Source organism: Altericista sp. CCNU0014, from assembly GCF_044923475.1.
Taxonomy (GTDB): domain Bacteria; phylum Cyanobacteriota; class Cyanobacteriia; order Thermosynechococcales; family Thermosynechococcaceae; genus JAAURS01.
Window position 1 is genome coordinate 1 of sequence record NZ_CP137338.1, and the last position, 110,126, is coordinate 110,126.

Sequence of the window (110,126 nt, forward strand, 5' to 3'; positions counted from 1 at the left end):
TTAAGAAAATCTCTCTTCGCTTCCAGAGATGAATCATCTAAGATGGTCGGAGCGATCTGTTCTCGCGCGTCCGAGTCGCTGCCGCCATTTGAGGTCAATTGTGGAAACTTCCGTTGAAAGTCTCTGGAATCAAGTCCTAGAGCGTTTGCAGCTCCAGTTAAGTCGGCCAACCTTTGAAACTTGGATTAAAACGGCCAATGCGGAGAAGCTAGAGAATGGCTGCTTGGTAATACAGACCCCAAATCCGTTTGCGCGCAATTGGCTCCAGAAGTACTACATCAAAACCATTTCCGAGGTGGTGCAAGAACTCTTAGGGCACCCGGTCGAGATTCAGATTGAAGTGCATCAAGACGAGAGCGAGATGGGTTCCGGGCTGTCGGAGCCAGTGGTGGTTTCTGCTCCTAACCCTTCGCAATCGAACGGATCGGACGCGACCGGGCAGCGATCGCGCGGGAGCGCCCTGAATCCAAAGTATGCGTTCTCTCGATACGTGGTCGGTCCGAACAATCGGATGGCTCATGCGGCTTGCCTTGCGGTTGCGGAATCGCCGGGGCGGGAGTTCAATCCGTTGTTTTTGTGCGGCGGGGTCGGATTGGGCAAAACCCATCTGATGCAGGCGATCGGCCACTATCGCCTTGAAATTCGCCCCGACTCTAAGATTTTTTACGTCTCCACAGAGCAGTTTACCAACGACCTGATTGCGGCGATTCGTAAAGATGGCATGCAGAGTTTTAGAGAGCATTACCGCGCCGTAGACGTCATGTTGGTAGACGACATTCAGTTCATTGAGGGGAAGGAATACACCCAAGAAGAGTTTTTCCATACCTTTAATACGCTCCACGAGGCGGGCAAACAGGTGGTGCTGGCCTCCGATCGCCCCCCTAGCCAAATCCCCCGGCTCCAAGAGCGTCTCTGCTCTCGGTTTTCGATGGGGCTGATCGCGGACATTCAGCCGCCCGACCTCGAAACGCGGATGGCGATTTTGCAAAAAAAGGCGGAGTACGAAAACATCCGGCTCCCGCGTGCTGTGATTGAGTACATTGCGTCTTCCTACACCTCAAACATTCGGGAACTGGAAGGGGCGTTGATCCGGGCGGTCGCTTACATTTCGATCTCCGGTCTGCCCATGACCGTGGAAAATATTGCCCCGGTGCTGACGCCTTCCTCCACCAAGCTGACGGCCTCGCCCAATACGATTATCAATGCCGTGGCGGAAACCTTCAGTATTTCGGTTGAAGATTTAAAGGGAAATTCAAGGCGGCGCGATATCAGCACGGCCCGTCAGGTGGCGATGTTTTTAATGCGGCAGCATACGGGGTTGAGCTTGCCCAAAATTGGCGAGGAATTTGGGGGCAAAGATCATACGACGGTGCTCTACAGCTGCGAAAAAGTGGGCGATCTTCAGAAGACCGATCCCACTTTGGCTCAAAATCTGCGGCAGTTGCGCGATCGTCTGGCCAATGCTCAATCTCAAAATTGAATTAAAACGAAAACGAAGCTTGGATGGCTCCCTGAATGTCAGGATTGTTCGGCTTTGTGGGGTTGTTGACGATCGTCACGCTGAGGGATAGGGTGAGGCGATCGCCCACTGGAAATTGATAAAACGCGCCGTAGTTCATGGAATTGGCTTGTCCGAGCGAACGTTTTAAGGTACTCCCTGCTGATAGTGTTAGCACGGACTTTGACAGAATGAGGCCGCGAATGCCAATACCCGTGCTCCAGTTGGGGAGGTTCTGGCTGTTTCGGGCTAACTGTTTATGGATGAGCCGAGCTGTCTAGATGGCGCAAACACAGCCACGGGTGCCGCACTTCGGCAATAATGTCAGCCACGAGCGGATCCGTGCGATCGCCGTTGTTGCCGTCCACTAGCCTTAACACCTTCTCGATCTGCTCGAAATTGGGCTGAATATTGAGGTGGCGGTGCAGCCAAAGCCTTAGAATTCTTCGCTGCAAGGCTAGGTGAGTCTGCTGTAAAACGGGTCGATCTAGAGTAGCCAGTGCTGTCGGGAGATTGGCTGATGAAACGGTGGCCCGTTCCAGCACCTGCTGAGCCGATCGATCTAAATAATCGGTTTCAGCCTGAAGGAGTTCGGCAGTTCTGGCCAGGGTTGTCTCGATTTGGGGGTTGAACTGTTGGCGCAGTAAAGGCAACAGTGCTAACCGAATTTGATTGCGACGATAAGCCAGATCCTGGTTCATCGCGTCTTCCCAAACCGGGAGCTGGTGCTGGGTACAAAACTCCCCGGTCTGCTGCCGCGCAATCCCCAAGAGCGGACGCAGGAGTCGTACCCGCTCCGACAAGGGACGCTGCCAAGCGAGCGCCTGCAACCCGTCCATGCCACTGCCGCGCAGAAGGTTGTACAGCAGCGTTTCAGCGCGATCGCTCGCCGTATGAGCGGTCAGGATAGCGCTAAACCCTTCCACTTCTGCCCAATCTTTGAGAACCTCATAGCGCCAATCGCGACCCTCTGCTTCGCCTTTTAGCCGGCGCGGTGCGGTAAAGCTGTAGTGCTCTAGGTTCCAATCTTCAGCCAGTTGGGCGACATGGGCGGCGTTGGCATCGGAGTCTAACGGCCAGCGGTGGTTGCAATGGGCGATCGCCAGTCTCCAGCCCCACTTCGGCTGCAGGTCTCGCAAAATTTGCAGCAGACACATCGAATCTTGCCCCGCCGAAAACGCGAGGGCGATCGATTGCCCTTTGCTTAAAAGCTTTCGCTGGCGAAGGGTTTGGTGAACGATCGCGTGAAGGGCAGTCCAGCTCATACGGCTAGGGGCTTGTAATATTCGTGCAAGAGGTTCAATGTTGACGCTTAAGCTCTCGTTCAAGCATATCGTTTGGCAATCTATGGTAAGAACATGCTGTCGCCCTCATGAACTTTTAATCTCAGCTTCAGAATGGATTAGGCATCAGGATGGATACTTCCTCTATCAAACCGGATGGACGGGCTGAGTTGCTAAACTAATTCAGCAATTTGACGAATGCGAGGGGCAGCCGAAAGTCTTAGACTCATTCCAGAAGATACGCTAATTCATTGAGGAGACATCCCAAGTGCAGATCGGACAAAAAGAGAACGAGCGCCTTCGCTGGATTACATTAAATTCATCCGATACGGATATTCCTGAAGGTACTGACGTCATTGAAGGACTGGCCCAAACGCCTAAGACGTTACCGTGTCGGTATTTCTATGACGATATCGGTTCGGCGCTCTTCGAGCAAATCTGCGACTTGCCGGAATACTATCCAACCCGTACCGAGCAAGCTATTCTAGAAGCTTTCGCGCCAGAAATTGCCCAACTGACGGGTCCTTGCGAACTGGTGGAACTAGGCAGTGGAAGTTCCCGCAAGACTCGCCTCCTGCTGGATGCCTACAGCAAAATCGACTATCGCCTGCAATATTGGCCGATTGATGTCAGTGCGGGAATTCTCAAAACCACTGCATTAGATTTGCTGGATCGATACCCAGCCCTGCGGCTTTGCGGACTGGCCGGAACCTACGAACAAGCGCTCGCACAGCTTCCTCGCACAAGCCTCAAAAACCGAATGCTAATTTTCTTGGGAAGTACCCTTGGGAACTTGAATCCAACCCAATGTAATGACTTCCTCACCCTGATTCAGCAAGCCCTACAGCCTGGGGAGTTTTTTCTGCTCGGCGTAGATCTGCAAAAGCCGACTCCTATCCTAGAAGCTGCCTATAACGATGCTCAAGGCGTTACAGCCGCTTTCAACCTCAATATTCTGTCCCACCTCAACCGTCAATTTCAGGGCGACTTCGACTCCACGCAGTTTCAGCATTGGGCATTTTACAACACCGTCGAGCATCGCATTGAAATGCACCTGCGAAGTCTTAGCTCGCAAACCGTCATTCTGCAAGATTTGAACCTCAAGGTTTTACTCCAGGCCGAGGAAACGATTCGGACGGAGATTTCTCGAAAGTTTCACCTGCCTACATTGGTTGGTATTTTGGAAGAATGCGCGATCGCCCCTCTAAAAACTTGGACTGACCCCAATGCGTGGTTTGCATTGCTACTTTGCCAGCGACAATGTATAAACCAGGATTGTCCGTAATCGCACGATCGCCTATCGCGGTGCTGCCGCAACGCTGCGATCGCCTTTTCAGTGGGCGAAACAAAATGCGATCGCAATATTTTTTTAGATAGTTGCGATCGGATTGCCAACACCTAACATCAACCTGCAATGAGTTGTAGCTGGGAACTTCCACCCTTGCAGTTTCGATGGGAATTGCTCCTCGGAGACCGACCCGCTCGGCGGTCATCCCGTATAGCAGCGTTTGTCCGTCTGGAGGGCTGCTCAACTGCTACCCCTTGAGCGGCGCGATCAGTTGTGCGGCCAGATCTACCCCGTCACCCAGCAGATCGGGATAGTCTTCCAATCGGAAAGAAGACTGCGGCATTGCTTCCAGCCGGACTTGAATGTCGCTCAACAGCGATCGCGCGTAGCTGCCGTAAGCAACGCCTGCAATCCAAGGTCGCGCGCTCCCTAATTCCGAGGCAGCGGACTTCAACAAACCCCTTTCCTTCAGTTTTGGGACCGTATGGCGATTGGTCCCACCGGCCAACTGCACAAAGCCAGGTAGAGGCGATCGCAGAACCCGTTCCCCATAATTAATCGTCGCCCGCGTTGCCCCATCGCCAATATCGCCGCTCATCGGACGACCGTCGGTTTGCCAAACGAGCGGACAGGGGAGCGGCTTCATCAAGTCGTACAAAGTGCTGAGATACGCAAGCGCCCCTTCACCGTCAGGACAGCTCACGGCCAGAACCTTTAAGTGCTCGAGCGCGGGTTGAATCTGCTGCCACAGGTGCTGAAACTCGGCCTCGTGCCCCACCTGGGTGTGAAGCTCTAGCGCGCTCACGATGCCTTCCCGCACTAAGGGCTGAATCGAGGCAGGGGTTGCGGGTTGCGATCGTGTTTCTATCTGCCCCACGGGACAAATCGGCAAACAGCGCCCGCAACCGTAGCAGCGTTCTGCCATGACGCCGGATTGAGAAGGGGAAAAGGCGATCGCCTGGGCGGGACAAATCGACACGCAAGGTTGCGGGCAATCCGGCGGACAATGCTGCGGGTCGAAAACCGCCTTGCGGAAATGCGGATCTTCGCCATCGTTGAGACTCGCCATCAACCAAACCTGACGGATAGCCTCCGATCCATTGGCCTCAAGCAATGCCTGGGCGGCTTCGACCCCAGAGCGAGCCGCATAGATCGCGGCAGAATCAGCAGCGACATCAATGCAGTCTGCCCCCGCCAGGGTATAGACCAACGCCAAGGTTCGGATGGCAGGCAGATGCTGAAAGCTAGCCCCACAGATCAGCTTAAACCAATGACCATTTTGTAGGGCGTTTAGGGGAGAGTATCGATCGGCCACAAGAGATGATAAACAAATATTTAAGCTGCGCTATCTTTCGGCGTCGATCCGTCCTGAAAACGCTTTGTAAACTCAGGATAACGCGCTAAGTCCTGCAACGACTCAAGTGGGGGCATTTCAACCCAATCCCCTTCGGTATGAAGGCGATCGACGTAGGCATAGAAAGCATCTCGATCCTCTCGATGCGACAGAAAATAGTCGCGTAGCTCATCTTGACTCATGAGTCGAAAGTCAGGGTGGCTCATCTAATGTACCTCCACTTGCCATTGGGGTAGATTTCTATGATATTTTCTTCGCCCGCTAAAAAGAAGACATTCCCTGTCCTCTCGTCCAGACGAACAATGTTTACGGGAAGGTACAGCTTGGTAAACCAGCAGCACAACACATAACATTGAGTTTTTTGTTCAGTAGTAGGAATAAAGCTTACTCCTGGCGACTGTAAAAAAGAAATCTAATCGATCAAGCAGCGGCTAAAACTGCGGTGAGGGGCTTCCACATAAAGTCTCGCGCCCCGCCCAGCTCGACCACTACCTTCAAGCGGCGTTCCGTTTTAGTCAGTTCTTTAAGGTACGCCAGCTCTTCCTGGGAGAGCCGCTGACCGTCATAGAGCCACAGGACGAGACCCTTGGCCTTAGGGGGCAAATTTTCGAGCTGGTAGCTGACGAAGGGCGGCAAAAAGAAGGTGCGAATCGCATTTTTGCCGACATGAGGGGGTCGCACGCCATGAATCCCCGTTAGGTAGGACGCGAGGTCGCCGATTCCCGGCGCTGACACGAACAGCGTCGCGTAGCCCGCTGCCCGGATCCGACGCTTGTAGCGACCTTCAAAGCCACCCTCAAGGGGCACGTAAACCCCAACAGCACCTGCTGTCTCTACGTCTTGAATAAATTTTTTGCCTGTGACGAATAAAGCCATAATCGCTTTCTGGGGGGATGCTTGGGTGGTTGTGACTCAGTGCAGAAAAACTCTGAGCTGGATCTCTCTCGATAATTCTATCGCTGTTGATGGACGATTTGGAATTTCTCTATGTGTAACTTTTCATCATGTTTCCGCAATCTTGAGCTTTATAAACCGCTGAATTTGTCATGATCGTGGCAGAAAGCAACAGTTTACCTTGCCTAGCGAGGTGCCAAGATGGGTATCGCCAGCGTCAACCCTACGACAGGTCAATGGATAAAATCGTTTGAACCCCTCGACGATAAAGAAGTTCAAGCTAAGATCGAGGTCGCCCAACGGGCATTCGAGCAATATCGCCACACCTCCTTCGCCCAGCGCAGTTATTGGTTGAGCAATGCTGCCGCGCTCCTGCGGGATGCGCAGCAGCAGCAAACCCTGGCCGAACTGATGACCCTGGAGATGGGCAAACCCATTACCCAGGCGATCGCCGAAATCCAAAAATGCGCGCTCGTCTGCGACTACTACGCCGAACATGCCGTCACCTTTTTGGCCGACGAGCCAGCGCCCAGCGATGCCAGTTTGTCCTGGGTTAAGTACCAGCCCTTGGGCGTCATTTTGGCAGTCATGCCTTGGAACTTTCCGTTTTGGCAGGTGTTTCGATTTGCCGCTCCGGCGTTGATGGCGGGGAATGCAGCATTGCTGAAGCACGCCTCTAACGTGCCCCAATGCGCGATCGCCATCGCGCAACTCCTGGATCGAGCTGGGTTCCCGGCGGGCACCTTTCAAACCCTCCTCATTTCTGCTGCACAAGTTGAAGCGGTCGTCCGCTCTCCCCACGTCAAAGCCGCAACCTTAACGGGCAGCGAACCAGCCGGAGCCAACCTCGCTAAAATTGCCGGGGAATGTTTGAAAAAGACGGTACTGGAGTTAGGGGGCAGCGATCCCTTTATCGTGACTGCCAGCGCCGACCTCGACGAAGCTGTGGCCGTGGCCGTGAAGGCCCGGATGCTGAACAACGGCCAGTCCTGTATTGCGGCCAAACGCTTTATCGTGTTGGACCCGGTGGCGGATGCCTTTACGGAAAAATTCGTCCGGGCATTTCGCAACCTCAAAATAGGCGATCCGGCGGACGCCTCGACCGACCTCGGCCCCTTGGCGACCTCGACCATTCGGGAACAGCTCCACCAGCAGGTTCAAGCGGCGATTGCGGGTGGCGGCGAACTTTTGACGGGCGGTCAATTCTGGCCTGACGCGCCAGAGGGCTATTTTTACGAACCGACGATTCTCAAAAATATTCCCAAAACCTGCCCGATGTATCGAGAGGAATTTTTTGGACCCGTCGCGCTGCTGTTTGTGGTGCCCGATCTAGATGCGGCGATCGCCCTAGCCAACGATACGCCCTTCGGGCTGGGAGCAAGCGCTTGGACTGGCGATCGGCAAGAGAGCACGCGCTTGATTTGCGAGCTAGAGGCAGGTTCGGTGTTTATCAACGGGATGGTCAAGTCGGACCCGCGCCTGCCCTTTGGCGGCACCAAGCATTCTGGTTACGGTCGCGAGTTGGGGCGGCCTGGCATTTTGGAATTCGTTAACATCAAAACCGTTTGGGTGAAATGAGGGGTTGGTTTATGAATACGGCAGAATTACTGATCCAGTGTCTCGAAAACGAGGGCGTGAAATATATCTTCGGCCTGCCAGGGGAAGAAAATTTACATATTTTAGAAGCGCTTAAAGACTCTTCGATTGAATTTGTGACCTGTCGCCACGAGCAAGGCGCTGCCTTTATGGCCGACGTTTACGGCAGGCTGACCGGACAGGCTGGCGTGTGTCTCTCCACCCTCGGCCCCGGCGCTACCAACCTGATGACGGGCGTGGCCGATGCCAACCTAGACGGCGCGCCCCTCGTGGCCATTACCGGACAAGTCAGCACCGAACGCATGCACATCGAGTCCCACCAGTACCTGGATTTGGTGGCGATGTTCGCGCCCGTCACCCAATGGAGCAAGCAAATCGTCCAGCCGGACAGCACTGCTGAAATCGTCCGTAAAGCCTTTAAAGTGGCCCAAACCGAGAAACCGGGCGCGGTTCATATTGACGTCCCCGAAAACGTAGCGGCAATGCCTGCCAAGGGCCATCCCCTCCGCAAAAACGACTTGGATCGGGTTTTTGCCTCTTTCCATAGCTTGGATGAGGCTGCGGCTGCTCTGGCCAAAGCCGAGAACCCGCTGATCCTCGTCGGCAACGGAGCCATTCGCGCCCAGGCTGCCGCTGCCCTCACCGAGTTTGCCACCCAACTCAACCTACCCGTCGCCAACACCTTCATGGGCAAAGGTGTAATCCCCTATACCCATCCTTTAGCGCTATGGGCGGTGGGGTTGCAGCAACGGGATTATATTAGCTGCGGCTTTGACCGCACCGATTTAGTAATTGCCATCGGTTATGACTTGATCGAATACTCCCCCAAAAAATGGAACCCCACGGGCGATATTCCCATCCTCCACATCAGCGCGACGCCCGCCGAAATTGACAGCAGTTACATGCCCCAGGTCGAGGTGGTGGGGGATATTTCAGATTCGCTTCAAGAAATTCTCAAACGCTGCGATCGCTCTTCAAAGCCCAACCCCTATGCCCTCTCACTCCGGCCTGACATCCTAGCCGACTACGAGCAGTACGCCCGAGACGACGGTTTCCCGATTCGCCCCCAGAAACTCATCTACGATCTCCGTCACGTTCTAGACGACGAAGACATCTTAATTTCAGACGTGGGCGCTCACAAAATGTGGATTGCCCGGCATTACCATTGCAGCCTTCCCAATACTTGCCTGATCTCCAACGGCTTTGCAGCCATGGGGATTGCCATACCGGGGGCGATCGCCGCCAAACTGGTTCATCCCAATCGCCGCATCGTAGCTGCCACGGGTGATGGGGGCTTCATGATGAACATGCAGGAGTTGGAAACGGCCCTGCGCCTCAAGACCCCCTTCGTCACCCTCATTTTCAACGACGGCGGCTACGGCCTGATCGAGTGGAAGCAGATGCAGCACTTTGGATCGTCTTCTTTCATCAAATTTAGCAACCCCGACTTTGTCAAGCTCGCTGAAAGCATGGGGCTTAAAGGCTACCGGGTCACTAAAAGCGAAGACCTGCTACCCATCCTCAAAGAAGCATTAGTCCAAGACCTTCCCGCAGTGATCGATTGTCCGATCGACTACCGCGAAAACCTGCTTTTCAGTCAAAAATCGGGCTCTCTAGCCTGCCAAACCGAATGAAAGTCAGCTTGCCCCATTCGCTCCCAAACATTCTCCGCTAGATTTTAGGCTCTCAACCTCCGCGCCTATTGGGGCGTACCTCAAATCGGAGTATCGTTGTTATGGATGTGCGGGAGCGAGGTAAAACCTCAAGTTTTTTGGGAATAATTTTAAAAGCTTTGTATATCTGCGTCGAGGCCTTGTCGACCTTAGCGCGGGGTTTAAGGCTCAGGCTCAAAATTAAATTCTTGTCAAAGAAAAATGGCCCCCTGATGCTTGAGAAAGAGAATCGTCGCACCGCAATCCAAAAATCGCTCTGAAAAACCAAAATCGTTGAAATCTTGGCTGTAAAGCTGTTAACTTAGATTGCGCCCTTCATTGGACTTCGCTTTAGGATCCCTAATTGCAATGGATCTTAGGCGAATGAAATTAAAACTTTTATAGTGTAATGAATCTTTGCGGTGCTAAAGGCTCTAGAGATTCTTGTTAGATTATGCCTACTCAAGATGGATAGATAACTTTAAAATCCAAGTATCAATCTCTATAAAAATGGCCATCTCAATCTAATGGATTCTAGCCGATCCAACTCAATCAACCTGTCGATACGCCTTTATGCCCATGACTAAATCGAATGCTTCTCGTTCTGTTTCTAGCGATGACAGCAATCCAGCCTTAAACTCCTCCCCAGAACTGCCATCTGAGGGGGTGGAGGAAATGCCGTCAATGACAATGAGTCGCCAGCAGCCCATTTCGCCTCCCAGCGAACCGATGCAGTTCCGGGCAATTGGTTTGGTGCAGGGTAAATATCGACCGTCTGAAGATCGGTTTAATCGCGGGGTGCTTGAGGTTGAGGGCGGACTCCAGATTGATGCCGTGCTGCTGGGGCAGGTGATGAGTTTGGTTAAGAAGTATATCGATCTAGATCGCCTCTATTTTTGGGTGGTGTATCCCCGCACGCGAGAAAAAGAACAAACGCTGCACCTTCAGGTGGTTGGGGTGTGGTCCGCCGATGGGTTTAGCCCCATTACCGGAGAAGAGCAAGCTGCTCCTGCCTCAGCCAATACCGAGCTGGCCCAGCCCATCGAAGATGGCTATTTCTCAGTGCGCGGGCAGATCGTCTATCAATCCAACGAGAAAGAACTCCTTTACGTCAAAATTCAGCAGACGGCCCGCAAGACTAAAAGTCGCGACGAACGGAACAAAGCATTTAAGCTCAAAATTATCGGCACGTTGCCCCAAAAAGCAGTGGGATACTTTTGGGATCTGAACGTCAAACGTCAAGGCAATGATTTAGTGCTGCAAAATGGTACCTCGATTGCGTTAATGCCCGTTCAAAAAAATCAGCGCCCCCAGAAGCGCGCTGCCGGTAAGCCCTTTACTAAAATGCCGTATTCGGCAAAGCCCAATCTTGCCAATCGCAGCAATGCTGCGGCCAACCCAAACCGAGAATCGCGTCCTGTCCCCAAACCCATCAAGCGTCAAAGAGATGCGTCTGATTAGATTTGGATGCCAATCTCAGCCCTGCGTAAAAATCCCGCGCCCTCTCAGCAAGTCTAGAAACGTAAATACTGCGGGAGAATGCCAAATATTGGCCAGCACTGCTGCACCAATATTGCGCTCGAGCGGGTTAGGCAGCGATCGCACTTGAATCTTTTCTGGAATGGGCAGTGCGGCCAGTTTGGGTAATACCGCTGCGCCTAAGCCCTGGGAAACCATGCTGACAATGGTTGAATCTTCTTTGATTTCGTAGGCCACCTTGAGGGACTGTTTCCAATACTGCCAGTGCTGCCGTACTGCGGTGGTGCACTCTGCATAGTTGTAAAGAATAAACGCACATCGGCGCAGGTCTTCCCAGGTGAGAGGATCGGGCGCTGGCCTGGTCGAGGGCGGCAAGAGAACGACAAACTCATCCCGCATGATTTCCCAGGTTTCAAAATCAGCGGAGGTCCGGGGGAGGGGCATCAAGCCAATGTCTACGCGGTGCTCGCGCAGGGCCTGTTCGACGGTATTCGGATCTGCTTCGACTAAAGACACCTCTACGTGAGGAAACCGCTGCGAAAATTTTGCAATCAGCGGCGGCAGGATATGGGTTGCCCCGCTGCGAAACGATGCAATCCTGACCCGACCGCCGTAGAGGTTTTTCTCTCGGTTTGCCTCTGCCTCAATGGCGGCCTCTGCTTGCAAAATCTGCTGAAAATGAACCTTCGCGCGATCGCCAAAGTCTGTCGCATAGGCCCCAAACCGACCCCGAGCCAGCAACGAAACCCCTAGCTCTTGCTCTAGAGAGGCGATCGCCCGACTCACCGCCGACTGCGATACTCCTAATTCCAGCGCCGCCAGTGAAAAGCTGCCCTTTTCGACGACTGTCATGAAAACCTTGAGATGAGAAATGTTCATCTATGACTTATATTCGCTTTCCGCATAGATACGAACCGATTTAGTTTTTGTTTCATTGCTCGGTGAAGATTACATTAGTTCACATTAGCAAGAGTATTTGGTGCCGCTTGAGCGACAAGACTGTCTTCAACCGATCGTTTTAAGCAGCAAGCAAGCCAACCTTTAATATCTGGATTTTCTGCTCCGCCAACGCCCATTTTAGAAGTTTCCGCTATCAGATCGTATGTTTGACCTTATTTCCTATCGCAAATTTCGAGATACCCCGAACGTCCGGTTCTTTGATATCACCATCGATACCTCCAACGCCCGCGACTTGGTCATCCATAGCGGACCAGCCGTCAGTCCCAACAACGATGCAGATGACTTTTGGCAATTTTACCTGCATCCCCATCAAGAAGATAACCTGATGGCGCTCAGCGGCGGGCGCACCTTTTATTTAGTTAACTTTACTTGGAAACACCCCTATCACATGGTGCGCCTAGAGGCAGGTGGAGATATTCTCAGAATTCCGCCCGGCACCTTTCACCGCTCCATCTCCGACCCCGATGGATCCGTGGTGCTAAATCAGGCTGTCAGATCGGTCGCCACCACTGTAGAACGAGAGTTTCGAGTTTACAATAGTGCCGATATTGCCCGCCTCAGACGGATCACCTCTAAAGAGGGCGTAATGCCTGAGATGCATGGGTTCTCAGGCCCGATTCGCATTGCGGCATAGGCGGGGAGCTTGAAACCGTTTTAGATCGATTTATCCCGATGGCTTCCCAGGGTGGAGTCGCGAATTGCCAGAGAGGGCCGATGGGTATCCGCCCTCTTTTTACTGAATTGCCCTATGATATAAACCCTAAAGATCGAACTCTGTCGAGCTAATTTACGGCTCTAGCGCGAGTTTTAGATTTCTCCTGTGAGTATCTCTGCCTGGCAAAGGTGTAAAGGAATTATTATGGCTCCCCTCCGTATCGGTATTAATGGTTTTGGTCGGATTGGCCGTCTTGTCTTTCGCGCAGGTTTAGGCAACCCAAACATTGAATTTGTCGGCATTAACGATCTGGTTCCGCCCGACAACTTGGCTTACCTGCTGAAGTACGACTCTACCCACGGCCCGTTTAGCGGAAATGTTTCGGCCAGCAAAGAAGGGATTGCGGTAGACGGCCATTTTGTGCCCTGCTACGCCCTGCGCAATCCTGCGGAATTGCCTTGGGGACAGTTGGGAGCCGATTACGTCGTCGAATCGACGGGTTTATTTACCGATTTTCAAGGCGCTGAAAATCATCTCAAAGCGGGTGCGAAACGCGTCATTCTGTCTGCTCCTACGAAAGAACCGGAACGCGTCCGTACCTTTGTGGTAGGCGTCAATCACGAGCAGTTCGATCCCGGTCAAGATACCGTGGTGTCCAATGCAAGCTGTACCACCAATTGCTTAGCGCCGTTAGCCAAGGTACTCCACGAAAACTTTGGCCTCAGCGAAGGATTGATGACCACTGTTCACGCCATGACAGCAACTCAACCTACGGTAGACGGCCCGAGCAAAAAAGACTGGCGCGGCGGACGCGGTGCGGCCCAAAATATTATCCCTTCTTCAACGGGGGCGGCTAAGGCCGTGGCGCTAGTACTGCCTGCACTCAAGGGGAAACTCACCGGAATGGCCTTTCGCGTCCCGACGCCAGATGTATCCGTGGTCGACCTCACCTTTAAGACCGAGAAGGCTACCAGCTATCAGGCCATTTGCGAGGCAATGAAGCAGGCCGCATCGGGATCGCTGAAGGGAGTTTTGGCCTATACCGACGAGGCAGTCGTTTCGACTGATTTTCAGGGCAATGCCCATTCCTCTATTTTTGATGCCGATGCTGGAATGGAACTGAATGCCAATTTCTTTAAGGTGGTTGGATGGTACGACAACGAATGGGGATACTCCAATCGGGTGTTAGATTTAATGACTTATATGGCCCAAAAGGACGGTTTGCTCTAGCCTTCAAGCGACCCAAACCGTCTTTGACAGTGTTACTCAGGCTTTGTTAGGCTAACTAAAAGGTTCTGGGATGGGTAACAAGCGTGGATATTGTAATTGGCCGTAGCAAAACCGCTCGTAGAGCGTACGGAATGGATGAAATAGCCCTCGTTCCAGGCCGTCGGACGCTAGATCCGCAGTTGGCAGATACGAGTTGGGAAATAGGCGGGATTCAAAGAGCAATTCCGATGATCGCGAGTGCGATGGATGGGGTTGTAGACGTGGGGATGGCGGTGCAGCTCTCTCAGATGGGCGCTCTAGGCGTGCTCAACTTGGAAGGGATTCAAACCCGCTATGCCGATACCGCACCTATTTTGGACCAGATCGCTCAAGTGGATGTCAACGGATTTGTTGCGTTGATGCAGCACTTATATGCCGAGCCGATCAAGCCGGAGCTGATCCGCCAGCGCATTCAGGAGATTAAGGGCCAAGGCGGTATTGCTGCTGTTAGTGCGACGCCCGCTGGGGCCAGTCAATTTGGCAAGGCCGTGGCCGAAGCTGGGGCTGATTTATTTTTTATTCAGGCCACAGTCGTCTCTACAGCCCATCTATCGCCGGACTCGGTGACGCCGCTGAATTTAGCCCAGTTTTGCCGCGAGATGCCGATTCCTGTCATTTTGGGGAATTGCGTCACCTATGACGTAACGCTGGATTTGATGAATGCCGGAGCGGCTGGGGTACTAGTGGGGATTGGCCCAGGCGCTGCCTGTACCTCTCGTGGGGTGCTGGGGGTTGGCGTGCCCCAAGCAACGGCGATCGCGGATTGTGCCGCTGCCCGCGACGACTTCTTCAAACAGACCGGCAAGTATATTCCGGTTATTGCGGATGGTGGCTTGGTAACGGGGGGCGACGTGTGCAAGTGTATTGCCTGTGGTGCGGATGCCATCATGATGGGTTCTCCCTTTGCCCGCGCTCAAGAAGCGCCAGGACGGGGATTTCATTGGGGGATGGCGACGCCAAGCCCCGTTCTACCTAGAGGAACCCGCATTAATGTAGGGACCACGGGAACCTTAGAACAAATTTTAAGAGGACCTGCCAAATTGGATGATGGGACTCACAATTTCTTGGGCGCGCTTAAAACCAGTATGGGAACGTTAGGAGCCAAGGATTTGAGAGAAATGCAGCAGGTGGAGGTCGTCATTGCCCCTTCTTTGCTGACGGAAGGTAAGGTTTATCAAAAAGCGCAAAAGTTAGGAATGGGCAAATAATAAAGTCTTACGACTGTAGCGCCCCATTCTAGCGACTGATGGCAACACTTTACATTTGCTGCTAGAGAATTCTGGCCGAAGTAGATGGCAAAGTGTGAATGCTTGCATACAATGGAGAGTAGCGGAGACGCAAGTTTCCGTTCACTCCTCACACCACACTCCGCCTGGACGATTGTTCGGGCGGCTTCCTGTTGGAAAGTTCGATTGAGGTGTTAAGTTTGGGATCGAAATTAAGGCAGATAGACTCAAGATCCTGCTAATGTAGGAACTGTAGAGCATCTATAAGAAAGGTTGTGCGGGCATGACAGCAACTGCAGTCACAGATACAACGTTTAAGCAAGAAGTGGTCGATAGCGACGTTCCCGTTTTGGTGGACTTTTGGGCACCTTGGTGCGGTCCTTGCCGAATGGTAGCGCCCGTTGTGGATGAAATTGCTGAACAATACCAAGGCCAAATTAAGGTCGTGAAGGTGAATACGGACGAGAATCCGGCGATCGCCAGCCAATACGGAATTCGCAGCATTCCTACGCTCATGATTTTCAAGGGCGGTCAGCGGGTTGATATGGTGGTGGGTGCAGTCCCAAAAACCACGCTGGCCAACACGCTGGAAAAATATATCTAGGCAAGCTGTTGCTACTGTTTCGGGGCACAATGCAGTTGCTGCACGACCTCAAACGATTCGCTTTTGCTGCTGGTTGTACTGTTTAAGTTTAGCCAGCACATTTTTTTGCCCATAAAGCCAGCCCGCCCCCTTTTCCACGGGCGGCAATCCCCTGGGGTGCGGTCCAGAAAAAGCGAAAAAATGCCTGCTGCTTGAGTGGCAGGCAATAAAACTGAGATTCTTGGCCCTTTCCACCTCGTATAAAGCCGCTGTACAAGATTCTCTGGTTTATCTCTATTTTGATGCGCGTAAAGTCGAAGGCTAAAATGCCCTGACCGGGATGAAATGACGTGGGGCCGCTGAGGGTGAGTGCTAAGGGTCCCAACTTGACCTGATTGTGAAGTCCGCCAGCAGTGGCAAGATTTGAGTTTGGGGAGCTCTCTAGACCTGAAAGTCGGTCTTGAGTGTAGGTTATCTGAATCTGAGTCCATGGGGGAATCCATTGACCGGAAGGGCGTTTGGATTTTGCAATCAACAACAGCTGCCACGAACCTAAGAGCTGTTCGTCTGTTTTGGCAGAATGGGTTCGCTTGCCGCAGCGCTCAGCCTGTCTGAGGGCCTCGGCAACGGCAGAACTATCTGGTTTTTTTCGCTGGGCGGGATCTATCTGCCACTGAATGGCATCGATCAAAACATCTTGCGGGATGGGGTGCTGAGCGACCATGGGTTAGCCTCTTGAAAAAGGGATGGGAAAGTCGCGAAGGGCTTATGGAGCGGCAAAAATGAGGTCAATTCGCGATTGCGCTTCTGCAAGGGCTACTTCAGGCGCGCGCCCTAAAAGGGTGGCTTCCAGCGCGCGACCCAAGTTTTCGGAAACTCTGGTATAGCCTGGGAAGATGGGTCGCGATCGCGCGTTTGCCATCTGCTCTAAAAACACATTTAAGCTAGGCTGCTTTTGAATAAAGGCTTTATACTCAGCGGTTTCCCGAGATTTTAGGTTGACGGGAAGGTAACCCGTTCCTAAGGCCCATTCTGATTGAAAACCTTCGCTGGCAGCATATTCTGCAAAGGCGAAGGCCGCGCGTTCGCGCTCTGGGGTGGTTCTGAGCACAAATAGATTTTCGCCCCCTAACGCTGTGACGGGCTTGTCTTGGACGGGCATGGGGAAAACGCCAAAGTCTACGTTTGCTTGCTGAAGCTGGCCCAGGGTCCAAGGGCCGGAAATTTGCATGGCAACTTTGCCGGCTAAGAAATTATCCAGTTCGTATCCTCGCTCTGGCTGAGACAGGATGGCGGAGCCGTCTTTCACGAGGTCTTGCCAGAATCTAAGGGCGGCGATCGCTCCGTCTTGGCGGACTTTAACCGTAAGGCCATTGGCGATCGGGGTTGTATCGACATTGCTGCCAGCACTCCACAGGAAGGGCAGCCAGGTAAATACGGTAAATTCCCCCTTTCCCAGGGCAAGCTGAATCCCGTGGCGATCGGTCCGCCCGTCTCCGTTGGTGTCTTGGGTGAGGCGTTGGGCTGTTGCCCGGAACTCCGCCCAAGTTTTGGGTAGCGTTTTAATGCCAGCGGCTTTGAAGAGGCTGGGCCGATAAAAGATACCGATGTTATTGGTATCGAAGGGCATCGACCAGTCGCGACCTTCATAGCGCATGGAGGTCAGTAAGGCTGGATCCAGTTGGGCTTTGACGGGAGACTGGGCCAGCCATTCATCGAGCGGGCGGATGGCATTGAGTTCAATCAGTTGTCCGGTCAGGGTAGGGTTAAACCACAGCAGATCGGGCGGGGCATTGCCCACGACGGAGGCCAGAATTTTGGGCATTTGCTGGTCGGGCTGCCCGATGTAGAGGGACTCTACTTGAATGTCTGGATGGCTTTGGTTAAAGCGATCGACCAGTTTTTGCAAAACCTCTCGATTCGACGGCGGATTGACGCCCTGCCATAGGGTGAGTTTGAGCGGAGACTGACTCGCGTTGGGGGCGGCACATCCCTGAAGGGTTATGCAAAACAAAAGCGCCACTACGCAGCACGCGCACCAGAATGGAGAGGCGATTTTAGGTTTCATCGTTGAGCCGAGTTTGGGTAGTCTGGAAGCGACGGATCCGGGCTTGGATATCAGAGGCGATGCCCTGAATTTCTTGCAGGTCGCTAGGGAGCAAGAATGAAGACAAAATTTCACAGAGCTGAGCGAGATTGACAGGATATTTCAATAAAAGTTGTAAAATATCATTTTCATAAAGACTGACGCGATCGAATTGTCCTTGTCTATATAAAGAAGGCAAGGCATAAAGTTTTAGAAGCAGTAAGCCTTCAACTGTGGCACAGCGAATCGTGCGATTGCCAAATACTTGCTCTGTTACATATTGACGTTTAACAAGATCGAAAAGCGGGTTGTTATCTGTGAGTAATAGATCGATCTGTAAATCGCCAAAAAAGCCACGGGCAAAGTTTTGATTTTCTTCGACGATCAGAATTTCTGGCATGGACTCAAGGTCTGACTTCGACAAGATAAAATCAATATCTTGGGTGTTACGTCCTTCGATGTAGCTTAGAAGTGCAATGCCACCAACCAATACGTAGTTAGTTTTTCGTTCAGATAAAGCAAGAAATAACTGATTCAGGATGCTGGGCAAGCTCTCAAGATTTAGAGGCTCATTTCCCCAGTTTTTCATGTCAAACAAAGCTCCATTTCTAAGGATTTCGCTGATTTTTGCAATCATAATCGTGGAAACCTTGTTGCTCAAGATTTAAGCCATAACAGATTTTAGGCAATTTTATTGTAAAGTCTATTCGGGTATTTTACAGCCATCTTCAAGGGCAGCATTGTACCAATACCAACCAATCAACCTCCAGCCGTTTTTACTTTAGGGTATACCCAAACACTCCAGCTTGTCTTTCGAAACTTGTCTGTAAAATAAATGCTTGATTGCCATGCTCAGAATAGTTGTTTGAGCTGTTTATAGACCTCATCGTCATTGCGCTTACCCACCAAAAGAATGGTCACAAGGTCATCTTGGGACACATAGCGGTAGACAATGCGGTACTCTCCAGAATCTACCCGAAATAAATTTGAGTAACCCTTCAGCGCCTTAGAATCTGGAGGCAGTGGGTCAACATTGAGCGTTAAAACCTTCTTTGCGAGTTGAGCCGCAATTTTAGGCTGTAGCCCCTTGAGAAAATCAAGCACAGCCTCAAGGCCATCAAGCTTCGCCATCCGCCAACTGCCTCAACGCAGCCGTAAAAGCATCTGCATCCACCACAGAAGACTGCTGAAGTGCTGTCTCAGCAGTTTTGCCCCAAGCCAAATCCTCTAGCAGCGTTAACCGCTCCGTCAACTCTTCATAAGCTTGAGCCGAGAGAATGACGTGAGTGGGTCGTTGTTGTTTGGTCAAAAGGATCGGTTCCATCATGGCCTGGTCAAACACTTCTCCATGGCGGTTCCGAGCGTCTGTCAGTGTGAAGGTTTTCATCGCCATCCCCTCAACAAAAAAGTTATTTTATAGTCAAATTGTACAATCTGACGATCTTGATTGACGAGTTCCGCAAGCATTGATTTACGCTAGATGGGCAAGAAATTGCTGGAGGCAACATGGCCAACGTCAATGGATTACTGTCAGACGATCTGATTAAGAAGTTCAGCGCAAAGCTAAAATTTAAGTCTTGACCCAAATATCCAATCCGTAACCAATGGCAGGACATAGTAAGTGGGCCAACATCAAGCGCCAGAAGGCCGTTGTTGATTCCAAAAAAGCCCAAATTTTTGCGCGGCTCTCTCGGGAAATGATTGTCGCTGCCCGTCAGGGGTTGCCCGACCCCAACGCAAACTTTCAGCTTCGGTCAGCTATCGAAAAAGCCAAAGCCGCAGGTATCCCCAACGAAAATATCGAACGGGCGATCGCCAAGGGTTCCGGCCAGTGGGGGCAAGATGGCGATCGCTGGGAGTCGATCCGATACGAAGGGTACGGACCCGGCGGCGTGGCCGTCCTGATTGAAGCCTTTACCGATAACCGCAACCGAACAGCGGCTGAAGTCCGCCTCGCGTTTACGAAGCAAAATGGCAACCTGGGCGAAACGGGCTGCGTCGGCTGGATGTTCGATCGAAAAGGCGTCGTGACTTTGATGCATTCCGATACCGAAGATCGGCTTTTAGACGCGCTCTTGACTGCCGATGCCGAAACCTACGAAATTGCAGAAGATGACGAGAATGGGGAGACGCTTGTAGAAGTGTTTTGCAACGGCGATCGCCTCGAGCAAACAGTCCAAAGCTTTAAAACCCAGGGCTATACCGTCCGCGACTCTGAACTCCGGTGGATCCCGAACAACCTGGTCGAAGTCACTGACGAAGAGCAAGCCCGCAAACTCCTCAAGCTGATCGATGCCCTAGAAGACCTCGACGATATCCAGAGCGTCACTGCTAACTTTGAGATGCAGGTGGACCTGATGACCGCGGCGATCGCCTGAAGTAGAGCGTTTTAGGGTGATGCCTGAAAAAGATCGAGCAGGCGTAAAAAAAAATATGTCCTACATGATCGCTTCTCTGGCGAGAATGGGTATACCTAAGCTAAAGGTCGATCGATTTGGACGCTCAAAGCGATACCGTTCGTACAAAAGTGCGCGCCTCATCGCCATTCCCCTATTGCTTCGTGTAAGGTCAGCACTCATGATTTCCTACGATCCTGCAGACAAACGATTGGGAAGCTATTTGATGGATGCAGGACTGCTCACCTCATCCCAAGTCGATGTGGCACTAAACGATCAATACTCGACTGGAATGTTATTTGGCGACATCATCGTCGAGCGCGGTTGGGTTAAAAAACAGACCATTGAGTATCTTTACCGGAAAATTATCGAGCTAGAACGAGAAATTGGTCAGCCTCTCGACAAAGGAGTCGTAAAAACCAGTTATAGTCTTTACAATCTCAGGAAAACGGATCGCTAAGACAAAGTCAAATATTTTAATACGCTGTATAGCGTTAAGAAGCTTTTGGATGTCGCATAAATCCATAAGCTTATTCGAGTACCAATTTCTGTAAGAATTTTTATTGCGGTTCTAGAAATAAAAAACCTTCGCCTGGCAAAGTTGTTTGGTGAAGGTGAAGTTTATAGGTGTAGGAGTGACTTAACTATTTGTAGGTGCAGTTTTTATCGCTCCTGCAAAATACAAAGCGAATTTATCGCTCGTTCTTAACCAGATTGTCGCTGGTTGCTCATATCGCTTTGCGCGATGTAATCGTGCCAAAGGCGCTCGAGTTGCTTTGCCAATTCTAGTTTACTGGCTTTGATCTGATACATTCTGCGAGGGCGGCCTCGCCCCTCTACCTTTTGCCAGTAGCCATCTACAACTTTTTCATCCTCAAGAAATTTGAGGGCGCTGTACAGCACGGTATCAGATAGCCGATACAGCGGAGAATCTTGTTCGATTCGTTGAATTAAGGCAGTGCCATAGGAGTCACCATACCTTAACAAAACAGACAGTATGTAGCAAACTGCTACCTCTTTACTCAAATAAATGGGTGGCGGTTCTTGGAAAAAGTGATAGATATCTTGGAACTTCATAGGCAGCGCTCGGGGTTTCAGTCATAAAGGTTGTAAACAGAGAGACTCATCGCTTTATTGACGCGATCTTTACGACGAATAGGCTTTAGTAATAGATAAATCCTTGTCAGAGCCATAAATCTGAGGTGGATACAATAATGATACTTATCTATCAGCCAAAGTATCCAAGTTTATGCACTTATTGCATTATAAACTGCGACGTTTTAATTGATTTCCCTGAAAGTCTTTATATTCGATCCCGACCCCGGATAGCTATGCAAGGGAAAAAATATATAGTGCGTGCGGAATTTTTCGCTCTCCTCGCACCCAAAATCCTGTCTAGGGGGATAGGAGGTTCGGACTATAATGCAGTAGGCCTGCTGTAAGTGAAAGATAAAAATTTTAGTCCGGTCCAAACTCAAAAAGCGGCATGGTAGGGCGATCGCGACCGATCTAGTCCATCTTCTCAATTCCTTGGGCATACTAGCAGCATAGGCGCATATTCGTTAATCAATATATATATAAGGAAGTGCCTTGAGTACGGTAAAGACAGAAAAAGCGAAAATCCATGACTGCCTAGCTACCCTAGGTTAAGTCAGGAGACATTTGTGTATGGATGAACACACCGACCCTAATCTCGGACAGGTCTTAATTAATCGCTATCGTCTGATCGAGATGATCGGACAGGGATCCATGGGTAGGGTCTACCGAGCTGAGGATCAGCTCCTTGGCGGCGTTACAGTGGCCGTCAAGTTTTTGTCCCAAACCCTGCTCAACGCTAAGATGAAGCAGCGCTTTGCTGATGAAGCGCGCACGGGCGCGCAGTTAGGGCAGCGGAGCATTCATATCGTTCGCGTCTTGGATTATGGCGTTCATCGTAATGAAGCACCGTTCTATGTCATGGAGTACATGGAAGGTCAAAACCTGAGTGACTTAATCCTGCCTGCGACGCTGACGGTCGATCGATTTCTGAGACTCGCACGTCACATTTGCTTGGGTTTACAGTGCGCCCACGACGGTATCAAGATCGATGGCAACATTTGTAAGATCGTGCATCGCGATATTAAACCGAGCAACGTGTTTGTCATCTCGGATCCGGGATTGGGCGAAGTTGCAAAAGTTCTAGACTTTGGGATTGCCAAGCTCTTTAGAGATGATGTTGAAGGTCGCCAAACCCGCTCTTTCATGGGGACTTTAGCGTACTGCTCTCCAGAACAAATCGAAGGGAAAGAGTTAGATACTCGCTCTGATATTTATAGCCTTGGCATTACGATGTTTGAGGTCTTGACTGGCAAAATGCCGATCGAGCCGGATGCCCATACGCTGCTGAGCTGGTACAAAGCTCATCGAGATAAACCCCCCAAACGGTTTGCAGACGTTGCACCTAGATTGAAACTGCCCCCCGGTTTAGAAGATCTGATTATGGGCTGCATGGCAAAAACGCCGGAGAAACGTCCCCAGGACATGGTGGAAATTCTCAAGCGTTTAGAACAAATTCGAACTTTAAAAGAAGTTCCACTGCCAGATGCGACAGTTCCCCAAAAACCTTCACCGCCGCGCGAGGAGACGGTCATTGAGTCCGTCCCCAATCATAGAACGACGGCTAAGTCCACTCACGTTCCCGTTATTCCGCTCCCTCAGCAGCGGTTCTGGTCCATCGAGCAAGCGGGGTGGACGGTGCCTTGGCCCGCCGATAAGCCAATTGCCGAAATTGTTTTTCCGCAAATCCTAGCATCGGATCAGGAGGAGGCAGTAGGACTGTGGGTAATGCTGTCCCGCTCTGAAATTCAACAGCGATTATTGAGTACTCGGTACAACCACTTTCTCTGTCTGATGGCGCCCCATCCAATGCTGCTGTGGGTTACAGCCATTCACGATTCTCAAATCGGAGCGCGCTGGCTTCCTTGTTACCTCGACCTGAAGCTCGAGTACAGTCAAAAGATGCTTCAGCTCTTTAGCAATCAGGGTTACTACCTACTTTTGTTTTTCGCGACGGAATCCAACTCCGAACCCGCTAACGTCAAAACGATTACGATTGCGCCGTATCAGCGGCAGCTTTTTCAGGAATGGTTGACGATGGCCAAGCAGGGCATCTCAACAGCCCGACCATCGGTGAGCAAGCAAATTCTCAAGACGGAGTTCGAACGAATTAAGCCGTCCATGCTTAAAAAATTGGAAGAAGCTAGGGCTGCAAATACGCCAATCATTTTTTAATTGATGCGCAGGCCAGCCAAATCTTGAGGTGTAAAGCATTGTCAAGAAGCAGACTCTAAATAGCCCCAACCCCCAGCCTGACCCAATGCTGTGAGAAGAAGCAAGAGACAGAGGTAAATTTAGAGAGTCCAAAAGCAGGAGAATTTTCAGCTAAAAGCTCAGCTGAACTTGGGCTGCGAACCGATTCCCCACTCCTGAGCCAAGAAATGCTTATACATCGTTTCTTTCATGACCATCTGGCGATAAAGCTTCACCAGAAAATCTTGAGCCTCTTCTTGGGATAGACTTTGAACCTGATCCGCAAAGGAGCGGATACTAAATTCTTGCTCCATTGATAGCTGAAATGTGTGGTCCATAATGTGCTCCTAAACGGTCTGCTCAAATAGAACTCATTTGTTAAAGAGTATAACAAATGATTGACAAAGTGCCCATCACTTTGAAGTAGTTGTAGCAATTCCCACTCTAAAAAAAAGCTCAACGCGAACAGACTGAACAATTAATGTCTCAAAACTCCAGGTCGGCTTTGAGGCGGTTGGAGCGGACGAATTCCAGTTTTTCTCTCCGATCGCCGAGCTTTTTCGGTTTGGCGTGGGCAAGCGAAGCAATCTTTGGCATCATGGTACCTGTGAACAACTGCGCTCTGGGGCTGAGCTGCACCTTTTCAAACTTTTTTTATGAACGCATTTGACCCTATTCCGCCGGAGTGGACGCTGAGTGCCATTCACGCGCCTCACTTCGGCTGTCCGCGCTGCGGGGCGAACTGTTCTGAGGCCGTTAGCGTTTGGATTAACCGCCGATCGCCTGTTTTTACAGAAGACAACCGTCGGAAGTGGCAGGAGTTTTACCGCTGCCATTGCGGTCAATCTTGGTGGGCTTGGAGTAACGATCGCCCCCCTAGCGCCCTGAAGCCTAGAGATCCACTGCTATGAATTGGCAACCTATCGGACAGAACTGGGTCCTTCTGCCTCGCCGCCCGATCGTTGCTGTCATTCACTTTGTGGGAGGTGCCTTTGTGGGTGCGGCCCCTCAAGTTTCCTATAGCAAACTCCTAGAGGCGATCGCTGCCCGAGGCTATGCCATCATTGCGACCCCTTTTATCAACACGCTAGACCACAAGGCGATCGCGACCGCCGTCCTCAGTCAATTCGAGAACGCTTTAGAGCGGCTCCAGCGGCGGCAGGTATTGGATCGATTTCTGCCGATCTACGGCTTGGGCCACAGTATGGGCTGCAAGGTTCACCTGCTGATCGGCAGCCTCTTTGAGGCCGAGCGAGCGGGCAATATTTTGATGTCGTTTAATAATTTCGATGCAGACCGGGCGATTCCTTTTGCAGAATGGCTTAATATGGCGGCGAACGTCCAGTTTTCCCCCACTCCCGCTCAAACCTATCGATTGGTGCAGCGATATTACCCTACCCCGCACAACCTGCTGATTCGCTTTCGCAACGACGACTTAGATCAAACGCGTCAGATTGCAGTGGTTTTAGGCGATCGCTTTGCCGATAAAGTCATCCTTCAGAAACTACAGGGCAATCACCTCACGCCATTAGGACAAAATTTACCCAGACAGCTCCAGGGGATCTTTTCCCCTTTGGATGCCTTGGGAGAGTGGGTCAGTCAGGAGTTCTATCGCGATTGTACCTATCTCGAACGAACGATTGTAGAGTGGTTAGACCTGCTGTCTGCTTCTCTTTCGTCTAATTCGCCCGAGTGGCGCGAGCGAGACCGTTGAAGCATCGTCCCATCTCTCGATCGGAGGGCTTTGGCCAGAGATCGCGCCAACCTCGATTCAAACTGCAAGAATAGGACTAACGAGCTTAACCTCACCTTGAAAATTGAGGTTGAAGCGGATGATTCTTATCTCTTTTATGTAAAGACGTTTATGAATGCCCAGCAACTAAAACAGAGATACTCCTGCGGCGAACGTCTTTTCATCAAAGCTAAATTAGCCTACGCCGATTTGAGTCTGCTAGAACTCAGCCATATCAACCTGAGCGGTGCAGATCTGAGCCATGCTGCTTTCCATGGCGCGACCTTGATCTGCGCGAATTTTACCCGCGCCAACCTCGCCAAGGCGAAGCTCATCGGGGCCGACTTGAGCGGGGCGGATCTGAGCTTCTGTAACTTGAGCCATGCCTTGCTCAGCTCCGTCGAACTGGCCGGGGCTTGCTTGGATGGAGCGAACCTAGAAAACGCTACCCTAAGCCACTCGAACCTCAGAGGTGCAAACCTTAGAAATGCAAATCTGTTTGACGCGAATTTGAGGGGGGCCGATTTAAGGGGGGCCGATTTAATCGGGGCAAACCTCGATCGAGCAGACCTCAGCGACATTATCTTAGAGGACCCGTCCTTCTCCAGCGACGAACCTCGAGCGGATTATCCCTAACGCTCTAGTTTCCTGGCTTGACTCGCATCAGGGGCTGCCCGAACTCAACTGGTTTGCCGTTCTCGACCAAAATTTCTACGACTTCGCCGTTAACCTCCGCCTCTAGTTCGTTCATCAGCTTCATAGCTTCGATAATACAGATGGTTTGGCCCCGGCGGATGGTATCTCCTACCTCAATAAACGGTGGTTCGTCGGGCGTGGGCGCGCGATAAAAAGTCCCCACCATGGGAGAGGTTACCTCAACCCACGTTTTATCGACGATGGCGACGGGAGCTGCGGCTGCGGTTGAAACTGCCACTGTCTCCGGTGGTATCGAGACCGCTGCTGCGGTCGCTAGGGTGCCAGCCTGCGACAAGCTGCCTTTGCGAACGGTCAATTCAAAGTCGCTGCTCTTAAGGCATAACTCTTCGATGTCGGTCTGGTTGAGGATAGCCAGAAGCTCGCGAACTTGGTTGAGATCGAATTCCACAATTGCCTTCCTTACTCGCGACCTAAATAGGAGTCGCTGCGGGTATCGATTTTGATGCGCTCTCCGATAGAGATGAAGAGCGGAACCATGATTTGGGCTCCGGTCTCTACAATGGCGGGTTTGGTGCCGCCTGTGGCGGTATCGCCTTTAACGCCCGGATCGGTTTCGATAATCTCTAAAACTACGGAATTGGGCAGTTCTACTTCTAAAATCTGCTCTCCCCAGCGAACCACGTTGACTTCCATCCCTTCTTTGAGATATTTAACGCGATCGCCAATTTGGGCTGTAGTAAGCGTGGATTCCTCGTAGGTTTCCATGTCCATAAAGACATACTGCTCACCTTCTTTATAGGTGTGCTGCATGACGCTTTTTTCTAGGTTTGCCTGGGGCAAGGATTCTCCAGCGCGGAACGTGCGTTCGACAACGCTGCCCGTCTGAGCGTTTTTGAGCTTTGTGCGCACGAAGGCTGCGCCTTTACCGGGCTTGACGTGGAGAAATTCTACTACCCGCCAAACGGCACCATCTAGCTCAATGCTGACGCCGGGTCGAAAGTCATTACTTGAAATCATGAAGCTTCTGCTTGGCAAGAACAATCGGCATCTCATTTTACCGTTGATGGGTCTTTCCCGCACCAGAGGCCGTCTTCAAATTTTTAAGCAAACTTTGGGACCAGCAGACGGGCTCAGCGGATCGAACGAACTTTGCCGGGGTCTCCAAACGCGCTAAAGTCTCAACCATGGATGTCAGTCATGTTCCTTTGCACTATGGCGACCATTTGTCCGATCTGTCTCTTTTCCAATCTTCCCAACGCTTCTGCCTGTAGCAGGTGTGGCAAAAGTCTCTCCCGCATCCAAAAATGTACGGCCTGTAGTGCCACGATTTTTGCCTTTTCTCATTTTTGCTATCAGTGCGGGGTTCCCGTAGTGCCAAGAGATGTAGAAACGCTGGAAAATACGGCGGACTTAGATTCTTCTCCCGACATGGTGACGGGCGATATTCTAGATCTAGACAACGAAGAATCGGCCACGACTTTTTATCGCCATGGCGTTAAGCTGCTGCATCGTCCGTCTAGCGTTTTTTACGACCTACCGCTAGTCTCTAGCCCCATTTCGATCGGCAAGCGCAGCGATGGCTTCGTACCTGACCTAGACCTGCGAGATTTGCCGGAGTCCGAGTTTATCTCGCGCAGCCACGCGCAAATCTCATTTTCGCCCCAAGAATTTTACATTGAAGATTTGGGTAGCAAGAACGGAACTGCGCTCAATGGAGTCCCGTTGCCTGCCAGGCAGCCGCAGTCTCTCGCCTTTGGGGATGCTCTCTGTTTTGGAGGGGTCGATGCGTTTAATTTTGTGTTTATCAAGGACCGACCGATTAATCTGGACCACTTGCAGACGATCTCCGGGCACGATCGCGCTTTCGAGCTAGAGCTTTTAACGTCGTACTTAGAGTCGGTGAGGGGGTTGCTCGAGGATTTGCAAGCGACGCTCGATCGGGGCGATTTTGCGGCTGTTAAGCCGATGGCGATCCAAGTGGCGATCGCCAGCTACAACGTGGGGGCTGATATCATGAACCTTTTGGCCAAGCAGTTGGAGGATCGAGCCCTGCAACAGGCGGCCTCGGTTTGCGAAAAAACGCTCGGCTCGATGCAAGACGGGCTGGTGCAAGTCGATCGATTTATGAAAGCTTTTTACGGCACTTAAGCCCCGGGATTTGGGAAGCGGGCCTGCACCCAGGCGATCGCCGCTTCCCGCGTTTGCACCACCCCATCTAAGGTTGCCGATAGCACTGCATCCAAGATGGGTTTAAAGCCAGGGCCGCGCTGGTAGCCCATCTGGATCAGATCGGTTCCGGTGAGTAGCGGTTTGACATTTTGCCAGCGCGCGAGGTACCCCTCAATCAATTCCTTCGTCATGGGGTTCGACGTATTTGCGGCTAGCTCGATGAGGAGGGGCAAGTCGTAGGATTTGAGGATCGCCACCACTCGACTGGGAGCAACGCTGCCATTGAGGTTAGGGTCAGAAGAATTCTCAATCAGCGCATCGAGCTGCGCTGATGCGGAGGTAAGGGTATTGAATCGAGCCTTGGTTTGCTCGGTCAAATGCAGTTGGGTTACGACGGTATCCCGTTGCGAATTGGGCAGCGACAGGAGAAGCATCTCTAACATGAGGAGCCACGCAGCAATTTGTTTGCCTTGGGGGTCAAAGCGATCGTGCCAGTCCATGGCTATTTCAATGCGCTGCCATCCGTCGCGGTCTAGGCTGAGGTCGGGATGAATGCATTGCAGCGCGTCCAAGTGGGTCATCAGCTTGAGGGCATCCGACCAGTTCGGGAGCTTGAAGATGTACTTGAGTTCGTTTTGGAGTCGGGCCTGAAGGGCGGGGGCTTTGCTGCCGTTTTTTTGGATGTGTTGGTAGATTCCGCTGGCGATCGCGTGGCGAATGTAGGCTTCAGTTTGCGGCTCTAAGGCGAATCCGAGGCGCGTGGCAAAGCGAATCGCCCGAAAAATACGGGTGGGGTCTTCAATAAAGCTGTTGGGATGCAGCACTCGAATTTGATGCTTTTGGAGATCTTCTAATCCGCCAAAGAAATCCAGCAGTTCGGCGGTCTGGCTGCGCTGTAGGCCCTGACGGGTGAGGCGAAGGGCCAAGGCATTGACGGTAAAGTCGCGCCGATACAGATCCTGACGAATGGAGCTGGCCGTCACCTCGGGATTGGCAGCGGGATAGGGATAAAATTCGCTGCGGGCGGTGGCGATGTCTACGGTAAAGGAGCCGAGGTCCGAACCTTCGCGCCACAGCAAAGATGCCGTTTGGAATTGGCCGTATACCTGAAGCTGGGCTTCGGGAAAGTGGGCCTGAAGCCGACGGGCTAGCTCGACTCCCGCCCCCTGACTTTGGCGAGCGTTTTCGCCGTCCACGACCAGATCGAATTCCCGGAACGTAACGCTGCCATCCTCCGGGACCAGGAGCAAATCTCGCACCGCTCCGCCGACTAAATACAATTGCCAATCTTGAGCTTGGGCTGCAGCGGCGGCGATCGCCAAAATCTCGCGCAACTTGGGCGGTAAGGCTCGATCTAGGCGCTGCGGTACGGACTTTTGCGGGGTTGTGGAGCGGTCTTGGTTCTGGCCTTGCTTGAGGTGATGGAGCTGCCGCAACAGATCGGTGCGGGTCACGATGCCGACAAGCTGTCGATCTCTCAGGACGGGCAAGCGACCGATATCGTAGGTCACCATCAAATCCTCAATCTCCGGCAGGGTGGTTTCTGGCGCGATCGTGCGAACGGGGGCGCTCATATAGCCCTTGACGGGGGCATGACCGAATCCGTGATGGAGGGCAATATCCAGATCCCGCCGAGATAGGATCCCGACCAGTTGGCCTTCCGCATCCACGACGGAGAGTCCCGAATGTCCGTAGCGCAGCAAGATTCGTCGCGCCCGATCGATGGACGTGTCGGGCAAAATGGTTCGGACTGGGGAAGACATGACGTCAGCGGCGATCGCTGGTTGGGGGACCTGGGCTGCCAACTGGGCGACCAAACGGTCTAAGACGGGTTGAGGATCCCCAACGGGCAAGGTTGCTGCGGCGGCTTGGGGATGTCCGCCGCCCCCTAAGGGTTTGAGCAACTCGGTTAAATCCACGCCATTGATGCGGGAACGGGCGATAATGGTGAATCGGTCCTTCTGAGAGCTGCGGGTTTGGTAGTAGTGACCCAACAGCAGCGCGTCGCTTTCGCTGAGGACCATCAGTTGCGAGGCCAAGCTCGATAGTCCCGGAACGTGATGGGATGTAGAGAGCAATACCCAAGCGAGGCGCTGACCGCTGACCGTTTGGGTTTTCAGCTGCGAGAGCGCATCTCCCAATAGATCTTGGAGCGCTGCCGAAAACCCCGGCTCGATGTAGGTGGCGATCGCCCGTTGATTGGCCCCCCGCTCCATCAGCCAAGTCAGCGCTGCCGCATCCCGTGGAGTGGCGCGATCGTAAGTCAGGGATCCGGTATCGACGTGGATGCCCAAGGCCATCACGGTGGCTTCTGCTACGGACAGCGAAAGGGTTTGAGCGCGCAGCAGTTCTACGATCAGCGTCGTGGTGGAACCCACGGCCTCAATCTGGACTGACTGCGCTGCAATATCGCGTTCCGCCTGAATGTGGTGATCGTAAAGGCGGACCTCGACATGGGGAAGGTCGAGCCATTCTGCTGCCAGTCCGAGCAGTTCTCGGCGCTGGGCATCGACGACGGTAATGGTGCGAAGCTGTGCGGGCGAGACGGAGCGCCGCTCGATCAGCGGATATTCGTCGCGGTAGAGGGCCAGAAAGTCGCGCACTGCCGGATGCGCGCCGCCGCACAGGACGATACGCGTGCCGGGATTCAACCTCGCACAGCCGACGGCTGCGCCCAGGACGTCAAAGTCCGCAGTGCGATGGCATAAAACCACATCCATAATGATTGATAGGCTTAAATAAGGTCTAACCGTATTGAAAGAGGTCGGGGTAGGGTTCCCTCAAACTGGATCTTGCTCGACCGCGAGAGGGTTGCAAAATCGACTTTGACGAGGGTTGAGCGCTTCTTCCAGCCTAGCTTAGCGATTGTTTGAAAAGCTGGAAGAATGGGTCACCATTGCATTGACCCCCTAACTTCCTCACAAGCTTCGGTCTCGCCGTTACCTCAGGTTCTGTCGCTGTAATGCTCTGAAACCTTACAAAACAGCCATACTGCCCAAGCTTGGATCGCTTTTGGGGTAAAATTGTCTCGATTCACGGGATCGGGCCTGAGGCAACCCCTTGATATCTTAAGAACTTGCTTTATATATAGACTCGCCGGTTGATTGGGAGAAAACAATGGTATTTATCTTTGACTTAGCCTTGCTTGCCCTGGTGGTATTGTCTTTCTTGCTGATCGTGGGCGTGCCGGTGGCCTATGCGTCTGGGCAAAACTGGGATCAGTCCAAGCGGCTGATTTGGTTGGGTTCGATCGTGTGGATCGCCCTAGTGTTGGTCGTCGCTGCCCTTAATTTCATAGTGGTCTAAGCGCTACAATTAAAAGCAGAGTGCGGCAGGTTGGATCGATGATTCGCCTGCTGTACCTGAATAGCTCCACTGCCTCCCTGCTCTTCATAAAGAATCGCCGATGGCTGTTTTTGAAGGAACTTTTGCTCGCGCAGACTCCCTCCGGCTCGCTTTTGTCATCGGTCGCTTTAACGACCTAGTGACCACAAAGCTCCTCGCGGGCTGTCAAGATTGTCTTCAGCGCCACGGCGTCGATGTCGACCCCCACGGCACTCAAGTCGATTATGCTTGGGTTCCGGGCTGTTTTGAGATACCGATGGTCGCCCGCCAACTGGCCCTGACGAATCGCTACGATGCCGTGATTTGCCTAGGTGCCGTCATTCGAGGCAGTACCCCCCACTTCGATTACGTGGCCGCAGAGGTCTCTAAGGGAATTGCTGCGACGGCGCTGCAAACGGGCGTGCCGATTATTTTTGGAGTGCTGACGGTAGATACGATGCAGCAGGCTCTAGAACGAGCGGGCATCAAGAGCAACAAGGGTTGGGATTACGCAATGAATGCCTTGGAAATGGCCAGCTTGATGAAGAGCCTCCAGGTATCTGGCGATCGCGCTGCTCTGAGTGCGGGCATTCCCAACACGATCTCCTCGGCCTCCTTGACTTCTTAGCGCCCCAGACCCGCTCGACTCCGTTCGACCCAATTTTGATCTCGACCTCGACCTCCAGCCTCATTCTGGCTCCAGGTCTGCGAGGTCGATACTCCTATTGAGCGGGGTAAGGCACCTCCCGCCTAGCTATGGGTTCGCGGCCCGCAAAAACGCCAAGCCTCAAACAGCTTGGCGCGCGATCCCCCCTTCACAATTCATTCCTTCTCGTTCGTTCTTGTAACTGCCCTAAAGGGCTAGGCATTGGACCTCACCGATCGGTTGAACAGCGTATCGAGGTATACGCGAGCTGCCCGGCGATCGCAGTCCCCATTCTGCATCAAAAATAGCGAGAGAGACGCTGCAAAAACCCGATCTTGATCCCAGTCTGGATGAGACTCTAGATAGCCTTGTAAGGTTTCGTGCAGTTCTTCGGGAATTTCAGCCAAAATACTGACATTTGCAATCATGAGCGTTTGTGTCGTAAATGAAGGGTGTAGTCAGAAGTCGCCCAAGGGTGGTAAAGCATTCTGCGCAAAGTGGATGCCGACCAGAAATTAAGCTCACCTGCTTTCCTGCGAAAGGAGATAAACTTTGGGCCGATCACCGGAAGTGTACGACGAACCCTGGTCGCCTTATTCTGCGCTATGGGGGGGGAGGGTTGTCAATGGGGTGGGAACCCAGGGTGCTCGAAGGCGAGCCGTCCGCAAACGACGAGAAATATAGGCTTAAGCCTCATACTCGTTACATTTGCACACAATCAATTGTGGATAGTTCGCTCCTCCAAAGTTATCCACAGAATCTTGCGACATGCCTTAACCTGTTGTGAACCTCTGTGGAAAACCACCTAAAATCTGTGGAAAACTCGTTCGAGGCTGTGGAAAGTCTGTGTAAAACTTTGGAAAACTCAGGCTCATTAGATTAAATGGGATTTTTAGCTCAAAGTCATTGATTCTTGATATGGTTAAGCCCGTTAAAATCCTATTTTCAACAGAAATGGCTGAATTAGGACATTTTGAAGCTTTCGAGCGACGGGCAGCGGAATTGTTTTTTCTAGAGTGCTGCGTTTGAACTTGAGGAGAACGAGTTACGCTGTAGTCAGAATTTAGGGTTCAGTCTCCCAAAGGTGAGTCGAGTATATGGCGCTTCAAGACTTTGGCTTAATTGGTTTGGCTGTCATGGGGGAGAATCTAGCCCTCAATATTGAGCGGAATGGCTTTTCTGTTGCAGTTTATAACCGAACTGCTTCCAGAACGGATGAATTTATGACCGAGCGGGCGCAGAACCGCCAGATTAAGGCAACCTACACGCCTGAAGAGTTTGTCGCGTCCTTGAGCCGTCCCCGCCGCATTTTGATCATGGTGAAGGCAGGCGCTCCAGTCGATGCCGTGATTCAGCAACTGCAGCCCATGCTGGACCCAGGCGACATTCTGATCGACGGCGGTAATTCGCTGTACGAGGATACGGTTCGCAGGACGACTGCACTCGAGTCAACGGGGCTGCGCTTCATCGGGATGGGCGTGAGCGGTGGCGAGGAAGGGGCCCTGAATGGTCCTAGCCTGATGCCCGGCGGTACGGCAGAGGCCTATACGGCGCTAGAGCCGATCTTGGTCAAAATAGCGGCCCAAGTGGATGATGGCCCCTGCGTGACCTACATTGGCCCAGGGGGAGCCGGACACTACGTCAAAATGGTGCATAACGGCATCGAGTACGGCGATATGCAGCTCATTGCCGAAGCTTACGACCTGCTCAAGAGTGTGGCGGGTCTGGACCACCTACAGCTCCATGAGGTCTTTACAAAATGGAACGAGACCGATGAGCTGAACTCATTTTTGATTGAAATTACGGCTCAGATTTTCAGCTATGTCGATCCAGATACCCATCAAGCGTTGGTGGAGCTGGTGTTGGACGAAGCCGGTCAGAAGGGCACCGGACGCTGGACCGTGATGAGCGCCCTCGAACTGGGCATTCCCATCCCGACCATTATTGCTGCTGTGAATGCCCGTATTGCGTCTTCCCATAGGGCAGAGCGTTTACGCGCTTCCAAGCAGCTCCAAGGGCCAGCAGCCTCCTTCAATGGGGACGTTGCGACCTTTACTGCAATGGTGCGCGATGCGTTGTACTGCTCGAAGATTTGCTCCTACGCTCAGGGCATGGCCTTGCTCAGTGCGGCTTCCAAAGAACTCGCATTTGACCTGAATCTGAGCGAGATTTCTCGGATCTGGAAGGGCGGCTGTATCATTCGCGCTCGGTTTTTAGACAAGATCAAGAAAGCCTTTGCAGACGAGCCGGATCTGTCCAATCTTTTGCTCGCGCCTGAGTTCAAGCAGTCGATTTTAGACCGTCAAACGGCTTGGAGGGAGGTCATTGCGACTGCGGCAAAAATGGGTATTCCGGTCCCGGCTTTCAGCGCTTCTTTGGACTACTTCGATACGTTCCGACGCGATCGCCTGCCTCAAAACCTAACCCAGGCCCAGCGCGATCTGTTTGGTTCCCACACCTACCAGCGGATCGACCGCGAAGGCATCTTCCACACCGAATGGCAGGAAGTCAAAGAAGCTAAGGTTTAGAGCCTAGCGCATTAGGAAGCGGCGGACTGCTAGAAAGCTGCCGCTCAATCCCACAAAGCTCCCAAATCCAAGCAGAGTCAGGGGGATCGAGATGCTTTGGACGGTGCTGAGCTGCAAATTCTGCGCGAGGGACTGTAGAAAGGCGGGCTGGGAAATCAACAGCTGAGCCATGAAGCGATGGACGATCGCCATAAAGCCAATGGCCATAACGCCTCCCAGCAGGCCGAAGACGAGGCCCTGAAGTAAGAACGGCAGGTAAATCCAAAGCGTCGTCGCGCCGACGAGCTGCATCACCTCAATTTCTTGATGGCGGGTGACCACGATCAGGCGAATAGTGGTGTTGATCACTGCTAGGGCCGTCAGCGTCAACAGGCCGATCGTCCCCCATCCCATCCAGCCCAGACCTTGATTGAGCTGGGCTAGGTTCTGCATAACCTCGTTGAGGTAGGACACGTGCTCGATTTCCGAAAAACTGGATAGCATCTGCGCCAGCTTGGGCACTTGTTCGCCGCTGCGGGCGCGAATTTTGAGCTGATCTACCAAAGGATTTTGGCCGAGGGCATCGGTTGCGCCCTGAAGGTCGGTTGCGCCCAGATCGGCCACGAGCTGCTGCCAAGCCTCCGCTCGGGGTAAGAGCTGTACTGAAGCAACATCGGGCATCTGTGCCAGTTGTTGTTGCAGTGTCTCGCCGGAAAGGTTGGGGCGCAGGTAGGCGGAAATTTCCAGTTGAGAACCCATGTTCTGGAGCATCCCGTTCACTTGCCAGCTGGTTTGAAGGCTGATGCCAAACAAAAACAACAGCACGGTGACGGTGCTGATGGCGGCCCAATTCATCCAGCCGCCGCGCCGCAGACCCCGCAGGGTTTCTTGGGCGAGGTATTGCATCTGCGTAAAGGTGACTTTAAACGCGGGCGAGACCGCTAAAGTAGAACGTCGCATCAGGCTTCGGGTCCGGGGGTGTTAATCGTTTTGAGTTGGCCGTTTTGCAATCTTGCCACAGGTGCTTGCCCCATTCGAATTAAATGTAAGTCGTGGGTGGTCACGACAACTGTAATTCCCAGACTGTTGAGCTTTTTGAGAATGCTCAGGACCTGGAGGGAGTTGTCTTGGTCGAGATTGCCCGTGGGTTCGTCGGCGAGAAGCAGGCGGGGGGAACCCACGATCGCCCTGGCAATGCTGGCACGCTGCTGTTCGCCTCCAGAAAGCTGGGTGGGGAAGCAGTCGGCTTTATTCTGGAGTCCTACGAGCTTTAGGGTGGGGAGGAGGCGGCGCTGAATTTCGTCTTGGGGGACCCCCTGCGATCGCAGCACGAACGCTACATTTTCGGCCACCGTCCACCGACCGATCAGCTTGTAGTCTTGAAACACCACCCCTAGGCGACGGCGCAACATGGACAGGCGATGGCCGCTCAAGCTCGTCACGTTTTGTCCGCCCACCCTGACCTCTCCTCGATCGGGACGCTCGGCGCCGTAGATGAGCTTCATGAGGGTCGATTTTCCTGCCCCAGAAGGACCGGTAATAAACAAAAAATCGCCTTGTTTTACAACGAAGTTGAGATTGTGCAGGCTAAAGCCCGTGTCGCGGTAGCTTTTGGTCACGTCCCGCAAATGAATCGCGTAGGCAGTGGCAGCCGTTGCGCTGGCTGAAACAACCCCTTCTTTAGGGGAGCGCTCTGCCTGTAGGGGCGTAGATTTTGCAAGAACGAGAGGGTTGAACATCTTTAGTGCCTAAACTTTTCCAAAATCGATCGCCATGCAAACTGCGGCAGGGCCAGCATCCGCCGCCATCGCCACGGTTCTTGATAGAGCCGATACATCCACTCCAGGTGGTTGTCGCAGAACCAGGCGGGGGCGCGCTGTTTGCGATCGGCCCAGATATCGAAACTGCCGCCCACGCCAATCCAGACTGCATTCGGGGCGACGTGGCGGTGTTTGGCAATCCAATACTCTTGGCGCGGCACGCCAAGGCCCACGCAAATGATTTGAGGTTGTAGGTCTCGCAGTCGGTCTAAAAACAACGGGGTGTCTGCTTCGCTCAAAAAGCCGTTCTGAGTCCCGACGATATTGATTCTGGGAAAGCGATCGCGCAATTTTTCTGCCGCCTCTGCTGCCACGCCCGGCGCTCCGCCATAGAAAAAGACCGACCAAGGTTGAGGTTGTCGCGCTGAAGTTTGCAGTAACGTTTCGGTCAGCTCGATGCCAGGACAGCGGCGAACGGTTTTCCCGTGGAGCTTGAGATATAGGACGATGCCCGAACCATCGGGAACGACCAGATTGGCTCGGTGAATGATATCGGCAAGGGCAAGGTCTTGCTCGGCCTGCATTGTCATTTCAGCGTTGAGCGTCACGACGTGGGTTCCTTGATGTTGCGCGATGCGGGTCGACAGCCAATCCACATAGTCTGGCAGCAAATGAATTGCAAACCCCAGCACCTTAAATGGATGGGGATCGATAGAGGATTGCGCGTTGGAATTAGAAGTCACAGATCTCATACAGCGGCAAAATATTTAAATTTAATGCCAGTGTAAACGTATAGTACCCAGCACAGTTTATACCTATGCTATTTTGCTTTCAAATTTAGGTCGTTTGTCAGAAAACCTTTGATGCGACGCTCGACGCCAGGAGCAGCACGGATCTTCTGCCCCTCAAGGTCGGTATTTCTCGCGCCCGATGCCCATCAGTCTCTCCCGGCGATCGAACCATCGCTCAGGATCGTTCCCTTGAGCATTGCGTCTTGGAGCGTCGCCCGACAAAGGTTTGCCCGATGCAGAGAAGCTCGGCATAAATTGGCTTTGCGCAGGTTTGCATCTAATAAGTTGGCCCAGTTTAGACGGGCTTCAATTAAATTACTACCTTCAAAATTGGCTTTATAGAGATTGGCCATATCGAACTGCGCTCGCATGAGATTTGCCTGTAAAAAGTCCGTCATGCACCCTTCAATTGCCCTCAAAGCCGCTTTTTCTAAATTGGCTCGGCGCGCGATTGCTTGATTTAAGTTGGCACCATAGAAATTTGCGCCAGACAGTATGGCTTTGTAAAGGTCTGCACCCTGGAGGCAGGTATATTGGAGCGACGCTTCTTGCATGTTTGCCTCGATCAGATCGGCTAAATGCAAATTGGCTCGATCGAGACAGGCATTGCGGAGATTGGCGTTTCTCAGATCGCTTCCTTCTAGGTTGGTACTGGCTAAATTAGCGCGGCTGAGATTGACAAACTGGAGACTGATGCCGCTGAGATCGGCTTTTGACAAATCTGGAATAACGGCCAGGTTCTGAATTCGCCAGTCATTCCATTCCTCAACGCCTTGCTGGAGGAGATCGATCTGCTCAATATTTGCCATTGCAGTGGTGTATGGAAGAAGTGCGGGAAGCCTTAACAAAAATGATTCCTTAAGGTTAATGTTCCCTATATAAATGCTTTAACTGTCTTTTACGGGTAATTTTCTGCAATTTTCTCAAGAAGCCAGCTCGGCCAGCTTCGCGCGAATTGCCTGAATATCTTTCCACATCAGCCATTTAGGACTATTTGGCTCTCTGGAAGGATTTCTTAGCAGATAAGCGGGATGGAAAATTGGCATACACAAATAGCCTTGCCATTCGAGCCATTGCCCGCGAATTTTCGTAATGCCGCGCTTATCTCCCGTCAGGCCGCGGACAGCAGTCGCACCCGCAAGCAAAATAATTTTGGGGTTGACGAGACGAATTTGCTCTAGCAAATAAGGTTTGCAAGCTTCTGTTTCCTGAGGGGTTGGGGTGCGATTGCCGGGAGGGCGGCATTTCACGACGTTGCAGATGTAGACATCGTTCTCGGAGCTCAAGCGGACGGATTGTAGAATTTTTTCCAAAAGCTGCCCGGATTTTCCGACAAAGGGCAGACCTTGTTCGTCCTCGCTTTGTCCGGGACCTTCTCCCACGATCGCGATGTCGGCTTTGGGGTTGCCCCGTCCGATAACTGCGTGAGTGCGGAACTGTCCTAGCTCGCAGCGCTGGCAAGTATTGCAGTGGGGCACCATTTCTGCAATGGAGGCGTAGGTGCCAGGTGGAATGGGAATCTGGGCGCTGGTGGGAATGAGGGACGGGTCGAAGTCTGCGGGGGTCTCATGCTGCGAAGGCTGCATGAAATCGAATAAATTGATTTGCTCTTCTGGGACCATGGAGATTGCCTGAGAATTCCATTCAATGGTGGGTTGAGGATTTCGTCTGCGCTAGCCGGGCGTTTCAAATCGGCTATCCTGCTGTCTCACAGGCGATCGCCTCTTGCAGCCTTGGCAGCAGCGCTTCTATATAGTGAGGCCAGCCGATCGCGATCGATTGCCGATGGGCTAAGGTCTCGGGGCTGAGGGCATCCAAGGAGAACTGGAGCGCATTTCCTTCGAGGTCGCAGCAAACGAGTCCAGCGCATTGAGCAAGGGCGAGAGGTCCTACCGTATCCCACAGCTTAACGCGACCGTTGAGGTAAAGGTATAACCCTGCCCGCCCCTGAATCACTTCCAAAACCTTGAGGCCAAAGCTGCCTAAGGTATAAAACTGAATGTCGGGGATGGCCGCTTGAATGGCCGTACCGTACTGACGGCGATCGCGATCGCCCAGCAGCACCGGGCAATAGTCGGCAGAAGGGCCGAGGGTGACAGTGGGCATGAAGGGTCGTGCGGGTTCGAGACCGGGGGCTGCAAACAACCCCCAGTCGGGTCCGCCATAAAAGAGCTGGCCGGATTCCGGGCGCAAAATCCACCCGGCAATGGGCCGATCGTCTTGCAAAAGCCCTGCCATGATGGCGTAATCCGGGCGTTGGTTGATAAAGTCCTCAGTGCCGTCGATCGGGTCGATGAGCCACAGTCGGGAGAACCCTTTGCGCGCGTTCTGAATCGATTCGGCATTTTCTTCGGTAATGACACCGTCCTCGGGGAACCACTCTTGAAACGTTGCGGCCAGCCGACGGTCTAGAATTCGGTCGATCTCGGTCACAAAATCTTCCGGGCCTTTCTGCTCTACTGCAAAGGAGCGACGCGCCATTTCTTTCGCCCACAAGCCAGCCTCAACCAAGGCAGTCTGGATTTGCAACAGCGGTAAGGAGGAAGACAAAGGCATGAAGGTTACTTTGATTGCGGGTTAAAACAACAATGTCATTCGGGACCATTCGGGGTCATTTGGGTTACTTGAGGTCTAGCAGACCGCTGTCTTTGAGCTTGGGATTGAATCGCAGGGTTTCGCGCGCGCCGCGCTCGGCGAGAAGGTCGAGGATATTTTGCTCGATGCGTCGTGCGGCCTGCTTGAGAATGCGTTGGTGCTGGAGGTCGTCTAATTGCGGGTCCGCGTACTGCACGGATTCTTCGGGCAACATTTGGCTTTTGACGTCGATGGGCTGTTCCCACAGCGTTGCCGCGTCGCCGTTACCGACAGGAACCGCTCCATTCTCTTCGATCCAGGCTGCTTTGATGGTTTCAAGTAGGGTGCGATTGGGCCGCTCCACCGTCGTCACCTTGACCCAAAAGCACTGCTGCGGCTGTCGTACGATGTGCTGCTTCAGGCTGAGGGAAACATCTCGGGAATAGCCGATGTAGGCCAAGACCTTATCGGCGTTGTAAATGGCATACACGCCGATCTTCCCCTCAAATTGCGACGGGAGCTGGCCTTCGGCGTCGATGTAGGGAAGATCTGATAGTTCGATTAAGGACGGGCACTCGGACTGAGCTTGCATGGCCTTAAGTGGGATGCGACATCCTTAGTATGCATCACGCTCGGTGCCTAGGGGCAGAAAAATCGTCAAGACTTCCCCTTGCAGGTGCTGGCGCACCGTTAATTTGCCCCCTAGGGCCTGAAATAGATGCTTGGTGGCGGCTAAGCTGAGACTGACGCCTCCGGTTTCGGGCTGGAACATCAAAAGCTGACCGACGGCTCTCATCATGGGCGATTCGGCGTTGTCGCTGCAAGGTTTTTTGTCGGGTTGAGTTTGCAACTGGAGCTTCAGTTGAGAACCTGCTAGGTCGACTTTGAGGTTAATATGGCTCCCGGTAGAGAGGCTGTTGCTCAAATATTCCATCAACCCCGTTAAAACCTGATTGAGCAGGAGGGGGTCGCGGATGGCCACTTCCGGTAGGCGTTTAGGGGTGGTCACTTGAAGGGTTAGGCCGCGGCGGGCTGCATGGGCTTGCCAGCGCGTGAGGTTGCCCGCAAGCAATTCTTGGAGGGCGATCGGGGTGAGGTGGGTCGGCAGCGGTTGGCTGTCTGCGTGGGTGAGTTCCATGGCTCGAAAAATCAAGCCAAAGCGATCGATTTGGCCGCTGCATTCCCGCTGGATGGCATCTAGACGCTGAGTGACTTCTTTGGGTAAATCCGAGCGGCGCAGCAGCAGGCGGGTGAGGGTTTGAATGGTCGTCAGGGGCGTGCGGACTTCATGCGCCAGCACTTTCAGCAGTTCTACATCGCGGTCCGATTCGGGCAGGTCTTCCGCGCCGCTGGGGGCGACGGGTTCGGGGTTTGGCTCGGTTGCTTGCTGTTGTTGCGTCTGGACTGAAGGTCGGTGCGGAGAGGACGACTTCCCAGGGGGACAGACCTCAGTTGCACGATCGCGGGAACTTTGGCCAGAGGACTGGGCCAGCAGTGCCTGGCCGAACAGCATGGGAATCCGGTAGTCTGGAGCTGCGGTCGGAAACCGCGATCGCCACTGCTGGATCGACGCAGCCTGACTGGGCCGCTGCAGCCGCTCGATTCTGAATTGCAGAGCCGCCCAGATCTGCTCGACCGTAACGGGATCGAAGGAAAAATTGAGTCCGAGAGTCCCTTCTGAATCTTGGCCTAAAATGGCAACCCAGCAGAATTGAGGTGTTTGAATCAGACAAAATTGCTCGCGAGCCAGCGGATCTCCTGGAAGAATGGGCAGGGTGGGCAGGAGTACGTCAAAGCGATCTGAAACGGCGGCTGGAGGGAGTTGAAACGCTCTGGATTGCAGCTTGGGCGTAAAAATCCAGGTTTTAAAGTGAGCGAGGATTGCTAAATCGCTAAAGACGGGAGCGGGACTGCAAAACACCACGCCTTGCTGGTTGCAAATCTCTGCCGATCGGTTCGGATGAAGCTCGGCTAGACTGGGATTTAGGGTGGTTTGTTTGAGGAGTTGGCCCATGGCGGCGATCGCCACCCGCCAAGACTCCAGCGCCGCGTCTAGCGTCAGCGCGCTGGGCGCGCCCGCAAACATCGAAGGCTCTAGCGCTGAAAATAAGGCTGTCAGGGTTGGAAACTGTTCAAACACCGGTTCGATGGCCTGCTGGGTAAAGCGGTTGAAATGAATCGTAGCCCCCATGATTGCTGCCCCGATTGACTTGGCAAAACGTCCTCTTTCTTGCAGAATAGCGGTTTTATCTGGGTGGGGACAGTCGCAAAACCGAACCTTGGCAGATCGGGTTTTACGTTCTGGTGCAGCGAATTGCAACATGCTGTTGATTTCGGACTGCACGCTTGTCTAGGATAGGCAAACTAAGCTGGGAATCTAACGCTGACGCCGTGAATCTTGCATCGCCTCTTTCTTACGTTTCTCCCTGGGTATATCCGCCGATCGCGGCTGGAAATCGTCTGCTACAGCGCGCCTTTTTTGGCCCTTTAACCGTTCGAGGCCGAGAGCACCTACCCCTAAACGGTCCAGCGGTGTTGGCTATCAAGCACTATAGTCGTTGGGATCCGCTCGCGATCGCTCAGCTCCAGCCTAAGGCCATTCGCTTTATGACCAATGCCAATCAGTTCGGCGGGATTCAAGGCTGGATCATCCGTCGGCTAGGGTCTTTTCCCGTTGACTTGGCAAGACCTCAAAAGTCCAGCATCAAGCACGCGATCGAGCTGCTCCATCAGGGCGAAATCCTCGGGATTTTCCCGGAGGGCGGTATCGTGCGCGACCGACCCCTGCGATCGCTCAAACCGGGCTTCGCGCGCCTGATCCTGCAGGCCGAAGCCACTGCCGCCCGGCCCCTTGCTATTCCGATTACACCCATTGCCCTGCGCTATCAACCCGAAGCCCAGCGCGGCGCAGCCGTTTATATCGATATTTCCCCGGCCTTTTCCAGCCGAGATTTTGAGGCCTCTTCCGATAAGGCGCGCGCGGCCCAAATGACCCAGCATCTCGAAAAAGTGCTGCGCGATCGCCTCGAAGCACTGCGGGTTTTAGCGGGCGCGCAGAAGCAGTGAGGAGACATCGATCGGGAAACGTTAAGATAGGCAAGCAGGCTTCTGTTGTCTGTCTTACACCTCGCGTTTGGAAGAATTCATGTCGGTTTTATTGGCGATCGCAGTTTTAGCGCTGTTAATCGTGGTGCATGAGTCAGGGCATTTCCTGGCTGCGCGCGCCCAAGGGATCTACGTCACTCGGTTTTCGATCGGATTTGGCCCCGTGCTGTGGAAATACCAAGGGGCGCAAACTGAATACGCCCTCCGCGCCATTCCATTGGGCGGCTACGTCGCGTTTCCCGATGACGATGAAGGCGATAGCGGAATCTCCTCCGACGATCCATCTTTGATGAAGAATCGACCCATTTTGGACCGCGCGATCGTCATTAGCGCCGGCGTGATTGCCAATCTCATCTTTGCTTACTTTTTGATCTTCGCCCAGTTGGGCTGGCAAGGCATTCCCAACCCCCAGATCGCGCCGGGGATCGCCATCGTGCAACTGGTGCCAGATGCGAGTGCGGCAGCGCAGGCAGGCATCTTGCCGGGCGATATCGTCCTCGCTCTAAACGGGCAGACCCTCGGTACGGGAGAGTCCGCTGTCCAATCCTTCCAGGACCGGGTTAAGAGTAGTGCGGGTCAGCCTTTAACCTTAGACGTACGGCGAGAAGGCAAAGCACTGGAACTCAGCGTTACCCCCCAGCTAAGTCCAGAGAACGAGCCGTTAATTGGGGTGCGGTTGTCCCCCAATGCCAGCCTAAACCGAATTAAAACCCTGTCTCCTGTCAAGCTTCTGAACGCGGCATCTACAGAATTTCAAAATCTGCTGCTGCTTACGGTTGGCGGCTTTGGCCAACTCCTCAGCAATTTTCAAAATGCAGCCGGCCAAGTATCTGGCCCCGTGGCCATTGTCAAAATTGGGGCAGATATTGCCCGAACGGATATCAGCCGCCTGCTTCAGTTTGGCGCGCTCATCAGCATCAACCTAGCGGTGATTAACAGCTTGCCTTTGCCTGCTTTAGATGGCGGACAGTTAGTATTCCTGCTGTTTGAAGGCATTTTTAGAAAGCCTTTACCTTCAGCCATTCAGCAGGGCGTGATGCAGACGGGTCTATTTTTCCTGTTAGGACTTGGCGTACTGCTGATCGCGCGCGATACCGTCAATCTGTTTTAAAGCCATCTCTACTGTTGATCGCGGTGGATGCTTTAATCGACACTATGACTCCAAAACAGCTCACTCCAAAGCAGCGCGCCCTCGAAATCCTGACCCGCCTGAAGCATCTCTACCCCGACGCAAAATGCAGTCTAGATTATGAAACGCCCGTCCAGTTGCTCGTGGCGACGATCCTCTCGGCTCAATGTACCGACGAACGCGTCAATCTGGTCACGCCAGCGTTGTTCGAGCGCTTTCCCAATGCCGAGGCGATCGCCGCCGCCCCCCTCGAAACCCTCGAACAGCTCGTCCGCTCCACGGGGTTCTATCGCAACAAGGCGCGCAATATTCAGGCCGCTTGTCACAAAATCGTGACGGAGTTTCGAGGAGAAGTCCCCAACTCCATGGAACAGCTGCTCACCCTGCCTGGTGTAGCCCGCAAAACATCCAACGTCGTCCTCGCTCACGCCTATGGGATCAACGCGGGCGTAACGGTCGATACCCACGTCAAGCGCCTCAGCTATCGCCTAGGGCTCACGCAACAAACCGATCCCATTAAGGTGGAGCGAGACTTAATGAAACTGCTGCCCCAACCCGATTGGGAAAACTGGTCAATTCGGCTGATCTATCACGGACGCGCGACCTGTATGGCTCGCAAGCCAGACTGCGATTGCTGCAAACTTGCCGATCTCTGCACTTCTGCGGGGATGGCAGCCGCAAAGCCGACAAAATCTAAATCTCCGCGTCCGAAATAAAATAGATTTACTAGCAAAATATTGGTTACTATGGGAGATACTGTCTTCCACTATTTGCCGTTACTGTAGAAATCCATGGCTAAAAAGAGCATGATCGAGCGTGAAAAAAAGCGCCAGGGACTGGTTGCGAAGTACGCTCACAAAAGAGCCGCGCTGAAGGAGCAATTTGCCAGCGCCGAGACTCAAGATGAAAAAATGGAACTCCACCGCCAAATCCAACGCCTTCCCCGCAACAGCGCTCCCAACCGAGTTCGGAATCGCTGCTGGGTCACGGGGCGCTCCAGAGGCTATTTCCGAGACTTTGGTCTATCCCGTCACGTCCTGAGAGAAATGGCCCACGAAGGTCTATTGCCTGGCGTGACCAAGTCCAGCTGGTAAGGCGATTTCTAGAAAAGAGAATCCCGAGTCGTAGGGGCACAAGGCCTTGCGTCCCTACAGAATGGTTGGTAGTTTCTATTTCGGGAATAGTCTAAAAACCCAAGACTTTTCCAAATTAAAAAAGGAGCGGGATTGACTCTCGCTCCTTTTTGTCGTAATTCGGATGGTTTTCGACTGCGCTCGCCCCGTCCGACTTTCAGCCCGGACAGCAGGAATCGATCTCTAAAAATCGATTCAGCAGCAAATCGCTGACCGCATTGGCAACAGCAAACTCGCTATAAAAGCTTTTGGAAAAATCGAAGGTCTGCATTTCGGTCAAAATTGCCACGAGCAAACAACCGACGTCGTCCTCCCCTTCCATTCGCTGCCGCAGGTAGACGCTGGCCGCACGCTGGGCGATCGCGTCATTCGCGGGTTCCGGCAAGAACTCCTCGTTAAGCCACTGTTGGAGAACTTGCCGCAACCATACTGCTTCCCCCTGAGGATCGGTACTGGGGGGAAGCGTGATGGGTTGGATTGGGTCAGTCATGGCCTACCATCCTCCAGATTGCCACCCAAGAAAGTATCAAAACGTTTCTATTTTAAATTTTAAATAATAGAATTTTTAACAACTGCTGGCTAAGGTTGTTTTTGATTGTTCTTAGAAGGTTTGAGGTGGACTCGCCCGTTCTTGATGACTCGGAGCATCTCGCTCAGCTGTTGTTCTAGATCCATTAAAACCCGATCTGCATACTGATCGGACTCTTGGTGAATTTGCTCGCGCTCCCGATGGGAGTTCTGGCGCATAACGTCAATTTCCGCCTGCGTTTGACGGCGGACGCGCTCCATTTCCGAGATATTGCGCCGTCGCAATTCCTCAATTTCCTGCTGAATTTGATTGCGAAGCTGTTGGGCCTCTGCTTCAGCCTGCTGAATGATCGTCAGCTCGTCTGCAATTTGAGCGGCGCGCTGCTCTGCCGATTTGACGATTTCTTGGGCGTACTGTTTCGCCCGCGAAATAATTTCCTCGCGCTGGTTCAGCACTTTTTCTGCGGTACGAATCGTCTCGGGAATGCTATCCTGCACGGCAGTCAGCTGTGCCAGAATTTCTTCTTCGCTAATAAAGGTTCGGCCCGTCAGCGGCACCTTGAGCCCATCCAGAATAATAATTTCTTCGAGTTTCTCAAGCTGCTGCAGCAGCTCTAATCCTTGATTGTTCTTGGCGGGATGGCGATCGTATCCGTTTTCGAGGTCGGATCCGTTGGCATGGGTATCGATACTGAAGGAGGAGTTTTGGCGTAACATCTCTCTAACTCAATGGCTACGTTTTTTGGGACAAGATGGGCTACAGGGCCACCAAACTTAGCGATCTCTTTGACTAGGCTACTACTTAAAAAACTGTACTCGTTTGAGGTCGCTAAAAAAACTGTTTCGGTGTGTTGAGAAAGGCTCTTATTGGTATGAGCCATTTGTAATTCATACTCGAAATCCGAGAGAACTCTCAATCCGCGAAGCAGGACTTGAGCGTGACGGCTTTGGGCATAGGTTACCGTCAATGTGTCAAAACAGTCAATTTCAATATTCGCTAAATGTTGAGTACATTCATGAATTTGGTGCATTCGCTCCTGCACTGTAAATAAGGAGTTCTTATTTGGATTCAGTGCTACTGCGACGATCAACCGCTCGTAGAGGCGAGCGGCTCGCTCGATCAAGTCGAGATGCCCCAGCGTAACCGGATCGAAGCTACCGGGGTAGATGGCAATCATGATTCAGATAAGGTATGCACGCGATTATAGTCTATTCTTTCCGTTGGGACTGAAGGATAACCCAATGTGACACAACCAATATCTGGCTGAAGCAAAGTAATTAGGACGATACTTCGCTGCATTTGAGCCACTCTAAAATTCAAATTTTCTTATATTGAGCTGCGATCGCGTTTTTTGACGCCTCCTCCAACCTTAAATCGTTGATAACTTGAGGTTGGCTTATGTCAAAACACTGATTTGTTTTTTTGATATAAGCCATTACTAAAACGCATGCCTTTTCCCAGTTTGGATAAAGGCGTGCCTGTAGGAGCAAGACTTTGAGGGCATTGGGCCGATTTCCAGTCTTTAGTCAGTTGTGCCTTCAGCAGGCTCGGGTTTGAGCAGGGGGAAGGCGATTACATCGCGAATGCTGGGAGCGTCCGCAAGCAACATGACAAGTCGATCGATGCCGATACCTAACCCCCCCGTGGGCGGCATTCCGTATTCCAGCGCTGTCAGGAAATCCTCATCTACGCCTTGGGCTTCGAGGTCGCCCGCAGCCTTGCGGGCAGACTGCGCTTCCATCCGCTGGCGCTGGTCGATGGGATCGGTTAGTTCTGAGAAACTATTCGCAGTTTCACGCCCCACCATAAAGAGTTCGAATCGCTCGACCAATCCTAGCTTAGAGCGGTGGGGTTTTGCCAAGGGTGAGATTTCGACGGGATAATCCAACACGAACGTGGGCTGAATTAATGTGGCTTCTACTTTTTGCTCAAACGCTGCGTTTAGGATTTGGCCGATGGTTTTGCAATCTTCTCCGCCAGCGATCCCCGCTTCTGCGGCTGCCTTTCGAGCGGCCTCGATCTCGGAGAAAAGTTCGAAATCTACGCCTGTTGCCTCTCGAACCAGTTCGTGCATCGTTACCCGCCGCCAGGGTGGCGTGAGGTCAATAGGTTGGCCTTGGTAAGTGACTTGCAAGGTCCCTAAAACAGACTGCGCCGCTTCCGTCACGATCGCTTCGGTGAGCGCCATCATGTCGTGGTAGTCGGCGTAGGCCTGGTACACCTCAATGGAAGTGAATTCGGGATTGTGACGTGTCGAAATGCCCTCGTTGCGAAAAATGCGCCCCAGTTCGAACACTTTCTCGAAGCCGCCTACGATCAGCCGTTTCAGGTGCAGTTCCGTGGCAATGCGAAGGTACAGGTCCATTTCGAGCGTGTTGTGATAAGTCACAAAGGGCCGCGCGTCGGCTCCGCCTGCTTCGGTTTGCAGGACGGGGGTTTCGATTTCAATGAAGCCTTGGCGATCCAGGTAGCGCCGGATGGCAGCCGTAATCAGCGCGCGACGGCGAAAGGTTTCGCGGACGGTGGGGTTGACGATGAGATCGACATAGCGCTGACGGTAGCGCTTGGCAACATCCGTCAGTCCGTGCCATTTGTCCGGTAAGGGCAGCAGAGACTTGGTCAGGATGGCGTACTCGCGCGCGTAGACGGAGAGTTCTCCTTTGTCGGTGCGCTTGAGGGTGCCTTTAACGCCGATAAAGTCGCCGACGTCTGTGAGCTGCTTTAGATGGTCGAAGGCTTGGGGATCGGCTGCTTCCATCTCAGCTTGGATGCGAGCTTTTTCGAGGTAGAGCTGGATCGAACCCGTTTCGTCTTGCAGGGTAAAAAAGGCGAGTTTGCCAAAGACGCGTCGCGCTAGGATGCGTCCGGCGATCGCCACTTCTACGTCAACTTCTTCGCCATTGGGCAGATCTTTGAATTTTTCCTGAAGGGCTTGGGTCGAGTGGGTCGATTCCCAGTGATAAGCATAGGGATTTAGCCCCAAAGCTTTAATCTGCCCGACTTTTTCAAGGCGAGCGGCGCGAATATCGTCAAGGGCTGAATGACCTTGAGGCTGGGATCGATCTGAGTCGGAAGGCATAGTTTTGGTTGGCTAGTGCAGTGTGGGGATATCGAGCTTGGCGATCGCGAGTCCCTGGGTTGGTGGAGGGCATGATGGCAAGGCACAGATCACGATTATAGAAGAAGGATTGTCTTGGCAGACTCAAATCGGCTCGCGGTCTATCCCGTTACTTTTCGTTGCAAACTTGCCTCAGGCGGATAGAGGTTAGGTTTACTTAAGGGAACCGCTTAACGGGAAATTCTATAAGAACTATTATGCAATCCAACTTAATCCTGTTTAATATTCTCAATCCGCCCGTTTTGTTCTTTTTTGTAGGCATGGCAGCCGTCCTGCTGAAGTCGGACCTAGAAATCCCGCAGCCATTACCCAAACTGTTCTCCCTCTATCTCTTGATGTCCATTGGATTTAAGGGAGGCTATGAAATTATTCAAAGCAGCCTTAATGTGGAAATTGGAGAGACGCTGCTAGCTGCAATTGTAATGGCTTGCGTTGTCCCCATTTATTCCTTTTTTATCCTCAGGCTCAAGCTCGATACGTACAATGCTGCCGCAGTGGCTGCGACCTACGGTTCCATTAGTGCGGTTACATTTATTACTGCCAGCGCATTCCTCACGAAGCTGGAAGTGAGCTTTGGGGGGCACATGGTCGCCGCCTTGGCCCTGATGGAATCGCCGGCCATTGTGGTGGGGATCGTGTTGATCAAGGCCTTTGCAAAGCGGGAGAAAGCAGATGATGGCGAGGTAGAGCCTCTAGCGTGGGGTGAGGTTTTTCGGGAAGCCTGCTTGAACGGCTCGGTCTTTCTGCTCATTGGCAGTTTAGTGGTTGGCGTATTGACGGGAGAGGCCGGGTGGCAAAAGCTCAAACCCTTTACGGAAGACTCATTTTACGGCGTGCTGTGCTTTTTCTTGCTAGATATGGGGTTGATTGCAGCCCGACGGATCAGAGAATTGTTTAAAGCAGGACCGTTTATCCTGGGGTTCTCTGTCGCTACGCCTGTCCTGAACGCCACGATCGGGATTGGATTAGCCAAGTTAATTGGGATGCCAGCGGGGAACGCGTTGCTCTTTGCCGTGCTGTGCGCTAGCGCATCCTATATTGCTGTGCCTGCTGCCATGCGAATTACAATTCCTGAAGCCAATCCAAGCCTTTATATTTCAATGGCGCTGGCATTGACTTTTCCTTTTAATATCATTTTCGGGATCCCTTTTTACTTTCAAGTCATTCAAATGTTTTGGGTTTAATCATTATGGATGTTGTCAAACGCATTGAAATTATTGTGCCGACGGTCGAAGTGAATGCGGTGCTCAAGCGCTTTAAAAAAGTCGGCATTGTCAAGTACAACTTGATCGGTCACGTGGTCGGTCGCGGGGAGACGGGAGAGGTGGTTGAGGACTGGGACGATCATTCTGGCAATACTTATATCCTGACCACCTGTAAGGCTGGGGAAGAAGACAAGCTGTTTTGGGAATTGCAGCCGATCCTGCAAAAGTTCGGGGGCGTGTGTTTGGTGTCTGATGCAGTTTGCTATCGCTGTTAGTTGGCAGTGCAGTCATCCCAATGCCCGAGAAGGGGATCGAACTGCCTATCGGCTCGTGCCTCCTGGGATTGCCGCAATCGCATGTGCGTCGATCGAGGCCGAAGCTGATGATTCTGAACCGTGTCATGTGCTGGTTGAGTTTAAGTCATTGGCACGGGACAAGCGGAGGCTAACGAAGATCGAATGAACTTGTCTCTCTGATCAGACATTGGGATTGCTTTTGCCAAAGGGAAACGCTTTCTCCTGGTGATAGAGAATGCTTTTCAAAAAGGACGGCCTTTAGAGTTCGAGCGTCCCCGAAAACACCTTTTGAGCGGGTCCGGTCATAAATACAGCCCCATCTAGGGCAGACCATTCAATATAGAGCGGACCGCCCGGCAGCTCGATCGTTGCAGCATTGGCGCAGTTTTCGGTCAAGACGCCCGCAACCACAGCGGCACAGGCTCCCGTCCCGCAGGCTAGAGTTGCCCCCGCGCCCCGCTCCCAGACGCGCATTTTGAGGTAGTCGGGCCGCACGACCTCAATAAATTCCGTGTTGGTGCGTTGGGGAAAGGCGGCATGGTGCTCGAACTGCGGGCCTAGCCGTTCTAAGGCGATCGCCTCCACGTCCTCGACAAAGGTAACGCAGTGCGGATTGCCCATGCTCACGCAGGTGACAGCCCATGACTGTCCTGCCACGTCTAGGCTTACGTTGATTGCTTTGCGATCGGGAGCGGCCAACACGGTTGGAATATCTTGACTCAGCAAATGCGGGGGACCCATATCGACCCGCACTTGACCGTCGGGCTGCACTTGAGGGGTAATGGGTCCCGCGAGCGTCGAGATCGTGTAAGTTTGGGCCTCTGTAGCTGCATCCCCTTCTAAATCGGCAATGAACCGCGCCAAACAGCGAATGCCATTCCCGCACATTTCTGGTTCGGAGCCGTCGGAATTGTAGATCCGCATGGAGTAGTCGGACCCGGGTTCCCCCGGCAGCAGAAAGATGACGCCATCTCCACCTACCCCAAAATGGCGATCGCAGACCCGAGCCGCTTGCTCGGGCGACAGCAGCGGCGTTGTTTGCCCTCGATTATCGATCAAGACAAAATCATTGCCTAACCCTTGGTACTTTATAAATTCGATCTGCATGACCCTGGGCAACCCCTAAACACAACTCAACCGTGCGGACGAGCCGCCAAACCTCGATCCTCAGCCTTAAAGAAAGCAGGCTATTCTGTACACTGTTAATAATTTACTATTTTTGCCTCATTGGGCTGCATTGTATTCTTATCGCGAGCCACATTGACTATGAGTACCGAGCCTCAAACCGGAATGCCCAGCTTTCGCCAGCTTCAAAACTTAATTCAAACGGGAAGCGAGGTCGAACTCAAGCTGGTGACCAACGATCTCTTGGTCGGTAAAGTTCGCTGGCAGGACGATGTCTGTATTTGTCTCATGGACCACTACGACCAGCAAACTATCGTGTGGAAACAGGCGATCGCTTTCCTCAAGCCAAAAGCCTAACTGTATGAATAAAACCGTATAAATCGTTAAGATATAGATAAGGTATGCCTAACTTGCCTGGAGTCAACAACGGATCGGACGCTGTAGACATCTCCCGTTCTCCGCAGCTAAAATCGGCAAACCAGAATGCGCTTCTCAGGCGCTGAGGTTGAAATAGGGGGGCAGCAAGCTCAAAGAATGCCTGTGATACAGTACGTACCAGCAAGAGATTAACTTTGACTTAACCATTGACTTTACCAGTCAATCGCCGTGTTGTTCCGCACAAACCTAAGTTCGTCCCCCGTCTTCCATATGGTCATGGCATATTACCCCAACCCAAATCACGCTAGCAGTCACAAACCTATCGGCGCTTACCTGGTAGAGGCCGGTTTGCTCTCCGACGCGCAAGTTGGCGTAGCGCTCGCCGATCAGAGCGTGACGTCCATGCCCTTTGGCGAAATTTTAGTGACGAGGGGCTGGATCAAGGCGCAAACCATTGAATATCTCATGCAGAAAATTATCATTCCCGAGCGAGTTGCCGAAAAAAGCTCGTTTTCAGATTTAGAAAACAGTCTAGTGCGCCAGCATCCCAAGTCTACCTACCCCGGCGCAATGCATCATTCCGCGCAGAGTGGCGGTTACCGTCCCGCATTGAGGGAAGCTGCGTCTAAACCGCAGGAAGAAGGCGTGAACTGGATCGGTTAGAGTCGTCCCTCCTTTTGCTACTCCTTAACTACTCCTTAATTAGTCGCTTTAATTAGTCGCTCTGTTGGGATAGGTGCTGGCAATGCCGCAGATATTGCTGGAGCCTTATTCTATTTACTACGAGCTGCGGGGCGAGCTTCACCTGCCCAAGCTGCTTTTTTTGCACGGTTTTATGGGGCGTGGAGCGGATTTTGCAGCCATCGTCGATGCCCTCTATCCAGAATTTTGCTGCCTGACGGTAGATTTGCCGGGGCACGGTCGGACGGATGTCCTGGATCCGGCGGGCTACGGGATAGGGGCGCTCGCCCCCGCACTGATCGAAGTCCTGCATCGGCTCGACTTTACCCCCTGCCACTCGATCGGGTATTCCATGGGCGGGCGCTTAGCGCTTTACCTAGCCTGCTGCTTTCCCGAAGCCTTCGCGAGCGTGCTGTTGGAGTCGGCCTCGCCGGGGCTGGAGACCGAACCCGAACGAATTCTGCGACGGCAGCAGGACGAGATCCTGGCAGTCGAATTGGAATCTGGCGACTGGCCTGCATTTTTGACGAGATGGTACGAACGGCCCTTGTTCGCCGCGATCGAGCAATCCCGCTATTTCGATGAAATGTTTCAGAGACGATTGGATAACCGCCCCGATCGGTTAGCTCAAGCACTGCGAGGACTGGGCGCAGGCGTCCAGCCCTCACTTTGGGATCGACTGCCATCCCTCAATGTCGCGATCTCCTTAATCGCGGGCGAACTCGACCTCAAATTCGTCCAAATTAACCGACGCATGGCAGATCGGCTGACCTTCGCCCATCTCGAGATCGTACCTGGGTGCGGTCACGCCGTTCGGACCGAGCATCCAGCCGCATTTATAGTCGCGCTCAAAGTTCACTTGACCTCAGCGTCCCAATCTTCGCGCTCCTGTCACCCGAAGCATTGATGGAAATGGCTTTCCGTCAAACACGATCTTTGCTCAATCGATTACTTGACATAAATTCTCAACTGAGTTAGCTTATAGTCAACTTAATATTGTTTGCGAGTAACTTTCTCAGAGGTCTAAATCCATCGATATGAGCCATACACACGCTGTTCCTTTTCGCCTGATCGGTCAACTTGAGGGCTATACCTTGGGTCAAGATGGTAAAGTTCGTCGCCTTTCAATCGCGACGAGTCAAGGGAACTATTCGGTGAAGCTCACCCATGACAGCCGGATTCAGCTTTTGAGAAGTATTTTGAACAAAACGATCCAGCAGGGAAGTTGGCTAGAAGTCATCGGTTCTCAAAAACGCGATCGCAACGGCGACCTCAAGAGCCTAAAGGCGAAACAGATCGCGCCTGCTTTTGCAGAACCCATTGAAGTCCGGTCCGCTGCGGTGCCGAACATGACGGCCAGCCCCCAGACGGGGAAAGCCAAAATTTTAGTTTGTCAGAAGTCGGACTGCTGCAAGCGCGGGAGCGCAAAGCTACAGAAAGCCATTGAAACGGCAATTTGCGACCGCGATCTAGGCGATCGCGTCTGCGTCAAAGCCGTGGGATGTCTCAAGCAGTGCAACAAAGGACCCAATATCGTCATCGACAAGAAAAGCTACCGAGATGTCGAGCTGAAGGATGTCGGGCATTTATTAGATCGACACTTTACTCCCGTCGTGCAAGAAAGCGTTCCGGCAGCTTGAGCGTTGTTTAGGGAAGGGATCGGCTGGGTCGAGCGTTGACGCCAGAGCCTTTCGACGCTGCGTCTGTGGCATTGGTGGTGCTACCCCAAAGCAAAGCAGCTCCGGTTTCGAAGCGGTTTTATTAACATTTGAATTGCTGTAAAAGCCCGCTCGGCCTGGATTTGCGCGGATGAAGGTCGAGCCTTTCACTATCGTTGTGCTTTAGAATCGTTGAAGTATTCAAAGCCTGATGAAGTCGTTGCGGGCAATCGCTAGATCGATCGCCCGCAGTTGTACAGTTAAAATGTATCTCTGCTTCCAAGCGGCTTTGGGTTTCGAGTGAAGATCGTAGTTTGCATGTATGGATGTGGCATGAACGGTAAAAAACTGTGGCAGTGGCAACAACAGCGCTCTCTCAACCTGGCGCGGGCGTCAAGGCGGTGTAGCACGATCGAGGCTCTTGCTGCGGCACTGGGCAGCGCCGCGCTGATATTGGGGAGCGGGCAGTTGCCGAGCGGGGCCGCTACGCCACCCTCAACGCCCGCGCCAGCTGCAACAACGCCGGTACCGCCCGCAATCGCTGCGCTGATCGGACAGCTCGACAATGCAGCCAGTCGCAAAGATCTCGAAGCTACCATGAAGTTCTACGGCCCCGGTTTTACCCACGCCGACGGCTTAGACTTTAAAACGCAGCAGCAAGCCCTCAAATTATTTTGGCAAGAGGCCAAATCGATTCAGTATCAGACCCAGATCGATCGCGTCCAAGCGCAAGGCCCCAATCGGTACGTCTTAGAAACCACCACTACCCTTCGCGGCGTCAGGAAGTCAGCCGATCGAGACATGGATCTTACGGCCACCGTGCGATCGCGTCTGACCCTTGCGGACTCAAAAATTGTGGCCCAAGAAATCTTGTCCGAACAAACCCGTCTGACCTCGGGCGACAAGCCCCCTAACGTCAACATTACCCTGCCCGAACAGGTGAGTGTGGGTCAAACCTTCAGCTTTGATGCCGTTGTCAAAGAACCCCTTGGAGAGGATTTACTGCTCGGGTCTGCCCTCGAAGAACCCATTAGCGTAGAGCGGTATCTCCAGCCAGCCATCATTACCTTAGAACCCTTGACCGCAGGCGGGATTTTTAAGACGGCTCAAGCCCCCCAGCAGCCGACTCGCAAGTGGATTTCTGCCGTCCTGATTAAAAATGGCGGGATGACTATTGTCAGCCAGCGACTGAATGTGGTAAGACCCAATGGATCCGCTACGTCTACCCCTCGTTAAGCATCGATTGGCTACGTTGGGGCACGGACAGCTTCCTGCTTGCCCTTGACAGGCTTAGAGGATTCTTTTCGATTCTTAAGGATGGTTTATGCAGCCCGATAGTGCACCAGCAGCGTCTACGGCGGAGCTCAAGGATTCGCCCTCTGCATCTCCCGCCGAGCGGGCAAATCGGAACGGCCACATTTTTTTTCAGGCTGTCCAAGGGTTGTTGTACTTGCATTTGCCCCCTGCTAATGCGATGGCGGTAGAGTGGTCTCATCTGTGGGAACAGCTCCAGCAACGGCTGGATTCCAGTGCTAAAATTTGGCCTCCCAATACCTCAGTCTGCCTCATGGCCAACGATCGCCTTCTCGATCCGCGCCAGTTCGACCAGCTCGCGTCTGCCCTCTCTGGGGCGAATCTTCGCCTCCAACGGGTGGTCACCAGCCGCCGGCAAACCGCGATCTCTGCGGTTACTGCCGGGTATTCCGTAGAGCAGCAGTCCCCGGCGCTGCGGCTTTCTGAAGCAGACTCTGTCAAGTTTGCCCACCTTCCCGTCATCCCAGTCTTAGCCGAGCCCCTATTTCTAGAAACGACTCTGCGCTCGGGAACTGAAGTGCGCCATCCCGGCTCAGTTGTAGTGGTGGGAGATGTAAATCCTGGCAGCGCGATCGTTGCGGATGGTAACATTTTGGTTTGGGGGCGCCTGCGCGGCATCGCCCATGCGGGGGCAAATGGCGATCGCGATTGTCAGATTATGGCGCTGCAAATGGAGCCGACCCAACTTCGAATTGCGGACCAAGTCGCCCGATCCCCTGAGAAAGCGCCAAATCAGTTTTATCCAGAAGTCGCTTCCATTGGGTCAGAGGGGATTCAAATTACACGAGCGTCTGAGGTTCTCAAACACGGGCGCACTTCGAAGCGAGATGCTGGATAATGGGCCTAATTAGAATCGGGAAATTGACTTCCCGTTCGTCAATGACCGTAATGACCGTCAGTCTCGAGAGTTGAGTATTTAAACGAATATGGGTCGAATTATTGTTATTACCTCTGGAAAGGGAGGGGTTGGTAAAACAACCTGTACGGCGAACCTAGGTACCGCGCTTGCCAGCAACGGTCGTTCTGTCGCGCTCATGGATGCCGACTTTGGCCTCCGCAATCTAGACTTATTGTTGGGACTGGAAAATCGAGTCGTCTATACCGCCCTAGAAGTGTTGGCGGGGCAGTGCCGTCTCGAGCAGGCGCTGGTGCGCGACAAGCGTCAAAACGATCTGGTGCTGCTGCCAGCGGCCCAAAACCGCAATAAAGATGCCGTCACGCCAGAGCAGATGAAGCAGTTGGCCTATGCTCTCACGAAAAAGTACGATTACGTCTTGATCGATTGTCCGGCTGGGATCGAAATGGGATTTCAGAACGCGATCGCTGCTGCCGATGAGGCGATCGTCGTCACCACCCCAGAAATTTCTGCCGTGCGCGATGCGGACCGCGTGATCGGATTGCTAGAGGCCAATCGCATCAAGAATGTTAGGTTGATCATCAACCGGATTCGTCCGGCGATGGTGCAAGCCAACGACATGATGTCCGTCAGCGACGTGCAAGAAATTCTATCGATCCCGCTGCTCGGCATTATTCCGGACGATGAGAAGGTCATCGTAGCCACCAACCGAGGCGAACCCCTCGTTTTGTCGGAAGACGAATCCCTGAGCAAAATGGCTCTAAACAATATCGTGCAGCGAATTGAAGGTAAAACGGTCGACTTTTTAGACCTCAATGCTGCCTACGATACGTTATTTGCTCGGATTCGCCGCCGACTGTTTAATAAGTAGGGAGTCCTTCGCGCTCTCGTACTGTCAAACAACGGTTTGTATTGTTGACTCGTAACGCCGTAAAAAACTTGAAGCATTAAGTTGGAATCTTATGATCAGCGAACTTATCGAAAGACTCTTTTTTGGGTCGGATAATCATAACAGTCGCGATCAGGTCAAGCGGCGTCTTAAGTTTGTGTTGGCTCACGACCGCGCTGACTTGACTCCAGCCATGATGGAGTCGATGCGACGAGACATCCTCGAGGTCGTGTCTCGCTATGTCGAAATTGACATGGATAGTCTGAACGTCTCCTTAGAATCCGATCAGCGCACCACAGCGCTCATTGCTAACCTGCCCATTTTGCGCATTAAAAACGAGCCTAGTGCGCTAGAAGATGTCGATTATTTAGCATGATTGGCTTAATGGTGCGCGCTATCGCGGCACTGGAAGAGCTCGATCGTCGCGCGGCTCCAAACTTTACCTGCTGAAACATTGAGCGAGAACGGCAGTCTTTAGGCGCGCCCGAACCTGATAATCTCTACCCATAGACGATGGTTCTTAAAAAATGATCCCCCTCAACAACCGCTCTTTGACCGTCAACCCCTATGGGTTTGTTTGAGGACGTTGTGCGTAGCGTCAAACATAGGTCGGGACTGCATCTACCGGGACGCCTAGGGCAGTCCGTCAAGTGGCTCGCGCCCGGTCTGTCGGTCAAGCGATGGCTTTTGATCAGTGCTTTAGGGGTCATTTTGACCGTATTGGGGTTTGCAATCTTAATCCGATTGACGCCCATTTTTTATGTGATTCAGCTCGTGCAGTTGCTGCTTCAAGTGGTGACGCAGTACGTCCCCGGCTATATGCGGGGCTTAATTGTGATTGGCTTGGGACTGCTGCTGATCTGGTGGGGGCAATCTAGAACCTTAGGCTCTATTACAGAAGTTCTGATGCCAGAGGGCAATGACGAATTGGTGGACCGACTGCTCACCCATCGCCGCCTCAATCGCGGCGCAAAAATTGTGGCAGTGGGGGGCGGTACGGGGTTGTCGACCCTGTTACGGGGGTTGAAGGAGTACAGCGCCAACATTACGGCAGTGGTGACGGTGGCGGACGATGGCGGGTCTTCCGGTCGCCTGCGCCGCGAAATGGGCGGGTTGCCGCCCGGCGATATTCGCAACTGTTTGGCCGCCTTGGCCGACCAGGAAAAGCTGATTACGGAGCTGTTTCAGTATCGCTTTAGGACGGGGGATGGACTGGCGGGCCACAGCTTTGGCAATTTGTTTCTGTCGGCGATGAGCGAGCTGACGGACGGTTGGGAAGAGGCGATCGCCACCAGTTCCCAGGTCCTTGCCATTCGCGGTCAGGTACTGCCCGCCACCCTCAGCGACGTGCGGTTGTGGGCCGAATTCGCAGACGGGCAACGCATCGAGGGCGAATCGCAAATTAGCGCGGCGGGGGGCAGAATTGTCAAAATTGGTTGCACGCCGTCTCGCCCGCCCGCGCTGCCGAGCGTTTTGAAGGCGATCGCCGAAGCGGAATTCGTCATCTTGGGACCGGGCAGCCTTTATACCAGCGTCATTCCCAACCTGCTGGTGCCTGAGATTATTGCGGCGATCGCCCGCCGTCAAGACATCCCGCGCATTTACGTGTGCAACATCATGAGCCAATCGGGAGAAACCACGGGCTACCGAGTATCGGATCACATCAAGGCCATTGATGCCGCCGCGGGCCGTCGTTTGTTCGATGCGGTTTTGGTCCAAAAGAAACCGCCCTCAACCGCCGCCCAATATCGCTACGCCACCGACAATTCCCATCCGATCGAGACGGATCGAGAAGAACTGATGCGCTTAGGCTGCCGCGTCATTTTGGCAAACGTCATGGAAGAAGACCCCAAAACTCACCTCGTCCGCCACAGCTCCGAGCGTTTGGCCCGCGTCTTGATGCGGTGGTATGGCCGCGTGGAAGGACTGATCGCACCCGAGGAAGCCACTGCTCCTACTCCCACCAGCAGGAGCTTTAGGTCGCGCTTGCGCGATCGCAAACCTTCTAAGAAACTGCACTCCTAGGTCGAGGAACAAAATCTATATTGGCGTAGGAAAGGGTTCTTTATTTTGCGTTCCGCGTAGGACACGCTCTGGCACAATAGAGACTGATAGGAAGGACTCCTTTACCGATCCCCGCTATTCCTGAACTCTATTGGTTAAAGCTCTATGACCGTCGGCTACCTTGCGCTGGTGCTTCATGCCCACCTTCCGTTTGTTAGGCATCCAGAAAGCGACTACGTTTTAGAAGAAGAGTGGCTCTACGAGGCCATTACCGAAACCTATGTGCCCTTGCTCATGGTGTTTGAGGGGCTAAAGCGTGACGGCATCGACTTTAAGATCACGATGAGCATGACGCCCCCCCTCGTGGCGATGCTCGGCGATCCGCTGCTTCAGGATCGGTTTGACGATTATTTGGCAACCCTAGAAGAGCTGGCAACGTTAGAAATCGAGCGAAACGCGTTCAACGGCCACCTCAAATATTTGGCAGAGCATTACGTCGAAGAATTCGGTCGGATTCGGGCCTATTGGGAAGACTGCGATCGCAACCTCATCGGGGCATTCAAGAAATTTCAAGACAGCAATAATCTTGAAATCATGACTTGCGGAGCCACCCACGGCTACCTGCCCCTGATGAAAATGTATCCCGAGGCCGTGTGGGCCCAGCTCCGAGTGGCCTGCGAAAGCTACGAAGAGAATTTCGGACGACCGCCGAAGGGAATCTGGCTACCAGAATGCGCCTACTACGAAGGGTTAGAGCGCATGCTCGCCGATGCAGGGCTGCGCTACTTTCTGACGGATGGGCACGGCATCCTGTACGCCCGACCGCGCCCTCGTTATGGGAGTTACGCCCCCATTTTTACGGAAACGGGCGTTGCGGCCTTCGGGCGGGATCACGAGTCCTCTCAGCAGGTGTGGTCTTCAGAAGTGGGGTATCCCGGCGCAGCGGAATACCGAGAGTTCTACAAAGACTTGGGTTGGGAAGCGGACTACGAATACATCAAGCCCTACATCATGCCCAACGGTCAGCGCAAAAACGTGGGCATCAAATACCACAAAATTACGGGCAAGGGCTTGGGTCTGAGCGACAAAGCCCTGTACGACCCCTACTGGGCGAAAGAAAAAGCCGCCGAACACGCGGGCAACTTCATGATCAACCGGGAACAGCAGGTGCGTCACCTCAACGGCATCATGCAACGCCCTCCCATTGTCGTGTCGCCCTACGATGCGGAGCTATTCGGGCATTGGTGGTACGAAGGGCCGCAATTCATCGACTTTCTCTGCCGCAAGTCCTGGCACGACCAGCACACCTACGACATGACCCATCTGGCCGACTACCTGCGGGGCAACCCCAATCAGCAGGTATGCCGTCCGTCCCAGTCCAGCTGGGGCTACAAGGGCTTTCACGAATACTGGCTCAACGAAACTAACGCTTGGATCTATCCGCACCTGCACAAGGCCGCCGAGCGCATGATCGAGCTGGCCAAACGCGAACCTGCCGACGAACTAGAGTGGCGGGCGCTCAACCAAGCGGCCAGAGAACTCTTGTTAGCCCAAGCCTCCGATTGGGCGTTTATTATGCGGACGGGGACGATGGTGCCCTATGCCGTACGCAGAACGCGATCGCACTTGGTCCGGTTCTACAAGCTCTACGATGACATTCGCGAAGGCAAAATCGACTCTGGCTGGCTGGAGAAAGTGGCGCTCATGGACAATATTTTTCCGAATATTAACTACCGCGTCTATCGTCCGCTATAGCGCTTTTGTTGAAAGCGGTGCTTTAAAGTGGAGCAATAGGTCAAAGATGAAGATTCTGGACCGGGAGCTTTCTTTGAATGGTCAGCACCAGCGACGCACCTCAAGTCAATGCTGTTTCAGTTCCGCCTGCCGAGCAGCGTCTAACGCTCAATAACGTGAGTTGGGAAACTTACGAAAAGTTGTTAGACGCCTTTGGCGAGCATAGAGCCGTTCGCCTGCATTATGACGAAGGAATGTTGGAATTTATGGTTCCATTAGAAGCCCATGAAACCCCAAGCGACCTAATTGGGGCCTTCATTCGGACGCTGGTGGTGGAAGGTGGACTCAATGTTAAGGGGCTTGCCTCTACAACACTTAGGCGTCCTCAATTAGAGAAGGGGGCTGAACCCGATAAGTGCTATTACATTCAAAATGAGCCACTCGTGCGCGGAAAAACCGTCGATTTAGAGCAAGATCCGCCACCGGATCTAGTGCTAGAGGTTGATATTACCCATACAGATATCAATAAAAACCGACTGTATGCCCAAATCGGCATTCCTGAATTTTGGCGCTTTAATGGGCAAGTTTTAACCATCTATCAACTGGTTGAGGGAACTTACGAAGAAGTAGACGCCAGTCCAACGTTTCCGTGGCTCGATAAAGATACCTTTTACACGTTCCTAAAGCAGTCTAGGAGTGAAGGCGAGGCTCAAGCCGTTCGAACGTTAAAGGAATGGGTTGTAAGAAATTGCCGATAGGGAAGTTTGGCAGAAAGACCGATGAACCCGTTACCATCAATATGTCGATGCGTGCGAAGTTGAAATGTTTGTCCAAGAACTGTCCCCCATTTTTCAAGAGTTCGTGCAAAAGCCCGTTGCCTTTTTAGGAGGGTTTGCCTCAGGTATTCTGCGGCTCAATCCCTCTGAGGATCCCCTGAGAACTTGGCTAGATCGAGGGTTGGGCGTAACGGTTTCTCCATCTAGTACGACTTCTGAAGGGAATAACAGCAACGGCAGCGGCCCTCAGTCGATTGACATTGATTAGCGCGCGGGCGATGCCTCATCCAAAGCTGCGGATTGTCTCGCTGATTCCAAGCGCGACGGAAATTGTAGCGGCATTGGGGTTGGAGGACGCATTGGTGGGGCGATCGCACGAATGCGACTACCCCGCGACCGTCCGTGCGCTCCCCATCTGCACGGCACCGAACTTGGACCCTCAAGGCACCAGCCGCGAAATCCACGACCGGGTGGAAGATCTGCTGCAATCCGTGCTCAGTATCTACCGGATCGATTTAGAAGCGCTGGAGCGCCTGCGGCCTACCCATATTCTGACCCAGGCCCAGTGCGAGGTCTGTGCCGTCAGCCTGTCTGACGTAGAAACAGCGGTGGCCCAACTGACCCGCTGTTCGGCCCAGATTATCTCGTTGCAGCCTTCCACCCTAGAAGAAGTCTGGGCGGATATCCGGCGCGTCGGCGATGCGGTTGGGGCAGAGAGCGATGCGGCGATCGCCGCGCTGAGGCAACGGGTGGCAACAGTGCAACAGCAGGTGCGGGCTTTCCCCCATCGACCGCGCGTGGCGTCCATTGAATGGACCGATCCGCTGATGGCGGCGGGGAACTGGGTGCCGGAGCTGATCGCGCTAGCAGGCGGCGAAAATTTATTTGGCAGCGTGGGGAAACATTCCCCGTGGATGGAGTGGGATGAGTTACTTCAGGCAGACCCAGATCTCTTAGCGGTTATGCCCTGCGGCTTCGATTTGGAGCAGACTCGAAGGGCGGCGATCGCCGATCTCGCCCAAAACCCCCATTGGCAAACTTTAAAAGCAGTCCGGCAGGGGCAGGTCTATTTGACTGACGGCAATCAATACTTTAATCGTCCTGGCCCGCGCCTGGTCGATTCCCTCGAAATTTTGGCGGAAATATTTCATCCCGAACTGAACTACGGTTACGAACATCGAGGCTGGGCGCGCTTGTACGTTTAGCTCCCACGGCAAGCAAATATTAAATGCCGCACCAGAACCGACGTTCTCCGACTGCAAGGGTGATAACTCCCGACTCTTGCCGACTGCAAATCCGATCTGCGTTTTTCTAAGCTGTGAGCGCAGCACGAAAAAGGATGCAGTCTGCCGCATGATAGCTCACACCCTTCCGCTCGACTTTCCTCATACGGATTTAGCCGGGGATTGTTACCCTCAGCCCAATCTCTGGCAAATCCAAAAACGGTCGCAAACCCTAGTTTGCAAACACCTGAGTGCGGAGACATTGGGCGATCGCCTCCAGGATCTCCCTGCCCAGTTTCGCAACCCCCAACCGCGCCCCTGGAAACGGCTGGACTGGCAAAACGTGGATGCCTCGCAAATTATCGGCATTGACCCGCTGGTCTTTCTCGCGATTCTGGCGGGTTCGGCAGATACCGAGGAACCCATTCGCGGCTACACCCAAACCAGCCGCCAGTATCTAGAACCGCTTCATCCCGACATGGCGCGGTTTGTGGGGGGCGTTCCGGATGACGCAGGGACGTTAATAGAGCTGGGATTGTGGGAAAAAGAAGAGCGCCAACATGCCCCAGCACTCCAGAAACTCTACACCCAGCTCACGGGACTCAAGCTGAGGCTGCTTTCCCATGCGCCTCGCCCCTACGAGCCAACGGGGAATGCGCGCGACGATCTCTACTATCACGGTCTCCATCGCATCGCCACGGAGTATGGCGCGACCTGTCTGTATCTCTGGCTGATGGCCCATTCGACCGGGCCATTACAAGCGGTTCTCGAAGAGCTACTGCTGGATGAAATCAATCACATGACGAAGTTTTGGGGGTTCGGTCGCTGGCTTTTTCCTGAGGCTTCGGGACTAAAGGTGCTATATACGCTCGGCTACAGCGCCTTCGAAAAGCTTTGGAAACAGGAACGACACAGCAGCTTGCTCCACACCCTGCGCCGGATGGCTCAAGTGCTGCACTGGGAAGCCTGGTCTTGGCGCAATCAGGCGAGCTTTGTTTGGACCTTTGCGATCGCCCTTACCCAACTCCAGTCTTGGCACAAAACCCTCGTGCCGGACGATCTTCAGAGACTGTTTGGAAGTCGCCCCCTGCACCCGATTCAAGACCCTTGCAATTTGAGGTTAGATTCAATACGCCCTGTAGGGGCGCAAGGCCTTGCGCCCCTACGAAGATGAGGCATTCCTTCCTACGCGGCACCGCCCAGCCCTGCACGCAACAACCTTAATTTTTTTCTTTAATCCTGTCTTTTTATGCAAACTCAAACCTACGCACAGTTGCCGTCCGACCTCAACCCCCAAAGGCTGCCTCAGCACGTCGCCGTCATCATGGATGGGAATGGCCGCTGGGCCAGCAAGCGTGGCTTTCCTCGCATAGCTGGCCATCGCCAGGGGGCCAAAACCCTCAAAGACCTGCTGCGCTGCTGTAAAGATTGGGGTATCCCAGCCTTAACGGCCTACGCCTTCTCCACCGAAAACTGGCAGCGCCCATTAAAGGAAGTGGGGTTTCTAATGCGGTTGTTCGAGCGCCTGCTACGGCGAGAACTAGCCGAAATGCAGCGCGAAGGCGTGCGGATTTCCTTTGTAGGCGACCTGTCCGTCCTGGCAGACTCGCTCCGACAGGAAATCGATCGCGCCATGACCCTCACCGCCAAAAATCAGGCGGTCCACTTTACCGTTGCGATCAACTACGGCAGCCGCGCCGAACTCGCCCAAGCCTGCCGCCGCATCGCCACCCATGCCCAGCAGGGCTTACTCCAGCCTGATGCTGTCGATGAAGCGCTGATCGAGCAATACCTCTACACCCAAGGCACACCCGACCCGGACTTTCTGATTCGCACCAGCGGCGAGCAGCGCCTCAGCAACTACTTGCTCTGGCAACTGGCCTACACGGAGCTGTACTTCACCGAAACCTTCTGGCCCGACTTCGATCGCGAGGCGTTTCATCAGGCACTGCTCTATTACCAAAAACGCGATCGCCGTTTTGGTAAGGTTGCGGCCTAGGGCGACGGACATGCGCCGCTTGCTGGGAAAAATCAAACTGGAATATTTTCCCCCTTAGAAAAGTCCTCTAACATCAACGCCATGAGCAGAATATCTTGATACTGCCCCTCTAGCTTGCGACCCTTTTGTCGCAGACCTTCTTGGCGGAATCCAAATTTTTTGTAGAGGGCGATCGCCGCTTTATTATCAGCAAAGACCTGAAGCTCGACTTTCTCCAACCCCGCGTTTTGGGCGCGCTCCAGACAAGCGGACAACAACTTCGTCCCAAGGCTGCGCCCGCGATAGTCTCGTAAAAGGCCCATGCCGAGCCGTCCTACATGGGTGAATCCTGCCTCTGAATGGGGGATAATATCGCACCAGCCGACGATTTGACTGCCAACCGCCGCAACCTGATGGATCGTGCCTGCATCTAGGCTGCTTTCAATGAATTGCCGAGATTCTTCCAGGGAAAATCCATCCACCGATGCCAGATAGCGCCGCTCGGCACAGATTGTATTGAGGGTCCTATTAAAGCTCTCTAAGTCCGATGGCTCGAACGGCCTGATTTCAATAGTATTCATGGATTAAGGTGCAAAAACGAGGCTGAAACAGGAAAGAGGACCTGCGGAATCGCTCACGGAAGATTGAGTTTTTTATTCAGCTTATCAACTCGTCCAAGGCATCCGCGCGCACCCTATCCTTCTCAATTCCGAGATAATAGAACAATCCTCCATTCCGATCGCGACGGACGACTATGTTTACGGAAGCGAAGGCCATGACAGCACTGACACTCCCCCTAACCTTAGATCTAAAGCAGGTTCACCTCACCGATGAGCAGTTTTATCAGCTTTGCATCAGCAATCCAGAACTCAATATCGAACGTAGTGCAGCCGGAGGATTAATCCTGATGCCACCTGTCGGAGGCGATAGCGGTAGCCGCGAAATGGAGCTGGGGACCGACCTCAGTATCTGGAATCGGCAAACTGGGTTGGGAAAAGTCTTTAGCTCCTCGACGATTTTCAAACTACCCGGCGGGGGAGATCGCTCTCCTGATGCGGCCTGGGTAGAACTATCGCGCTGGCAAGCCCTCACGCCAGAACAACGTCAGAAATTCCCGCCCATCGCCCCCGATTTTGTGATTGAATTGCGCTCTCAACCCGACAGCCTGCAAACCCTTCAAGCCAAAATGCAGGAATATCTAAACAGCGGCGTGCGTTTAGGTTGGCTGTTTAACCCCCAAGACCAGCAAGTGGAAATCTATCGCCAGGGCCAAGAGAAAGAGGTGAGATCGCTGCCCGCGCTCCTCTCAGGCGAAACCGTTTTGCCTGGATTTACGCTTCAGGTCGATCTATTTACGGACGATTAACCATTGGTGCGATTCTGATGAAGGCTGTGTATCTGTAGCACAGTCCCCTTAAAGCGCAATGATGCTCTGCGCCGATTCAATTCAACGGTTCTGAGGTTTTCATGGGCGATTTGGTTTTTTATTCCGCATCTGAGCTGGCCCAAGGCATCCGCGATCGCACTTTTTCCGCCGTCGAAGTTCTAGAATCCCACTTGGCGCACATTACGCGGCATAACCCGGCTCTCAATGCCATCGTGACCCTCAACGAATCGGAGGCGCGGCTTCAGGCAAAAGCGGCAGACGAAGCTGTTGCCGCAGGCCAAACTCTAGGGCCGCTGCACGGCGTGCCCGTCACGTTCAAAGATCTCTTTGAAACCGCAGGACTGCGAACGACGTTTGGCTATAAGAGTCTGGCCCAATACATTCCCCCAAAAGACGTTCCCCTAGTCGCGCGGCTGCGGGCTGCGGGCGCAATTGTGTTGGGTAAAACCAATGTCCCCAAAGGCAGCACCGATATTCAAACCGTCAACCCCATCTTTGGCCGCACCAACAACCCTTGGGATTTGACGCGCACGCCAGGCGGCAGCACCGGCGGGGGCGGGGCGGCGATCGCCGCTGGACTCTCCCCTCTCGAACTCGGCAACGATCTCGGCTGTTCTCTGCGGATGCCAGCCCATTTATGCGGGGTATATAGCCTGAAACCCACAGAACATCGGGTTGCCAATTCCTTGCGCAGCAACCCGCGCCTTCTGCGCCACATGATTTCGACGGGTCCCATGGCGCGCTCGGTTGCAGACCTCAAGCTTTGCTTGGAGATTATCGAAGGCCCTGACGGCACAGAGTGGGAAGTCTCTCCCCTAGAAAAGGAAGCGCCCATCCAACAACCGTTGTCGAAGTATCGCATTGCCTGGTGCGATCGCTTTGAGGAATTGACCGTAGATACTCAAACCCAATCGGCCATCCAGACTTTTGCCGCAACGCTCAGTGCCGCTGGGTGCCAGGTGGAACGCGCGACGCCCCCCAACTTTGACTTTACGGAAGCCTGGGAAACCTTCGGCGAACTGTGCGTGGGTCAGATTGCCCAAGGTCAGACTGCAACCCTGCGGGGTTTGGCCAGCGGCATGACCAAGCTATTGCCCTCGGGTTTGATTCCCAGCGGTGCCTTGGGACGGGGATTTGTGCGGGGGGTTTCCATGAGTTTGCAGGACTACATGACCGCCCTGTCCCGCCGCGATCGCCTCATTGGCCACATGGAGCAGTTCCTGAGCCAGTGGGATGCATGGCTGTGTCCCGTCGCTCCTGGCCCCGCCTTTACCCATCGGCAAACCTGGTTTCCCCTTAGAGGGCCGCTCGCAGTCGACGATCGTAGGGTGTCCTATTGGATGTGGGGGTTGGGTTTTAGCAGTATTTTCAACTTAACCGGAAACCCAGTCGTCACCCTACCCATTAGCACCAATGGACTCCCGATTGGCGTGCAGCTTGTGGGCCAGCGGTGGCAAGATCGGAGGCTCTTGGCGATCGCCCAGTCTCTCTCCGAGCTAACAGCAGGCTTTCGGCGACCGCCAGGATACTAGTTCGCACCAGAACCAGCAGCGTACAGTCTACCTACAGTCACGTCTTACTTTATATGCACAATCGTGCATATAATGAATAAATGGCGTATCAATGGGACACATACAAGGCGGCCACAAACCTTCGTAAGCACGGCATTGATTTTGCCGATTCAGTCTCTGTGTTCTCAGATGACTTGGCAATTACGATATCGGATGAACGATTTGATGAAGAACGATTTATCACAATCGGTATGGATGCTCTAGGTCGGGTACTTGTGGTGGTGTATACCTTGCGCGGTAAGGAAATTCGATTAATTTCAGCTAGACCTGCGACTCGTCAAGAACGAAGACAGTATGAAGAGGGTTAAATGATGGAAACAGAATACGATTCTACAGAAATTGAATACAATTTTAGCCAAGGGAAACGGGGTGCTATTGACCCTGTTAGTGCGGGAAAAACGCGCATTACCATTCGCATTGACGACACCATATTGGAATGGTTTCGAGAACAGGTTCATCAAGCAGGTGGGGGAAATTATCAAACCTTGATGAATGAGGCTTTGCGATCGCATATTCGACAGCAACATGAGCCGCTGGAATCAACTTTGAGGCGAGTATTACGCGAAGAGTTGGAACGAGCAGGCAAGAAATCGTAGCGTGGGTTTACGATAGAAAACCCGCTACCGATCTAGTCTTTGTGGGGCATGGGTTTCGTTCCTCAACCCAGCCTACCCCAACTGTCCGGTGAGCCGCAGGCCGTTAGCGCATATACTAATTTTATATAAAACGTACAAAATTAACTTTCATGACTGAGCATTCTTGGAAATTTCCAAAACCTTCACGAATTATGGAGATAATTGAAGAATGGCGACATCTTGATTTCAAACAAAGCTCGCATGAAGATGTTGATGAAAAGCTAAAAGAATTAATAGATTCATTTAAAGTAATTTTAGTTTCGGGTTATAGATCAACTCCGCAGAAACTATGGAGAATCAGGCCATGCAATAACCTAAAGACCAACATCAGTGAGTTTTGGGAACCTCCGAAGAGAAAAACACCTTTGGGTCGTTGTAACATTGAAGAAGAACCAGTATTGTATGTTTCCGAGAATTCAGTCACTCCATTTGAGGAAATAAAAATCAAGCCTTTTGATACATTTTATTTGATTCAATATTCTGCAAGAGAAGAATGTTATTTTGCTAATATTGTCCCTGAAAGCTTGGAGCCTCGCGAAGTTGATACTCCAGGATCTCCACCCTTATATGAGGGTGATGAACTAGTCTCTTATCAAATTTTAAGAGATTTTATTCGAACCGAATTCTTGAAACCAGTTGGTGAAGGAACTCAGTTCCTTCATCGTATTTCTTCTTCAATCTGTAGGACATGGTTTGGAGATGATAAATACGATGGTTGGCGATATCCATCTGTACATCTGCTTAATAATAAAAATATCGCGATTAAACCTGAAAAGGCTCATAAAAAATTAGAAATAACCAAAATTGAGATTGTAGTAATGATTCCTCATGAACTAATTCCTAATAGTTGTACTGATGAAAGTCATCCTTTGGTAAAAATGTATAAAAGTGCTTATAACGTTCGCTGTCTTTATGAAGGAGAAATATCAGGAAATACGGTGGAATGGACGTTCAAAGAAGCTCATAGTAGTTTTTTGTGTTAGTAGGCGTTTATTTTATGAGCAATCGTAGCGCCAGCAATTGTAGCGTGGGTTGACGATAGGAAACCCGCTACCGATCTAATCTTTGTGGGTCATGGGTTTCGTTACCTCAACCCAACCTACCCTTACTAGTCTATGTCTTGTCTTTTGGCTATACCCGTACGAGCATAGTTTTTTGCACATTTGCTACTGGAATACCGTATTTAGATCTATATCAAAGTATCCCAGGACAGTCTGGCAAATTGGGATTTTTGGCCAAAACCTGAGCGGCAACATCACAATATTTCTTTAAAGGACGAGCGCCCATAGCTATATTTTCTTTCCCTGTAGAATGCCACTCAATAGCTTCTCGCCACATAAAAATTGGAAGTTGCCATGTACCAACTAAGAGAATCCCTTTTCGGTGCAATGAAACCTGAATGTCATCAATATAGGTTGAGCAGACGTTTTCATCGTTGCGAAATGTATTGTAAAGATTCTGATCCTTAAGTTCAGCATAAAACACAGGATCTCTAACTTTTAATATCCAATCACAGACTAATTCAGATATATAGTTATCTTTATCGGCGAGGGTTTCAAAAATGAAGTCTAGGAACCTTTTATGCAATTTCATTTTAATATCTTGTAGCTATTAGACTTGATCGAAAATAGAAGGATTCTTGTAATAGAAGGATTTTAGCTATTACTAAAAATAGGCTACATCTATTAATCTATAAAGCTTCAAGTGCTTTTTAGCTATTTTATGTCCGATTAAGTTTATTCTCTATGGTACCCATCAATTTTCTGTTTCAAGACATGGGTTAAAAACAGACACTATAGGGTACCACTGCATGACAAATTAGTAATCGTAGCGTGGGTTGACGATAGGAAACCCGCTACCAATCCAGTCCTTACGGGACATGGGTTTCGTTCCTCAACCCAGCCTACCCTTACGTATGTTAGTATACGTAATACGTATTACGGTTGAAACCCAAATTTTAGCCTTTGAGTTCAAATGATAAGGAAGCAGCATGTTAGAACCTGTGATTGCAGAGTCCAGCGTGACCCAAAAATATCAGGCCACCATTCCGCTTAAAGTGCGCGAGCAGCTTGGAATTCAAGCAGGGGACAAAATTATCTTTGAACAACAGGCCGACGAAACTATTACTATCAAGAAAAAACACCCTTCTACCGTTGACTGGGATTATCTCCATGCCATTGAAGGAACCTTAAGCGAATGGAATAGCCCTGAAGACGATGCGGCCTATGACGACCTATAGGCAGTTCGATGTGGTGGTGGTTCCATTTCCCTTCACGGATAAGGCCGCAGCTAAAAAAAGACCTGCCCTAGTGCTGTCCTCAGAGCTGTTTAACGCAGAGATTCGCCATAGCGTGATGGCGATGATTACCACTGCATCCCATTCACAATGGCCGTTGGATGTTGCCATTGCAAATCTCAAGGATGCAGGGCTAAAAGCCCCATCCATCGTTCGGATGAAGCTTTTTACCATTGACCATGCGCTGATTCTCAAGCACATTGGTCATTTGCATTCTCAAGACCAAAAATCTGTTGAGTCAGCGCTAAATTCTCTCCTGCGCGGAGAAAATTTCTAGCAGTGGCATAGCCGGGGCATTAAGCCGCCACGCTTTGCACCTTTGCCAAAGCGGGATAATCGGTGTAGCCCTCTGGCCCGTGGGCGTAAAACGTGGCTGGGTCCGGCGGATTCAAAGGGGCATTGCGACGGAACCGCTCCGGCAAGTCGGGGTTAGCAATAAAAGGCACACCATAGGCAATCAGATCCGCGTCCCCTTGGGCGATCGCCGCAGCGCCCGTCTCGCGATCGTAGCCCCCATTGACCATGAACGGCCCTCTAAAGATTTTGCGGAGATAGGGGGCGACAGCCTCTCCTTCTCCGGCCAGCATGTGACCGGGGAGCGCCTCTAAAATATGGAGATAGGCTAACCCATACCCATTCAGCAGTTCCGCCGCCGCCGAGAACGTCGCCACAGGATCGCTGTCTGCCATGTCGTTGAAAGGATTGGTCGGCGATAGCCTCACGCCCACCCGATCCGCACTCCAAGCCGAAATTACGGCCTCTGTCACTTCCTGCAAAAACCGCAGCCGATTCGGGATGCTGCCGCCGTAGGCATCGGTGCGACGGTTAGAACCATCTCGGATAAACTGATCGATCAAATAACCGTTGGCTGCATGGATTTCGACACCGTCAAACCCTGCCGCTTGTGCCCGCCGGGTCGCGTCCGCATAGGTCTGCACGACTCCAGGAATTTCATCTATTTCTAACGCTCGCGGAGTCACGTAGGGCTTTTTACCCAAAGGCGTGTGGGCATCGCCATTCGCGGCGATCGCCGAAGCAGAGACAGGCAACGCGCCCCCGACCTGAAAATCGGGATGCGAGGCCCGCCCCGTATGCCAAAGCTGAAGGAATATTTTGCCGCCTTCTCGATGCACCGCTTCCGTAACTTTCGTCCAGCCCTGCACCTGAGCATCCGTATGGATTCCCGGCGTTTGCACCCAACCAATACCCTGCTCCGAAACGTGAGTCGCCTCAGTAATAATAAGACCCGCACTGGCCCGCTGCCGATAATATTCCACCATTAGCGCGTTAGGAATGCGCTCTACTCCTGCACGGGCACGCGTCAGCGGAGCCATAACCAGACGATTCCGCAGCTTTAGCGCGCCGACTTGAATGGGTTCAAAGAGAGAATTTGCTGTCATACTATACCGCCTTGTTAACTGGGGACATTTTGGGGCAATCTTGACGAGCGCTAAGTCGCTTTATTTCTATATTTCGAAAAACTCGAACAATCAAAATATAGGCCAGATCGTGGGATAATGCAAGCATGAGACCGATGTATCACCCAGACCGCCAGCAAATTACCTTGTCCGGCGTGCTCTACGCCCTCGGCGATCCGATCCGTTTGGCGATCGTGCGTCAATTGGCAACCAAAGGCGAACAGAACTGCTGCGATTTCGAATTTGCGATCGCCCGTTCCACCATGTCCCACCACTTCAAAATTCTGCGGGAGTCTGGGGTCGTTCTGTCGCGCAAATCGGGGACGCAGCACCTCAATTCTCTGCGGCGGCAAGAGCTAGACGAACTGTTCCCAGGACTGCTTGCGGCTGTGCTTCAGTCCGCCGTTTGAAAGATTGAAATGAATCGCTGATGCCTAACCCCAAAACCGTACACCAGGCAAAAACGGAACTGTTTCGGTATGAGCCACCCCCAGCGGCCCTCGGCGCAGCCCGCATTCTGGTTAAACCCAACTTAGGCTATCCCGTCGGGCCGCCTGTAACGGTGAGCATGGGCGTTTTAGGCGCTGTTTTGGCAGGCTTGCGCCGCTGTAGCCCCACGGCTGAGATTTTAATTGTGGAGGGGGTTTGCTCCCCGGTGTCATTGACCGATATTGCCAGCCGCCATGGGCTATACAAGCTGCTGGATGAAGGGATGCAGCTTTTAGATGCAGATTGTCTTCCCCTCCAGGAATACCCCAATCGATCGCCGCAGCCCGTGCGGTTTCAGTCCATGTTCGCGCCAGCGCTGCTCGCTGAAGTCGATTGCTGCATTAGCGTGGGAGCCTTCAAGCGCACAACCCTCAAGGGCGAACCTTTAATTTCAGCGTCCCTCAAAAATTTATACGGTCTGTTTCCCAGAGCTAAGTACAAAGCCAGAAGCGCCAATTCGCGCGGACAACTCCATCGTCCCTCCGTGCCCTTGGTGCTTCAGGACGTGTACTTCAGTATTGGCCATTTCTTTCATGGGGCAGTGGTAGACGGCGATCGCAAGTTGGTTAGCCCGGACTGGAAACCCGACAAAGGCGAAACCATTCCCCTCGGCCAAATTATTTGGGGCACCGATCTGCTTGCAGTAGATCGGCGGGCCTGCGAACTGGGCAATGAATTAACGCCCGATTACCTTGAAGCGATCGAGCGTCTGCGCTGGTTGAGCTAGTGCTCAATCGATGACCTTGAAGGCATAGAAAGGTAAGGTACGACCTGTACGAGATTGCAATACTGTTCGGTTAAGTCTATTCATCCCTGCATTAGCCCCCCGCCCCCCAATTCTGGGGGGAGAAAGCCAAAAACTAGGGTCATTTCCCCCCAGAATTGGGGGGCTAAGGGGGCAAGTGCAATGTCTTTGCTTATTATCCGAACAGTATTGTACGAGATCGTGCTTTACCTTCTGTTTCAAACTCCGGCGAACTAAACAGCTTGCAATAGATACGAACGCGTTCCAGTTTTGTCTGTGCCTGTAACTGGATCTTTGTAGGTGTAGGTGCCCGTTGCGACAATCTCGCCAAAGTTATTGATACTGACCGCGTTGGTTAAGGTTACAGCAGCCCCGTTGTAGGTAAGCGGCACAGTCACCAAGCTGTTTAAGTCGGTTAACTGACCGCCAATATAGACATACCCATGATTAGTTCCCGAGGCAATTTGAGAAGTGCCCACCACTTCGCCAAATTCGTTAATGCCGTTGACAGAACCCGTCTTACCGCCCAAGCTGCCAATTGCCGTATATTCGCCATCCTGATAGATGAAAGGATTACTCGTGGCAGTGGCACCCGAACCCTCGCTGGTGCTGCCAATGATTTGCCCTGCATTGTTAATATCCCGAAAGGTGGCTTGTTGTGCGCCAAAGGTACCCAGATTTTTGAATTGGTAAACGCCGTTTGCGTCCTTCTCCCAAAGAACAGCCGTGTTTATCTCCGCGCCATTGACCAATCCATCGCTATCGACATAGCCGACAATCTGGCCTTTGCCATTGATGCCGCGTGCCGTACCGCCGCCGCCGCCCAGATCCGTTAGCGGCGTAACCGCACCATCCTCAAAATAAATTGGGGTTTCGCGATCGGACGAGACGATGTTGCGACCCGGAATCTGATTCCGGTTGTTGATATCGAAAAGGTAGCTCTCAACGCCACCAAAGTCATTAATAGTCAGGTCATAGCCGCCACTATCGTTCTTCGCCCACACTAAGCCGCGATCGGTCGGGACAGGATTGGGCTGTCGGACTTCATCGGCTGTTCCCAAAATCTGACCTCGGTTGCCAATGGTGTTGACGTTGGGGGTTAAGAGGGTCACTGTTGTACCATCAGGGGCACCGAAGTTAGACTGACCGTCTTTCACCCCGGTGCTGGTCAGTGGTGTCTGGACACCATCTTCCCAAATAAACCCCTGCCGTACCAGATTATTAGGATTAACAACGCCAGTGGTCGCGTTGGTGTTGGTGAAGGTTTCGCCCGTATCGTAACGTCCGGCAATTTGCCCAAAGTCATTAATTGAGGCTGCATTCACCGAACCATTCGGATTCGTACTCAAGGAGCCTAAGTCTGTTGCCGCGTAGCGATAGAGCGGTCCGCTATCCACAAGCGCCTGCGAACCCGATGTAACGCCCTTAAGCGTGGCGAGGAGATCGCTGCCGGACTTGACCAGCGTATCGGAACCCTGCGCGACAAATTTGAGGGACTTACCCTGCAAGCTTGCGCCCAAACGCAACGTATCAGTGGCAGCATTAAAGCCCAGCACCGTAACAGCACCTTCACCCCCTTCTAGGATCAGTTTATTGACGCTGCCGCTGCTTAAAATAACGGCATCTTCGCCAATACCTGCATTAATAATATTGGTGCCGCCGCCTGCATTAAGGATGTCATTCCCGGCACCGCTGTAAACGGTATCGTTCCCAATGCCCGTGGTAATGATGTCTTTTCCGTTTCCCGTCAGAACGCGGTTTTTACCATCCCCTGCATTAATGGTATTGCGACCATCTCCTGCATCGATAAAGTCGTTGCCTGTTCCCGCAGTCACTAAATCATTGCCTTTGCCGACCGCAATCAGATTTATCCCATCGCCCGCAAAAATAGTATTACGACCATCGCCCGCCTCAATGATGTCGTTGCCAAAACCTGTATAGATCGAATCATTCCCGTTGCCCGTCAATACAACGTTTTTGCCATCGCCAGCAAAAATAGTGCTCTTACCCAAACTAACCTCAATTAAATCATCGCCAGCAGTTCCATAAATTGGAGCAATGCTTTGGGCCACCTTCGTTGAACGGGGATCCAATGGCAATGGCTCAAAGCCTCCTGAATGCACGGATGAGTTGCTAGGCATCAAGGGCGATAGTCCGTTCGAATTGGATAACGTGTCAAGCATGATAGACATTCCTAGAGAAGTTTTTGGATGTAAATTGCGCGCAGCACAGCTTGCTCTGTGCATCCCAGAGTCAAAAATTAATTCGGAATAGATTTCAATTAGTTCTGCAACGACAAGGCAATAGTTTGCAGCAACACAACCCTAGCCCCAAGCCCAATCGGGTTCGACACGGTCTACACATCGATCTATACACGAAAAATACATGAGAATATTTTCATTAAAAAATGAAAATAAAATTGATTTAGCGTAAATCCTCGATCGAACAAGATTAGGGGACAAACACGGCAGAAGCAAGAAATCCTTTGCTACAAAGAGCTTTGGACTCTAGAGTTATCAGAGATTAGAGCCTATGCTTGCAAACGGTAGCAAACTTAACCAAGATGAGAATACGATAGTTGATATTAACTATCAACAAACTAAAAATAATTTCAATTTGCGCTTTGGAGTCAAGGTTGAGACACCTGTTTTTGAATCTAATCCGGATCGAGTACTAAAACGCTTGCTTTTGCTAGAAACTTAATGATATCTATTGTCAAGTATGTGATGGGAAGCTAAGACCTATCCTCGCGTTTTTGCAGATCCGTGGGAGGTTTAGGGCAAAGGCGCTCCTATCGATGCGCGTCGAGTGCTTGGGTGCGGATGCGAGCCTGTCGTAATGTTCCGCAACTTTGGCGGGTTCCCTGACAGGCGTTTCATTCAGGAACTGTGAAGGACATTTCAGTAAGGTCAATGATTTATGGTGCAAAAAGTAAATATGGGCGGCGAGCCTCCCGCAATGGCTTTCCCGCGGCGGTTAGACATTGCCCAGGTTTCCGTCTACGGGTTATCGATTCTGTCGGCGGGTATATTTCTGATGTTCCCGTTTGTAAATTTGTTTCATCCCAGCCCTTGGCAGCGCTGGATGGGAACGCTACACGGCTTCGGATCGCTTTTGGCGATGGCGGTGATGGTGTATGCAGGGCATCTTGCGTTCCCGTTGTTGCGGGGGGCTAGTAGTATTTTGCCGCAAATGCGCACGCTGTCTTTTTGGTCGGCAGTGCTGTCTTTTCTCGCGATCGCCACTGGCAACCTAGCCTACATGCGATATCGCGCTGGCCTTGATATGGGAGGAGCCAGAGCATGGCTGAAAGAAAATTCTCCCCTAGGCCAATACATTTTGATGGAGTACCACGAATTTACCGTACTGTTTACCTTGCCCATTAGCATTGCCTGCGCGTGGGTTCTGTGGAAATACGGTGACTCAATTTTAGAGCGTAAAAACCAGGTCGTTTTGGCAGTAACAAGCGTAGCGCTGATGGGCCTGATGTTTTTTGCAATGGGCGGAATGCTTACAGGCTTGGGGATCGCGAAGATCCGCGCTCTATAAACGAATAGATAAATCGCACTAGAAATAAAGAGGGGACTATGGCTGTATCTAAGAATACGTATTCAGAAAACCTTGCCAATACCGAGCCGATCTACGGTAGATTGTGGAGACAATTTAAGCGCTTTCCAAGCCTGTTATCTCAGGGCGCAAAAAATGCTCCAAACGGATCTGGCGTTGCCGCATCAGCCTTTATTAGTGCTGCGATCGGCTGCTTCACGATGATGGTGGTTCACCACCTCGCTGACACATCAAAAGCACGCGAGGCATTTATTTGGAAATTGGGCGCTTGGATTCCAGGCAGCAACAACCCTAGCAAGCTATGGGGAAACATCGGCAGCTATACCGGCAAAGAAACCATGCTATTGGTGGGTTGGTGGGTCAGCTGGATCGCGCTGCATCAGCTTTGGAAAAATCAGCAGATTAAATCTAATACCATCTTTTTTTGGATATTTGCACTGATGATTGCAGCTACGGCAATGTGCTGGCATCCGTTATTTCCCTACATGCCGCTGACATAGGTTTCGGTACCCTTTAGTCTTTATCTCGAAACCTTAGATAGGTCCCAAAGAACAATCATGATTCAAAAAGTAAAACCTATTCCCGCGCAATCCATGCACAAGATCGTATGGATTTGCTTGGGCGTTTTAGCGCTCTTTAGCATTACAACACCTACGGCAATGATGAGGGTCAGTCGGATGGAAAAATTCAAAGGCTCTCACGTTAAGTCTTTGACGGATGCTTGGAAGCTATCTCAACCATCTCTAAAATCGAGTCAGTCCGCCATACCGCACCCGTAAATCGGTCTAATTACCCTAAAGTTTCGGGACAGTAGCCTAACCCTTGAATAAACTGTTGGCGAAACGATTCAATTTCGGAGCGATCGGGTTGACCGTGCACGATAACAGCCACTTGGTAGCGCTGCATGACCTCAATGGGAGAATGCCCGTCTTCTAAATCAAAAAGTACGCGCTGAAGGCGCGGAGTTGGGCGATAAACAACGCCCAACTCTTCTAGGAAAGCGCGCAGGTCGCCTTGGCGATGCGCGGACCAGCGTGAAGTACAAACAACTCTTACAATCCATCCATCGAGCTGATGGAGTACCGTTGCAAACTGAATGGGTTCCGTACTGCCATTCTTGAGATACTCAATGACACGGAGGACTAAGCTAGCATTGCCGAGGTAGTATAGGTAGTCCATGGACGATGCCTTCCGACACTGGATTTAGAAATGCACAACAGCGGTCTAAAAGCTTTACAACGCACAGGCTTGGATGGGGCTTTAAAGTCAATGTTGGTTGAATGGCGCAGACTTGCAGGTGCAAGAACTCCGCTTCGATCCAATACCCGCTCGTTGAGAGACTTGATGCTCTCTCGATAAGCGCAGAATGCCTCTCTAATATTGTTTCTAAATCAAAAGATTCTTGATAGGGGTAAAACACGCCACTTTGTAGGGAAGGCTACCCAAATTTACGGAAGGCTCGGTCTAAATTCGGCTTTTTCGGTTGCCTGTCAGCGACACGCACTCGCAAAATCTTGAAAAATATTGGATTAATATGCGGTTGTTAACCTTAGCTTGCACCTTAGCATGATTGCCCCATCTCCGCTCTCTTTTCCGGGATCCGAGCCAGATGAATCATTGGCGGCTTACGATTACTGCCTGCCAGAGTCTCTCATTGCCCAAACGCCGATGGTGCCGCGCGATCGCTCCCGTTTGCTCGTTGTGGGAGATCAGACCGCTCACCACTGTATTTTTCGGGATCTTCCCCAGTGGTTGCGGCCTGGAGATCTGCTGGTGCTCAATAATACCCGCGTGATTCCAGCGCGGCTGCTGGGGCGCAAGGTGAACCCATCCTTTCCCGATGCGCCGCCTTTGGCGGTGGAGGTATTTTTATTAGAGCCAAAGGGAGAAGGACATTGGCTGGCCCTAGTCAAACCAGGGCGGCGGCTAAAGCCAGGCACTTCAATTGAATTTGGTTCGATCGAGCGTCCTCTGCTGCGGGCGCAGGCGATCGCAACCGATCGGGAGACTCGCGGTCGCTTGCTGGAGTTTGAGGTGCTGGATTCCACCTTGGATCTTGAAGCAGCGCTACAACATTTGGGGCAAATCCCCCTGCCGCCCTACATCCAGTCGAGAGAATCGAAACCGGAGCAGTATCAGACGGTATATGCAGAGAAGTCAGGCTCGGTGGCCGCCCCGACTGCTGGGCTGCATTTTACACCAGAGTTATTAGAAACCCTGAAAGAGAAGGGCATCCGTCAAGCTTACGTGACGCTCCACGTCGGCATTGGTACCTTCCGGCCCGTGGAGGCAGAGTGCATCGCGGACCACACCATGCACGCGGAATGGGTGGAGCTTCCCGAGGAGACGGTTCGGCTGATTGAGGAGACAAAGGCGGCTGGGGGGCGCGTCATGGCAGTGGGAACGACAAGTGTGCGATCGCTGGAGGGGGTTGTTACCCAGTTAGGAAAACTTCAGCCTTACTGCGGCAAGGTAAATCTATTTATTTATCCGGGCTATCAGTGGAAAGTGGTTGACGGGATGATTACAAATTTCCATCTGCCAAAGTCCAGCTTGCTGATGTTGGTGAGTGCGATGGTCGGACGATCGCGGTTGATGGCACTCTATGAAGCGGCGATCGCCGAGCAGTATCGCTTTTACTCCTTTGGCGATGCCATGCTCGTTCTGCCTGAGGCCAAGATAGCGCCATCATAGGAGTAGGGAATTGGCGGTGGCTTAACTTGAGACAGGGAAATCATCTGCCTGATGCAGCAAATTGACAAAACCATTCCAGCTTAGCCCATTGAATAAGACAGATATGGCAAAAGCGTACAGAATTTACCTTGATGTTTGTTGTCTCAATCGCCCCTTCGATGACTGGGCGCAACCTCGAATTCGCTTAGAAGCCGAAGCCGTGATTGCTATCCTCAATCGCTGTCAGACTGGTGATTGGCTTATGGTCGCTAGCACAGCGCTTGCATCAGAAATTGCACAAACGCCCGAAGTCATTAGAAGGCAACAGGTTATAGACTTATTAGCCGCCGCTAAGATCGAGATACAGGTTACACCCGAACACATCAAGCGATCGTTTGCGCTACAAAGATTGGGGTTCAAACCTTTTGATGCCCTGCATATTGCCTGTGCCGAAGCTGCCAAAGGTGATGTCTTCATCACAACAGACGATCGACTGCTACGTAAGGCTGCTACCCATGCCGATCGGCTAGACGTGCAAGTACAAAATCCTCTCACTTGGCTCATGGAGACCACTACTGAATTAGAAGGAGAAAACAATGATGACCCCAGTTGAATTAAACCGCAAAGGTTTCAGGGCACTCGTTGACGCACTTGGTTATGCGGATGCAATCCGGTACATCCGACAGTTTGACAATGGCAGTGGCGACTACACCAAAGAACGCCATCAGTGGCTCGATGAGCTAACTCTCGATGATATTTGGGCAGACATCCAGAAACGGCAAGTCCAAGCTGATACTAATGAAGGAGATGGAAATTATGATACCGATTGAACTCAAACAAAAAGGAGACCAAGTACTCGTTGATTCTTTGGGGGCGATCGATGCCATCCTTTTTCTGCAACAAGCAGGTTAGGGTGTCGGTAACTACACCGCAGACCAACATCAACGGCTTTCTCCGATCGCACGAGACGAGTTCTGGCAAGATATTCAGCGAATTTATGCTAGAAAAGTAAGCTTCCAGAACCCCAGTCAAGCAGATCGAGCGAGCGATTCCCGGATTTCCGAAAACATAGGAACCATCCCCCATGATCAGACCCGCCATTCTTCAACCCGGACAGTCCTATACCTTCAGACAATACTTCGAGATGGCCTACGAGCCAGAAGACATTTTGGCAGAATTTGGCTATACCCTAAAACGAGTGCCTCTGTCTCTCCCCCAATCTACCGTACAGCTCGATCGGCTGGACAACCTTAGAACCCGCATTGAAGAAAGCCTCCCCTATATCAGCCTCACCAGCGAAGCCGCCCGACGCGAACTGCTAATCGCTCCCCTTCTCTTAGACGTAGTGCATTACACCCGCGCCCAGCTCCGCATTGAATACCCCCTCACCGTCACCGAACAACTCAAAGGCTTCCTCGACTATTACCTTTACTCAGTCGGGAAACTCCTTGTCATCGAAGCAAAAAATGCAGACTTAGCCAAAGGCTTCACCCAACTTGCAGTCGAACTCATTGCCCTCGACAAGTGGACAGATAACGAACAGCCGATTCTGCAAGGGGCCGTCTCCACAGGCGATATTTGGCAGTTTGGAATTCTGCATCGAGAGCAAAAGCAAATTCAACAGGGGCTTACCCTATACCGGGTTCCAGATGATTTAGAAAGTCTAATTCGCATTCTCGTCAAAATCTTGGAGCCATAAAATGCCATGCCTAGAACTCAGATTATCCAGCCCGACCAGTCCTACACCTTTGCCGACTACTTCAAGCTCAACTTTGCCCCGCAAGACATCCTGGCGTATTTCAATGTTTCTCTCCAGCGCCGCTCCTTGAATCTGCCCCGCTATCCCGGCATCCTCGATCGCCTCGTAGACCTCAAAGCTCGGATTGAAGAAAGCCTGCCCCGTCTTGGCCTCACCAGCGAAATGGCGCGGCGAGAATTCCTGATTGCACCCGTGTTGACCGATGTGCTGCACTACACCCAGGCCACGCTCAACGTTGAGTACCCCGTTGCCGTTAGCAACCAACTGAAAGGTTCTCTAGATTATCTGCTTCAAAATCACCAAACGTTTCTCGTGATTGAGGCTAAAAACGAAGATCTAGAACGGGGCTTTGTCCAACTCGCAATCGAACTGATTGCCCTCGACCAATGGATCGATTCAGAGCAAATCGTCCTGCAAGGTGCAATTTCAACCGGAACTGTGTGGCAGTTTGGTCAGCTTAATCGTCAGTCTCGCGAAGTAACCCAAGACCTCGATCTTTACCGCGTGCCTGCTGACCTAGACGATCTGTTACGAATTCTCGTCAAAATCTTGGAGCCGTAAAATGCCATGCTTAGCACTCAGATTATCCAGTCCGGTCGGTCCTACGCCTTTGCAACTACTTCAAACTGAACTTTGCCTCGCAAGATATCCTGGCTTATTTCAACGTTTCGCTTATAGCGTCGTTCCTTAAAACTGCCCCGCTATCCTGCCCCGCTCGATCGCCCCCTAAGGTTGCGACTTGACGATATATTTAGCTCAGACCCCAATTGTTGTATTGATGCCTTAACCGCTTAGGAACAGTCTCCTATGGTGCCAGTGCCTTCCTCCACATCTGCGATTTCTGAACCTATTGCTGCGGACGCTGAATGCGCCGAGATCGCCTTCCACTACACTGTGGCCATGCCCCAGCCCGCAAACCACTTGTTTGAGGTGAGCTTTGCGGTTCAAGACTGGTCGACCGAGGTGCTGGATCTTAAATTTCCGGTGTGGACGCCAGGTTCTTATCTCGTACGCGAGTACGCGAGACACCTTCAGGGCTTTACGGCGCTGGACACACAAGGACAGCCACTGCCTTGGCATAAGGTCGGCAAAAATCATTGGCAGGTAGAAACCCAAGGCAATTCAACCCTCGCCATTCAGTACCGGATTTTTGCCAACGAACTCACCGTTCGCACCAACCATCTGGATATGACCCACGGGTACTTTAACCCCGCCGCCATGTTTTTCCGAGTGCCAGAGTATGAAGAAAGGGCGATCGCCATTACCATCTGCGCCCCCCAAAACTGGCTCGTCTCCACACCGCTACCTGCGGCATCTCAACCCAATACCTTCATCGCTGCCTCCTTTGACGAGTTGGTCGATAGCCCTTTTGAAATCGGTACCCACGCCCTTTACGACTTTGAAGTCTTGGGCAAGCCCCATCAGTTTGCCATTTGGGGAGAAGGGAACTTTAACATCGAGCGATTGCTGGCGGATACCCAAAAAATTATCGAAACCGAAGCGGCGCTGTTTGAAGGGTTGCCCTACGATCGCTACCTATTTCTGCTGCACCTGAGCGCCAACGGCCACGGCGGCCTGGAGCACAAATCGGCTTGTTCTTTAATTTACTCGCGGTTTGGCCTGCGTTCCGAAGACAGCTACCAAAAATTTATGAGTCTGGTGGCCCACGAATTTTTCCATCTTTGGAACGTCAAGCGGATTCGTCCCAAAGGGCTGGAGGTCTTTGACTACGACCGAGAAAATTACACCGACTCGCTCTGGTTTTGCGAAGGCACCACGAGCTTCTACGATCTGGTCGTTCCCTTCAGGGCGGGCATTTACGATGCTAAATGCTACCTCAAAAAAGTAAGCGAAGCCATCACGCAGCTTCAAACTATTCCAGGACGTAAGGTACAGCCCCTCAGCGAATCCAGTTTCGATGCTTGGATTAAGCTTTACCGTCCCGATGCCAACAGCCGCAACGCTCAAGTCTCTTACTATCTCAAAGGCGAACTGGTATCTTTTCTGTTGGATTTAGTCATCCGCGCTCAACATCAAAACCGTCGCTCTCTAGATGATGTCATGCGGCAGCTTTGGCAGCAATTCGGGCAGCCAGAAGTCGGCTTCACCCGCGATCGACTGAAAGCCATCTTTGAATCTGTTGCAGAAATCGATCTGACCCGCTTTTGGGCGAGTTATATCGACGGGACGGCAGAGCTACCGTTCGATGAAATTCTAGCTCCCTTCGGTCTAGCACTTAAGGCCGAGGTTGCAAATCCGGCGCCCTACCTGGGCTTGACGGCTAAAACAGAACAGGGTGCAACCATCGTCAAGTTTGTGGAAGCCAATTCTCCGGCAGAACAGGCGGGAATTGAACCAGGGGATGAATTATTGGCGATCGCCAATTTCCGCGTCACCGCCGAACAGCTCAATGACCGATTGCAACACTACCAGCCAAAGGAAACGATTGCTATTACGGTATTCCATCAGGATGTGTTGCGGGAATGTGCTGTAACGCTGGGCGAACCGATGCCGAGCCGCTGGACGTTACAGTCTGTAGCCCAGCCCACTGCCACCCAACAAAATCTATTTGAGGGGTGGTTGAAGATAGATCTTACTGCGGTAGGTTGAAGAGACTCTAGCCTGGATTATTCACCAATCGCCAGAATACAGATGGAACGGCAACCTCAAAAAAAAGACTGTTTTTTAGACCAGTCGCCAGACTGCTTGATTGGCATAGGTTTCGAGGATTTTCCGAAATCGTCATGAATAATGCAGGTTAGGTTAAAAAACGGATTCTAGGATAGTGATGAATCAACACTTTGAAACATTAGGAGTCGAACCTCATCATGACACAAGCACTCGAACAGCGAATCTACACCCCTGATGAGTACCTCGATCTCGAACTTGCCTCCGAGACCCGCAGCGAATATCGCAATGGAGCCATTATTCCGATGACTGGGGGCACACCTGACCACAATGAATTGGCCATTAATCTTGCAGCCCTGCTCAAATCTGCTTTACGAGGCAAACCCTACCGCATTTTTGCCACCGATCAACGGCTTTGGATTCCCGATCGCAGTCTTTACACCTATCCCGATGTCATGGTTGTCGAAAAGCCTTTACAGCTTCAAACAGGACGTACCGACACCGTAGTAAATCCCTGCTTTATCGCTGAAGTGCTATCCAAATCAACCCAAGATTATGACCATGGCGAAAAGTTTTCGACTTACCGTACCATTGACAGCTTCCGCGAATATCTTCTGATCGATCAGTACAGCATCCATGTAGAACACTACGTCAAAACTGCTTCTCATCAATGGCTGCTATCAGAATATGACGATCCGAATGTCACATTGTCCTTGAATACGTTTGAAGCTCAAATCGAAATCAACGCTCTCTACGAAAATATTGACATTAATGATTGAGAAAACGGTGAGGGCGATCGCAGCGGCATAATAAGTCGTCAAGCACTTTGCAGGCTCCTTTACGCAATAGAACACTAAGCTACACTCTAGGCAGAGACAAACCGTGAATCCTTGACGGACATTGGAGTGTGGCAATGTTATCAGGCTTAACCCAAACTGGTGCCCGCCAGCGCGAAATTGCTGAAGTCGTGCTGCGCAACGGCTGGGGCTACATGCGCCGTCTCTTGATGGGGCGGCAGTCCGACGAACCGGAGTTTCCCACCCCTGCGGTACTGCGAAAAATCTTGATCGAGCTGGGTCCCGTCTACGTCAAACTCGGACAACTCTTAAGCACCCGTCCCGATTTGCTGCCCAGTGCTTATATTGACGCACTTTCCACGCTCCAGAGCAACGTTCCGGCTGTGCCCTGGACTGCGGTCGAACCCGTGTTGCAGCAGTCGCTCCAACAACCTTTAGAGAAAGTATTCGCTCAGGTGCAGCCCATTGCGATCGCCGCAGGTTCCATCGCCCAAGTCCATCGAGCCACCCTCGTCGACGGTCGAGAAGTGGCCCTAAAAATTCAGCGTCCCGGCATTGACGCCGTGGTGGAGCAGGACATTCAGCTCATTCAATTTTTGGCGGGCCTTGCGGGTAAAACAGATTTGGGACAAGAATACGCCATCCCAACCCTGGCTGCTGAATTTTGCGATGCCCTCAAAGACGAGCTGAACTTTAAGCGGGAGGCAGGTTTTACCGACGAACTGCGACGCAACCTTGCCAGAAGCCGCTGGATCGATCCGTCTAAAATGCTCATTCCTGCCATTAACTGGGAGATTACTTCTGAAAAATTGCTGGTGATGGAGTGGCTAGAGGGGGTCCCTCTGTTAGAGGCTCGCCTGGAGGAGGAAAGCGCGGGCGACAAGACCCACACAGAAAGGCGATCGCTCATGACGCTGCTGTTTCGCGCCTTTGCCCAACAGGTGTACGTAGACGGCTTCTTTCATGCCGACCCGCACCCCGGCAATATTTTCTATATTGGGTCGGGCCATCTCGCGCTTCTAGACTGCGGCATGGTGGGGCGCTTAGACCCCAACACCCAGCGCTTGCTGACCGAAATGCTATTGGCGATCGTGGAAATTGATTCCCGTCGCTGCGCTCAAATCACCCTAGAGCTAGCGGGATCCACCCAGCCCGTCAATATTCCGGTTCTAGAGCAAGACTACGAACGACTCCTGCGCAAATACTACAACCGCGACCTATCCGCCATCAACTTTAGCGAGGTTTTCTACGAAATTTTGCAGGTCGCCCGCAATAACAAAATACGATTGCCCAGTTCCTTGGGGCTGTATGCCAAAACCCTTGCCAACCTCGAAGGCGTAACCCGTTCCTTCGATCCAGATATCAACCTATTTGAAGAAATCAAGCCCCTCATGACGGATCTCTTTCAAAAGCAACTAGTGGGTGAAGCACCCTTGCAGGCAATGCTGCGTGCGGCCCTAGATCTGAAGAACTTATCTTTGCAATCCCCCCGCCAAATGGAACTCATCCTAGAGCGCGTTACTTCAGAAAACCTCACCTGGCGGGTTTCACTTCCAGAAATAGATGGCGTGCGTCGAACCCTAGACGCCGCAGCCAATCGACTGTCTTTCAGCATTGTAGTAGGCGCCCTGATTATGGGAGCCGCCACCATTACCGCTCAAACCCAGGAAAGTCGATTTACATGGATCAGCGATTCGCTTTTTATTGCCGCCAGCGTGCTAGGGCTGTGGCTGATTATCAGCATTCTGCGATCGGGCCAGTTGAAGTAGACCGCAGATCGACGGTAATTGCAGAAGCGCTGCAACATACGTTCGGAGAGGGCGCAAGCCCCTAACCCCAATGCTATGCCTTCTCCTTCTCTGCCACCTTAAGCGCGGGCAGCGGCACTCCCAACGCCTCAGCCAACGCCTTAGGTGGTGCCTGCCGCGACTCAGCGCGAAGATACTCGCCCGTGAGAATGGGCGGTACCGTCTTCATCGTGTGGGTGGTGCTGTAGTAGCGGTGGGTTTGACGCATCTTGCCCCGCTCCCGCATGTCTTCGTCGGAGATTTTCTTGCGAAGCTTTATCACCGCATCCATGATGGCCTCCGGTCGCGGCGGACATCCGGGTAAATACACATCCACCGGAATCAACTTGTCCACGCCGCGCACTGCCGTAGGGGAATCGCTGCTGAACATGCCGCCAGTAATCGTACAGGCTCCCATCGCAATGACATACTTGGGGTCGGGCATTTGCTCGTAAAGGCGGACCAACGCAGGGGCCATTTTCATGGTGACCGTGCCTGCAGTAATGATCAGATCGGCCTGGCGGGGGCTAGAGCGCGGCACGAGGCCAAAGCGATCGAAGTCAAATCGCGACCCAATCATGGCAGCAACTTCAATAAAGCAGCAAGCCGTTCCGTACAGAAGTGGCCATAGGCTCGACAGACGCGCCCAGTCGTAGAGGTCGTTGATCGAAGAAAGGATGACGCTTTCTGCTAGTTCTTGAGGCACTTCCGGCTTGGAAATGGGGTAGATAATTGAACCTTCGGACTTGACGGGGGTGTTCATAGTTAAGTTGCCTGTGAAGAATCGGCAGTGCGATAAAAAGATGAGCAATATTAACCCAAAAAGTTTCAATGCAGTAATAATGCTTTTCCAGTTTAACTAATAAGAGTGCGAGAACATAGGTCCCGCGCTGTACCTGTTCTCCTTCAAAGGTGTTTCAACCGGCACTCGATGGATTCATTCAATTCTTCGAGGTACCACTGCACGATCGAAGCCCGACTTCGCGCGCCGCCGTAGAGCTTTAGCATAAGGTCGTTTTTTTCTAAAGGATATTAAGGTCAGGTTCCGCAACTGACGAACGGCCTAGGGCACGATCAGCACGGGGCAAGGCGACAGGTTAATGACGCGATTGCTGACGCTTTCATTGGCCCCCTCTTCAGTCAGTCCGATGCCGCGACAGCCCATGATGATAATATCCACATCCATCTCATCGGCAACATCGCAGATGGTAAAGGCAATTTTGCCGCTGCGATGGATAGTCTGGGCCGTAATGCCCCATTCTAGAAACGTAGTCTTAGCGGATTCTAGAAGCTGGTCGATCGCCTCTGGTGTCAGCCGAGGGCTAGCGATCGTTTCTGCTTCGGAATCATCCTCTACGGAGAGAATGATGAGCTGCGCGCCGCAGAGCTTGACCAACTCCGCCACGGTTTCAGCCGCCTCGCGGGAATCTCGACTCTGATCGACAGGAAACAAAACGGTCTTAAACATGAAACGCTCCTCCAAGGTACCGACTCCGGTAAAATTGTGGACGGCAGGGGTTCATCGATATTGACTCAGCAGCCGGAGTAATGGTGGACATAACCCGCTCTGGGTTGGCCTTTAATAGACGCACATAGGAGAGACAGACTGTGTCCAAAAAAACTCTAGCAAATTTATCATCCGCCGATTTAGCCGACAAGCGCGTGTTTGTACGGGTTGATTTTAACGTTCCTTTAGACAAAGAGACCGGAGCCATCACCGATGATACCCGCATCCGAGCAGCACTTCCGACTATCAAAGACCTAGCCTCTAAAGGTGCAAAGGTAATTCTAGCCAGTCACTTCGGTCGCTACAAAGATGTTGAAAAGAACGGTAAGGATAAATATACCCTCGCTCCCGTAGCCCAGCGGCTCTCGGAACTGTTAGGGACGCCTGTGACGTTTGTGAGCGACTGTATTGGTGCCGAAGCCGCAGCGCAAGCCAGCGCGTTGCAGTCGGGTCAAGTGGCATTGTTAGAAAACGTGCGCTTCTACCCCGGCGAAGAGAGCAACGATCCTGAATTTGCCAAGCAGCTCGCAGCCCACGCCGACCTATTCGTGAACGATGCCTTTGGAACGGCTCACCGCGCCCACGCATCGACGGAAGGCGTGACCCACTACCTCAGCCCCTGCGTCGCGGGCTATTTGATCGAGAAGGAACTGCAATACCTGCAAAACGCCATCGAACATCCCCAGCGTCCCCTAGCGGCGATCGTGGGCGGATCCAAAGTCTCTAGCAAAATTGGCGTCATTGAAACGCTGCTCGATAAGGTCGATAAACTCTTCCTGGGCGGCGGCATGATCTTTACCTTTTACAAAGCGCGCGGTCTGAATGTGGGCAAGTCCCTCGTGGAAGAAGACAAGTTAGATCTCGCTCGCGCCCTAGAGCAGAAGGCCAAGGAAAAAGGCGTTCAGTTTTTACTGCCGACGGACGTGGTGGTGGCAGATAACTTTGCCCCCGATGCCAACGCCCAAACCGTCAGCGTCAATAACATTCCCGATGGCTGGATGGGTCTCGATATTGGACCTGACTCGGTCAAAGAATTCCAAACCGCCCTAGAGGATGTCAAGAGCGTCATCTGGAATGGCCCGATGGGCGTATTCGAGTTCGATAAGTTTGCGGTGGGCACCGAGGCGATCGCCCGAAGTCTAGCCACCCTGACGGGGAAGGGCACCATCACCATCATCGGGGGCGGGGATTCCGTAGCAGCAGTGGAGAAGGTGGGATTGGCCGATCGAATGAGCCATATTTCCACGGGCGGCGGCGCTAGCCTAGAACTGCTGGAAGGTAAGGTATTGCCTGGGATTGCGGCTTTAGACGAAGCGTAGCTCGATTGCGCTTCTGCGTTACGTTGTGCTAAGTCTTGTCACCAGGGCAGGACTTAGCACCTCAAAATCTGGCATAAATAAACCCAACGCTCTATAAAATCGAGCCATGGCAGCTTGAGAGGTAGGGTATGTCAGCCAACCCCATTAAACTTGCCCTCGGACAGGCATTAGAAGCTGCATTTCGCCAGTGCGGGTCAGCCGGTCTGGCCCTCAACGACGTGCAGCGACAGATCTTGCAGCAGGTGACGCAGACCGTCCTCCTCAAAGCCCTGAGCGACCCCGACGCCGTCGATCTGGACGAAAATCCGCTGGACGCCTTAACCGAAGACCAGCTCCAAACCCTACTAGGCTATGTTGCCGAGTGCGATCGCGACGGTCGGGATTGGAAAACCACCCTTTTTAACGACTGGCTCCAGGGACGAGATTCCGGGCAAGTCCAGTTTCTGCGCGATCGCTACGGGTTTGACTGGATCGATCGGGTTCGACCTCGAGATATTGCGGCCTATACCGATTCCGTCGCAGCAGAATTGCAAATCGGAGATCGCCTTGAAGTCTCCAGCCGCCTCTGGGAGTGGATCCCCGAAGACCTGGGCGAGGAGCCCGAATGGATCGTCTGCACCCTAGTCAACCTCACGCCCTCCCCAGACGAAACCGATCCGACTCACATTAACGGTACCGTCCAGTTTGAGAACGGTCTAGAGCTAGAAATTCAGGGTCTCTACGACTGGAATAAAAGCAACTGGCGGCGGATCTAGACGACACTCGATCGCGGCGTTGCCCCTATAGCCCCAGACCGCAAATCGATATCAGCCTCGATAGATGGGCAAGTAAGGGCCCGCATCCCTCAGTAGCGGGGCGATCGCATCTTTTTCAGACAGCACCGGGTCGGCAATCGGCCAATCGATGCCAATTGCCGCATCATCCCAACGAATTCCATATTCATCCCCAGGAGTGTAGAAATCCGTGCATTTGTACAGGAAATCGGCGGTTTCGCTGAGGACGCAAAAGCCATGGGCAAATCCCGGCGGCACGTAGAGCTGGCGATGGTTTTCAGCGGATAGGTAAGCGCCATACCATTGACCGAACGTCGGAGAACCTTGACGAATATCAACCGCAACATCGAACACTTCGCCCGTTACCACCCGCACGAGCTTTCCTTGAGGATTGTTGAGCTGGTAGTGCAGGCCCCTCAGGGTCCCTTGCTTAGAAAAAGAGTGATTGTCCTGCACGAACTTGACTTGCAGGCCCGCATCCCAGGCGCGCTTCTCATGATAGGACTCAAAAAAGAACCCGCGATCGTCTTTAAAAATACGCGGTTCTATCAGAAGCACTCCGGGCATGGGAGTTTCTAGAATTTGCATGATGCTTCTCTGATATTCGGCAGGTTGGGGAGTCCAAACTCAACTAAAAGCTCGCGCTCACGTCCAGTCTTCAGGCTTTTCTTGCCTCCAATCTTCCAATGCCTGTTCGAGGGTGTATTGATAGGGATAGCCAGCGGACCGCAAAAAGTCCGGCACGATGTTATTAGAGCGCACGAGCTTGCGAATGCGAACGGGGTCGATGGGTTGTTTTAGACCCAGGAGACCCGCCAGTTGAGCGATGGGGTAAGACGCGCTCAGCAAGAGCAAGTAGGGGACCTTTAAGGGCGTCCTTTGAATCTCTGCGACTTTACAAACGGCGCTGACGTATTCTTCGAGGGTGGGGGTCGGATCTGCGGAAAAATTAAACAGCGTTACGTTCTGCTGTTGTTGTTGCTGCCACTTTAGTACCCACACGATGGCATTGCAAAGTTCTTTAACGTAGCCCCCGGCTTTGCGCGTATTTTGATTCCCAGCGTAGAAAAAATAACCTTTAATCACGGAACGTACGAGACGACTGACGTTGCCGCCCTCGCCAGGACCGAAAACAACGCCGGGACGGACAATGACGAGTTTGCGATTGCGCCCTCCCCGCTGCCAAGCTAAATGGATCTTCTCGGCGGCGAGTTTAGAAGCACCGTAGGCCGTGACAGGCACTGGAATAGACTGCTCGTTTTTTTCCGATTCAGTGGGTCCGTAGGGCGAAATACTGCTGGTAAAGACGATGGTATTGCAGCCTACCGATTCCGCCCACTGGCAGACATTTTCCGCACCGTTGAGGTTGGTTTCGAAGTATTCGTGGGCTTCGTGGCCGGGCTCGCGATGAATGGCCGCAAAATTCAGCACCAGATCGGCACGTTCGGGCAAATTGGAGTGGGCGATCGGAACGCAAACATCGATGGGGACGTAGCGCACGCGCGGGTCGCTTAGCAAATCACGAGCGGTCGTCGACCAAAGCGGTTTGTTCGGCGGCTCGATATCTGCCAGCATAATAGTCTTAGCAAGATTATTGGTAAGCAGAAAGCGAGCGAAATGAGTGCCAATAAATCCTGTACCGCCAAACAAAACGCAGTTCTCAAAGCAAAGCGAACTGGGTTTTATCGCTAGCTCGTTCGTAAGACTTGCGGTCATGACTTGTCTAAGCGTGCTCCAACGAATTTAATCTTCTGTTTAGATACATTAAGCCTTGACAGCCACAGTGGCAAGTTAGCGAGAAAAGTTATACGGCGATCGGGTGCGTTTTTTAGTCGGGTGTGTTTTTATCGATGCGACATGACGGAAGGTTCGCCTTAGCGGTGGGAATAAATCCTGCCTCGCCACTGAGTTGGACGTTGTAAGGCGGATAACCCAATCCGCAGCACTGCCAGAGAATCTGCAAGCGGAGACAGCCAAAATAACCATCGCTGTTCGGCTTTAGAAAGATCGTAGGATGGGGCGATCGCCCACAGCAATGCCACCCGAATTGCGACCAGCGCGACATTCGTGCCCAACGCGCCCAATACCATTGGCGTATTTGCACCGCAACCATAAAAAAATAGCATCAGAGGCAGCGGCAAACCCTGTACTGCCGCCAGAAACCAAAGGTCGCCATAGGTTTGAGCGGGAGAGCTGGCATCTTTTAGATCCAACGAGCGTCCCCATTCTCGCCAAGTTTCAGTAGCACCTTCGTACATCCTGACCTTGAGGACCTTGGCCCCATCCAAAAAGCCAACCCTGGCCCCGCTAGCCGCTAAATGACGCACCAGGGTCACATCGTCGCAGAACGAATCCCGAGCGCTGGCAAACCCGCCAACACCTTCAAGTAGCGACTGGCGGCACAGGAAACATTGACCGTTGGCCATGATGCGCTCCGCCGTCGCATTAAACTCGCCCGCTGGACCAAAGCGATACACCAAGGTCATCAAGAGCGCCGGTTGAAGCCAAACTTCGCCGGGATATTTCAGAATAAATTGCGGCGAAAGGGAGACGGCATCTAAGTTATCGGCGATCGCCGCTCGCACCAGGCTGGCCACCAGTCCGGGCTGGGGCTGAGTATCCGCATCCAATCCCAGGAACCATTCGCTTTGCGCTGCCATAGCGCTGAATCCAGAATGCAGCGCCCAGGGTCGTCCCACCCAGCCTTGCGGCAATGGGTCGTCCGTCATGACTCGAAATCGCGGGTCTCGAGTCGCGGCTCGTTCGACCAATTCTGGGGTTCCATCCTCAGAACGGCTGTCCACCACTAAAACTTCCCGGAGCTCGTAGCTCTGGCGGCTTAATCCCTCCAAACAAGGCTGGAGCCGCGCTGCCTCATTTAAGGTGGGCACGACAGCGCTGACCGACCCCAATAAATCCGGTGCGGGCGCTGCGGGAACCAAGGGCGCGCGTCGAAATGGCCCGCGCAGGAGACGGGCAAGGAGAAGGGCGGCAGCAGGTAGCTGCATCAAGAGCGCAAAGGTTGCAGCAGCGCTAAACCCTACGGTAAGGCCAGAAACGTCCGATGTTGTTCGAGCGGCAAATGTATCGGCAACGAGCCAATGGACTGCAATCCAATAGGAGACGGTCAAAGGCGCTATCATCCTCGTTTCGACGGAGCGCTCAAAACAGGCACTGGGGCGATCGCGGGTTCGGACCGATCCGGCATCGCTTCTGAGACGGCCCCTCGCGCGGGTGTCACCCACCAGCAAACGATGGCAGGCAATACCCCAATCGAGATACCCAAAGCCGTCGGAATCATAAAGCGCTCGTCAAGCTGGGTCAGCGTAATCATCGCACCAAACGCGAAATTTGCAAGGTACACGCACAGGGGAACCACAAGCTGACCGCGATTCAACCCTAAAGGCTCCTTCCGACCCAGTAAGGCGGCAACGCCCATAAAGATCGTTCCCGTCCCTACCCAACCTACCAAGTTCCGATAGGGCATTCCAAAAAATTCGCCGACTTCTTGAAACTCCCAGAAGGGGAAAGGAGCTTGACTCATGGCGGGGTCTAAAACCAAGTCCCAAGCCGTCAGCAAGACAGCACCCGTCACAACCGCCAGCAGACGCAGGCTCAACTCCCCCATGCGCCATCGGCTGAAGGCAACCCGAAGGCCGCTGTAGGCGAGCAAGTAAGCTGAAAACCCGAGATAAAACCAAGACAGGGGGATGGTAAACGGGACTAATCCCGCAACCTTATAGCCCAATCCATTCAGATAAGCGTAATGTCCAAACGGGAATCCCGTGCTGGTTCCCAGCAGTTCGCTTCCCAGAGACAGCAGCACCGCAGGGATAAAAAAGAGCGCCGTCGAGCGCAAGCCCAAACTGAAGTAGCCGTGCAGAAATACCGTTAGCGCGCCCAGCACGATATACACCACGCCACCGCCCGTCATACTGAGTTGAAACAGCGTTTGACCAAAGCTCGGTAAGGTCGCGATAAATTCAGGATGGGGCAAAACAAGGATTAAACCCGCTAGGCCAAAGACCATCGCGACGATATGGGCAATGAGGAAAAACCACTGGAACAGGACGAGTCGCTTCATATGTGTCCTTGAAAAGACAAAAAAATTAAAAGTGCAGGGATGACTTTTATAGTTTACAAATGTTTATAGATTGTAGTCTTAACAAGCCCTAAATAGGCGCCTCTCGCTCATCTTGGGTTGGAGCGAAAGGGAAATGTGGCATGATGGGGGCAACTTTTTGGTTCGGTCGAAGTGTTGGCTCGGGCAGTCGCAGCACTACCGCCAACATTTTAGAGGGACTAAATCCCGTTCACTGTATTGGGTTTGGAGCAAGAGCAGCTAATGATTGTTGAGGGTATTGGCATTGGTTTGGGTTTGGCAATTGTACTGGGCTGGGCTGGACTAGAAAGCCGCTACCGCAAGGGCCGGGGCAATACCCTTCAGGTTTCTACCGGCCAATGGAAGCTAGACTTCGACCAGCCTCACCACTATATTTTGCGCGGCGAACTGACGCTCCACAACCCCCTAGCCGATCTTGAGGTTATGGTGCCGGAGCTTCGGGCGGAACTGGTGGTGCTGTCTAAAGAAAGTTTAGACGGGGTAGAGCAGTCGATGCGGCTGACTTCTCGCCATCCCGATGCCGAAGCCAGGGCCGACGGTTATTGGTTTGCCTACATTGTCAAAAAACGCCAGCAAACAAAAGTCTCTATTGATATCGATCTCAAAGGGGCGGACCTTTCTACGCTTAGGGTGGCTTGGCTGCGCATCGACTACACCACCTACGGACCCAAGGGACGTATTCCTCGAGTTCACCACGAAGTCTTGCCTTTGGCCTACCCAGATGCCCAGCAGACCTTGCGTTGGCGATCGTCTCAGGAATCCGAGGTGTTACCCATCCCAACCCACCTTCTCACCCGCCTAGATTCCTGTCCGGACATCGTGCGGCGCTACGTGGTCCCCCATGCCAAACCCGGCGATATTGTCACCATTGGAGAAACGCCTGTCGCCATTATTCAAGGCCGCTACCGCCACCCGACGGACATTCATCCGGGTTGGGTGGCAAAGCGGCTGTGCTATTTCTTTTTGCCGACTTCGAGCTTGGCGACAGCCTGCGGTCTCCAGTCTTTGGTCGATGTCGTGGGACCGTGGCGCGTTCTGTTTGCGTTTGTTGGCGGCTCCATCTTGAAAATCTTGGGAAAACCGGGCGGATTTTACCAGCTTGCCGGAGAGCAGGCGCGGCTGGTGGATGACGTGACGGGGACGCTGCCCCCCTACGATCAGTTTGTGGTTTTGGGTCCTGAAAACGCTCAGGCTGTAGTGGATGAAATTAAAGCTGAAACGGGCATCTCTGCGGCGATTGTAGATGTCAACGACCTGAAAGCGGTTAAGGTACTTGCGGCCACTGCCGATGTCTCTATGGCAACCCTACAACAAGCGCTGATCGACAACCCAGCCGGAAATTCTGACGAGCAAACCCCTGTCGTGTTAGTGCGCCCTCGATCTTAACGGGTCGAGATGGAGGGAATGAGATGGGCGATCGATGGGTCGCAGCGCGGGGGGTTCTACCGTTCGGGGCAAAGGATCGCTAGAATAGTGTCAATTCATTTGACTTAAAAGCCCGAATCAGCAATTTGACAGGTGCGTTTGCGCGCGATCCCACGCTATTGTCCTTCCACTGTTCTAGGTTTGCCCTATCGTCCTATGGCTTCTGCCCCTCCCAAAAACGAATCTACGGTGCGTCCGTTACAGTATCGAGACTGGGATGCGGTGAGCGATCTCCTCGATCGCAGTAGCGGCAGTCGGGCAGAACGAGTCTGGCTGCTAGAACCGCTCCAGAAAAACCCTCAAGATTTGCCGACGACTCCGTTGCGCCGCTTATTAGATGCGGTGCCCGGACAGTGGCACTCGTCCGTACGGACGTTTGTTTTAGAGCAAGCGGATCGGCTGGTCGGTTTCATTCAGGTCGCTCCTTTCAATCAGGCCCGCAGTACGTGGCGCGTCGAACGCATCTGTTTGGATGGCGACGTCTCCGGCTTTGATTCCGGCACGCAGCTCTTGCGCTATTGCATGGAATCGATTTGGGAAGCTCGAACTTGGCTGGTAGAAGTAGAGGTCAACCATGTCGACGCGCTTGGGCTATATCGCCAGAATGGGTTTCAACCTCTTTCCCAGATGACGCGCTGGCAGCTCTCTCCCGCCACGCTAGAGCCGTTGGCCCTGCGATCGCCGAGCTTGCCGAATCTCCTCCCCGTCAACAACGCCGATTCTGCGCTGCTGTATCAGCTCGACACCGCAGCCATGCCGCCCTTCGTACGGCAGGTGTTCGATCGCCACGTTCAAGACTTTCAGCGCGGGCTGATTCAAAGCCTGATTTCTAACGTCCAAATCCAGCTTCAGCGGCAAGCATGGGCGAACGGCTACGTATTCGAACCCCAGCGTAAAGCGGCGATCGGGTATTTCTCCATTTGCCTCAACCGCGTCGGCACTGAAACCCACGGCGCGCAAATGACCGTCCATCCAGCTTATACCTGGCTGTATCAGGAACTGTTGGCCCATATGGCGCATCTGTCGCAACAAGCTTGTCCCTCTGCTTCTCTGTCAGTGCTCTCCGCAGATTACCAACCGGAGCGAGAAGACTATTTGCAGCAGGTGGGTGCAGAGCGGATGGAGCACGCTCTCATGCTGTCTCGATCGGTATGGCATAAGGTGAGGGAAAGTAAAACCCTTTCTCTAGAAGCGCTTCAGCTTACGGAAATGCTTCAGGGACTGCAACCCAACACGCCCGCGCCGGGACGGATGAGCTTTTTAAAAACGGGGACTGCTTCGCTTCAGCCTCAGAGCAGCGAAGCGGCGATCGCCAAGGATACCCCGACCAAAGCTGAGGGTCGATTCCCCCAGCGCTCGACTTCGGATATATTAGATTCCCATGGTTCTTGCGGATAACACCCTTTTGGTTTACTGGGTCGATGCCTTTTGCGATCGACCTTTCTGCGGAAATCCCGCCGTCGTGGTGCCTCAAGCGGACGGATTGTCCGAGGCTCAAATGCAGCAGATCGCCCGCGAGGTGAACTGCTCTGAAACGGCCTTTGTCCTCCAGCCAACCCTGCCTGAGGCAGATTTTCGCCTGCGGTGGTTTACGCCCACGCAAGAAGTGAATCTGTGCGGCCACGCCACCGTAGCGGCCCTGCACGCGCTAGCGCGGGAAGGTCGGTTTAACTTGCATCCTGGCGTAACCGAAATTTTATATATCGAAACCCGCAGCGGAGTCTTAAAGGTTTTAGTGGACTGCAAAACCGATCGCCCTTGGATCTGGTTGACCCTGCCAGAATGCAAATTCGAGCGCATTCCCGCAGACCTAGCCCGACAACTCGCAGCCGCCTTGGGATTGCCCGAGCGATCCTTGTCAGAGCCTGTCGCAGACACGCTCAATCGGGATGTTTTGGTGTCTGTCCCCCACCTCCACCAGCTCCAGTCCCTCACCCCCGACATGGCCGCTCTGACGCACCTGGGGAAGGAAAGAGGCTGGCGCGGGTTTGGCGTGTTTACCCGCGAAACCGTCGAACCGGATCGAGATGTCCACGTGCGCTTTTTTGCGCCGCAGTCCGGCATCCTCGAAGATCCCGTGACGGGTTCCGTCAGCGGCCCGATCGCCCTGCTACTGCGTCAGTCTGGAGAATCTAAAGACCCCGAGCGCGACCTGTGGCGCTTCGAACAGGGAGACGGCCTCAACCGGGCAGGTCGCCTGCTGGTCGAACTTCACGGCGAAACGCCCAAGTTAGGCGGACAAGCGGTTACGGTGCTGCGAGGAGAACTATACCTGTGATTTCTGCCCTCGGTTTGGATTTAGGCCATCGGCGGATTGGGGTGGCGGGCTGCGATCGCACTGGACTCATTGCCACCGGACTGACCACCATCCACCGCACCCATTTCGAGAACGATATGGCTCAACTCCGCCAACTCATCCACGCGCGGGACGCGACGTTGCTGGTGATCGGGCTACCCTATTCCATGAACGGCGAAATGGGGGCACAAGCCAAACGCACTCAAAAACTGGCGCGGCGGATCGGCAGCGCCCTTCAAATCCCCTTCGAGTACGTGGACGAGCGCCTGACCTCCTACGAAGCAGAAGTCATGCTCCACGCCCAGCACATCAGCCCCTCCCGCAACCGCGAGCTCGTCGATCGCAAAGCCGCCTGCATTATTTTGCAACAATGGCTCGATTGTCGGCGGCAAGCAGTGCGCTCTCATGAGACAATAGTAAATCGTGAGAACGCGCCATTACCCTCTAAACTAGCGGATAGTTAACGGTATTAGGGCCGGGACGTATAGAGGAACACAGCATGGAACTTGAGGGTCCTACCATTACCCTATCGGATGAAGCCGGGCGATCGCTGCTCTGCTATATAGAGCTGTCAGTGGACGTGGACGGAGAGGAGTACGCACTCGTCAATCCCGTAGATTACCCGATCGATATTTTTGCTTGGGTTGCAACGGAAGACGCGGAGGAAGGCGAAGGAGACGAGGAAGACGAAGAAGAAACCCTCGTTCCCGTCGAAGATGCAGAACTCAACGAAATCTTTGCAACGGCTCAGGCGGTGCTGTCCGAGCAAAACCTAAAGCTCAAGCGGACGGCCTTGTCGCTCACGGTGGAAGGCGACCTGCCCGAAGTCGACGAAGACGACCTCCTCACCCTAGAAGTTGAAGAATCTGGCGTAGGCAAGGACCAAGAAGAGTACCAACTGCTGGCCACCTTTTTCCACGAAGAGCAGGAATATGCCATTTATACGCCCATCGACCCCGTGCTTTTTGTGGTGCGTCTCCAGGATGGCAAAAAGCCTCAGTTATTGTCTCCCGAGGAGTTTCAAGCCATTCAGCCCAAACTACAACCTTATTTTGAGGAACATTTATTTGAAGAATTGGAGTAATATCCTGCAAGACCGCGTTCAGTAAAAACTGGTGAAGAACAACGCAAAACGAGTTCCTCGGATTTTTTTGGGAGCCTCTGCTCTGGTCCTCGCGCTGGGAATCAGTACGGGCTTGAGTTGGCTGTGGTGGGCCAATGCAACTGCACCCACCCGCAGTCGCACGGGAGCGGTGACGGTGCAGGTACCTGAAGGGGCATCCGCCGACTCGATCGGACGCCAGCTCGAGCGGGAGGGTCTCATTCGTTCCCTGATGGCTTGGAAGCTGTGGGCGCGGTTGGCGGCTTTCAAAAACGATCGCGGCAGTTTTCAGACGGGAACCTACGAACTATCGGCTCAGGCATCGTTGGATGACTTGGCAAAAACGATCTGGACGGGGCAGGTCAAGCAGACCACCTTCACGATTCCAGAGGGTTGGTCGCTGCGAGAGATGGGAGCCTATTTTGAAAAAGAGGGATGGTTTTCTGCCGATGCTTTTCTGAAGGCCGCAGCGCAGGTGCCCCGCGATCGCTTTGCGTGGCTGCCGGAAGATCTATCGATGCTAGAGGGGTTTTTGTTCCCGGATACCTATCAGGTGCCCGTGGAAGGGCGATCGCCTGATGCGGTCATCGACGTCATGCTCGAGCACTTTGAAACCCACGCGCTCCCGCTCTACCAACAGCGCCAAGGCTTAAAAGATCTCAGCCTCAACGAGTGGGTTACCCTCAGCAGTATTGTCGAGAAAGAGGCCGTGGTTGCCCGAGAACGCCCGCTGATTGCAGGCGTGTTTTGGAATCGCCTGCGCTTGGGAATGAGCCTCGGCTCCGATCCGACCGTAGAGTACGGATTGGGGATTCGCCAAACTCAAGAACAGCCCCTCACCTTCGCGCAAGTGGGCCAGCCGTCGCCTTACAACACCTACATCAACCCAGGGCTTCCCCCCACGCCGATTGCCAGCCCCGGTCTGGCCAGTCTAAAGGCCGTTTTGACGCCAGAGCAGACCCCCTACCTGTACTTTGTTGCCCGCTACGACGGAACCCACGTGTTTAGCGAATCCTTAGGCGATCACGAACGAGCGCAGGGAACCATTCGAGACCAACAGGATGCGAAACGCCTCGAATCTGGAAAAATTTAGCGCGGAAAACCGAGGCTGGGTAAACTTAGTACATGCAACAGGTGACGATACATGCTTCCACGCGCTGCGGTTTCACTTCTAGAACCCAATCTGACTTTATCAGGTTCGATTTTAGCGTTGACGCCAGCGTTGATTAAGCATTACGGTCTCCGAGGGTTGGTACTGGACGTAGACGATACGGTCATTTCGACGCGATCTGCGGTCGTCCCTCCCGAGGTTAAGGTGTGGATGGAAGAGATCAAGCAGGTGGTGTGCGTGACGTTGGTGAGCAACAACCTCAGCCACGCCCGCATTCGCCGAGTGGCAGGGGTGTTGGACTTGCCCTATATCTTTGGCGCGCGCAAGCCCTCCCGACGCAAGGTACGCCAAGCCGTCAGCGCCATGAACTTGCCTCTCCACGAGGTGGGAATGGTGGGCGATCGCCTGTTTACCGACGTCCTCGTCGGCAATCGACTGGGCATGTTTACGGTCCTCGTAGAACCCATGATGGATTCCAAAAACAGTCGCAGGCGAATGAGCTGGCTGCGCGCCTTTGAACTTTGGCTGTCTCAGGTGTTGAGTGCGTTGTTTAAGCTGTAGGGCCTAGGTCTTACCCAGCAATGACCCGCACCGACAGCGCTGCATACAAAATACCGGGGATCGAATCTAAAAAGATCCTTATGATAGAGGACTTCTCTTGAAAAATTTGGCAAACTATAAATATTGAAATGGAGCCAGCCAAATAAAGGCTCTAAATATAATCATCTTAAATATATTTGTGGTAGGCCAATCTTTATTTATGTAAAGGTTGGCCTATTGCTATATTTGGATCGCTGGCGCGCGGCTTTGCGGCTCCTTCTGCGACTCGCGGGTGCAGGCAGCCGATTCGCCCCGGACGGAATGAGGAAAGACATGGGTCAGATTATCGTGGTCAAGATTGGGACTTCCAGTCTGACGCATCCAGATACCGGGCATTTAGCGCTGGCAACCATTGCCGCCTTGGTAGAACAATTGAGTCAGCTTCGCCAGCGCGGGTTTCAGGTCGTGCTGGTCTCTTCTGGGGCCGTGGGCGTGGGTTGCGCGCGCCTCAAGCTGTCGGAGCGACCGCGCACGATGGCCCTAAAGCAGGCGGTAGCGGCGGTGGGTCAGGGTCGCCTGATGCGGATTTACGACGATTTTTTTAGCGCGCTGCAGCAACCCATCGCTCAGGTTTTGCTCACTCGGAGCGATCTGGCCGATCGGGGCCGTTACCTGAATGCTTACAATACGTTTCAAGAGCTATTGCGTCTGGGAGTGATTCCCATCGTCAACGAAAATGACACGGTAGCGGTAGACGAGCTGAAGTTTGGCGACAACGACACGCTTTCAGCCTTGGTTGCGAGCTTGGTCCACGCGGACTGGCTGTTTTTGCTGACGGATGTGGATTCGCTGTATTCTGCCGATCCGCGCAAGGATCCCAACGCCCGACCGATTGCGGCGATCGAGAAGATGGAAGATTTAGTCACGCTTCAGGTCCAGGCGGGCGATCGCGGTTCTCGGTGGGGTACGGGGGGTATGGCAACCAAGATTTCAGCAGCGGCGATCGCCATGGAAGCTGGGGTGCGCGCGGTCATTACGCGGGGCCAGAACCCCGAAGCCATCTCGCGGATTTTGGCCGGGGAGTTCATTGGCACCCAGTTTGTCCCCCATCCCGAACCCATCAACGCCCGCAAACACTGGATTGCCCATACCTTGGTTCCAGGAGGGTCGTTGACGCTCGATGCCGGGGCAGTGCGGGCGATCGTCGATTGCGGAAAATCTTTGCTGGCTGCGGGAATTCTGAAGGTGACGGGGGAGTTTGAAAGTCAAGAACCCGTGCGTCTGTGCGATGAATCGGGGCAGGAAGTGGCTCGCGGGCTGGCGAATTACAGCAGTTCCGAGCTAGAGCGGATTCGCGGCCACCGTTCCGCAGAGATTCCGGCAATTCTGGGCTACGCAGGCGCAGAAACGGCGATTCATCGCGATAATTTGGTGGTGCTGTGACGGGAGGTCCCCCCATCCGAGTTGAAACACCCACCCTCAAGGCTGCAGAATTTCTACAATCCCCCGATAGCCGTCAATCCGGACCCGCTGTCCGTTCTTGAAGCGCTGAGTGGCGCGATCGACATCCATGACGGCTGGAATGCCGTATTCGCGGGCAATGATGGCACCGTGGGACAGGCTGCCACCCGCTTCAGCCACAATGCCACCCACCTGGGCCAGAATGGGAGACCAGCCAGCATCGGTATAGGGGACGACCAAAATGGTTTGGCGAGAAAGCTGAGCGGGGAGCTGGCGGAGCGATCGCAGCACCTCTACGGTTCCCTCTGCGATGCCGGGGCTGGCTCCAATCCCCCGAACGGATCCGGCGGCGGCAGGGGCAGGGTTTTGCAGGATGCTGAGGGGAGGGGGCGTTCCATAGACGACCGCAGGCACGCCTTCCAGGTTCTGGGCCAGCTCGAATTCGCGGCTGCGTTCTGCCACCTGTTGGGAGAGTCGCGCCTTGAGGGGTGGGGAGGGCCGAGCGACCCATTCTCGCAGCTCGCTCAAGGTCAGGAAAAATAAATCTCCCGACTGTCGCAGCAGTCCTTGGGAGAGCGCGTCTTGCTCTAAGGCGAGCAGTGCGTAGCGCAACTCTGCCAGCAATCGGCTGTACACTTCGGCGACCTTGCCCTTCAGGGCTAATCGGCGCTGCACGGTTCGGGCAGGCCAGCTCTGACGCTTGCGTTCGGTCTGGTTTGGCGCTGGGCCGAGGTTTTTCAAAAGCAGCCAGAGGGGCTGGGGATCTTCCTTCCAGGTGGGAACAGAAATATCCGTCGCGACATCGCTCAGATAGCCGTACTGTGCTAAGAATGCTTCCATCGCCCGATGGAGGGGTTCGAGGGAATCGGGATCGGGTGTTTGAAGGGCTTCCGGGTGGAGAGCTGCGAGTTCGCGGAGCGATCGCAGGGCTGCTGTCTCCGGCAGTACGGACGCATCCAGAGCCGCATCCTCAACGCGCCATAGTTTTTGCCGAACGGCAGCGCTCAGGGGAGCCAAAATGCTAAAGAGGGTGGCCCGCCGCAGTGCCAACAGCACTGCATCGATACGCTCTAAAATTGCTGGGGCGGTTGAGGGCGCGGCTTGAGCGGCAATTTCCGCTAGCAATGGCGCGAATACGGTGCGGTATTCGCGCCTAAACGCACCGGGCAGCGTCCACTCTTGCCACAGTAGCGCTGTCAGCCCTGGCAGGGTCTTGAGCATGGCGAGGGGAGAAGGCCGACCCATGGGGGCACCCCGCGTTAGAAATTCCAGACTTTCGGCAGGCAAACCCATCCGGCGAAACAACTCTCCCAGGAGCGTCGCGTTAAAGTAGGCATGGCCGTAGTGCAGGGTGGCTAGATCTCGGACCTGAAAGGGATCGGAGCGACCTCCCAAAATGGATCGAAACAAACCCGCCCAGACGCCGCAGGTGAGGGGTTGATTGATCGACCACGTCAGGGGACGAATGACGCCCGGAATGACCTCGGCGGCAATGCGCCGCGTCCAGATCGGCAGCAGCGTCGTAATGGTTCGCGTCTGGAGTACCCATAGGGTTTGGCCGTCGTAGGTCCACTCCATATCCTGAGGGACGCCGTGGAAGCGGGATTCCAGGTCCCGCACCAGCAAGGCCACGCGCCCGATCAAGTCCCTCGGCAGCCGCCCCATTTCGCCTTGAATTTCCAGCTCCTCAGGCAGCGTGCTGTCCGATGGAACCCTGACTGAGTAACGTTCTGGGGTAATGTGGCCCGAGACGACATGGGTCGCCTTGCCCGGCAATCCTTCGATCGCCACGACCTCCCCATCCCCCGAAGACGGATCGCGGCTGAAGGCCACGCCTGAATATTCTCCCTGAATTTGCACCTGCACGATGACCGCCATCCCGCCTTCGGGGACGCCTCGGCTTTGGCGGTACTGCGCGGCAACGGGGTCGTCGTAGCAGTCCTGACACTGGGCGATCGCCCGTCGCAAGCCTTCCCGCGAAGTAACGTCCAGTACCGTCTGGTACTGCCCCGCCGCCGAAGCGCGATCGGAATCTTCTCCCATCGCAGAGGAGCGCACCACCCAAGGCCGTTCCGCACTCGGATGGAGGGATTTAATCAGCGGTTCTGCATCGTCGCCCGGCGGCAACACCCATCCTTCGGGGACGGCGTAGCCCCATTGCTTCAACTGGGCTAGGGTGGCGGCTTTTTGGCCGACTTTACGGGCCAGTAAAGGCCGATCTAGAGAAACCAATCCGCTCGTTCCTCCTAATAGCTGAAATACGCCCTGACTCTCTGCGTTCGCCTGCTCCGCAGGCAGCGCCAAATCTTCGGGAAGTTGGAGATAAATCCAGGCCAGAAGACCGGAAAGAGCGATCGCCATCAGCGTCTCAGACAGTCCCTGGCGCAGCAGCGCAACGACCATCGGCAGCGCCATCAACGCCAGCCAGCGAATTTTCCGCTTTTCCGACACAACCGCCGACATTCCGCCACTGGCTAAAAACATCGTTAGGGCCACGCGCCAGTCGTAGGTTGCGACGCCCCACACGACATTCGTGGTGCCCGCTCCGCGCCCAATCCAGTAGCGGCCTGCCAAGAGCGCCACCAGCGCAGCCAGCTCTAAGGTTGGGTTATCGGGTAACAACGCCCGCACGCCTAGCACGGCCCCCACGCCCTTAGCCGCCTCCGCTAGCACGGACAGCACCCCCACGCCCGTACCGCCGTGATAGAAGGCCGCAGAGACTCCAATATTACCCGTGCCCAACTCCGTCAGCTTTTGGCCCGTCAGACCGCGCACGATCCAACCCGTAATCGGCATTCCCCCGATCGCCGGACAGCCGATTGCCAGAAACGCAATGCCCCACATATCGCTCATCGCTATCACGTCTACGAACTCTCCTGACGACGCCAGGCGGTAATGGGTGCAATGCGGAGCGGCCAGATGAGGGTTAAGTCAGAGAGACTGATGGGATCTTCTCTTACAATCGCAGAACCGACACCTTCTAGGGACTTAGCCCAAATGCTACCTTGAACTTGAGCAGAGGTCGTAACTTTAGAGGCTGGCGCAACTAACGTCAGAAAGAGAGTTGCATTTCCACTCAGGTTAACCCCATGGGGAGATGCCGCGTCCGGCGATGGATAAACATAAAGCTGAGTCCGAACTGCTGATTTGGGACATTCAGTTCCAATAGGTGTCCCTGGGGGACATTTTTGCTCGATCGCAGGGTCTGCTTCGGTCCCCGCGAGTGTAACGGGTCCACGCGCGTAAATTACTAACTTTGAGCCGGAGGCTAGCAAAATTTTGCCGCCCCCCGCAATCGTAAGTCCTCCTTCCAAATCCAGCACCACGGTGTCCGAACCCGTTCCCACCTGCAGAACTGCTGCGGAATTGGTTAATTTGATGGATTGACCGTCGCTAGCCTTAACGTCGTAGATGACAGCCCTGTTGCTAGTTGAAGCAATTGAATCCGTTTGGGATTGACTCACAGTTGTATCATTCGAGCTTGGCGCAGAGTTGTCGCTAGCGGCAGGTTGTCCGAGGTCAGACTCAGACTGCTGGGGACTGGGCAGAGAAACGCTGTCGTTATCGATCGGATCGACCGATAGGGTTTCAGACAAAGTGGCAAAGGACGCGCTAGAGACGGTTGGGAGTAATGCAGGAAAGTCGATTCCCGGCGCGGACTGGTAGGCATAGGGAGGCTGAATTTGCGTTTTAAGCCTTTGCACTAGAGCAGCGTGTGCGGCATCTCCCGGACAGGTGGCGTCTCTAAAATTGGCGAGCAACTGAACTGAGCTATCGATGGTGGCTGCCTGAGGTTGTTCGATCCAGAGTCCAGGAGCGTTGCCTACCCGTGGAGCGCGGGTGATATCGAAATCGACTTTAAGTTGGGTTCTGGCCAGACTCACAGCATCGTCGGGATTGATGCGGCCCTCAACCACCAAAGTTCCAGTCTTAGGATCTGGCTTATATTCATAGCTAATCAACCGAAACTGTCCATCCTTTGGGTTGGTAGAGACGTTACTCCAGTCTCGCTCGGCATAGGACCGAATGCGGGCGATATCATCCGGGGTCATGCCGCACGGGTCCAGCTCTGTCTCGGAAATTGCAGCCCAGGCAGAGAGAGGGGAAGATGTCGCTAAGCGACTGTAGCGATTTAAGAGGGCCTGCAACTGAGCGACGCCATATTCCGCTGCTGCCGAACTCCGGGCATTGGCTTTCTGGGCGATCGCCGAAATCCGATTCTGATTGGAGCGCTCGATCGTCATGACTCCCAGCAGAATCGCAATCAGCCCTACACCTAGGACAACGGGGAGCACAAATCCCCGATGGGGGTTGGGTGTAGGTTGAGTCTTGCGAGTTGGAACGAGGGACGGCATGGTCGTACCTGTAGGGATGCCAAATTGAAGAAGGTAGGGGAAATGGAGAAGAGAGGAGGTGCGGGTGAGAAAGTCGGGATCGACCGATCGTCAATCAGTCATGCTGCCTTGCCTTCAACATATCAACTTCGCTTCGGCCCTGTCTACGGCGATCGCTGCCGATCTCTCAGGCTCGAGAGTTCGCAAAATATCGTGCGGGCGTCTACCCCCCGGTGCCCTAACCGTAGTAGGGTAACACCTCGCTCCAGAGCGGCCTTGCACCAGCTTTCCAGGCCTGCCATCCTAGCGTCAGCATGGCGTTGGCGAGCTGTTGCCGATCGATGGGGGTCTGGGCGTCCATCGCAAGCACTTGGTGAAGGCCCGTCTCGGATTCGATCCGCTCGCTCCACTCCGATTGGGGCATCAGGCGATCGGGGGAAACAACGGTCAACCCATCTTCAGCAGCCCGGATTCGGTAAATTGCGCCGTAGACGGTACCGCGCTGTCCGGCCTGACTTACCGCGACGCTCCACTCCTTTTGGGCGGTCGTCCGGGCCGCGATCCAGGCGGCGATCGCCAAGCTAGAAAAGCCAAATAGGGGAAGATTCAGTTGCTGTGCTAAGGTTCGGGCCGTCACAACGCCGATGCGGGTACCGGTAAAGCTGCCGGGGCCTTTGAGCGCGGCAATCCAAGCGAGATCTGTCCACCGCTGCGGCGCCATGAAGTCTCGGAGCAGTGGCTGCAGTTGGGAAGACAAATCTCGATCTAAATGCCAAGATTGATAGCGGCGATCGCCTTCTGGCAAACCAATCGCCAACGTCAACGCGGCAGTGGTCGTATCTAGTCCGAGACCGTAGAAATGCTCGATGGGAGGGGAATTCAGAGTCATGTCGAATGTGAAAATCGCTCAGATGTGGCCGTTAAGGTTGCAGCGGTTCGGCTGTTTTTCGCCAAAACTCACCGCAATCCCTAGAAATGCGCGACCGTCGCGCGGGAATTGGCGATCGGTCGGACATGACGCATATTGCCCAAAGTAGCGCATCGTCCACTAAGATTTATGTAGACTCTGAGAATTTCGATTGTTTCATCCATCTTCTTTCAAGGGGTTAAGCCAAAGGCTAACCGTGATTTACCCGCGCCTTAGGTTTGAGCGTTCGTTCTGTTCGGCTTCTCAATTTCTAGAGTTGGTTGATTTTTAGGGCCAATTTTAACGGCCAGACTTAAGTAGGCACCAATCGATCTAAATGGATCCGCTTCACGAGTACTCATCAGAACTAGTATTTGAGACTGATAGCAGTCTACAGCTTCTGTTGTTTATCGATAAGCGATCGAGTTCCAAAGAACAGCTCCGCCAAGTACAGGATTATCTGGAGACGCTGCGGGAAACCTGTGCTTTTGAGCTTCAAATTATCGACATTGAAGATCAACCTTACTTGGCCGAGTACTTCAAGCTAGTCATTACGCCCGCGTTGATCAAGATCTTGCCCGAGCCTCGTCACATTTTGGCTGGCAACAACCTCGTCGCTCAGCTGGCAGAATGCTGGCCCAACTGGCAGCACGCGATGGCGATGGCAGAAACGCGTCCGACTTCGCAGAACGTGTTAGCCCAGTCCGTCCAGGCAATGAGGTTGTCCGACGAAATTTTTCAGCTCCGGCAAGAAAATGAAGCCCTCCAAGAACAAGGGAACTTCAAAGACCGCATCATTGCAATGTTGGCCCACGATCTTCGCAATCCGCTCACCGCAGCGGCGATCGCCCTAGAAACCCTGGAGGGCCAGTGGGAACCTTCCAACTCGGGACAGATGGTGCTTCCTCCCGAGACCATGGCGCGTTTGGCCCATCACGCGCGATCTCAGATGCAGGTCATCGAGCGGATGATCACCAACTTGTTAGATGCATCGCGGGGCAGAAGTTCCGAACTCAAAATTAGCCCCCGAAAGCTAGATTTAGGTGCCCTGTGTCCCCTCATTATCGAGACGCTACAGCCCAAGGCAGAGGCCAAGACCCAGCATTTAAAGATAGACGTCCCGCCCGACTTACCTTACGTCCACGCCGATAGCGACCACATCCGCCAAGTTCTGATGAACCTGCTCGATAACGCCATTAAATACACCCCAGAAGGGGGCGTTATTAAATTTTGCATCCTGCACCGCACCACGCAAAAAGTGCAAATCAGCATTTCCGATGACGGCCCTGGTATTCCCCTTGAGAAGCAAAAAGCCATCTTTTACGACGCCTTCCGCCTAGAGCGCGATGAATTAAAAGAAGGTTACGGCATTGGGTTAGCCCTGTGTCAGCGCATCATCCGCGCTCACTACGGCCAAATCTGGGTCGATTCCACCCCCAATGAGGGCAGTAGCTTTAACTTTACGCTTCCGGTCTATCGCTCCTAAAAAGCGCACCGACAGATGCCGAAGGCGCCAAGCTGTCGCCACGAAGCAAAATGCCACAATTTTAGTCATAAAAGTTTATAGGTTGGATGTCTAGATGGCTTCACAACCGTAGTACGCTGAGAGCAATTGCCCCGTTTGCAACATCATTAAGGGATAAGATTTATGGTTCAGCGCGGTTCTAAAGTTAGAATTCTCCGTCCAGAGTCTTACTGGTACAACGAAGTCGGTACGGTTGCGTCTGTAGACCAAAGCGGTATCAAGTATCCAGTTATCGTTCGTTTTGAAAGCGTAAACTACACTGGCTTCAGCGGCAGCGCTGGCGGTGTGAATACCAACAACTTTGGCCTCCATGAGGTAAAAGAAGTTGAAGCACCCAAGGCCAAGGCTAAAGCTTAGTAGCAGGCGTTCGATCGATTTAAACAGCCCGAGGCTTTTTCGATGCCTCGGGCTTTTTCTATGGGCGGTATGGGCGATCGCAACTAGACGGAAGAGCGATCGCATTCAAAGTTATGGGTGGAAGATCTCAATTTTTTGTAGCTCGAAGCAGTGGAATGCGGGTTAAACGATATGAAAAGGGTTTAGCAGTAGAACTCCTGTTCCAGCAAAGTCACTCGTATTTCGCGTGACCAGGGTTAAGTCGCAGGTGAGTGCGGTAGCAGCAATCTGTTTGTCAAGAGCATTGTGGGGATGGGGCACGCGCAATCTTCCCCAAACTTGGGCCTCTAGGGCGGTGAAATCGAGAATACGATCGGCGTAGTCCTCTAAAACAGTCTGCAACCAGGTTTCTAATAGAGCAGCTTGGGGTTTATCGCCGCGATGCCGAATGAGTTCGACTCCTCGCTGCAATTCGCCGATGGTAATAACGCTGAGATAGAGCGGGGCACCTCGTAGGACGGCTTGCTGAAAGAATTGCAATACGCCGGGATTCGCCTTGTTGCTTTTACGCAATTCGCTAATGACGTTGGTATCAATCAAATATTGGTCGAGTGGTGTCATCTTGCGATCGCTCGAAGTCTGAGTCGTTGCCAACGTTAGGGATCTGGCTGAGTACATCTGCGAACGATTTTTTTTGCGGTTGCAGCAATGCTTGTTCTAGAATTTTGCGGTGTTCGGCTTCGGCACTGACGCCATGATTGCTTGCCCGCTGTTTCAGCGCTTTGACGATGGTTTCATCAATGTTTCGGACAATTAA

The 110,126-nt window shown here is 53.1% G+C and carries 120 protein-coding genes and 1 pseudogene (1 of these 121 running past the window's edge); 73 read left to right on the forward strand and 48 right to left on the reverse strand.

The annotated features are described in order from the left end of the window. Nucleotides 1-100 precede the first annotated feature (100 nt). Nucleotides 101-1,480: a chromosomal replication initiator protein DnaA gene (dnaA, locus tag R6H26_RS00005; RefSeq protein ID WP_404787209.1), complete on the forward strand. Its 1,380-nt coding sequence runs from the start codon at nt 101-103 to the stop codon at nt 1,478-1,480. Between the two features lies 1 nt (nt 1,481). Here dnaA and R6H26_RS00010 read toward each other — a convergent pair whose 3' ends face one another. Both R6H26_RS00010 and tilS read right to left on the reverse strand, forming a co-directional pair. Next, nucleotides 1,482-1,676 (reverse strand): hypothetical protein, encoded by a 195-nt coding sequence (locus R6H26_RS00010; protein WP_404787211.1) that lies wholly within the window; start codon nt 1,674-1,676, stop codon nt 1,482-1,484. 79 nt (nt 1,677-1,755) lie between these two features. Beyond that, the gene (tilS, locus tag R6H26_RS00015) at nt 1,756-2,763 is read right to left on the reverse strand and encodes a tRNA lysidine(34) synthetase TilS (RefSeq protein WP_404787213.1); all 1,008 of its coding nucleotides are present in this window, start codon (nt 2,761-2,763) and stop codon (nt 1,756-1,758) included. 286 nt (nt 2,764-3,049) lie between these two features. Between tilS and egtD the strand changes: the two genes are divergently transcribed. Continuing rightward, entirely contained in the window at nt 3,050-4,066 is a 1,017-nt protein-coding gene (gene egtD / locus R6H26_RS00020) for an L-histidine N(alpha)-methyltransferase (protein ID WP_404787214.1), read from the forward strand. A 250-nt stretch (nt 4,067-4,316) separates the two neighbouring features. Here the strand turns inward: egtD and ldpA are convergent, their stop codons facing one another. The 4 genes from ldpA to R6H26_RS00040 are packed head-to-tail and all read right to left on the reverse strand — an operon-like array spanning nt 4,317 to nt 6,299. After that, nucleotides 4,317-5,384: a circadian clock protein LdpA gene (gene ldpA / locus R6H26_RS00025; RefSeq protein ID WP_404787216.1), complete on the reverse strand. Its 1,068-nt coding sequence runs from the start codon at nt 5,382-5,384 to the stop codon at nt 4,317-4,319. Nucleotides 5,385-5,404: 20 nt separating this feature from the next. After that, on the reverse strand, nt 5,405-5,629 hold the full coding sequence (locus R6H26_RS00030; RefSeq protein ID WP_404787218.1) for a DUF6887 family protein: 225 nt from the start codon (nt 5,627-5,629) through the stop codon (nt 5,405-5,407). After that, nucleotides 5,626-5,835, reverse strand: coding sequence for a DUF6888 family protein (locus R6H26_RS00035; RefSeq protein ID WP_404791468.1), 210 nt, complete (start codon nt 5,833-5,835; stop codon nt 5,626-5,628). Before R6H26_RS00035 ends, R6H26_RS00030 begins: the two co-directional genes overlap by 4 nt. Nucleotides 5,836-5,843: 8 nt before the next feature. Continuing rightward, complete coding sequence (locus R6H26_RS00040; protein ID WP_404787220.1) at nt 5,844-6,299, reverse strand: NAD(P)H-quinone oxidoreductase subunit N; 456 nt, start codon at nt 6,297-6,299, stop codon at nt 5,844-5,846. A 219-nt stretch (nt 6,300-6,518) separates the two neighbouring features. Between R6H26_RS00040 and R6H26_RS00045 the strand changes: the two genes are divergently transcribed. From R6H26_RS00045 to R6H26_RS00055, 3 genes are all read left to right on the forward strand, one after another. Further along, nucleotides 6,519-7,895 carry an NAD-dependent succinate-semialdehyde dehydrogenase gene (locus R6H26_RS00045; protein ID WP_404787221.1) on the forward strand — a complete coding sequence of 459 codons (1,377 nt, stop codon included), beginning with the start codon at nt 6,519-6,521 and terminating at the stop codon, nt 7,893-7,895. An 11-nt stretch (nt 7,896-7,906) separates the two neighbouring features. Continuing rightward, nucleotides 7,907-9,547, forward strand: a complete 1,641-nt coding sequence (locus R6H26_RS00050; protein WP_404787223.1) for an acetolactate synthase large subunit — start codon at nt 7,907-7,909, stop codon at nt 9,545-9,547. A gap of 597 nt (nt 9,548-10,144) precedes the next feature. Beyond that, complete coding sequence (locus tag R6H26_RS00055; RefSeq protein ID WP_404787225.1) at nt 10,145-11,026, forward strand: hypothetical protein; 882 nt, start codon at nt 10,145-10,147, stop codon at nt 11,024-11,026. Between the two features lie 15 nt (nt 11,027-11,041). Here R6H26_RS00055 and R6H26_RS00060 read toward each other — a convergent pair whose 3' ends face one another. After that, nucleotides 11,042-11,923, reverse strand: coding sequence for a LysR family transcriptional regulator (locus tag R6H26_RS00060; RefSeq protein ID WP_404787227.1), 882 nt, complete (start codon nt 11,921-11,923; stop codon nt 11,042-11,044). Between the two features lie 223 nt (nt 11,924-12,146). Here R6H26_RS00060 and R6H26_RS00065 point away from each other — a divergent pair, with 223 nt between their 5' ends. The 4 genes from R6H26_RS00065 (at nt 12,147) to trxA (ending at nt 15,758) form a co-directional block, all read left to right on the forward strand. After that, on the forward strand, nt 12,147-12,638 hold the full coding sequence (locus R6H26_RS00065; RefSeq protein WP_404787228.1) for a redox protein: 492 nt from the start codon (nt 12,147-12,149) through the stop codon (nt 12,636-12,638). A gap of 225 nt (nt 12,639-12,863) precedes the next feature. After that, a complete protein-coding gene (gene gap / locus R6H26_RS00070; RefSeq protein ID WP_404787230.1) occupies nt 12,864-13,889 on the forward strand; it encodes a type I glyceraldehyde-3-phosphate dehydrogenase in 1,026 nt (341 codons plus the stop codon). Between the two features lie 83 nt (nt 13,890-13,972). Beyond that, a complete protein-coding gene (locus R6H26_RS00075; RefSeq protein ID WP_404787232.1) occupies nt 13,973-15,136 on the forward strand; it encodes a GuaB3 family IMP dehydrogenase-related protein in 1,164 nt (387 codons plus the stop codon). A gap of 301 nt (nt 15,137-15,437) precedes the next feature. Next, nucleotides 15,438-15,758: a thioredoxin gene (gene trxA, locus R6H26_RS00080; protein ID WP_404787233.1), complete on the forward strand. Its 321-nt coding sequence runs from the start codon at nt 15,438-15,440 to the stop codon at nt 15,756-15,758. Between the two features lie 88 nt (nt 15,759-15,846). Here trxA and R6H26_RS00085 read toward each other — a convergent pair whose 3' ends face one another. From R6H26_RS00085 to R6H26_RS00105, 5 genes are all read right to left on the reverse strand, one after another. Then, nucleotides 15,847-16,461: a hypothetical protein gene (locus R6H26_RS00085; RefSeq protein ID WP_404787235.1), complete on the reverse strand. Its 615-nt coding sequence runs from the start codon at nt 16,459-16,461 to the stop codon at nt 15,847-15,849. Nucleotides 16,462-16,503: 42 nt separating this feature from the next. Beyond that, the gene (locus tag R6H26_RS00090; RefSeq protein WP_404787237.1) at nt 16,504-17,805 is read right to left on the reverse strand and encodes an ABC transporter substrate-binding protein; all 1,302 of its coding nucleotides are present in this window, start codon (nt 17,803-17,805) and stop codon (nt 16,504-16,506) included. Beyond that, entirely contained in the window at nt 17,795-18,460 is a 666-nt protein-coding gene (locus R6H26_RS00095; protein WP_404787239.1) for a hypothetical protein, read from the reverse strand. Before R6H26_RS00095 ends, R6H26_RS00090 begins: the two co-directional genes overlap by 11 nt. A gap of 215 nt (nt 18,461-18,675) precedes the next feature. Continuing rightward, on the reverse strand, nt 18,676-18,954 hold the full coding sequence (locus R6H26_RS00100) for a type II toxin-antitoxin system RelE/ParE family toxin (RefSeq protein ID WP_404787241.1): 279 nt from the start codon (nt 18,952-18,954) through the stop codon (nt 18,676-18,678). Further along, nucleotides 18,941-19,210 (reverse strand): type II toxin-antitoxin system Phd/YefM family antitoxin, encoded by a 270-nt coding sequence (locus R6H26_RS00105; protein ID WP_404787242.1) that lies wholly within the window; start codon nt 19,208-19,210, stop codon nt 18,941-18,943. Before R6H26_RS00105 ends, R6H26_RS00100 begins: the two co-directional genes overlap by 14 nt. 217 nt (nt 19,211-19,427) lie before the next feature. Here R6H26_RS00105 and R6H26_RS00110 point away from each other — a divergent pair, with 217 nt between their 5' ends. Next, a complete protein-coding gene (locus R6H26_RS00110) occupies nt 19,428-20,201 on the forward strand; it encodes a YebC/PmpR family DNA-binding transcriptional regulator (protein ID WP_404787244.1) in 774 nt (257 codons plus the stop codon). A gap of 199 nt (nt 20,202-20,400) precedes the next feature. After that, nucleotides 20,401-20,679, forward strand: a complete 279-nt coding sequence (locus R6H26_RS00115; RefSeq protein ID WP_404787246.1) for a hypothetical protein — start codon at nt 20,401-20,403, stop codon at nt 20,677-20,679. Nucleotides 20,680-20,924: 245 nt separating this feature from the next. On the opposite strand, the gene R6H26_RS00120 is transcribed toward R6H26_RS00115, so the two are convergent. Continuing rightward, the gene (locus R6H26_RS00120) at nt 20,925-21,296 is read right to left on the reverse strand and encodes a PadR family transcriptional regulator (RefSeq protein ID WP_404787248.1); all 372 of its coding nucleotides are present in this window, start codon (nt 21,294-21,296) and stop codon (nt 20,925-20,927) included. A gap of 591 nt (nt 21,297-21,887) precedes the next feature. Here R6H26_RS00120 and R6H26_RS00125 point away from each other — a divergent pair. Then, nucleotides 21,888-23,489, forward strand: coding sequence for a serine/threonine protein kinase (locus R6H26_RS00125; protein ID WP_404787249.1), 1,602 nt, complete (start codon nt 21,888-21,890; stop codon nt 23,487-23,489). A 158-nt stretch (nt 23,490-23,647) separates the two neighbouring features. Here the strand turns inward: R6H26_RS00125 and R6H26_RS00130 are convergent, their stop codons facing one another. After that, nucleotides 23,648-23,845 (reverse strand): NblA/ycf18 family protein, encoded by a 198-nt coding sequence (locus tag R6H26_RS00130; protein WP_404787250.1) that lies wholly within the window; start codon nt 23,843-23,845, stop codon nt 23,648-23,650. 318 nt (nt 23,846-24,163) lie between these two features. On the opposite strand from R6H26_RS00130, the gene R6H26_RS00135 reads away from it, so the two are divergent. The 3 genes from R6H26_RS00135 (at nt 24,164) to R6H26_RS00145 (ending at nt 25,875) form a co-directional block, all read left to right on the forward strand. After that, the gene (locus R6H26_RS00135; protein ID WP_404787252.1) at nt 24,164-24,418 is read left to right on the forward strand and encodes a hypothetical protein; all 255 of its coding nucleotides are present in this window, start codon (nt 24,164-24,166) and stop codon (nt 24,416-24,418) included. Further along, nucleotides 24,415-25,221 (forward strand): DUF1350 family protein, encoded by an 807-nt coding sequence (locus R6H26_RS00140; protein WP_404787253.1) that lies wholly within the window; start codon nt 24,415-24,417, stop codon nt 25,219-25,221. The genes R6H26_RS00135 and R6H26_RS00140 overlap by 4 nt, the downstream gene beginning before the upstream one ends. Before the next feature lie 150 nt (nt 25,222-25,371). After that, a complete protein-coding gene (locus R6H26_RS00145; protein ID WP_404787255.1) occupies nt 25,372-25,875 on the forward strand; it encodes a pentapeptide repeat-containing protein in 504 nt (167 codons plus the stop codon). 4 nt (nt 25,876-25,879) lie between these two features. Here the strand turns inward: R6H26_RS00145 and accB are convergent, their stop codons facing one another. Both accB and efp read right to left on the reverse strand, forming a co-directional pair. Then, nucleotides 25,880-26,344, reverse strand: a complete 465-nt coding sequence (gene accB, locus R6H26_RS00150) for an acetyl-CoA carboxylase biotin carboxyl carrier protein (RefSeq protein WP_404787256.1) — start codon at nt 26,342-26,344, stop codon at nt 25,880-25,882. Between the two features lie 11 nt (nt 26,345-26,355). Then, nucleotides 26,356-26,913, reverse strand: coding sequence for an elongation factor P (gene efp, locus R6H26_RS00155; RefSeq protein WP_404787257.1), 558 nt, complete (start codon nt 26,911-26,913; stop codon nt 26,356-26,358). Between the two features lie 195 nt (nt 26,914-27,108). Here efp and R6H26_RS00160 point away from each other — a divergent pair, with 195 nt between their 5' ends. Then, nucleotides 27,109-28,044 carry an FHA domain-containing protein gene (locus R6H26_RS00160; protein WP_404787258.1) on the forward strand — a complete coding sequence of 312 codons (936 nt, stop codon included), beginning with the start codon at nt 27,109-27,111 and terminating at the stop codon, nt 28,042-28,044. On the opposite strand, the gene R6H26_RS00165 is transcribed toward R6H26_RS00160, so the two are convergent. Then, nucleotides 28,041-30,785: a CBS domain-containing protein gene (locus R6H26_RS00165; RefSeq protein ID WP_404787260.1), complete on the reverse strand. Its 2,745-nt coding sequence runs from the start codon at nt 30,783-30,785 to the stop codon at nt 28,041-28,043. The genes R6H26_RS00160 and R6H26_RS00165 overlap by 4 nt on opposite strands. 397 nt (nt 30,786-31,182) lie before the next feature. On the opposite strand from R6H26_RS00165, the gene psbZ reads away from it, so the two are divergent. Together psbZ and ribH are read left to right on the forward strand one after the other, a co-directional pair. Further along, a complete protein-coding gene (psbZ, locus tag R6H26_RS00170; RefSeq protein ID WP_404787262.1) occupies nt 31,183-31,371 on the forward strand; it encodes a photosystem II reaction center protein PsbZ in 189 nt (62 codons plus the stop codon). 100 nt (nt 31,372-31,471) lie between these two features. Continuing rightward, the gene (ribH, locus tag R6H26_RS00175; protein ID WP_404787264.1) at nt 31,472-32,017 is read left to right on the forward strand and encodes a 6,7-dimethyl-8-ribityllumazine synthase; all 546 of its coding nucleotides are present in this window, start codon (nt 31,472-31,474) and stop codon (nt 32,015-32,017) included. Nucleotides 32,018-32,250: 233 nt separating this feature from the next. Here the strand turns inward: ribH and R6H26_RS00180 are convergent, their stop codons facing one another. Further along, nucleotides 32,251-32,463, reverse strand: a complete 213-nt coding sequence (locus R6H26_RS00180) for a DUF2811 domain-containing protein (protein ID WP_404787266.1) — start codon at nt 32,461-32,463, stop codon at nt 32,251-32,253. Nucleotides 32,464-33,132: 669 nt separating this feature from the next. On the opposite strand from R6H26_RS00180, the gene gndA reads away from it, so the two are divergent. Next, the gene (gndA, locus tag R6H26_RS00185; protein WP_404787268.1) at nt 33,133-34,563 is read left to right on the forward strand and encodes an NADP-dependent phosphogluconate dehydrogenase; all 1,431 of its coding nucleotides are present in this window, start codon (nt 33,133-33,135) and stop codon (nt 34,561-34,563) included. Nucleotides 34,564-34,566: 3 nt separating this feature from the next. On the opposite strand, the gene R6H26_RS00190 is transcribed toward gndA, so the two are convergent. From R6H26_RS00190 to R6H26_RS00225, 8 genes are all read right to left on the reverse strand, one after another. Next, nucleotides 34,567-35,502, reverse strand: coding sequence for a cell division protein FtsX (locus tag R6H26_RS00190; protein ID WP_404787270.1), 936 nt, complete (start codon nt 35,500-35,502; stop codon nt 34,567-34,569). After that, nucleotides 35,502-36,281 carry a cell division ATP-binding protein FtsE gene (gene ftsE, locus R6H26_RS00195; protein ID WP_404787272.1) on the reverse strand — a complete coding sequence of 260 codons (780 nt, stop codon included), beginning with the start codon at nt 36,279-36,281 and terminating at the stop codon, nt 35,502-35,504. The genes R6H26_RS00190 and ftsE overlap by 1 nt, the downstream gene beginning before the upstream one ends. Nucleotides 36,282-36,283: 2 nt before the next feature. Next, nucleotides 36,284-37,045: a WecB/TagA/CpsF family glycosyltransferase gene (locus tag R6H26_RS00200; RefSeq protein WP_404787274.1), complete on the reverse strand. Its 762-nt coding sequence runs from the start codon at nt 37,043-37,045 to the stop codon at nt 36,284-36,286. A 194-nt stretch (nt 37,046-37,239) separates the two neighbouring features. Next, nucleotides 37,240-37,902, reverse strand: a complete 663-nt coding sequence (locus R6H26_RS00205; protein WP_404787276.1) for a pentapeptide repeat-containing protein — start codon at nt 37,900-37,902, stop codon at nt 37,240-37,242. 114 nt (nt 37,903-38,016) lie between these two features. Further along, nucleotides 38,017-38,715, reverse strand: a complete 699-nt coding sequence (locus tag R6H26_RS00210) for a uracil-DNA glycosylase family protein (RefSeq protein WP_404787278.1) — start codon at nt 38,713-38,715, stop codon at nt 38,017-38,019. A gap of 73 nt (nt 38,716-38,788) precedes the next feature. Continuing rightward, complete coding sequence (locus R6H26_RS00215; protein ID WP_404787280.1) at nt 38,789-39,649, reverse strand: 3'(2'),5'-bisphosphate nucleotidase CysQ; 861 nt, start codon at nt 39,647-39,649, stop codon at nt 38,789-38,791. Nucleotides 39,650-39,713: 64 nt separating this feature from the next. After that, nucleotides 39,714-40,259, reverse strand: coding sequence for a GIY-YIG nuclease family protein (locus R6H26_RS00220; protein WP_404787282.1), 546 nt, complete (start codon nt 40,257-40,259; stop codon nt 39,714-39,716). Nucleotides 40,260-40,283: 24 nt separating this feature from the next. Further along, entirely contained in the window at nt 40,284-41,990 is a 1,707-nt protein-coding gene (locus R6H26_RS00225; protein WP_404787284.1) for a sensor histidine kinase, read from the reverse strand. A gap of 68 nt (nt 41,991-42,058) precedes the next feature. Between R6H26_RS00225 and R6H26_RS00230 the strand changes: the two genes are divergently transcribed. The 4 genes from R6H26_RS00230 (at nt 42,059) to rpsN (ending at nt 44,995) form a co-directional block, all read left to right on the forward strand. Next, the gene (locus R6H26_RS00230; protein WP_404787286.1) at nt 42,059-42,733 is read left to right on the forward strand and encodes a lysophospholipid acyltransferase family protein; all 675 of its coding nucleotides are present in this window, start codon (nt 42,059-42,061) and stop codon (nt 42,731-42,733) included. A gap of 79 nt (nt 42,734-42,812) precedes the next feature. Further along, complete coding sequence (gene rseP, locus R6H26_RS00235) at nt 42,813-43,883, forward strand: RIP metalloprotease RseP (RefSeq protein ID WP_404787288.1); 1,071 nt, start codon at nt 42,813-42,815, stop codon at nt 43,881-43,883. Between the two features lie 44 nt (nt 43,884-43,927). After that, nucleotides 43,928-44,617 (forward strand): endonuclease III, encoded by a 690-nt coding sequence (nth, locus tag R6H26_RS00240; protein WP_404787290.1) that lies wholly within the window; start codon nt 43,928-43,930, stop codon nt 44,615-44,617. A gap of 75 nt (nt 44,618-44,692) precedes the next feature. Beyond that, the gene (gene rpsN, locus R6H26_RS00245) at nt 44,693-44,995 is read left to right on the forward strand and encodes a 30S ribosomal protein S14 (protein WP_404787292.1); all 303 of its coding nucleotides are present in this window, start codon (nt 44,693-44,695) and stop codon (nt 44,993-44,995) included. Between the two features lie 196 nt (nt 44,996-45,191). Here the strand turns inward: rpsN and R6H26_RS00250 are convergent, their stop codons facing one another. The 4 genes from R6H26_RS00250 to lysS form a co-directional block, all read right to left on the reverse strand. Beyond that, a complete protein-coding gene (locus R6H26_RS00250) occupies nt 45,192-45,524 on the reverse strand; it encodes a hypothetical protein (protein WP_404787294.1) in 333 nt (110 codons plus the stop codon). An 89-nt stretch (nt 45,525-45,613) separates the two neighbouring features. After that, nucleotides 45,614-46,279, reverse strand: coding sequence for a hypothetical protein (locus R6H26_RS00255; RefSeq protein WP_404787296.1), 666 nt, complete (start codon nt 46,277-46,279; stop codon nt 45,614-45,616). Continuing rightward, nucleotides 46,177-46,740 carry a pantetheine-phosphate adenylyltransferase gene (coaD, locus tag R6H26_RS00260; protein WP_404787298.1) on the reverse strand — a complete coding sequence of 188 codons (564 nt, stop codon included), beginning with the start codon at nt 46,738-46,740 and terminating at the stop codon, nt 46,177-46,179. Before coaD ends, R6H26_RS00255 begins: the two co-directional genes overlap by 103 nt. Nucleotides 46,741-47,085: 345 nt before the next feature. Continuing rightward, the gene (gene lysS / locus R6H26_RS00265; protein WP_404787300.1) at nt 47,086-48,642 is read right to left on the reverse strand and encodes a lysine--tRNA ligase; all 1,557 of its coding nucleotides are present in this window, start codon (nt 48,640-48,642) and stop codon (nt 47,086-47,088) included. Between the two features lie 236 nt (nt 48,643-48,878). Between lysS and R6H26_RS00270 the strand changes: the two genes are divergently transcribed. Continuing rightward, nucleotides 48,879-49,865 (forward strand): sodium-dependent bicarbonate transport family permease, encoded by a 987-nt coding sequence (locus R6H26_RS00270; protein WP_404787302.1) that lies wholly within the window; start codon nt 48,879-48,881, stop codon nt 49,863-49,865. 5 nt (nt 49,866-49,870) lie between these two features. Further along, nucleotides 49,871-50,161, forward strand: coding sequence for a P-II family nitrogen regulator (locus tag R6H26_RS00275; protein WP_404787303.1), 291 nt, complete (start codon nt 49,871-49,873; stop codon nt 50,159-50,161). 279 nt (nt 50,162-50,440) lie between these two features. Here the strand turns inward: R6H26_RS00275 and dapF are convergent, their stop codons facing one another. Beyond that, nucleotides 50,441-51,289 carry a diaminopimelate epimerase gene (dapF, locus tag R6H26_RS00280; protein ID WP_404787305.1) on the reverse strand — a complete coding sequence of 283 codons (849 nt, stop codon included), beginning with the start codon at nt 51,287-51,289 and terminating at the stop codon, nt 50,441-50,443. Nucleotides 51,290-51,448: 159 nt separating this feature from the next. Here dapF and R6H26_RS00285 point away from each other — a divergent pair, with 159 nt between their 5' ends. From R6H26_RS00285 to R6H26_RS00355, 15 genes and pseudogenes are all read left to right on the forward strand, one after another. Then, the gene (locus tag R6H26_RS00285) at nt 51,449-51,664 is read left to right on the forward strand and encodes an RNA-binding protein hfq (protein WP_404787307.1); all 216 of its coding nucleotides are present in this window, start codon (nt 51,449-51,451) and stop codon (nt 51,662-51,664) included. 297 nt (nt 51,665-51,961) lie between these two features. Next, a complete protein-coding gene (locus R6H26_RS00290) occupies nt 51,962-52,348 on the forward strand; it encodes a hypothetical protein (RefSeq protein ID WP_404787309.1) in 387 nt (128 codons plus the stop codon). A gap of 82 nt (nt 52,349-52,430) precedes the next feature. After that, nucleotides 52,431-53,273 (forward strand): 2-succinyl-6-hydroxy-2,4-cyclohexadiene-1-carboxylate synthase, encoded by an 843-nt coding sequence (gene menH, locus R6H26_RS00295; RefSeq protein WP_404787311.1) that lies wholly within the window; start codon nt 52,431-52,433, stop codon nt 53,271-53,273. Nucleotides 53,274-53,403: 130 nt separating this feature from the next. Then, on the forward strand, nt 53,404-54,006 hold the full coding sequence (locus tag R6H26_RS00300; protein WP_404787313.1) for a (2Fe-2S) ferredoxin domain-containing protein: 603 nt from the start codon (nt 53,404-53,406) through the stop codon (nt 54,004-54,006). Nucleotides 54,007-54,357: 351 nt separating this feature from the next. Continuing rightward, nucleotides 54,358-55,260, forward strand: coding sequence for a nuclear transport factor 2 family protein (locus tag R6H26_RS00305; protein WP_404787315.1), 903 nt, complete (start codon nt 54,358-54,360; stop codon nt 55,258-55,260). Between the two features lie 88 nt (nt 55,261-55,348). Beyond that, nucleotides 55,349-56,176 carry a septum site-determining protein MinC gene (gene minC, locus R6H26_RS00310; RefSeq protein WP_404787316.1) on the forward strand — a complete coding sequence of 276 codons (828 nt, stop codon included), beginning with the start codon at nt 55,349-55,351 and terminating at the stop codon, nt 56,174-56,176. 88 nt (nt 56,177-56,264) lie between these two features. Then, nucleotides 56,265-57,065: a septum site-determining protein MinD gene (gene minD, locus R6H26_RS00315; protein ID WP_404787318.1), complete on the forward strand. Its 801-nt coding sequence runs from the start codon at nt 56,265-56,267 to the stop codon at nt 57,063-57,065. Between the two features lie 91 nt (nt 57,066-57,156). Then, nucleotides 57,157-57,459: a cell division topological specificity factor MinE gene (minE, locus tag R6H26_RS00320; RefSeq protein WP_404787320.1), complete on the forward strand. Its 303-nt coding sequence runs from the start codon at nt 57,157-57,159 to the stop codon at nt 57,457-57,459. A 191-nt stretch (nt 57,460-57,650) separates the two neighbouring features. After that, nucleotides 57,651-58,997: pseudogene (yvcK, locus tag R6H26_RS00325) on the forward strand (uridine diphosphate-N-acetylglucosamine-binding protein YvcK); the annotation flags it as partial. 255 nt (nt 58,998-59,252) lie between these two features. Further along, nucleotides 59,253-60,842, forward strand: a complete 1,590-nt coding sequence (locus R6H26_RS00330; RefSeq protein WP_404787322.1) for a glycoside hydrolase family 57 protein — start codon at nt 59,253-59,255, stop codon at nt 60,840-60,842. A gap of 77 nt (nt 60,843-60,919) precedes the next feature. After that, entirely contained in the window at nt 60,920-61,579 is a 660-nt protein-coding gene (locus R6H26_RS00335) for a Uma2 family endonuclease (RefSeq protein ID WP_404787324.1), read from the forward strand. Nucleotides 61,580-61,643: 64 nt separating this feature from the next. Next, nucleotides 61,644-61,865 (forward strand): hypothetical protein, encoded by a 222-nt coding sequence (locus tag R6H26_RS00340; RefSeq protein ID WP_404787326.1) that lies wholly within the window; start codon nt 61,644-61,646, stop codon nt 61,863-61,865. A gap of 10 nt (nt 61,866-61,875) precedes the next feature. After that, entirely contained in the window at nt 61,876-62,802 is a 927-nt protein-coding gene (locus R6H26_RS00345; RefSeq protein WP_404787328.1) for a cobalamin-binding protein, read from the forward strand. Nucleotides 62,803-62,950: 148 nt separating this feature from the next. Beyond that, on the forward strand, nt 62,951-63,994 hold the full coding sequence (locus R6H26_RS00350) for a ferritin-like domain-containing protein (RefSeq protein WP_404787330.1): 1,044 nt from the start codon (nt 62,951-62,953) through the stop codon (nt 63,992-63,994). A 75-nt stretch (nt 63,995-64,069) separates the two neighbouring features. Beyond that, nucleotides 64,070-64,819: an isoprenyl transferase gene (locus R6H26_RS00355; protein WP_404787332.1), complete on the forward strand. Its 750-nt coding sequence runs from the start codon at nt 64,070-64,072 to the stop codon at nt 64,817-64,819. Between the two features lie 32 nt (nt 64,820-64,851). On the opposite strand, the gene R6H26_RS00360 is transcribed toward R6H26_RS00355, so the two are convergent. Next, on the reverse strand, nt 64,852-65,379 hold the full coding sequence (locus tag R6H26_RS00360) for a GNAT family N-acetyltransferase (protein WP_404787334.1): 528 nt from the start codon (nt 65,377-65,379) through the stop codon (nt 64,852-64,854). A 194-nt stretch (nt 65,380-65,573) separates the two neighbouring features. Here R6H26_RS00360 and R6H26_RS00365 point away from each other — a divergent pair, with 194 nt between their 5' ends. From R6H26_RS00365 to R6H26_RS00385, 5 genes are all read left to right on the forward strand, one after another. Beyond that, on the forward strand, nt 65,574-66,164 hold the full coding sequence (locus tag R6H26_RS00365) for a Uma2 family endonuclease (RefSeq protein ID WP_404787335.1): 591 nt from the start codon (nt 65,574-65,576) through the stop codon (nt 66,162-66,164). A gap of 101 nt (nt 66,165-66,265) precedes the next feature. Beyond that, nucleotides 66,266-67,717, forward strand: a complete 1,452-nt coding sequence (locus R6H26_RS00370) for an amidase (RefSeq protein ID WP_404787337.1) — start codon at nt 66,266-66,268, stop codon at nt 67,715-67,717. A gap of 80 nt (nt 67,718-67,797) precedes the next feature. Continuing rightward, the gene (locus R6H26_RS00375) at nt 67,798-68,064 is read left to right on the forward strand and encodes a BrnT family toxin (protein ID WP_404787339.1); all 267 of its coding nucleotides are present in this window, start codon (nt 67,798-67,800) and stop codon (nt 68,062-68,064) included. After that, nucleotides 68,065-68,352: a BrnA antitoxin family protein gene (locus tag R6H26_RS00380; RefSeq protein WP_404787341.1), complete on the forward strand. Its 288-nt coding sequence runs from the start codon at nt 68,065-68,067 to the stop codon at nt 68,350-68,352. Between the two features lie 149 nt (nt 68,353-68,501). Continuing rightward, the gene (locus R6H26_RS00385; RefSeq protein WP_404787343.1) at nt 68,502-69,374 is read left to right on the forward strand and encodes a hypothetical protein; all 873 of its coding nucleotides are present in this window, start codon (nt 68,502-68,504) and stop codon (nt 69,372-69,374) included. 211 nt (nt 69,375-69,585) lie between these two features. On the opposite strand, the gene R6H26_RS00390 is transcribed toward R6H26_RS00385, so the two are convergent. Beyond that, complete coding sequence (locus R6H26_RS00390; RefSeq protein WP_404787345.1) at nt 69,586-69,984, reverse strand: hypothetical protein; 399 nt, start codon at nt 69,982-69,984, stop codon at nt 69,586-69,588. Between the two features lie 397 nt (nt 69,985-70,381). Here R6H26_RS00390 and R6H26_RS00395 point away from each other — a divergent pair, with 397 nt between their 5' ends. Beyond that, complete coding sequence (locus R6H26_RS00395; RefSeq protein ID WP_404787347.1) at nt 70,382-70,630, forward strand: AbrB/MazE/SpoVT family DNA-binding domain-containing protein; 249 nt, start codon at nt 70,382-70,384, stop codon at nt 70,628-70,630. Beyond that, complete coding sequence (locus R6H26_RS00400; RefSeq protein WP_404787349.1) at nt 70,617-70,964, forward strand: type II toxin-antitoxin system PemK/MazF family toxin; 348 nt, start codon at nt 70,617-70,619, stop codon at nt 70,962-70,964. The genes R6H26_RS00395 and R6H26_RS00400 overlap by 14 nt, the downstream gene beginning before the upstream one ends. A gap of 19 nt (nt 70,965-70,983) precedes the next feature. Here R6H26_RS00400 and R6H26_RS00405 read toward each other — a convergent pair whose 3' ends face one another. Continuing rightward, entirely contained in the window at nt 70,984-72,087 is a 1,104-nt protein-coding gene (locus R6H26_RS00405) for an alkene reductase (RefSeq protein ID WP_404787351.1), read from the reverse strand. A 134-nt stretch (nt 72,088-72,221) separates the two neighbouring features. Between R6H26_RS00405 and R6H26_RS00410 the strand changes: the two genes are divergently transcribed. Then, nucleotides 72,222-72,515: an ArsR/SmtB family transcription factor gene (locus R6H26_RS00410; protein WP_404787353.1), complete on the forward strand. Its 294-nt coding sequence runs from the start codon at nt 72,222-72,224 to the stop codon at nt 72,513-72,515. 20 nt (nt 72,516-72,535) lie between these two features. Further along, a complete protein-coding gene (locus R6H26_RS00415) occupies nt 72,536-73,321 on the forward strand; it encodes a DUF362 domain-containing protein (protein ID WP_404787354.1) in 786 nt (261 codons plus the stop codon). A 251-nt stretch (nt 73,322-73,572) separates the two neighbouring features. Here the strand turns inward: R6H26_RS00415 and R6H26_RS00420 are convergent, their stop codons facing one another. Continuing rightward, nucleotides 73,573-75,522, reverse strand: coding sequence for a hypothetical protein (locus R6H26_RS00420; RefSeq protein WP_404787355.1), 1,950 nt, complete (start codon nt 75,520-75,522; stop codon nt 73,573-73,575). Between the two features lie 349 nt (nt 75,523-75,871). On the opposite strand from R6H26_RS00420, the gene R6H26_RS00425 reads away from it, so the two are divergent. The 4 genes from R6H26_RS00425 to R6H26_RS00440 all read left to right on the forward strand — a co-directional run bounded on the left by R6H26_RS00425 (nt 75,872) and on the right by R6H26_RS00440 (nt 77,685). Further along, a complete protein-coding gene (locus R6H26_RS00425) occupies nt 75,872-76,042 on the forward strand; it encodes a hypothetical protein (RefSeq protein WP_404787357.1) in 171 nt (56 codons plus the stop codon). Between the two features lie 216 nt (nt 76,043-76,258). Continuing rightward, nucleotides 76,259-76,888, forward strand: a complete 630-nt coding sequence (locus tag R6H26_RS00430) for a hypothetical protein (protein ID WP_404787359.1) — start codon at nt 76,259-76,261, stop codon at nt 76,886-76,888. A gap of 38 nt (nt 76,889-76,926) precedes the next feature. Beyond that, nucleotides 76,927-77,406, forward strand: a complete 480-nt coding sequence (locus tag R6H26_RS00435; protein WP_404787361.1) for a hypothetical protein — start codon at nt 76,927-76,929, stop codon at nt 77,404-77,406. A 57-nt stretch (nt 77,407-77,463) separates the two neighbouring features. After that, the gene (locus R6H26_RS00440; RefSeq protein WP_404787363.1) at nt 77,464-77,685 is read left to right on the forward strand and encodes a hypothetical protein; all 222 of its coding nucleotides are present in this window, start codon (nt 77,464-77,466) and stop codon (nt 77,683-77,685) included. A gap of 10 nt (nt 77,686-77,695) precedes the next feature. Here the strand turns inward: R6H26_RS00440 and R6H26_RS00445 are convergent, their stop codons facing one another. After that, nucleotides 77,696-78,085, reverse strand: coding sequence for a hypothetical protein (locus tag R6H26_RS00445; RefSeq protein ID WP_404787365.1), 390 nt, complete (start codon nt 78,083-78,085; stop codon nt 77,696-77,698). Nucleotides 78,086-78,472: 387 nt separating this feature from the next. Here R6H26_RS00445 and queA point away from each other — a divergent pair, with 387 nt between their 5' ends. From queA to R6H26_RS00485, 8 genes are all read left to right on the forward strand, one after another. Then, a complete protein-coding gene (queA, locus tag R6H26_RS00450) occupies nt 78,473-79,600 on the forward strand; it encodes a tRNA preQ1(34) S-adenosylmethionine ribosyltransferase-isomerase QueA (protein WP_404787367.1) in 1,128 nt (375 codons plus the stop codon). A gap of 103 nt (nt 79,601-79,703) precedes the next feature. After that, nucleotides 79,704-80,192, forward strand: coding sequence for a PIN domain-containing protein (locus R6H26_RS00455; protein ID WP_404787369.1), 489 nt, complete (start codon nt 79,704-79,706; stop codon nt 80,190-80,192). Continuing rightward, a complete protein-coding gene (locus R6H26_RS00460) occupies nt 80,176-80,409 on the forward strand; it encodes a hypothetical protein (RefSeq protein ID WP_404787371.1) in 234 nt (77 codons plus the stop codon). Before R6H26_RS00455 ends, R6H26_RS00460 begins: the two co-directional genes overlap by 17 nt. Nucleotides 80,410-80,663: 254 nt before the next feature. Then, complete coding sequence (locus R6H26_RS00465) at nt 80,664-81,278, forward strand: hypothetical protein (RefSeq protein ID WP_404787373.1); 615 nt, start codon at nt 80,664-80,666, stop codon at nt 81,276-81,278. 6 nt (nt 81,279-81,284) lie between these two features. Further along, nucleotides 81,285-81,899, forward strand: a complete 615-nt coding sequence (locus tag R6H26_RS00470) for a hypothetical protein (RefSeq protein WP_404787375.1) — start codon at nt 81,285-81,287, stop codon at nt 81,897-81,899. 246 nt (nt 81,900-82,145) lie between these two features. Further along, nucleotides 82,146-83,948 carry a M61 family metallopeptidase gene (locus tag R6H26_RS00475; protein ID WP_404787377.1) on the forward strand — a complete coding sequence of 601 codons (1,803 nt, stop codon included), beginning with the start codon at nt 82,146-82,148 and terminating at the stop codon, nt 83,946-83,948. Nucleotides 83,949-84,166: 218 nt separating this feature from the next. Beyond that, nucleotides 84,167-84,745 (forward strand): Uma2 family endonuclease, encoded by a 579-nt coding sequence (locus R6H26_RS00480; protein ID WP_404787379.1) that lies wholly within the window; start codon nt 84,167-84,169, stop codon nt 84,743-84,745. A gap of 134 nt (nt 84,746-84,879) precedes the next feature. After that, entirely contained in the window at nt 84,880-86,532 is a 1,653-nt protein-coding gene (locus R6H26_RS00485; RefSeq protein WP_404787381.1) for an ABC1 kinase family protein, read from the forward strand. A 73-nt stretch (nt 86,533-86,605) separates the two neighbouring features. Here R6H26_RS00485 and R6H26_RS00490 read toward each other — a convergent pair whose 3' ends face one another. Beyond that, nucleotides 86,606-87,313 (reverse strand): NADH dehydrogenase subunit K, encoded by a 708-nt coding sequence (locus R6H26_RS00490; RefSeq protein ID WP_404787383.1) that lies wholly within the window; start codon nt 87,311-87,313, stop codon nt 86,606-86,608. A 300-nt stretch (nt 87,314-87,613) separates the two neighbouring features. Beyond that, on the reverse strand, nt 87,614-88,018 hold the full coding sequence (locus tag R6H26_RS00495) for a universal stress protein (protein ID WP_404787385.1): 405 nt from the start codon (nt 88,016-88,018) through the stop codon (nt 87,614-87,616). A 140-nt stretch (nt 88,019-88,158) separates the two neighbouring features. Between R6H26_RS00495 and R6H26_RS00500 the strand changes: the two genes are divergently transcribed. Next, the gene (locus tag R6H26_RS00500; protein WP_404787386.1) at nt 88,159-89,376 is read left to right on the forward strand and encodes a phosphoglycerate kinase; all 1,218 of its coding nucleotides are present in this window, start codon (nt 88,159-88,161) and stop codon (nt 89,374-89,376) included. A gap of 128 nt (nt 89,377-89,504) precedes the next feature. Further along, nucleotides 89,505-90,131, forward strand: coding sequence for a hypothetical protein (locus R6H26_RS00505; RefSeq protein ID WP_404787388.1), 627 nt, complete (start codon nt 89,505-89,507; stop codon nt 90,129-90,131). 51 nt (nt 90,132-90,182) lie between these two features. Here R6H26_RS00505 and rfbC read toward each other — a convergent pair whose 3' ends face one another. The 4 genes from rfbC to cruF form a co-directional block, all read right to left on the reverse strand. Continuing rightward, complete coding sequence (gene rfbC / locus R6H26_RS00510; RefSeq protein WP_404787389.1) at nt 90,183-90,737, reverse strand: dTDP-4-dehydrorhamnose 3,5-epimerase; 555 nt, start codon at nt 90,735-90,737, stop codon at nt 90,183-90,185. Between the two features lie 57 nt (nt 90,738-90,794). After that, nucleotides 90,795-91,865, reverse strand: coding sequence for an NAD-dependent epimerase/dehydratase family protein (locus tag R6H26_RS00515; RefSeq protein ID WP_404787391.1), 1,071 nt, complete (start codon nt 91,863-91,865; stop codon nt 90,795-90,797). A 158-nt stretch (nt 91,866-92,023) separates the two neighbouring features. Continuing rightward, nucleotides 92,024-93,280, reverse strand: coding sequence for a 2'-O-glycosyltransferase CruG (gene cruG / locus R6H26_RS00520; protein ID WP_404787393.1), 1,257 nt, complete (start codon nt 93,278-93,280; stop codon nt 92,024-92,026). Nucleotides 93,281-93,288: 8 nt separating this feature from the next. Further along, nucleotides 93,289-94,233, reverse strand: a complete 945-nt coding sequence (cruF, locus tag R6H26_RS00525) for a gamma-carotene 1'-hydroxylase CruF (protein WP_404787395.1) — start codon at nt 94,231-94,233, stop codon at nt 93,289-93,291. A 261-nt stretch (nt 94,234-94,494) separates the two neighbouring features. On the opposite strand from cruF, the gene R6H26_RS00530 reads away from it, so the two are divergent. The 8 genes from R6H26_RS00530 to proB all read left to right on the forward strand — a co-directional run bounded on the left by R6H26_RS00530 (nt 94,495) and on the right by proB (nt 102,189). Further along, nucleotides 94,495-95,658, forward strand: a complete 1,164-nt coding sequence (locus tag R6H26_RS00530) for a F420-0:Gamma-glutamyl ligase (protein ID WP_404787397.1) — start codon at nt 94,495-94,497, stop codon at nt 95,656-95,658. A gap of 195 nt (nt 95,659-95,853) precedes the next feature. Further along, nucleotides 95,854-97,095: a GNAT family N-acetyltransferase gene (locus R6H26_RS00535; protein ID WP_404787399.1), complete on the forward strand. Its 1,242-nt coding sequence runs from the start codon at nt 95,854-95,856 to the stop codon at nt 97,093-97,095. Continuing rightward, entirely contained in the window at nt 97,079-97,975 is an 897-nt protein-coding gene (locus tag R6H26_RS00540) for a PhzF family phenazine biosynthesis protein (RefSeq protein ID WP_404787401.1), read from the forward strand. Before R6H26_RS00535 ends, R6H26_RS00540 begins: the two co-directional genes overlap by 17 nt. After that, nucleotides 97,966-98,457: a Holliday junction resolvase RuvX gene (gene ruvX, locus R6H26_RS00545; protein ID WP_404791470.1), complete on the forward strand. Its 492-nt coding sequence runs from the start codon at nt 97,966-97,968 to the stop codon at nt 98,455-98,457. Before R6H26_RS00540 ends, ruvX begins: the two co-directional genes overlap by 10 nt. A gap of 35 nt (nt 98,458-98,492) precedes the next feature. After that, nucleotides 98,493-99,077, forward strand: a complete 585-nt coding sequence (locus tag R6H26_RS00550; RefSeq protein ID WP_404787403.1) for a DUF3727 domain-containing protein — start codon at nt 98,493-98,495, stop codon at nt 99,075-99,077. A 31-nt stretch (nt 99,078-99,108) separates the two neighbouring features. Continuing rightward, the gene (gene mltG, locus R6H26_RS00555; protein ID WP_404787405.1) at nt 99,109-100,188 is read left to right on the forward strand and encodes an endolytic transglycosylase MltG; all 1,080 of its coding nucleotides are present in this window, start codon (nt 99,109-99,111) and stop codon (nt 100,186-100,188) included. A gap of 51 nt (nt 100,189-100,239) precedes the next feature. After that, the gene (locus R6H26_RS00560) at nt 100,240-100,767 is read left to right on the forward strand and encodes a YqeG family HAD IIIA-type phosphatase (RefSeq protein ID WP_404787406.1); all 528 of its coding nucleotides are present in this window, start codon (nt 100,240-100,242) and stop codon (nt 100,765-100,767) included. A gap of 312 nt (nt 100,768-101,079) precedes the next feature. Further along, nucleotides 101,080-102,189 carry a glutamate 5-kinase gene (proB, locus tag R6H26_RS00565; RefSeq protein WP_404787407.1) on the forward strand — a complete coding sequence of 370 codons (1,110 nt, stop codon included), beginning with the start codon at nt 101,080-101,082 and terminating at the stop codon, nt 102,187-102,189. Between the two features lie 36 nt (nt 102,190-102,225). Here the strand turns inward: proB and R6H26_RS00570 are convergent, their stop codons facing one another. The 4 genes from R6H26_RS00570 to R6H26_RS00585 all read right to left on the reverse strand — a co-directional run bounded on the left by R6H26_RS00570 (nt 102,226) and on the right by R6H26_RS00585 (nt 107,583). Beyond that, complete coding sequence (locus R6H26_RS00570; RefSeq protein WP_404787408.1) at nt 102,226-105,060, reverse strand: glycerol-3-phosphate acyltransferase; 2,835 nt, start codon at nt 105,058-105,060, stop codon at nt 102,226-102,228. 11 nt (nt 105,061-105,071) lie between these two features. Further along, nucleotides 105,072-106,562: a hypothetical protein gene (locus R6H26_RS00575; protein ID WP_404787410.1), complete on the reverse strand. Its 1,491-nt coding sequence runs from the start codon at nt 106,560-106,562 to the stop codon at nt 105,072-105,074. Nucleotides 106,563-106,779: 217 nt separating this feature from the next. Then, a complete protein-coding gene (tsaB, locus tag R6H26_RS00580; protein ID WP_404787412.1) occupies nt 106,780-107,430 on the reverse strand; it encodes a tRNA (adenosine(37)-N6)-threonylcarbamoyltransferase complex dimerization subunit type 1 TsaB in 651 nt (216 codons plus the stop codon). A gap of 18 nt (nt 107,431-107,448) precedes the next feature. After that, the gene (locus R6H26_RS00585) at nt 107,449-107,583 is read right to left on the reverse strand and encodes a hypothetical protein (RefSeq protein WP_404787413.1); all 135 of its coding nucleotides are present in this window, start codon (nt 107,581-107,583) and stop codon (nt 107,449-107,451) included. 202 nt (nt 107,584-107,785) lie between these two features. Here R6H26_RS00585 and R6H26_RS00590 point away from each other — a divergent pair, with 202 nt between their 5' ends. Together R6H26_RS00590 and R6H26_RS00595 are read left to right on the forward strand one after the other, a co-directional pair. Continuing rightward, nucleotides 107,786-108,934: a histidine kinase gene (locus tag R6H26_RS00590; protein WP_404787415.1), complete on the forward strand. Its 1,149-nt coding sequence runs from the start codon at nt 107,786-107,788 to the stop codon at nt 108,932-108,934. 162 nt (nt 108,935-109,096) lie between these two features. Continuing rightward, complete coding sequence (locus tag R6H26_RS00595) at nt 109,097-109,330, forward strand: photosystem I reaction center subunit IV (protein WP_404787417.1); 234 nt, start codon at nt 109,097-109,099, stop codon at nt 109,328-109,330. A gap of 162 nt (nt 109,331-109,492) precedes the next feature. Here the strand turns inward: R6H26_RS00595 and R6H26_RS00600 are convergent, their stop codons facing one another. Both R6H26_RS00600 and R6H26_RS00605 read right to left on the reverse strand, forming a co-directional pair. Beyond that, nucleotides 109,493-109,930 carry a type II toxin-antitoxin system VapC family toxin gene (locus R6H26_RS00600; RefSeq protein ID WP_404787419.1) on the reverse strand — a complete coding sequence of 146 codons (438 nt, stop codon included), beginning with the start codon at nt 109,928-109,930 and terminating at the stop codon, nt 109,493-109,495. Beyond that, nucleotides 109,902-110,126 carry the 3' portion of a FitA-like ribbon-helix-helix domain-containing protein gene (locus R6H26_RS00605; RefSeq protein ID WP_404787421.1) on the reverse strand. 9 nt of this gene lie beyond the right edge of the window, so only the last 225 of its 234 coding nucleotides appear in the window; its start codon lies off the right edge, out of view — the gene reads right to left on this strand; the stop codon is at nt 109,902-109,904. Before R6H26_RS00605 ends, R6H26_RS00600 begins: the two co-directional genes overlap by 29 nt.

Bases quoted from the DNA above. Each gene is read 5' to 3' on its own strand.
- tilS (WP_404787213.1), bottom strand. From the start codon at position 2,763: ATGAGCTGGACTGCCCTTCACGCGATCGTTCACCAAACCCTTCGCCAG.
- R6H26_RS00030 (WP_404787218.1), bottom strand. From the start codon at position 5,629: ATGAGCCACCCTGACTTTCGACTCATGAGTCAAGATGAGCTACGCGAC.
- R6H26_RS00040 (WP_404787220.1), bottom strand. From the start codon at position 6,299: ATGGCTTTATTCGTCACAGGCAAAAAATTTATTCAAGACGTAGAGACA.
- R6H26_RS00045 (WP_404787221.1), top strand. From the start codon at position 6,519: ATGGGTATCGCCAGCGTCAACCCTACGACAGGTCAATGGATAAAATCG.
- R6H26_RS00050 (WP_404787223.1), top strand. From the start codon at position 7,907: ATGAATACGGCAGAATTACTGATCCAGTGTCTCGAAAACGAGGGCGTG.
- R6H26_RS00055 (WP_404787225.1), top strand. From the start codon at position 10,145: ATGACTAAATCGAATGCTTCTCGTTCTGTTTCTAGCGATGACAGCAAT.
- R6H26_RS00060 (WP_404787227.1), bottom strand. From the start codon at position 11,923: ATGAACATTTCTCATCTCAAGGTTTTCATGACAGTCGTCGAAAAGGGC.
- R6H26_RS00065 (WP_404787228.1), top strand. From the start codon at position 12,147: ATGTTTGACCTTATTTCCTATCGCAAATTTCGAGATACCCCGAACGTC.
- gap (WP_404787230.1), top strand. From the start codon at position 12,864: ATGGCTCCCCTCCGTATCGGTATTAATGGTTTTGGTCGGATTGGCCGT.
- trxA (WP_404787233.1), top strand. From the start codon at position 15,438: ATGACAGCAACTGCAGTCACAGATACAACGTTTAAGCAAGAAGTGGTC.
- R6H26_RS00085 (WP_404787235.1), bottom strand. From the start codon at position 16,461: ATGGTCGCTCAGCACCCCATCCCGCAAGATGTTTTGATCGATGCCATT.
- R6H26_RS00090 (WP_404787237.1), bottom strand. From the start codon at position 17,805: ATGAAACCTAAAATCGCCTCTCCATTCTGGTGCGCGTGCTGCGTAGTG.
- R6H26_RS00095 (WP_404787239.1), bottom strand. From the start codon at position 18,460: ATGATTGCAAAAATCAGCGAAATCCTTAGAAATGGAGCTTTGTTTGAC.
- R6H26_RS00100 (WP_404787241.1), bottom strand. From the start codon at position 18,954: ATGGCGAAGCTTGATGGCCTTGAGGCTGTGCTTGATTTTCTCAAGGGG.
- R6H26_RS00105 (WP_404787242.1), bottom strand. From the start codon at position 19,210: ATGAAAACCTTCACACTGACAGACGCTCGGAACCGCCATGGAGAAGTG.
- R6H26_RS00110 (WP_404787244.1), top strand. From the start codon at position 19,428: ATGGCAGGACATAGTAAGTGGGCCAACATCAAGCGCCAGAAGGCCGTT.
- R6H26_RS00115 (WP_404787246.1), top strand. From the start codon at position 20,401: ATGATTTCCTACGATCCTGCAGACAAACGATTGGGAAGCTATTTGATG.
- R6H26_RS00120 (WP_404787248.1), bottom strand. From the start codon at position 21,296: ATGAAGTTCCAAGATATCTATCACTTTTTCCAAGAACCGCCACCCATT.
- R6H26_RS00125 (WP_404787249.1), top strand. From the start codon at position 21,888: ATGGATGAACACACCGACCCTAATCTCGGACAGGTCTTAATTAATCGC.
- R6H26_RS00130 (WP_404787250.1), bottom strand. From the start codon at position 23,845: ATGGACCACACATTTCAGCTATCAATGGAGCAAGAATTTAGTATCCGC.
- R6H26_RS00135 (WP_404787252.1), top strand. From the start codon at position 24,164: ATGAACGCATTTGACCCTATTCCGCCGGAGTGGACGCTGAGTGCCATT.
- R6H26_RS00140 (WP_404787253.1), top strand. From the start codon at position 24,415: ATGAATTGGCAACCTATCGGACAGAACTGGGTCCTTCTGCCTCGCCGC.
- R6H26_RS00145 (WP_404787255.1), top strand. From the start codon at position 25,372: ATGAATGCCCAGCAACTAAAACAGAGATACTCCTGCGGCGAACGTCTT.
- efp (WP_404787257.1), bottom strand. From the start codon at position 26,913: ATGATTTCAAGTAATGACTTTCGACCCGGCGTCAGCATTGAGCTAGAT.
- R6H26_RS00160 (WP_404787258.1), top strand. From the start codon at position 27,109: ATGGCGACCATTTGTCCGATCTGTCTCTTTTCCAATCTTCCCAACGCT.
- R6H26_RS00165 (WP_404787260.1), bottom strand. From the start codon at position 30,785: ATGGATGTGGTTTTATGCCATCGCACTGCGGACTTTGACGTCCTGGGC.
- psbZ (WP_404787262.1), top strand. From the start codon at position 31,183: ATGGTATTTATCTTTGACTTAGCCTTGCTTGCCCTGGTGGTATTGTCT.
- ribH (WP_404787264.1), top strand. From the start codon at position 31,472: ATGGCTGTTTTTGAAGGAACTTTTGCTCGCGCAGACTCCCTCCGGCTC.
- R6H26_RS00180 (WP_404787266.1), bottom strand. From the start codon at position 32,463: ATGATTGCAAATGTCAGTATTTTGGCTGAAATTCCCGAAGAACTGCAC.
- gndA (WP_404787268.1), top strand. From the start codon at position 33,133: ATGGCGCTTCAAGACTTTGGCTTAATTGGTTTGGCTGTCATGGGGGAG.
- R6H26_RS00190 (WP_404787270.1), bottom strand. From the start codon at position 35,502: ATGCGACGTTCTACTTTAGCGGTCTCGCCCGCGTTTAAAGTCACCTTT.
- ftsE (WP_404787272.1), bottom strand. From the start codon at position 36,281: ATGTTCAACCCTCTCGTTCTTGCAAAATCTACGCCCCTACAGGCAGAG.
- R6H26_RS00205 (WP_404787276.1), bottom strand. From the start codon at position 37,902: ATGGCAAATATTGAGCAGATCGATCTCCTCCAGCAAGGCGTTGAGGAA.
- R6H26_RS00210 (WP_404787278.1), bottom strand. From the start codon at position 38,715: ATGGTCCCAGAAGAGCAAATCAATTTATTCGATTTCATGCAGCCTTCG.
- R6H26_RS00215 (WP_404787280.1), bottom strand. From the start codon at position 39,649: ATGCCTTTGTCTTCCTCCTTACCGCTGTTGCAAATCCAGACTGCCTTG.
- R6H26_RS00220 (WP_404787282.1), bottom strand. From the start codon at position 40,259: ATGCAAGCTCAGTCCGAGTGCCCGTCCTTAATCGAACTATCAGATCTT.
- R6H26_RS00225 (WP_404787284.1), bottom strand. From the start codon at position 41,990: ATGTTGCAATTCGCTGCACCAGAACGTAAAACCCGATCTGCCAAGGTT.
- rseP (WP_404787288.1), top strand. From the start codon at position 42,813: ATGTCGGTTTTATTGGCGATCGCAGTTTTAGCGCTGTTAATCGTGGTG.
- nth (WP_404787290.1), top strand. From the start codon at position 43,928: ATGACTCCAAAACAGCTCACTCCAAAGCAGCGCGCCCTCGAAATCCTG.
- rpsN (WP_404787292.1), top strand. From the start codon at position 44,693: ATGGCTAAAAAGAGCATGATCGAGCGTGAAAAAAAGCGCCAGGGACTG.
- R6H26_RS00250 (WP_404787294.1), bottom strand. From the start codon at position 45,524: ATGACTGACCCAATCCAACCCATCACGCTTCCCCCCAGTACCGATCCT.
- R6H26_RS00255 (WP_404787296.1), bottom strand. From the start codon at position 46,279: ATGTTACGCCAAAACTCCTCCTTCAGTATCGATACCCATGCCAACGGA.
- coaD (WP_404787298.1), bottom strand. From the start codon at position 46,740: ATGATTGCCATCTACCCCGGTAGCTTCGATCCGGTTACGCTGGGGCAT.
- lysS (WP_404787300.1), bottom strand. From the start codon at position 48,642: ATGCCTTCCGACTCAGATCGATCCCAGCCTCAAGGTCATTCAGCCCTT.
- R6H26_RS00270 (WP_404787302.1), top strand. From the start codon at position 48,879: ATGCAATCCAACTTAATCCTGTTTAATATTCTCAATCCGCCCGTTTTG.
- R6H26_RS00275 (WP_404787303.1), top strand. From the start codon at position 49,871: ATGGATGTTGTCAAACGCATTGAAATTATTGTGCCGACGGTCGAAGTG.
- dapF (WP_404787305.1), bottom strand. From the start codon at position 51,289: ATGCAGATCGAATTTATAAAGTACCAAGGGTTAGGCAATGATTTTGTC.
- R6H26_RS00285 (WP_404787307.1), top strand. From the start codon at position 51,449: ATGAGTACCGAGCCTCAAACCGGAATGCCCAGCTTTCGCCAGCTTCAA.
- R6H26_RS00290 (WP_404787309.1), top strand. From the start codon at position 51,962: ATGGCATATTACCCCAACCCAAATCACGCTAGCAGTCACAAACCTATC.
- menH (WP_404787311.1), top strand. From the start codon at position 52,431: ATGCCGCAGATATTGCTGGAGCCTTATTCTATTTACTACGAGCTGCGG.
- R6H26_RS00300 (WP_404787313.1), top strand. From the start codon at position 53,404: ATGAGCCATACACACGCTGTTCCTTTTCGCCTGATCGGTCAACTTGAG.
- R6H26_RS00305 (WP_404787315.1), top strand. From the start codon at position 54,358: ATGAACGGTAAAAAACTGTGGCAGTGGCAACAACAGCGCTCTCTCAAC.
- minC (WP_404787316.1), top strand. From the start codon at position 55,349: ATGCAGCCCGATAGTGCACCAGCAGCGTCTACGGCGGAGCTCAAGGAT.
- minD (WP_404787318.1), top strand. From the start codon at position 56,265: ATGGGTCGAATTATTGTTATTACCTCTGGAAAGGGAGGGGTTGGTAAA.
- minE (WP_404787320.1), top strand. From the start codon at position 57,157: ATGATCAGCGAACTTATCGAAAGACTCTTTTTTGGGTCGGATAATCAT.
- R6H26_RS00330 (WP_404787322.1), top strand. From the start codon at position 59,253: ATGACCGTCGGCTACCTTGCGCTGGTGCTTCATGCCCACCTTCCGTTT.
- R6H26_RS00335 (WP_404787324.1), top strand. From the start codon at position 60,920: ATGGTCAGCACCAGCGACGCACCTCAAGTCAATGCTGTTTCAGTTCCG.
- R6H26_RS00340 (WP_404787326.1), top strand. From the start codon at position 61,644: ATGTTTGTCCAAGAACTGTCCCCCATTTTTCAAGAGTTCGTGCAAAAG.
- R6H26_RS00345 (WP_404787328.1), top strand. From the start codon at position 61,876: ATGCCTCATCCAAAGCTGCGGATTGTCTCGCTGATTCCAAGCGCGACG.
- R6H26_RS00350 (WP_404787330.1), top strand. From the start codon at position 62,951: ATGATAGCTCACACCCTTCCGCTCGACTTTCCTCATACGGATTTAGCC.
- R6H26_RS00355 (WP_404787332.1), top strand. From the start codon at position 64,070: ATGCAAACTCAAACCTACGCACAGTTGCCGTCCGACCTCAACCCCCAA.
- R6H26_RS00360 (WP_404787334.1), bottom strand. From the start codon at position 65,379: ATGAATACTATTGAAATCAGGCCGTTCGAGCCATCGGACTTAGAGAGC.
- R6H26_RS00365 (WP_404787335.1), top strand. From the start codon at position 65,574: ATGACAGCACTGACACTCCCCCTAACCTTAGATCTAAAGCAGGTTCAC.
- R6H26_RS00370 (WP_404787337.1), top strand. From the start codon at position 66,266: ATGGGCGATTTGGTTTTTTATTCCGCATCTGAGCTGGCCCAAGGCATC.
- R6H26_RS00375 (WP_404787339.1), top strand. From the start codon at position 67,798: ATGGCGTATCAATGGGACACATACAAGGCGGCCACAAACCTTCGTAAG.
- R6H26_RS00380 (WP_404787341.1), top strand. From the start codon at position 68,065: ATGATGGAAACAGAATACGATTCTACAGAAATTGAATACAATTTTAGC.
- R6H26_RS00385 (WP_404787343.1), top strand. From the start codon at position 68,502: ATGACTGAGCATTCTTGGAAATTTCCAAAACCTTCACGAATTATGGAG.
- R6H26_RS00390 (WP_404787345.1), bottom strand. From the start codon at position 69,984: ATGAAATTGCATAAAAGGTTCCTAGACTTCATTTTTGAAACCCTCGCC.
- R6H26_RS00395 (WP_404787347.1), top strand. From the start codon at position 70,382: ATGTTAGAACCTGTGATTGCAGAGTCCAGCGTGACCCAAAAATATCAG.
- R6H26_RS00400 (WP_404787349.1), top strand. From the start codon at position 70,617: ATGACGACCTATAGGCAGTTCGATGTGGTGGTGGTTCCATTTCCCTTC.
- R6H26_RS00405 (WP_404787351.1), bottom strand. From the start codon at position 72,087: ATGACAGCAAATTCTCTCTTTGAACCCATTCAAGTCGGCGCGCTAAAG.
- R6H26_RS00410 (WP_404787353.1), top strand. From the start codon at position 72,222: ATGTATCACCCAGACCGCCAGCAAATTACCTTGTCCGGCGTGCTCTAC.
- R6H26_RS00415 (WP_404787354.1), top strand. From the start codon at position 72,536: ATGCCTAACCCCAAAACCGTACACCAGGCAAAAACGGAACTGTTTCGG.
- R6H26_RS00420 (WP_404787355.1), bottom strand. From the start codon at position 75,522: ATGCTTGACACGTTATCCAATTCGAACGGACTATCGCCCTTGATGCCT.
- R6H26_RS00425 (WP_404787357.1), top strand. From the start codon at position 75,872: ATGCTTGCAAACGGTAGCAAACTTAACCAAGATGAGAATACGATAGTT.
- R6H26_RS00430 (WP_404787359.1), top strand. From the start codon at position 76,259: ATGGTGCAAAAAGTAAATATGGGCGGCGAGCCTCCCGCAATGGCTTTC.
- R6H26_RS00435 (WP_404787361.1), top strand. From the start codon at position 76,927: ATGGCTGTATCTAAGAATACGTATTCAGAAAACCTTGCCAATACCGAG.
- R6H26_RS00440 (WP_404787363.1), top strand. From the start codon at position 77,464: ATGATTCAAAAAGTAAAACCTATTCCCGCGCAATCCATGCACAAGATC.
- R6H26_RS00445 (WP_404787365.1), bottom strand. From the start codon at position 78,085: ATGGACTACCTATACTACCTCGGCAATGCTAGCTTAGTCCTCCGTGTC.
- queA (WP_404787367.1), top strand. From the start codon at position 78,473: ATGATTGCCCCATCTCCGCTCTCTTTTCCGGGATCCGAGCCAGATGAA.
- R6H26_RS00455 (WP_404787369.1), top strand. From the start codon at position 79,704: ATGGCAAAAGCGTACAGAATTTACCTTGATGTTTGTTGTCTCAATCGC.
- R6H26_RS00460 (WP_404787371.1), top strand. From the start codon at position 80,176: ATGATGACCCCAGTTGAATTAAACCGCAAAGGTTTCAGGGCACTCGTT.
- R6H26_RS00465 (WP_404787373.1), top strand. From the start codon at position 80,664: ATGATCAGACCCGCCATTCTTCAACCCGGACAGTCCTATACCTTCAGA.
- R6H26_RS00470 (WP_404787375.1), top strand. From the start codon at position 81,285: ATGCCTAGAACTCAGATTATCCAGCCCGACCAGTCCTACACCTTTGCC.
- R6H26_RS00475 (WP_404787377.1), top strand. From the start codon at position 82,146: ATGGTGCCAGTGCCTTCCTCCACATCTGCGATTTCTGAACCTATTGCT.
- R6H26_RS00480 (WP_404787379.1), top strand. From the start codon at position 84,167: ATGACACAAGCACTCGAACAGCGAATCTACACCCCTGATGAGTACCTC.
- R6H26_RS00485 (WP_404787381.1), top strand. From the start codon at position 84,880: ATGTTATCAGGCTTAACCCAAACTGGTGCCCGCCAGCGCGAAATTGCT.
- R6H26_RS00490 (WP_404787383.1), bottom strand. From the start codon at position 87,313: ATGAACACCCCCGTCAAGTCCGAAGGTTCAATTATCTACCCCATTTCC.
- R6H26_RS00495 (WP_404787385.1), bottom strand. From the start codon at position 88,018: ATGTTTAAGACCGTTTTGTTTCCTGTCGATCAGAGTCGAGATTCCCGC.
- R6H26_RS00505 (WP_404787388.1), top strand. From the start codon at position 89,505: ATGTCAGCCAACCCCATTAAACTTGCCCTCGGACAGGCATTAGAAGCT.
- rfbC (WP_404787389.1), bottom strand. From the start codon at position 90,737: ATGCAAATTCTAGAAACTCCCATGCCCGGAGTGCTTCTGATAGAACCG.
- R6H26_RS00515 (WP_404787391.1), bottom strand. From the start codon at position 91,865: ATGACCGCAAGTCTTACGAACGAGCTAGCGATAAAACCCAGTTCGCTT.
- cruF (WP_404787395.1), bottom strand. From the start codon at position 94,233: ATGAAGCGACTCGTCCTGTTCCAGTGGTTTTTCCTCATTGCCCATATC.
- R6H26_RS00530 (WP_404787397.1), top strand. From the start codon at position 94,495: ATGATTGTTGAGGGTATTGGCATTGGTTTGGGTTTGGCAATTGTACTG.
- R6H26_RS00535 (WP_404787399.1), top strand. From the start codon at position 95,854: ATGGCTTCTGCCCCTCCCAAAAACGAATCTACGGTGCGTCCGTTACAG.
- R6H26_RS00540 (WP_404787401.1), top strand. From the start codon at position 97,079: ATGGTTCTTGCGGATAACACCCTTTTGGTTTACTGGGTCGATGCCTTT.
- R6H26_RS00550 (WP_404787403.1), top strand. From the start codon at position 98,493: ATGGAACTTGAGGGTCCTACCATTACCCTATCGGATGAAGCCGGGCGA.
- R6H26_RS00560 (WP_404787406.1), top strand. From the start codon at position 100,240: ATGCTTCCACGCGCTGCGGTTTCACTTCTAGAACCCAATCTGACTTTA.
- proB (WP_404787407.1), top strand. From the start codon at position 101,080: ATGGGTCAGATTATCGTGGTCAAGATTGGGACTTCCAGTCTGACGCAT.
- R6H26_RS00570 (WP_404787408.1), bottom strand. From the start codon at position 105,060: ATGAGCGATATGTGGGGCATTGCGTTTCTGGCAATCGGCTGTCCGGCG.
- R6H26_RS00575 (WP_404787410.1), bottom strand. From the start codon at position 106,562: ATGCCGTCCCTCGTTCCAACTCGCAAGACTCAACCTACACCCAACCCC.
- tsaB (WP_404787412.1), bottom strand. From the start codon at position 107,430: ATGACTCTGAATTCCCCTCCCATCGAGCATTTCTACGGTCTCGGACTA.
- R6H26_RS00585 (WP_404787413.1), bottom strand. From the start codon at position 107,583: ATGCGCTACTTTGGGCAATATGCGTCATGTCCGACCGATCGCCAATTC.
- R6H26_RS00590 (WP_404787415.1), top strand. From the start codon at position 107,786: ATGGATCCGCTTCACGAGTACTCATCAGAACTAGTATTTGAGACTGAT.
- R6H26_RS00595 (WP_404787417.1), top strand. From the start codon at position 109,097: ATGGTTCAGCGCGGTTCTAAAGTTAGAATTCTCCGTCCAGAGTCTTAC.
- R6H26_RS00600 (WP_404787419.1), bottom strand. From the start codon at position 109,930: ATGACACCACTCGACCAATATTTGATTGATACCAACGTCATTAGCGAA.